The 115,343-nt window shown below is 72.2% G+C and carries 85 protein-coding genes and 1 pseudogene (2 of these 86 only partly in view); 27 read left to right on the plus strand and 59 right to left on the minus strand.

Annotation, left to right across the window (positions count from 1 at the left end; translation table 11 throughout):
• Window positions 1–67: the final stretch of a citrate synthase gene (locus ACE1OC_RS11080; protein ID WP_407841531.1), read on the plus strand. It extends 1,196 nt beyond the left edge of the window; only the last 67 of its 1,263 coding nucleotides appear in the window; its start codon lies off the left edge, out of view; it ends in the stop codon at window positions 65–67.
• Between the two features lie 31 nt (window positions 68–98).
• On the opposite strand, the gene ACE1OC_RS11085 is transcribed toward ACE1OC_RS11080, so the two are convergent.
• The 7 genes from ACE1OC_RS11085 to ACE1OC_RS11115 all read right to left on the minus strand — a co-directional run bounded on the left by ACE1OC_RS11085 (window position 99) and on the right by ACE1OC_RS11115 (window position 13,371).
• Window positions 99–2,552, minus strand: coding sequence for a discoidin domain-containing protein (locus ACE1OC_RS11085; protein ID WP_407836891.1), 2,454 nt, complete (start codon window positions 2,550–2,552; stop codon window positions 99–101).
• A gap of 97 nt (window positions 2,553–2,649) precedes the next feature.
• Entirely contained in the window at window positions 2,650–4,257 is a 1,608-nt protein-coding gene (locus ACE1OC_RS11090; protein WP_407836892.1) for an alpha-amylase family glycosyl hydrolase, read from the minus strand.
• Between the two features lie 83 nt (window positions 4,258–4,340).
• Window positions 4,341–5,216, minus strand: a complete 876-nt coding sequence (locus ACE1OC_RS11095; protein ID WP_407836893.1) for a carbohydrate ABC transporter permease — start codon at window positions 5,214–5,216, stop codon at window positions 4,341–4,343.
• Between the two features lie 13 nt (window positions 5,217–5,229).
• Window positions 5,230–6,138, minus strand: a complete 909-nt coding sequence (locus ACE1OC_RS11100) for a carbohydrate ABC transporter permease (RefSeq protein ID WP_274549892.1) — start codon at window positions 6,136–6,138, stop codon at window positions 5,230–5,232.
• A 104-nt stretch (window positions 6,139–6,242) separates the two neighbouring features.
• The gene (locus tag ACE1OC_RS11105) at window positions 6,243–7,643 is read right to left on the minus strand and encodes an ABC transporter substrate-binding protein (RefSeq protein ID WP_407836894.1); all 1,401 of its coding nucleotides are present in this window, start codon (window positions 7,641–7,643) and stop codon (window positions 6,243–6,245) included.
• 233 nt (window positions 7,644–7,876) lie between these two features.
• On the minus strand, window positions 7,877–8,896 hold the full coding sequence (locus tag ACE1OC_RS11110; RefSeq protein ID WP_407836895.1) for a LacI family DNA-binding transcriptional regulator: 1,020 nt from the start codon (window positions 8,894–8,896) through the stop codon (window positions 7,877–7,879).
• 182 nt (window positions 8,897–9,078) lie between these two features.
• Window positions 9,079–13,371 carry a discoidin domain-containing protein gene (locus tag ACE1OC_RS11115; RefSeq protein ID WP_407836896.1) on the minus strand — a complete coding sequence of 1,431 codons (4,293 nt, stop codon included), beginning with the start codon at window positions 13,369–13,371 and terminating at the stop codon, window positions 9,079–9,081.
• A gap of 215 nt (window positions 13,372–13,586) precedes the next feature.
• On the opposite strand from ACE1OC_RS11115, the gene ACE1OC_RS11120 reads away from it, so the two are divergent.
• Together ACE1OC_RS11120 and ACE1OC_RS11125 are read left to right on the plus strand one after the other, a co-directional pair.
• Window positions 13,587–15,218: a sensor histidine kinase gene (locus ACE1OC_RS11120; protein ID WP_407836897.1), complete on the plus strand. Its 1,632-nt coding sequence runs from the start codon at window positions 13,587–13,589 to the stop codon at window positions 15,216–15,218.
• Complete coding sequence (locus tag ACE1OC_RS11125) at window positions 15,215–16,012, plus strand: response regulator (RefSeq protein ID WP_407836898.1); 798 nt, start codon at window positions 15,215–15,217, stop codon at window positions 16,010–16,012. The genes ACE1OC_RS11120 and ACE1OC_RS11125 overlap by 4 nt, the downstream gene beginning before the upstream one ends.
• A 43-nt stretch (window positions 16,013–16,055) precedes the next feature.
• On the opposite strand, the gene ACE1OC_RS11130 is transcribed toward ACE1OC_RS11125, so the two are convergent.
• The 3 genes from ACE1OC_RS11130 to ACE1OC_RS11140 form a co-directional block, all read right to left on the minus strand.
• Entirely contained in the window at window positions 16,056–17,648 is a 1,593-nt protein-coding gene (locus ACE1OC_RS11130) for a cation acetate symporter (RefSeq protein WP_407836899.1), read from the minus strand.
• On the minus strand, window positions 17,645–18,193 hold the full coding sequence (locus tag ACE1OC_RS11135; protein ID WP_407836900.1) for a DUF485 domain-containing protein: 549 nt from the start codon (window positions 18,191–18,193) through the stop codon (window positions 17,645–17,647). Before ACE1OC_RS11135 ends, ACE1OC_RS11130 begins: the two co-directional genes overlap by 4 nt.
• Window positions 18,194–18,369: 176 nt before the next feature.
• A complete protein-coding gene (locus ACE1OC_RS11140) occupies window positions 18,370–20,490 on the minus strand; it encodes a DNA gyrase/topoisomerase IV subunit B (protein ID WP_382973489.1) in 2,121 nt (706 codons plus the stop codon).
• Between the two features lie 446 nt (window positions 20,491–20,936).
• Here ACE1OC_RS11140 and ACE1OC_RS11145 point away from each other — a divergent pair, with 446 nt between their 5' ends.
• Window positions 20,937–21,173 carry a DUF7455 domain-containing protein gene (locus ACE1OC_RS11145; protein ID WP_112449103.1) on the plus strand — a complete coding sequence of 79 codons (237 nt, stop codon included), beginning with the start codon at window positions 20,937–20,939 and terminating at the stop codon, window positions 21,171–21,173.
• Between the two features lie 107 nt (window positions 21,174–21,280).
• On the opposite strand, the gene ACE1OC_RS11150 is transcribed toward ACE1OC_RS11145, so the two are convergent.
• The 14 genes from ACE1OC_RS11150 to ACE1OC_RS11215 all read right to left on the minus strand — a co-directional run bounded on the left by ACE1OC_RS11150 (window position 21,281) and on the right by ACE1OC_RS11215 (window position 39,894).
• Window positions 21,281–22,258, minus strand: a complete 978-nt coding sequence (locus tag ACE1OC_RS11150; RefSeq protein ID WP_407836901.1) for a serine protease — start codon at window positions 22,256–22,258, stop codon at window positions 21,281–21,283.
• A 141-nt stretch (window positions 22,259–22,399) separates the two neighbouring features.
• Window positions 22,400–24,010, minus strand: coding sequence for an RNA polymerase sigma factor (locus tag ACE1OC_RS11155; protein ID WP_407836902.1), 1,611 nt, complete (start codon window positions 24,008–24,010; stop codon window positions 22,400–22,402).
• A 477-nt stretch (window positions 24,011–24,487) separates the two neighbouring features.
• On the minus strand, window positions 24,488–25,429 hold the full coding sequence (locus ACE1OC_RS11160; protein ID WP_407836903.1) for a FadR/GntR family transcriptional regulator: 942 nt from the start codon (window positions 25,427–25,429) through the stop codon (window positions 24,488–24,490).
• 150 nt (window positions 25,430–25,579) lie between these two features.
• Entirely contained in the window at window positions 25,580–27,394 is a 1,815-nt protein-coding gene (locus tag ACE1OC_RS11165; protein WP_407836904.1) for an ATP-binding cassette domain-containing protein, read from the minus strand.
• Between the two features lie 206 nt (window positions 27,395–27,600).
• Complete coding sequence (locus ACE1OC_RS11170; protein ID WP_407836905.1) at window positions 27,601–28,347, minus strand: NUDIX hydrolase; 747 nt, start codon at window positions 28,345–28,347, stop codon at window positions 27,601–27,603.
• Between the two features lie 105 nt (window positions 28,348–28,452).
• Window positions 28,453–30,438, minus strand: coding sequence for a glycogen debranching N-terminal domain-containing protein (locus ACE1OC_RS11175; RefSeq protein ID WP_407836906.1), 1,986 nt, complete (start codon window positions 30,436–30,438; stop codon window positions 28,453–28,455).
• A 209-nt stretch (window positions 30,439–30,647) separates the two neighbouring features.
• Window positions 30,648–31,967 carry a DUF4192 domain-containing protein gene (locus ACE1OC_RS11180; protein ID WP_407836907.1) on the minus strand — a complete coding sequence of 440 codons (1,320 nt, stop codon included), beginning with the start codon at window positions 31,965–31,967 and terminating at the stop codon, window positions 30,648–30,650.
• Window positions 31,968–32,083: 116 nt separating this feature from the next.
• On the minus strand, window positions 32,084–33,259 hold the full coding sequence (locus ACE1OC_RS11185; RefSeq protein WP_407836908.1) for a hydroxymethylglutaryl-CoA synthase: 1,176 nt from the start codon (window positions 33,257–33,259) through the stop codon (window positions 32,084–32,086).
• Between the two features lie 2 nt (window positions 33,260–33,261).
• Entirely contained in the window at window positions 33,262–34,323 is a 1,062-nt protein-coding gene (locus ACE1OC_RS11190; RefSeq protein ID WP_407836909.1) for a hydroxymethylglutaryl-CoA reductase, read from the minus strand.
• On the minus strand, window positions 34,320–35,441 hold the full coding sequence (gene fni, locus ACE1OC_RS11195; protein ID WP_407836910.1) for a type 2 isopentenyl-diphosphate Delta-isomerase: 1,122 nt from the start codon (window positions 35,439–35,441) through the stop codon (window positions 34,320–34,322). The genes ACE1OC_RS11190 and fni overlap by 4 nt, the downstream gene beginning before the upstream one ends.
• On the minus strand, window positions 35,438–36,577 hold the full coding sequence (locus ACE1OC_RS11200) for a phosphomevalonate kinase (protein WP_407836911.1): 1,140 nt from the start codon (window positions 36,575–36,577) through the stop codon (window positions 35,438–35,440). Before ACE1OC_RS11200 ends, fni begins: the two co-directional genes overlap by 4 nt.
• Window positions 36,574–37,677: a diphosphomevalonate decarboxylase gene (gene mvaD, locus ACE1OC_RS11205; RefSeq protein WP_407836912.1), complete on the minus strand. Its 1,104-nt coding sequence runs from the start codon at window positions 37,675–37,677 to the stop codon at window positions 36,574–36,576. Before mvaD ends, ACE1OC_RS11200 begins: the two co-directional genes overlap by 4 nt.
• Window positions 37,667–38,806, minus strand: coding sequence for a mevalonate kinase (locus ACE1OC_RS11210; protein WP_407836913.1), 1,140 nt, complete (start codon window positions 38,804–38,806; stop codon window positions 37,667–37,669). The genes mvaD and ACE1OC_RS11210 overlap by 11 nt, the downstream gene beginning before the upstream one ends.
• Entirely contained in the window at window positions 38,806–39,894 is a 1,089-nt protein-coding gene (locus ACE1OC_RS11215; protein ID WP_407836914.1) for a polyprenyl synthetase family protein, read from the minus strand. The genes ACE1OC_RS11210 and ACE1OC_RS11215 overlap by 1 nt, the downstream gene beginning before the upstream one ends.
• Window positions 39,895–40,188: 294 nt before the next feature.
• On the opposite strand from ACE1OC_RS11215, the gene ACE1OC_RS11220 reads away from it, so the two are divergent.
• On the plus strand, window positions 40,189–41,328 hold the full coding sequence (locus ACE1OC_RS11220) for a 3-oxoacyl-ACP synthase III family protein (RefSeq protein WP_407836915.1): 1,140 nt from the start codon (window positions 40,189–40,191) through the stop codon (window positions 41,326–41,328).
• Window positions 41,329–41,339: 11 nt separating this feature from the next.
• On the opposite strand, the gene ACE1OC_RS11225 is transcribed toward ACE1OC_RS11220, so the two are convergent.
• Entirely contained in the window at window positions 41,340–43,289 is a 1,950-nt protein-coding gene (locus ACE1OC_RS11225) for a LuxR C-terminal-related transcriptional regulator (protein WP_407836916.1), read from the minus strand.
• Between the two features lie 209 nt (window positions 43,290–43,498).
• Window positions 43,499–45,649, minus strand: coding sequence for a RecQ family ATP-dependent DNA helicase (locus ACE1OC_RS11230; protein ID WP_407836917.1), 2,151 nt, complete (start codon window positions 45,647–45,649; stop codon window positions 43,499–43,501).
• A gap of 362 nt (window positions 45,650–46,011) precedes the next feature.
• Here ACE1OC_RS11230 and ACE1OC_RS11235 point away from each other — a divergent pair, with 362 nt between their 5' ends.
• Window positions 46,012–46,641 (plus strand): hypothetical protein, encoded by a 630-nt coding sequence (locus ACE1OC_RS11235; protein WP_407836918.1) that lies wholly within the window; start codon window positions 46,012–46,014, stop codon window positions 46,639–46,641.
• Between the two features lie 201 nt (window positions 46,642–46,842).
• Here ACE1OC_RS11235 and ACE1OC_RS11240 read toward each other — a convergent pair whose 3' ends face one another.
• The 3 genes from ACE1OC_RS11240 to ACE1OC_RS11250 form a co-directional block, all read right to left on the minus strand.
• Window positions 46,843–47,439 (minus strand): hypothetical protein, encoded by a 597-nt coding sequence (locus ACE1OC_RS11240; RefSeq protein WP_407836919.1) that lies wholly within the window; start codon window positions 47,437–47,439, stop codon window positions 46,843–46,845.
• A gap of 59 nt (window positions 47,440–47,498) precedes the next feature.
• Window positions 47,499–48,209, minus strand: a complete 711-nt coding sequence (locus tag ACE1OC_RS11245) for a ribonuclease HII (RefSeq protein WP_407836920.1) — start codon at window positions 48,207–48,209, stop codon at window positions 47,499–47,501.
• Window positions 48,210–48,332: 123 nt separating this feature from the next.
• The gene (locus ACE1OC_RS11250; RefSeq protein ID WP_407836921.1) at window positions 48,333–48,959 is read right to left on the minus strand and encodes a TetR/AcrR family transcriptional regulator; all 627 of its coding nucleotides are present in this window, start codon (window positions 48,957–48,959) and stop codon (window positions 48,333–48,335) included.
• Between the two features lie 116 nt (window positions 48,960–49,075).
• Between ACE1OC_RS11250 and ACE1OC_RS11255 the strand changes: the two genes are divergently transcribed.
• A complete protein-coding gene (locus ACE1OC_RS11255) occupies window positions 49,076–50,629 on the plus strand; it encodes an MFS transporter (protein WP_407836922.1) in 1,554 nt (517 codons plus the stop codon).
• An 80-nt stretch (window positions 50,630–50,709) separates the two neighbouring features.
• Here ACE1OC_RS11255 and ACE1OC_RS11260 read toward each other — a convergent pair whose 3' ends face one another.
• The 5 genes from ACE1OC_RS11260 to ACE1OC_RS11280 all read right to left on the minus strand — a co-directional run bounded on the left by ACE1OC_RS11260 (window position 50,710) and on the right by ACE1OC_RS11280 (window position 55,711).
• Complete coding sequence (locus tag ACE1OC_RS11260; RefSeq protein WP_407836923.1) at window positions 50,710–52,350, minus strand: DUF4173 domain-containing protein; 1,641 nt, start codon at window positions 52,348–52,350, stop codon at window positions 50,710–50,712.
• 199 nt (window positions 52,351–52,549) lie between these two features.
• The gene (locus ACE1OC_RS11265; protein WP_407836924.1) at window positions 52,550–53,464 is read right to left on the minus strand and encodes an ADP-ribosylglycohydrolase family protein; all 915 of its coding nucleotides are present in this window, start codon (window positions 53,462–53,464) and stop codon (window positions 52,550–52,552) included.
• An 11-nt stretch (window positions 53,465–53,475) separates the two neighbouring features.
• Window positions 53,476–54,135, minus strand: a complete 660-nt coding sequence (locus tag ACE1OC_RS11270; RefSeq protein WP_250748834.1) for a histidine phosphatase family protein — start codon at window positions 54,133–54,135, stop codon at window positions 53,476–53,478.
• Between the two features lie 95 nt (window positions 54,136–54,230).
• Window positions 54,231–54,836 carry a YdbC family protein gene (locus ACE1OC_RS11275; RefSeq protein WP_250748831.1) on the minus strand — a complete coding sequence of 202 codons (606 nt, stop codon included), beginning with the start codon at window positions 54,834–54,836 and terminating at the stop codon, window positions 54,231–54,233.
• Window positions 54,837–54,868: 32 nt separating this feature from the next.
• Window positions 54,869–55,711 (minus strand): arylamine N-acetyltransferase family protein, encoded by an 843-nt coding sequence (locus tag ACE1OC_RS11280; RefSeq protein ID WP_407836925.1) that lies wholly within the window; start codon window positions 55,709–55,711, stop codon window positions 54,869–54,871.
• A gap of 326 nt (window positions 55,712–56,037) precedes the next feature.
• On the opposite strand from ACE1OC_RS11280, the gene ACE1OC_RS11285 reads away from it, so the two are divergent.
• Window positions 56,038–57,252: an IS110 family transposase gene (locus ACE1OC_RS11285; protein WP_407836926.1), complete on the plus strand. Its 1,215-nt coding sequence runs from the start codon at window positions 56,038–56,040 to the stop codon at window positions 57,250–57,252.
• An 85-nt stretch (window positions 57,253–57,337) separates the two neighbouring features.
• Window positions 57,338–57,679, plus strand: a pseudogene (locus ACE1OC_RS11290) (hypothetical protein); the annotation flags it as partial.
• 208 nt (window positions 57,680–57,887) lie between these two features.
• Here the strand turns inward: ACE1OC_RS11290 and ACE1OC_RS11295 are convergent.
• Window positions 57,888–60,782, minus strand: coding sequence for a vitamin B12-dependent ribonucleotide reductase (locus ACE1OC_RS11295; protein WP_407836927.1), 2,895 nt, complete (start codon window positions 60,780–60,782; stop codon window positions 57,888–57,890).
• A 144-nt stretch (window positions 60,783–60,926) separates the two neighbouring features.
• Window positions 60,927–61,436 (minus strand): transcriptional regulator NrdR, encoded by a 510-nt coding sequence (nrdR, locus tag ACE1OC_RS11300; protein ID WP_250748823.1) that lies wholly within the window; start codon window positions 61,434–61,436, stop codon window positions 60,927–60,929.
• 478 nt (window positions 61,437–61,914) lie between these two features.
• On the opposite strand from nrdR, the gene lexA reads away from it, so the two are divergent.
• On the plus strand, window positions 61,915–62,706 hold the full coding sequence (gene lexA / locus ACE1OC_RS11305) for a transcriptional repressor LexA (protein ID WP_214953278.1): 792 nt from the start codon (window positions 61,915–61,917) through the stop codon (window positions 62,704–62,706).
• A gap of 106 nt (window positions 62,707–62,812) precedes the next feature.
• On the opposite strand, the gene ACE1OC_RS11310 is transcribed toward lexA, so the two are convergent.
• From ACE1OC_RS11310 to ACE1OC_RS11330, 5 genes are all read right to left on the minus strand, one after another.
• Window positions 62,813–64,783, minus strand: a complete 1,971-nt coding sequence (locus tag ACE1OC_RS11310) for an ATP-dependent DNA helicase (RefSeq protein ID WP_407836928.1) — start codon at window positions 64,781–64,783, stop codon at window positions 62,813–62,815.
• 52 nt (window positions 64,784–64,835) lie between these two features.
• Entirely contained in the window at window positions 64,836–66,740 is a 1,905-nt protein-coding gene (locus ACE1OC_RS11315) for an IucA/IucC family protein (RefSeq protein WP_407836929.1), read from the minus strand.
• A 130-nt stretch (window positions 66,741–66,870) separates the two neighbouring features.
• Window positions 66,871–67,572 carry a GNAT family N-acetyltransferase gene (locus ACE1OC_RS11320; RefSeq protein ID WP_407836930.1) on the minus strand — a complete coding sequence of 234 codons (702 nt, stop codon included), beginning with the start codon at window positions 67,570–67,572 and terminating at the stop codon, window positions 66,871–66,873.
• Window positions 67,573–67,604: 32 nt separating this feature from the next.
• Window positions 67,605–69,455, minus strand: a complete 1,851-nt coding sequence (locus ACE1OC_RS11325; RefSeq protein ID WP_407836931.1) for an IucA/IucC family protein — start codon at window positions 69,453–69,455, stop codon at window positions 67,605–67,607.
• Between the two features lie 2,702 nt (window positions 69,456–72,157).
• Window positions 72,158–73,465 carry a diaminobutyrate--2-oxoglutarate transaminase family protein gene (locus tag ACE1OC_RS11330; RefSeq protein ID WP_407836932.1) on the minus strand — a complete coding sequence of 436 codons (1,308 nt, stop codon included), beginning with the start codon at window positions 73,463–73,465 and terminating at the stop codon, window positions 72,158–72,160.
• A gap of 437 nt (window positions 73,466–73,902) precedes the next feature.
• Between ACE1OC_RS11330 and ACE1OC_RS11335 the strand changes: the two genes are divergently transcribed.
• Window positions 73,903–75,072 (plus strand): trypsin-like serine peptidase, encoded by a 1,170-nt coding sequence (locus ACE1OC_RS11335; RefSeq protein WP_407836933.1) that lies wholly within the window; start codon window positions 73,903–73,905, stop codon window positions 75,070–75,072.
• 84 nt (window positions 75,073–75,156) lie between these two features.
• On the opposite strand, the gene hflX is transcribed toward ACE1OC_RS11335, so the two are convergent.
• The 6 genes from hflX to miaA all read right to left on the minus strand — a co-directional run bounded on the left by hflX (window position 75,157) and on the right by miaA (window position 83,205).
• Complete coding sequence (gene hflX / locus ACE1OC_RS11340; RefSeq protein ID WP_407836934.1) at window positions 75,157–76,665, minus strand: GTPase HflX; 1,509 nt, start codon at window positions 76,663–76,665, stop codon at window positions 75,157–75,159.
• Window positions 76,666–76,841: 176 nt separating this feature from the next.
• Window positions 76,842–78,290: a M1 family metallopeptidase gene (locus tag ACE1OC_RS11345; protein WP_407836935.1), complete on the minus strand. Its 1,449-nt coding sequence runs from the start codon at window positions 78,288–78,290 to the stop codon at window positions 76,842–76,844.
• A gap of 76 nt (window positions 78,291–78,366) precedes the next feature.
• Window positions 78,367–80,475, minus strand: a complete 2,109-nt coding sequence (locus tag ACE1OC_RS11350) for a RelA/SpoT family protein (RefSeq protein ID WP_407836936.1) — start codon at window positions 80,473–80,475, stop codon at window positions 78,367–78,369.
• Between the two features lie 140 nt (window positions 80,476–80,615).
• Window positions 80,616–81,491 carry a diaminopimelate epimerase gene (gene dapF, locus ACE1OC_RS11355; RefSeq protein ID WP_407836937.1) on the minus strand — a complete coding sequence of 292 codons (876 nt, stop codon included), beginning with the start codon at window positions 81,489–81,491 and terminating at the stop codon, window positions 80,616–80,618.
• A gap of 61 nt (window positions 81,492–81,552) precedes the next feature.
• On the minus strand, window positions 81,553–82,140 hold the full coding sequence (locus ACE1OC_RS11360; RefSeq protein ID WP_407836938.1) for a hypothetical protein: 588 nt from the start codon (window positions 82,138–82,140) through the stop codon (window positions 81,553–81,555).
• 126 nt (window positions 82,141–82,266) lie between these two features.
• Window positions 82,267–83,205 (minus strand): tRNA (adenosine(37)-N6)-dimethylallyltransferase MiaA, encoded by a 939-nt coding sequence (gene miaA / locus ACE1OC_RS11365; protein ID WP_274549851.1) that lies wholly within the window; start codon window positions 83,203–83,205, stop codon window positions 82,267–82,269.
• Between the two features lie 174 nt (window positions 83,206–83,379).
• Here miaA and ACE1OC_RS11370 point away from each other — a divergent pair, with 174 nt between their 5' ends.
• Together ACE1OC_RS11370 and ACE1OC_RS11375 are read left to right on the plus strand one after the other, a co-directional pair.
• Complete coding sequence (locus ACE1OC_RS11370; protein ID WP_351370657.1) at window positions 83,380–83,598, plus strand: gliding motility protein; 219 nt, start codon at window positions 83,380–83,382, stop codon at window positions 83,596–83,598.
• 22 nt (window positions 83,599–83,620) lie between these two features.
• The gene (locus ACE1OC_RS11375) at window positions 83,621–83,866 is read left to right on the plus strand and encodes an antitoxin (RefSeq protein WP_266881466.1); all 246 of its coding nucleotides are present in this window, start codon (window positions 83,621–83,623) and stop codon (window positions 83,864–83,866) included.
• A gap of 111 nt (window positions 83,867–83,977) precedes the next feature.
• On the opposite strand, the gene ACE1OC_RS11380 is transcribed toward ACE1OC_RS11375, so the two are convergent.
• Together ACE1OC_RS11380 and miaB are read right to left on the minus strand one after the other, a co-directional pair.
• On the minus strand, window positions 83,978–84,685 hold the full coding sequence (locus tag ACE1OC_RS11380) for a hypothetical protein (protein WP_407836939.1): 708 nt from the start codon (window positions 84,683–84,685) through the stop codon (window positions 83,978–83,980).
• A 68-nt stretch (window positions 84,686–84,753) separates the two neighbouring features.
• Window positions 84,754–86,271, minus strand: a complete 1,518-nt coding sequence (miaB, locus tag ACE1OC_RS11385; RefSeq protein ID WP_407836940.1) for a tRNA (N6-isopentenyl adenosine(37)-C2)-methylthiotransferase MiaB — start codon at window positions 86,269–86,271, stop codon at window positions 84,754–84,756.
• Between the two features lie 112 nt (window positions 86,272–86,383).
• Between miaB and ACE1OC_RS11390 the strand changes: the two genes are divergently transcribed.
• Complete coding sequence (locus ACE1OC_RS11390; protein ID WP_407836941.1) at window positions 86,384–87,379, plus strand: TAXI family TRAP transporter solute-binding subunit; 996 nt, start codon at window positions 86,384–86,386, stop codon at window positions 87,377–87,379.
• Window positions 87,380–87,397: 18 nt separating this feature from the next.
• Here ACE1OC_RS11390 and ACE1OC_RS11395 read toward each other — a convergent pair whose 3' ends face one another.
• The 3 genes from ACE1OC_RS11395 to ACE1OC_RS11405 form a co-directional block, all read right to left on the minus strand.
• Window positions 87,398–88,315 carry an ROK family protein gene (locus tag ACE1OC_RS11395; protein ID WP_407841532.1) on the minus strand — a complete coding sequence of 306 codons (918 nt, stop codon included), beginning with the start codon at window positions 88,313–88,315 and terminating at the stop codon, window positions 87,398–87,400.
• 105 nt (window positions 88,316–88,420) lie between these two features.
• On the minus strand, window positions 88,421–89,500 hold the full coding sequence (locus tag ACE1OC_RS11400) for a LacI family DNA-binding transcriptional regulator (protein ID WP_407836942.1): 1,080 nt from the start codon (window positions 89,498–89,500) through the stop codon (window positions 88,421–88,423).
• Window positions 89,501–89,508: 8 nt separating this feature from the next.
• Entirely contained in the window at window positions 89,509–93,837 is a 4,329-nt protein-coding gene (locus ACE1OC_RS11405) for an NEW3 domain-containing protein (protein ID WP_407836943.1), read from the minus strand.
• Window positions 93,838–94,085: 248 nt separating this feature from the next.
• On the opposite strand from ACE1OC_RS11405, the gene ACE1OC_RS11410 reads away from it, so the two are divergent.
• Together ACE1OC_RS11410 and ACE1OC_RS11415 are read left to right on the plus strand one after the other, a co-directional pair.
• Window positions 94,086–95,384 (plus strand): glycoside hydrolase 5 family protein, encoded by a 1,299-nt coding sequence (locus ACE1OC_RS11410; protein ID WP_407836944.1) that lies wholly within the window; start codon window positions 94,086–94,088, stop codon window positions 95,382–95,384.
• Between the two features lie 147 nt (window positions 95,385–95,531).
• A complete protein-coding gene (locus ACE1OC_RS11415) occupies window positions 95,532–97,634 on the plus strand; it encodes an endo-beta-N-acetylglucosaminidase (RefSeq protein WP_407841533.1) in 2,103 nt (700 codons plus the stop codon).
• 9 nt (window positions 97,635–97,643) lie between these two features.
• Here the strand turns inward: ACE1OC_RS11415 and ACE1OC_RS11420 are convergent, their stop codons facing one another.
• Window positions 97,644–99,062: a sensor histidine kinase gene (locus ACE1OC_RS11420; protein ID WP_407836945.1), complete on the minus strand. Its 1,419-nt coding sequence runs from the start codon at window positions 99,060–99,062 to the stop codon at window positions 97,644–97,646.
• A 12-nt stretch (window positions 99,063–99,074) separates the two neighbouring features.
• Window positions 99,075–99,836, minus strand: a complete 762-nt coding sequence (locus tag ACE1OC_RS11425; protein WP_250754524.1) for a response regulator transcription factor — start codon at window positions 99,834–99,836, stop codon at window positions 99,075–99,077.
• 284 nt (window positions 99,837–100,120) lie between these two features.
• On the opposite strand from ACE1OC_RS11425, the gene ACE1OC_RS11430 reads away from it, so the two are divergent.
• From ACE1OC_RS11430 to ACE1OC_RS11465, 8 genes are all read left to right on the plus strand, one after another.
• The gene (locus ACE1OC_RS11430; protein ID WP_274549841.1) at window positions 100,121–100,906 is read left to right on the plus strand and encodes an amino acid ABC transporter ATP-binding protein; all 786 of its coding nucleotides are present in this window, start codon (window positions 100,121–100,123) and stop codon (window positions 100,904–100,906) included.
• Between the two features lie 96 nt (window positions 100,907–101,002).
• Window positions 101,003–101,857, plus strand: a complete 855-nt coding sequence (locus ACE1OC_RS11435) for a glutamate ABC transporter substrate-binding protein (protein ID WP_407836946.1) — start codon at window positions 101,003–101,005, stop codon at window positions 101,855–101,857.
• Between the two features lie 116 nt (window positions 101,858–101,973).
• A complete protein-coding gene (locus tag ACE1OC_RS11440) occupies window positions 101,974–102,648 on the plus strand; it encodes an amino acid ABC transporter permease (protein WP_407836947.1) in 675 nt (224 codons plus the stop codon).
• Window positions 102,645–103,532 carry an amino acid ABC transporter permease gene (locus ACE1OC_RS11445; protein WP_407836948.1) on the plus strand — a complete coding sequence of 296 codons (888 nt, stop codon included), beginning with the start codon at window positions 102,645–102,647 and terminating at the stop codon, window positions 103,530–103,532. Before ACE1OC_RS11440 ends, ACE1OC_RS11445 begins: the two co-directional genes overlap by 4 nt.
• Before the next feature lie 212 nt (window positions 103,533–103,744).
• Window positions 103,745–105,328 carry an FAD-dependent oxidoreductase gene (locus ACE1OC_RS11450; RefSeq protein WP_407836949.1) on the plus strand — a complete coding sequence of 528 codons (1,584 nt, stop codon included), beginning with the start codon at window positions 103,745–103,747 and terminating at the stop codon, window positions 105,326–105,328.
• Window positions 105,329–105,360: 32 nt separating this feature from the next.
• Window positions 105,361–105,447, plus strand: a complete 87-nt coding sequence (locus ACE1OC_RS11455; RefSeq protein WP_311318651.1) for a putative leader peptide — start codon at window positions 105,361–105,363, stop codon at window positions 105,445–105,447.
• Window positions 105,448–105,523: 76 nt separating this feature from the next.
• Window positions 105,524–106,069: a cysteine dioxygenase gene (locus ACE1OC_RS11460; RefSeq protein ID WP_407836950.1), complete on the plus strand. Its 546-nt coding sequence runs from the start codon at window positions 105,524–105,526 to the stop codon at window positions 106,067–106,069.
• The gene (locus ACE1OC_RS11465) at window positions 106,060–106,446 is read left to right on the plus strand and encodes a rhodanese-like domain-containing protein (protein WP_407841534.1); all 387 of its coding nucleotides are present in this window, start codon (window positions 106,060–106,062) and stop codon (window positions 106,444–106,446) included. Before ACE1OC_RS11460 ends, ACE1OC_RS11465 begins: the two co-directional genes overlap by 10 nt.
• Window positions 106,447–106,984: 538 nt before the next feature.
• Here the strand turns inward: ACE1OC_RS11465 and ACE1OC_RS11470 are convergent.
• From ACE1OC_RS11470 to recA, 3 genes are all read right to left on the minus strand, one after another.
• Window positions 106,985–109,531: an FtsX-like permease family protein gene (locus ACE1OC_RS11470; RefSeq protein ID WP_407836951.1), complete on the minus strand. Its 2,547-nt coding sequence runs from the start codon at window positions 109,529–109,531 to the stop codon at window positions 106,985–106,987.
• Between the two features lie 122 nt (window positions 109,532–109,653).
• Window positions 109,654–110,307 carry a recombination regulator RecX gene (gene recX, locus ACE1OC_RS11475; protein WP_407836952.1) on the minus strand — a complete coding sequence of 218 codons (654 nt, stop codon included), beginning with the start codon at window positions 110,305–110,307 and terminating at the stop codon, window positions 109,654–109,656.
• Window positions 110,308–110,310: 3 nt separating this feature from the next.
• A complete protein-coding gene (gene recA, locus ACE1OC_RS11480) occupies window positions 110,311–111,426 on the minus strand; it encodes a recombinase RecA (protein WP_407836953.1) in 1,116 nt (371 codons plus the stop codon).
• A 184-nt stretch (window positions 111,427–111,610) separates the two neighbouring features.
• Here recA and ACE1OC_RS11485 point away from each other — a divergent pair, with 184 nt between their 5' ends.
• Both ACE1OC_RS11485 and ACE1OC_RS11490 read left to right on the plus strand, forming a co-directional pair.
• A complete protein-coding gene (locus ACE1OC_RS11485) occupies window positions 111,611–112,177 on the plus strand; it encodes a 2'-5' RNA ligase family protein (RefSeq protein ID WP_407836954.1) in 567 nt (188 codons plus the stop codon).
• Between the two features lie 101 nt (window positions 112,178–112,278).
• Window positions 112,279–113,040, plus strand: coding sequence for a Clp protease N-terminal domain-containing protein (locus ACE1OC_RS11490; RefSeq protein WP_407836955.1), 762 nt, complete (start codon window positions 112,279–112,281; stop codon window positions 113,038–113,040).
• On the opposite strand, the gene ACE1OC_RS11495 is transcribed toward ACE1OC_RS11490, so the two are convergent.
• Window positions 112,988–114,082 (minus strand): AI-2E family transporter, encoded by a 1,095-nt coding sequence (locus ACE1OC_RS11495; protein ID WP_407841535.1) that lies wholly within the window; start codon window positions 114,080–114,082, stop codon window positions 112,988–112,990. The genes ACE1OC_RS11490 and ACE1OC_RS11495 overlap by 53 nt on opposite strands.
• 304 nt (window positions 114,083–114,386) lie before the next feature.
• Window positions 114,387–114,581 (minus strand): DUF3046 domain-containing protein, encoded by a 195-nt coding sequence (locus ACE1OC_RS11500; protein ID WP_254386113.1) that lies wholly within the window; start codon window positions 114,579–114,581, stop codon window positions 114,387–114,389.
• Between the two features lie 81 nt (window positions 114,582–114,662).
• Between ACE1OC_RS11500 and ACE1OC_RS11505 the strand changes: the two genes are divergently transcribed.
• Window positions 114,663–115,343, plus strand: partial view of a hypothetical protein gene (locus tag ACE1OC_RS11505; protein ID WP_407836956.1) — the 5' portion only. The gene runs 318 nt beyond the window's last position; the window shows 681 of its 999 coding nt (coding positions 1–681); its start codon is at window positions 114,663–114,665; its stop codon lies beyond the right edge, outside the window.

Here is a 115,343-nt window from a genome sequence, read left to right on the forward strand (position 1 = left end):
GCGCCCGCTGCGGATGCGACCGAGCGGGCAGTACCACGGACCCCGCCCGCCACGGCCGTTGCCGTGACGGGCGGGGAGTTCCCGGCAGGGGCCCGGGCTCAGCCTGCGTAGGCCTCGAACTCGCCGAGCTGCCCGGCCGGCCAGCCGGTGTTGCCGGTGAAGGCCAGCCGCAGGTGGCGCAGGTTCGTACCGGCGGGAAGGGTGATGGTCACCTTGTTCCCGCTCGCCGGATCGAAGACGTGGCCCTGGGGGGCGACGAGGGTGGCGAAGCCCGAACCGTCGGAGCTGCCGAGGACGGACAGGGTCTGGGTCCTGGCCCCCCAGGCGGTCGGCGGCGGAAGCTTCAGGACCAGGCGGCGCACCGGGGTGGCCGCCCCGAGGTCGACCGTGAGCGACTGCGGGAAGGCGTTGTTGAGGCTCTCCCAGTAGCTGTTCGGGTCTCCGTCGACGGCCTTGGCCGCGTCATAGCCCTGGTTGTACGAGGACTCGGCGACCGGCCTGCCCAGGGCCAGGTTGCGGGTGGGGTCCGGGGTCGGAGTCGGGGTTGGGGTGGGGGTGGGCGTGGGAGTAGGGGTCGGCGTCGGTGTGGGTGTCGGAGTGGGGCTCGGCGTGGGAGGAGGCGTCGGGCTCGGCGTCGGTTCCGGTCCCGGCTGGTCGGTCGCCGGGGGGAACGGCCCGCAATAGGTGTTCGGCAGCTTGGCGTTCCAGCCGGAGTTCCCGCTGCCCTGCGTCAGCTTCAGCTGCGCGCCCAGGCAGCTGTAGACCGGCTCGGTGAAGCCGATCCGGGTGGCCCTGACGTTGCTCATGGACAGCTCGGCCGGGTCGTTGAACTGGAGCGCGAACGTCCCGGTCTTGTCGATGGTGATGTTGTCGAAGTGCACGCCCTTCGTGCTGCCGGACACGAAGTGGATGGCGGCGTAGGAGCTGTCCAGGATGTCGCTGTCGGTCACGTTGATCGCGGCCTTGTCGATGGAGCTCGCCCGGCTGTCGAACCACACGGCGCCGATCGGGAAGTTCCACCCGTAGTCGGTGTTCCCGGTCCGGATCAGGGTGTTGCGGGCCAGCGTGAAGGTGCCCGAGACGTCCGTCCCCTGGCCGGGGGTGACCCCGGGATAGCGGTTGCCGACGTGCAGGCCGCCGCCGTTGGACAGGGTCTCGGCGGCCACGTTGTCGGTGACGCTGATGTCCTTGCCGCCGTAGATCGCGATGTTGTTGGCGAGGATCGGCAGGACGACGGTGTTGTGGCTGAAGGAGTTGGCGACGTTGTTCTTGGTGTCCGCCCACATGGCGAGGCCGTCGTCGCCCAAGTTGCGCAGGAAGGTGTTCTCCACGGAGGAGCGGGTGACGCCCCAGTGGAAGTTCACCCCGTCCGCCGTCTGGTCGAGGATCCGGCTGTTCCTGATGTGGAAGTTGTCCATCGGGCCGTCCATCCAGGCCCCGACCTTGGTCCGCTGCATCCACACGTTGTCGACGACGGAGTCGCTCATCGCGCCGCCGATGGCGTTGACCTGGTCGTCGTCGATGCGGTCGGCGATCTCGCCGATGATCGCGAAGTCCTTCAGCGTGACGTTTCTGCTCGGCCCGCCGCTCTCGTGCGGGCGGATCTGTCCGCCGTATCCACCGCCCTGTACGTACTTCCCGTAGATCCCGGCCGCGCGGCTGCGGTCGGTGGGGTGGCGCCCGGTGAGGACGGAGTACCAGGGTCCGGCCCCGCGCAGTGTCACCTTGTCCACCACCACGTGATCGGTGAGCTTGAAGGTGCCCTGCGGGATCCACACCTCCTTCGCCTGTGCCGCGCCCGCGTCCACCGCCTGCTGGAAGGCGGCCGTGGAATCGGCGGAGCCGTTCGGATCGGCCCCGAAATCGGCCACGGACAGGGAGCCGGCCGGCCGCGTCCCGGGCGGCGCGACCTCCTCGAAGTCGGCGAGGTCCACGATCGCCCACGGGGTGGCTCCGAGGGAGGAAAGGGTGAGCCGGACCTTGGAGCCCGCCGGGAGGGTCTTCCCGAAGAGGGTGCGGGTCTCCTCGTAGAAGTGGTGCGGTTTGTCGCCGTTCGGCTGGTTGGTGAAGGGGTAGCTGCCGTAGAACCAGCTGTACTTGGAGGTGAAGTCCAGGTCCTTCAACTTGGTCCCGTCCAGCTTCAGCTCCACGGGTGCGCTGATCCCCGTGCCGGTCGCGTTGTCCGGTACGGAATAGCGCACGCTCATCGCGTTCGCGGGTTTGGTCAGCGTGAACTCGACGTACTCCCCCGCCGCGTCCAGCCGTACGGCGCTGCGCCCGGAGGCCTCCGCGGGCAGGCTCGTGTAGGTCCGGTCGGGCCCGATCACCGATCCGTTGGTGGCCGCCCGTTCCGCCTCCTGCTCGGTGAAGGGCACGGTCGCCCCGCGCCCCGGGACGTCCAGCGGCGACAGGACGGCCGGGGCGGCCGTCGCGCTGGGGGCCGCCACCAGCGGGAGGGCGGCGGCCGCCCCGAGGACTGCGGTGGCGGCCAGCGCGGCGAGCAGTGCGTTGGCCGGCCTCCGGCGTGCTGCGATGCGTGCTGCTGCGCTCATGACGGTGGGACCTCTCCATGCGGTGCGGGGGTGTCCACGGGCGGCTCTACGAGGTGGGGCGCGGGAAACGAGTGGTACCGGCGGTCCGGCTGCGGCGTCAGGTCCGCAGCCAGACCGCCGTGTCCTGTCCGAGCAGCCCGTCCGCACCCAGCGCGGAGCTGCTCAGCAGGAGGCTCGTGTGGGCCGGCAGCGGGACCGGCTCCGGGGACAGGTTGGCCACGCAGACCAGCCCGTCGGGGCGGCCGAAGGCGAGCACCCCGGGCGGCGCGGGCAGCCACTCCAGCGATCCCCCGCCGAAGCCGGCCGCGGCCCGGCGCAGTCCGAGGGCCGTCCGGTAGAGGGTGAGCATCGAGTCCGGGTCCCCGGCCTGGCGGTCCGCGGCGTACGCCGGCCAGTCCGCGGGCTGGGGCAGCCAGGGCTCGTTCCACGGCTCGGCGGTCCACGGCAGCGGGACCCTGCACCCGTCCCGGCCGGGGTCGGTGCCGCCGGAGCGGAAGTGCATGGGGTCCTGGATGCGGCCGAGCGGGATCTCGGCCTCGGGAAGCCCCAGTTCCTCGCCCTGGTAGACGTAGACGGCGCCGGGGAGAGCGAGGGTGAGCAGCGCGGCGGCGCGGGCCCGCCGGGTGCCGAGGGCCAGGTCCGCGGGGGTCCCGAAAGCCTTGGTCGCGAAGTCGAAGCCGGTGTCGGCGCGCCCGTAGCGGGTGACCGTACGGGTCACGTCGTGGTTGCACAGCACCCAGGTGGCCGGGGCTCCGACGGGGGCGTGCTCGGCGAGGGTCTCCTCGATGGAGGTGCGCAGCCGGCCGGCGTCCCACGGGCAGCTGAGGAAGGAGAAGTTGAAGGCGGTGTGCAGTTCGTCGGGGCGCAGGTAGCGGGCGAAGCGCTCGGAGTCCGGCAGCCAGACCTCGCCGACGAAGATGGCCCCGTACTCGTCGGCGATGGCCCGCCAGGAACGGTAGATGGCGTGCAGGTCGTCGCGGTCGATGTACGGGTGCACTTCTCCGGGCCACGGCTCGGCCGAGCGGCCGGCCAGGTCGGGGAGGGCCGGGTCCTTGGCGAGCAGGGCCGCGGAGTCGATCCGTACGCCCGACACTCCGCGCTCGAACCAGAACCGCAGGACTTCCTCGTGCTCCCGGCGGACGGCGGGGTGGTCCCAGTTGAGGTCGGGCTGCTCGGGGGTGAAGAGGTGCAGGTACCACTCCCCGTCCGGTACCTGCGTCCAGGTGGCGGCGCCGTTGAACTGCGAGGGCCAGTCCCCCGGCGGCAGTTCGCCGTGCTCCCCGCGGCCCGGGCGGAAGTGGAAGAGCTCCCGCTCGGGGCTGCCGGGTCCGGCGGCGAGGGCGGCCTTGAACCAGGCGTGCTGGTCGGACACGTGGTTCGGGACGATGTCGACAATGGTGCGGATGCCCAGTTCACGGGCCTCGGCGATGAGCTTCTCGGCCTCGGCGAGGGTGCCGAAGGCGGGGTCGATGGTGCGGTAGTCGGCGACGTCGTAGCCGCCGTCGGCGAGCGGGGAGAGGTACCAGGGGGTGAACCACAGGGCGTCGACGCCCAGTTCGGCGAGGTAGGGGAGGCGGGCGCGGACGCCCACGAGGTCACCGGTGCCGTCCCCGTCGCCGTCGGCGAAGCTCCGTACGTACACCTGGTAGATGGCGGCCGAGCGCCACCAGTCGGCGGCGTTTTCGGACAGGGGAAAGTCAGCCACGGAGGGGTCCTTTCACGGCGTTCTTTTCACGCCGTTCTTCTCACAGGGGGGCGGCCGGGCACGGCGGCGGTGCGGGGTGGTGCTCACCCCTTGAGGGAGCCTGCCGTCAGGCCGCTCATGATGTTGCGCTGGAAGATCAGGAAGATGATGAGCGTGGGCGCCGAGGCCATCGCGAGCGCGGCGACGAGATGGTTCTCGGGCACTCCCCTGGCGAGCGAGTAGATGCCGACGTTGAGCGTCTGCAGGGCCGGGTCGGGGAGGGTGAGCATGGGCCAGAGGAAGTCTTTCCAGACCCCGACGATGGCGAAGATCGACACGACGCCGAGGACGGGCCGGGACATCGGCAGGACGACGGAGCGCAGGGTGCGCAGGGAGGAGGCTCCGTCGATGGCGGCGGCATCGAGGATCTCGCCGGGGATGGAGTCGAAGAATCGTTTCAGAAGGAAGATGTTGAAGGCGTTCGTGACCGAGGGCAGCCAGATCACCCAGGGCGTGTTGAGCAGGTTCCGCTCGATGAGCGGCATGTCCAGGACCGTGAGGTACTGCGGTACGACGAGGACCGTGGCCGGGATCATCAGCGTCGCCAGCATCATGCCGAGGACCGCCTTGCCGAAGACCGGCCGGAGCTTGGACAGCGAGTAGGCGGCGGCCACGTCGAGGACGAGCTGGAAGGCCAGGGCGCCGAACGCGTAGTAGAGGGTGTTGAACAGCAGCTTGGCGAGGTCCATGACCTTCCAGGCCGCCGAGTAGTTGTCGGCGTGCAGGGAGTCCGGGACCACGGTCGGCGGGACCTGGGTGAACTCCGCGGTGCTCTTGAGGCCGTTGGCGACCATCCAGTAGAGGGGCCCGAGGAAGACGACCGTGAAGCCGATCACGACCACGGCCAGGACGGTCCAGTAGGCGATCTTGCCTCGGGTGCGGCCGAGTTGGGCCGGGGATATCAGCGTGCGCTCTGACATGTGGGTCCTCCCGTCAGTTCTCGTTGTCGCGGCTCAGCCGGACGTACACGGCGGAGAAACCGGCGAGCAGGACGAGCAGGCACAGGCCCAGGGCCGCGGCGCCGCCGTACTGGTTGAAACTGAAGGCGTACTGGTAGATGAGGACGACGACGGTGGTGGTCGATCCTTCGGGGCCGGCGCCGCCGGTGAGCATGAACGGTTCGACGAACACCTGCATCGTCGCGATGATCTGCATGAGCAGCATCAGCGAGAGGATGAGCTTGGTCTGCGGGATCGTGACGTGCCAGATCTTGCGCAGCACCCCGGCTCCGTCGAGTTCCGCCGCCTCGTAGAGCTCTCCGGGGATGCCCTGGAGGGCTGCCAGGTAGATCAGGGTCGCGCCGCCCATGTTCATCCACGTGGAAGCGATGACGACGGAGACCATCGCGGTATCGGTGGATTGCAGCCAGTCTTGCGCCGGCAGGTGCAGGAATTCCAGAATCCTGTTGAAGACCCCGTAACCAGGGTCGTAGAAGTACTTGAAGAGCAGGATCGAGGCGACCGGCGGCATCATCACCGGGAGGTAGACCAGCAGGCGCAAGTAGCCCTGTGCGTGCCGGAATTCGTTGAGCACGATCGAGACCACGAACGGGACGGCGAAGCCGAGTACCAGCGCGAGCCCGCTGAAGAGCAGGGTGTTGCGCCAGGCCTGCCAGAACGCCGGGTCGTTGAAGACGTAGCGGAAATTGTCCCAGCCGACCCAGTGGACGGCTCCGCCCTCGGTCTTCTGGAAGGCCAGCAGGAACTCCCGGACCATCGGGTACCAGGAGAAGAAGGAGAAGCAGAGGACGGCGCCGATCAGAAAGCCGTGGGCCGAGAGGTTCCGCTTGAACGCCCGGAGGAATTCCTCACGAGAGGTACCGGGCAGGGTGGGAGCCGACATCGCCGCTCGCTCCTTGGTGGGTCGTCGCCATCGGTGTACGGGGTACGGGCCTGCGGGCGGGTCCGGGCCGGGGAGGCCGCCCGGACCTCCCCCGGCCGGGGCCGCTACTGGTTGGCCAGCACCTGGTTGACGGCCTTCTCGGCCTCCGCGAGGAGCTGCGCCGAGTCGGCGTCCTTGTTGGTCAGGACCGCCGACATCACCTTGTCGAGGACCTTGTAGACCTCCTGGGCCTTCGCCGGCTCGGCCTTGCCGGCCACCGGGTTGTCCAGGAAGGGCTTGAAGTTGACGACCGGCATGGTGGCGTTGGCGGCCTTCAGCTCGTCGTCCTTGGCCTTGCTGGCGCCGGTGAAGAAGGCGGGCTGCGGAAGCCCGACCGGCAGGCCGTCGGCCTTGGAACGGTCGTACTTGAACTGGCCCTTGCCGACCGCGAGCGTCTTGAAGTTCAGCCAGGCGATGGCGGCCTTGACCTTGTCCGGCGAGCTGCCCTTCTTGATCATGTAGCCGTTGCCGCCGGCCAGCGTGGCGGCGCCGCCGGGGATGGGGCCCATGCCGAAGTTCTCGTACTTGCCGGAGAGCTGCTGCACCATGTAGGTGATGTCGTCGGGCGCGGCGAGGAACATGCCGAGCTTGTCCGAGGCCATCTGCTTCTGCAGGTCGCCCCACTTGAGCAGCTGGGTCTTGCCCATGCTGTCGTCCTCCCAGCGCATGGCGTGGAGGTTGTCCACGATCTGCTTGCCGGTCGGGTTGTTGAAGGCCGCCTTGCCGTCGGCTCCGACGACGTCGCCGCCCATGCCGTACATGGCGGCCGTGAAGTGCCAGCCGCCGGTGTTCTCGACGCTGTACTCGCCGTAGCCGGCGGTGCCGTTGCCGAGCGCCGCGATCTTCTTGGCGGCGGCGCGGACCTCGTCCCAGGTGCGCGGGGGCTGGTCGGGGTTGAGGCCCGCCTGCTGGAAGAGCTTGCGGTTGATCAGCAGGCCCATCGTGTAGTTGCTGGTGGGCAGCCCGTAGAGCTTGCCGTCCTGCTTGAGGGTGTTGACGACGTTCTTGTCGATGTCGCCGAAGCCCGGGATCGACTGGGCCGTGACGTAGGCGGAGATGTCCTCGGCGCCGTCGTTGTCCAGCACCTGCTTGAGGTCGGTGAAGTAGGCGTAGAAGACGTCCGGCTGCGACTTGGCCTTGAGCATCGCCGTGAACCGCGGGGGCTCCAGGCACTGGCCGGGGGTGGAGCGGCCGTCGATCGTGACGTTCGGGTAGGTCTTGTTGAACTCCGCCACGTCCTCCTTCCACTGCTTGAGTTCGGCGGCCTTCGCCGCCGGCGGCATGCAGTCGATGGAGAGGGTGACCTTGGTCTTCGGGTCGAGCGGCGCGGAGGCGTCCGTGGAACCGCCGGACGGCTGGTTCTTGGTGTCGTCCCCGCTGCTGCTCGTGCCACAGGCCGCGAGGGCGGTGACGGCGAGCGCCGAGACGAGGGCGGTCGCGGTGGTGCGGCGGATGTTGGTTCTCATCGGTGGTCCCCTTCGAGCATCGAGCAGGAGGCGTGGGGCGTGTAAGGAGGCGAGCGCGGCACACTCAATCACCACCGACAGATGAACGCAATATCTCGCGCAGATTTCGCAAGAGATTGGCAGAGGAGCGCCGGGCAGCTCGGGGGGTGAACGCAAAACAGGGCCCCGAAACGTCAGCGGGACGTTTCGGGGCCCTGTGGCGGGGGCCGAACTCGGCGGAGACCGGCGGGGCGTTACTCCTGACGGGCGCGCGGAGCCTGTGCGGTGGAGCCCCGCACGACGAGCTCGGGCTCGAAGAGCAGCTCTCCGGGCTGTACGGCGGCGCCCTGGATCTGCGCGGTGAGCAGCTCCACGGCCGCCCTGCCCATGGCCTCGATGGGCTGCCGGACAGTGGTCAGCGGGGGTTCGGTGCAGTTCATGAAGGCCGAGTCGTCGTACCCGACGACGGAGACCTGGCCGGGCACGTCCAGCCCGCGCCGGCGGGCCGCCCTGATGGCCCCCAGGGCCAGCGGGTCGCTCGCGCAGATGATGCCGGTCACCCCGCGGTCCAGCAGCCTCGACGTGGCCGCGTGGCCGCCCTCCAGGGAGAACAGTGCCCGCTCCACGTGCGCCGCGGGCAGCTCGGTGCCGGCCGCCGCGGCGACCGCCTGGGCGGCCACCAGCTTGCGCAGGGAGGGGATGTGGTCGGGCGGGCCCAGCACCAGCCCGATGCGCTCGTGACCGAGGGAGGCCAAGTGGCGCCAGGCCTGTTCGACCGCGACGGCGTCGTCGCAGGAGACGCACGGGAAGCCGAGGTCCTCTATCGAGGCGTTGATGAGCACCACCGGGACCTTGCGGTCGTGGAGCAGCCGGTAGTGCTCGTGCGGGGCGTCGGCCTGCGCGAAGAGCCCGCCGGCGAAGACGACGCCGGAGACCTGCTGCTGGAGCAGGAGCTCGACGTAGTCGGCCTCGGAGACCCCTCCGGTGGTCTGCGTGCAGAGCACCGGGGTCAGCCCCTGCTGGGCCAGCGCGCCGCCGATCACCTCGGCGAAGGCCGGGAAGATCGGGTTCTGGAGTTCCGGCAGGACCAGGCCGACCAGCCGGGCACGTTCGCCGCGCAGCTGGGTGGGGCGTTCGTAGCCGAGGACGTCCAGTGCGGTGAGCACGGACTGGCGGGTTGTCTCCGAGACGCCCGGCTTGCCGTTGAGCACCCGGCTGACCGTTGCCTCGCTGACCCCCACCTTCTTCGCCACTTGAGCAAGTCGTCGCGTCATGAGCGCAAGAGTAGCGCAAACAATGCAAGTTCCTTGCAGTTCGATTACGGCCAGTTTGGCCCATCGGAAACCGGCGCGGAACCCCCCGCGTCCCACCGGCCCCGGCGGGCCTCCGGGCGTCGAGCGGCGGGGCACCCCGAAGGGATGCCCCGCCACCCTCGTTCCCCGGTGCTCGCCGCCCGCTACGGCAGCTGGTTGATCTTGAACGTCGAGGTCGTGTTCCGCACGTCCACGGCGTTGTCGCTCATCCTCAGGTTCTGGATGGTGACCTCACCCACCGCGGGCCCTTGTCCCGCCTCGGGCATCTCGTTCGCCCAGAGACCGAACCCGGACTTGGCGTCGAAGGCGTCACCGCTCTTCTTCGCCCCCGTGATGGTGATGTCCTTCAGAATGGTGTCCTTGATGGGATTGACCGGCTGGCCGCCGACGTACTGCGTCTGGAACATGATTCCGCTGTAGGTCGGATCGACGATGTCCACGTTGTTGATGCGGATTCCCTGGAACACCTTGGAAGCCGAGAAGATCCAGATTCCGGGGAAGGTCTGCGCCCCCCAGAAATGACCTCCGGCCCGGACGATCGAGATGTTCTCGAAGAGCGTCGGGTCGGTCCCGAATCCGTTCATCGGATACCCGAAGTCCAGCGAGCTGATGGTGATGCCCGAGTAGACCAGGATGTCGGCGATGTAGATGTTGCGGAAGGTGTTGTTGAAGCCGCCGTAGACGGCGACACCGGCCGCGCGCCAGGTCAGGATGGCGCTCAGGTTCTCGTAGACGTTGTTCTTCATGTCCGCGCCGCCCGCGTCGATGGCCGAGAACAGCGCGAAGCTGTCGTCACCCGTGGAACGCGCCTCGATGTTGGCCACGAGGTTGTCCGTGCTGCCGTTGGTCATGTTGATGCCGTCGGCGAAGGTGTCCCGGATCCGCGAGTTCTTGATCGTGATCCGGTCGGTGTTGGCGCCCCAGTAGAGGCACACCTGGTGTTCGTTCCAGATGTTGTCGATGGTCATGTCGGTCACGTTGGAGAAGTCGAAGACCTTGCCCGGACCGTCGATGCGCGAGGTGTAGTTGCCGAAGTAGGCGAACCCCGTGAAGGACGAGCCCTTGGCGGTGCCCTCCGCGCGCCATCCGTTGTCGGTGTTGTCCTGCGAGGACGGGGCGTGGAAGCGGGTGAACCACGGCCCGGCGCCGACGACCTGCACGGCCTTTCCGTACACCTGGAACTTGCTCGCCGTGTCGTAGTCGCCCGGCGGCAGGTAGACGCCCACGAGCTTGCCCGTGGTGTCCATGCGGACCTTGTCCAGGGCGTTCTGCACGTCCTGGTGGGTGAAGCCGGCGGGCACCGCGTAGGTGGCCGGGTCGGGGTTGGGGATCACCGTGGCCTGTTCCAGGCTCACGAAGTCGATCGCGTAGGTGGTGGTGTTCGCCGCGTCCTTCTGGAGGCGGATCTTGCTGCCCGGCGGGACGGTCTCGCCGAGGAGGATGTTCGCCTCGTCGTAGATGTGCCGCGGGGCCCCGGCGCTCGGGGCGTTGCCCGGGCCGGCCTCGGCCCCGTAGAGCCAGGCGTACTTCGAGGTCAGCGGCAGGGCCTTCTTGAGGACGCCGTTGACGTAGACGTTGATGGTGGAGTCGATGCCGCCGCCGCCCGGGGCGTCCGGGATGGAGAAGCGGGTGACCAGGGTGTTGGTCGCGGCCCGGGTGGTGAACTCGACGTACTCGCCCGTCGCGTCCAGATTCACGGCCTTGCGGCCCGAGGCCTCGCCGGCGATGTCGCCGACGGTCCGGTTGGGGCCGACGACGTTGGCTCCGCCGCCGACCACGCCGTCCTCCGCCTCGTAGGTGTCGAAGGGCATGTTCGCCCCGCGGCCGACGAAGAAGGGCTTGGTGGAGGTGTTGTTGCCGCGCTTGACCGGAAGTTCGTTGGCATCGTCGGCGAGGACCACCTTGACGGTGTACTTGCCGTTGGCCGCCGTCCAGTTGCCGAGCGCGATCGGTGCGGAGGAGGCACCGGCCGCGAGCGCGCCGCTGAAGGATCCGGTCAGCGTACGGATGGTCGCGCCTCCCGCGTCCTGGAGCGTGAGGGTGACGTTGTGGGTGCCCGCGGCGGCGGCCACGGTGCCCTGGTTCTTGACCGTGACGGAGAAGCCTACGGACTGGCCCGCGGAGGGCGCGCTCGGCGACCACCCGACGGACGAGGCCACCAGGTCCGAGCTGTCGACCGGGCGGACCACCAGCGGGGAGCCGGTGAGGCTGTTGTTGGTGTCGTTCTGCTCGACGACCGTGTTCGCCTCGTCGACGATCGCGCTCAGCGGGTAGCTGCCCGCGTCGCGCGGGCCGATGCCGGCCGTGACGGTGGCCGAGGCGCCGGCGGCCAGCGCGGGCACGTTGGCGGAGGCGATCTTCGAGCCGCCGAGCTGGAAGGAGACGGTGGTGGCCGGCGCCGGAACCGGGCCGCTGTTCTTGACGGTGGCGGACAGGGTGACGGAGTCCGACTCCACCGGCGCGGCCGGGCTGGCGCTCACCGCGGTGACCTGGAGGTCCGGGTTGGGCGCCGCGACGCCGATGACCTGGAACTCGGCGATCTGGCCGTTGGAGGAACCGGTGTTGGAGGTGAAGCGCAGCTGCACGTCCGCGACCCGGGCGTTCACCGGGATGGTGACGGTGTTGGAGCCGGAGGCCGGGTTGAAGACGTAGTCCTTGGCGGCCACCAGGCCGGTGACGCCCGAGGCGCTCTGCTCGCGGCCGAGGACCTGGATGTTCTGCGTGCGGGTGCCCCAGCTGCTGTCCGGGTTGAGCTTGAGGACCAGGCGGTCGACGTCGGCGTTGGCGCCGAGCTTGACGGTCAGGGTGCTCGGGTAGGCGCCGCCCGCCCCCTCCCAGTAGGTGGAGGTGCTGTTGTCGTTGGCGTTCTCCGCGACGAAGGTGTGGATCACGGAGGAGCCCTCGATGGGCTTGCCGACGGCCAGGTTGGAGCCGCCCGTGCCCCCGCTGCCGTTGCGGGTCACGGAGTTGCTGTCGCCGGAGCGGTTGCCCGCCGCGTCCTTGGCCCGGACGAAGTAGCTCACCGTGGCGGTGGCGGGCTGGGTGTCGGTGTGGGTGGTGGCACTGCCCGCGACCGTCGTGAGCAGCACGTTGTTGGCGAAGACCTCGTATCCGGAGACGCCGACGTTGTCGGTGGAGGCCTGCCAGTTCAGCTTGATCTGGCCGGCGGCCGGCTCGGTGAAGGTCAGGGCTCCCGGGGTGGTCGGGGCCTGGGTGTCACCGGTGTCGCCGGCGCGGGTGACGCTGTTGCTGTTGGCCGACTGGTTGCCGGCCGCGTCCTTGGCGCGGACGTAGTACGTCACGCTCGCGGAGGCCGGCTGGGTGTCGGTGTAGGTGGTGACGTTGCCCGCGACGCTGGTGCGGAGCTGGTTGTTGGCGTAGACGTCGTAGCCGGTGACGCCGGTGTTGTCGGTGGAGGCGTTCCAGGTCAGCTTGATCTGGCCGGTCGCGGGCTCGCTGTAGGCGAGGGCGGCCGGGGCCGTCGGGGCCTGGGTGTCGCCGGTGGTCGGGCCGTAGATCTCCAGCTCGGAGAGCTGCCCGCCGGGCTGTACGGAGTTGGACGCTATCCACACCCGCACGTAGCGGGTGGTGGTGGCGTCGAAGGCGATGCTCACCGTGTTGGCGCCGGCGGCGTTGAACTCGTACCCCTTGGACGCCGTCAGGTCGGTGTAGTCCGTGCCGTTCGCGCTGCCCTGGATCTTGAGGGTCTGGGTGCGGGCGCCCCAGTTCTCGGGGAGCTTGAGGACCACGCGGTCCACGCGCACGGAGGAGCCCAGGTCGGCCTGGAGCCACTGGGGCATGGCGTTGTTGACGCTCTCCCAGTAGCTGGCGGTGTTGCCGTCGTTGGCGTTGCCCGGCACGTAGACCTGGGTGTTGCTGCTCGCGGTGAGCGTCTTGCCGAGGGCCAGGTTGGTCCCGGACTCGCCGGGGGCACGGACCTCCAGCTCGGAGAGCTGGGCGGCCTGCCAGCCGGTGTTGGCGGTGATGTCGATGCGCACGTACCGGGCCTGGGTGGCCGGGAAGCCGATGGTGACCACGTTTCCGGCGCCCTGGCCGAAGGTGTAGGTCGCCGAGCTCACCAGGGTGCTGAAGCTGGTGCCGTCGGCGCTGCCCTGGACGGACAGGGTCTGGTTGCGGCTCTCCCAGGAGGCGGGGAGCTTGAGCACCACCTGGTCGACGCGGGTGGTGACTCCGAGGTCCGTCTGCACCCATTGCGGGAAGGTGCTGCCGGCGCTCTCCCAGTACGAGGACTGGTTGCCGTCGGTGACGTTGCCGGCCGCGTAGGCGCCGTTGGTACTGCTCGCCGTGGCGGGCCTGCCCGCCGAGACGCTCGGGCCGCCGGCGGCCACGGCGGTCAGAGCGGGCCAGCCCAGCATCAGCAGGGCCGTGCTGATCAAGGCGGCCAGGGTCCGCCATCTCCAGTTGTGCCTTCTCATATGTCCTCGTCCCTCGACATGAACTTTCTGAACCACAAGAGCCACGAATTTGCAGTGTGCGGTGCGAGAGTTGCAGAGCTTTGGCGAGTCGTCTACATCCCTGACCGCACTTTCATGCCGTCATCTCTTGCGCAAGCTGGGCGCAAATAACGCAAGCCATTTGCGTGAGGGGGAGAAATTCCGCTTACGCCCGAACCGGCCTACGGTTCGTACTCATGCGGTCCCTGCGGTTCCTCCCCACGAGCGCTCGGCGCCTCGGGCTGCCCAGACGGGCCGCCTCCCAGATCCTGCTGACCCAGCTGGCCATCGCCGCCGGGGTCCTCGCGCTGGCCACCGGCCTCTTCCTGGCCCCGCTGAGCGCGCAGCTCGACGACCAGGCCATGCGGCGCGCCCTGGCCATCGCCCAGAGCGCCGCCGCCGACCCCTCCCTGGCCGCGGGGCTCGTCGGCTCGGCTCCCTCGCCGGACGGCCCGGTACAGGCCTCCGCGGAGCGGATCCGCTCGGCCACGGGCGCCGAGTACGTGGTCGTCCTGGACCTGGACGGCATCCGCCGCTCGCACCCGAGCCCCGACCGCATCGGGCGGCCCGTCTCCACCGACCCCGGCGAGGTCCTGGCCGGCCGCGAGGTCATGGAGATCGACGAGGGCACCCTGGGCCGCTCGGCGCGCGGCAAGGTCCCCCTGCTCGCCGCCGACGGGGAGATCGTCGGTGCCGTGTCGGTCGGCATCGCCTACGACAGCGTCCAGGGCCGCCTGCTCGGCGCCATCCCGGGCCTGCTCGCGTACGCCGGCGGCGCCCTCGCGGCGGGCGCCCTCGCCGCCTACCTGCTCTCGCGCAGGATCCACCGCCAGACCCGCGACCTGGCCTTCTCCGATATCGCGGGCCTGCTCGCCGAACGCGAGGCGATGCTGCACTCCATCCGCGAAGGCGTGATCGCCCTCGACCGGGCCGGCCGGGTCCGGCTGGTCAACGACGAGGCGGCCCGGCTCCTGGGCCTCGCGCCCGAGGCCGCCGACGCCGCCACCGGCCGCGCCCTGGACGAGGTGCTCGGCGCGGGCCGCACCACCGACGTCCTCACCGGCCGGGTCACCGGCCGCGACCTGCTCACCGTCCAGGGCGCCCGGGTCCTGGTCGCCAACCGGATGCCCATCGAGGACGGCGGAGCCGTGGCCACCCTGCGCGACCGCACCGAGCTGGAGCACCTGGGCCGCGAGCTCGACTCCACCAAGGGCCTGATCGACGCCCTGCGCGCCCAGGACCACGAGCACGCCAACCGGCTCCACACCCTCCTCGGCCTGCTGGAACTGGGCCTGTTCGAGGAAGCCGTCGAGTTCGTCACGGAGGTGGTCGGGGTGCACCGCAGCACCGCCGAGCAGGTCACCGAGAAGGTGCACGACCCCCTGCTCGCCGCCCTGCTGATGGGCAAGGCCACGGTCGCAGCGGAGCGCGGGGTCCCCCTGCGGCTGGCCGGTTCCGCGCTGCTGCCCGACCGCCTCGTCGACCCGGGAGGCCTGGTCACCATCCTCGGCAACCTGGTCGACAACGCGCTGGACGCCGCGGTCGGCTCGTCCGCGCCGCTGGTCGAGGTCGACATCCGGGCCGACGGCCGCACGGCGGTCCTGCGGGTCCGCGACAGCGGCCCCGGCGTCCCGGTGGAGCGCCGCGAGGAGATCTTCACCGAGGGCTGGTCGACCAAGCAGCCCCGGGCCGGCGCCCACCGCGGACGCGGACTCGGCCTCGCCCTGGTGCGGCGCCTGGCCGAACGGCAGGGCGGCACGGTCCGGGCCGGCGAGGCGGCGGACGGAGGGGCGGAATTCTCCGTCGTCCTCCCGGAGGCCCTGCGATGAGCACCTTCGACGCGTCCGGCGGCTCCCGTGCGTCCGGTACAGCCGACGCATCCAGCGCTTCCGGCGCTTCCGGCGCTTCCGGCGCTTCCGGCGCTTCCGGCGCTTTTGACGTTCTGGTCGTCGACGACGACCTGCGCGTCGCCCGGATCAACGCGGCCTACGTGGCCAAGGTGCCCGGCTTCCGCGTGTCGGCCCAGGCCCATTCGGCGGCGGAAGCGCTGGCGCTCCTCGACTCCCGCCCCGTGGACCTGATCCTCCTCGACCACTACCTCCCCGACGAGAACGGCCTCGACCTGGTCCGGCGCCTGCGCGAGCGCGGCCACCATACCGACGTGATCATGGTGACGGCCGCCCGCGACCTGGCCACCGTCCAGGCCGCGATGCGCCTCGGCGCCCTCCAGTACCTGGTCAAGCCCTTCACCTTCGCGGGCCTGCGCACCCGCCTGGAGGCCTACGGGGCCCTGCGCCGCACCCTGGACACGGGCGGCGAGGCCGAACAGGCGGAGGTGGACCGGATCTTCGGCGCCCTCGCCGCGGCCGGCGCCGACGCCCCGAGCGACCTCCCCAAGGGCCACTCCCCCACCACCGCCGACCTGGTCCGGGGGATCCTGCGCGCGGCCGAGGGCCCGCTCTCCACGCAGCAGATCGCCGACCGCGCGGGCATCAGCCGCCAGACCGCCCAGCGCTACCTCAAGCTCCTGGACCGCGCCGGCCGCGTCGTCCTCGCCCTCCGGTACGGCGAAACGGGCCGTCCGGAACACCGCTACGCCTGGCGTCCGCCCACGACCGGCTGACGCCGTCCCGCGGCCGGTCCCGCTCCCCGCGGTACCGGCGGCCCTACACCGCCCCGGCGCCCGTCAGCGCGCGGACCTCGGTCTCCGCGTGCCGGCGCTCGTCCGGCTCCTCCGCCGAGGTCACGGTGCCCAGCCAGCCCGCCAGGAAGCCCAGCGGGATGGACACGATGCCCGGGTTCTGCAGCGGGAAGAGCTGGAAGTCCACGCCCGGGAACAGGGATTCCGGGCTGCCGGAGACCACCGGGGACAGGGCCACCAGCAGCACGGCCGGGAGCAGCCCCCCGTACACCGACCAGACGGCGCCCCGCGTGGTGAACCCGCGCCAGAACAGCGAGTACAGGAGCACCGGCAGGTTCGCCGAGGCCGCCACCGCGAAGGCCAGGCCCACCAAGAAGGCCACGTTCAGGTCCTGGGCGAGCAGACCCAGCGCGATCGCCATCGCCCCGATCCCGACAGCCGCCACCCTGGCCACCGCCACCTCGCTGCGCTGCCGGGCGTGGCGGCGCTTGAGCGAGGCGTACAGGTCGTGCGCGACGGAGGCCGACGAGGCGAGGGTGATCCCCGCGACCACCGCGAGGATGGTCGCGAAGGCGATGGCCGCCACGAAGGCGAACAGCACCGCGCCGCCGGTCGAGTCGGCCCCGCCGCCCAGGAAGGCCGCGAGCAGCGGCACCGCGGTGTTCCCCGAGGCGTTGGAGGCCCTGACCTGCTCCGGCCCGAGCAGCGCCGCCGCACCGAAGCCGAGCACGATGGTCATCAGGTAGAAGCCGCCGATCAGCCCGATCGCCCACACCACCGACCGGCGGGCCGCCCGCGCCGTGGGCACGGTGTAGAAGCGGGACAGGATGTGCGGCAGCCCGGCCGTGCCCAGGACCAGGGCGAGTCCGAGGCTCATGAAGTCGAAGCGGGCCGTCCAGTCGCCTCCGTACTTGAGCCCGGGGCCCAGGAACCGGTCGCCGTGCCCGCTGCGCTCGGCGGCGCTGCTGAGCAGCTGGTCGAAGTTCCCGTGGAAGCGCAGCAGCACGAGCAGCGTCAGGGTGATCGCACCGCCCATCAGCAGTACGGCCTTGACGATCTGGATCCAGGTGGTTGCCCGCATGCCGCCGAAGGACACGTAGATCACCATGAGCGCACCGACGCCGATGACGGTCAACGTCCGTGCGGTCCGGCCCGAATCGGCGAGCAGCAGGCCCACGAGGCTGCCGGCGCCGACCATCTGCGCGACGAGGTAGAGCACGGAGACGACCACCGACGAGGTTCCGGCGGCGATCCGCACCGGCCGCTCGCTCATCCGCGCGGCGACCACGTCGGCCAGGGTGAACCGGCCGCAGTTGCGGACGAGTTCGGCGACGAGGAACAGGACGACCAGCCAGGCGACGAGGAAGCCCACCGAGTACAGCAGGCCGTCGTAGCCGAAGAGGGCGATGAGGCCGGAGATGCCGAGGAAGGAGGCGGCGGACATGTAGTCGCCGGCGATGGCGAAACCGTTCTCCATCGGGGAGAACAGCCGCCCGCCCGCGTAGAACTCCTCTGCCGAACCGTGCCTGTTGCGGCTCACCCAGGTGGTGATGCCCAGGGTGACGGCGATGAAGACGCTGAACAGGAGCAGCGCCAGGGTCTGGTGTTCGGTGGTCACCGGCCCGCCCCCCGTGCGCGGCTGCGCTCTCCGGCGTCCGCCCGGCGGACCTGCTCCTGCTCGAAGACCGTCCAGCGCAGGTCCAGCGCCGCGCGGTCGCGCCGCAGCCGGGCGTGGCGGGCGTAAGCCCAGGTCAGCAGGAAGGTGCTGAGGAACTGGCCGAGGCCCGCGAGCAGGGCCACGTTGACGGACCCGAACACCGGCCGGGCCATCATGCCGGGCGCCGTGGTCGCGGCGACCACGTAGGCCACGTACCAGAGGAAGAAGCCGACGGTGGCGGGAACGACGAACCTCCGGTAGCGGCCGCGCACTTCCTGGAAGGCGGCGCTGCGCTGCACTTCGAGGTAGATGTCGGACGCCGCGCGCGCGGGCGCGCCACCTGGGGAGGAGCTCGGCGGTGACGTTTCCGCTCCACCGCCCGCGGCTCCACCGGGCCCCTCGCCTACGCCGGCACCCTCGCCCTCGCCCCAACCGACGGCCAGCGCGTCGTACCAGGGGTCGTCCAGCCGGATCGTTCCGGCATCACGACCTTCGTGCTTGTCCACCGAACTCTCCTTGTCCGCCGCCGCAGTGGCCGCGTGCCCACAAGGATGTGCGGGAGGGACGGTTTCCGGACTGGTGTCCCGGTGCTCTTCACTCCATTAGGTGATGGAGTGAAGAGCACCGGTGTGCCAGGGCGGAGGAAGTGCCACCGGAGGTCCCCCGGTGGCCCCGCGTCCGGTCAGGCGTCGATCCGCGACCGGTCCAGGGTGGCGGCGGAGCTGGTGATGAACTCCTTGCGCGGAGCCACCTCGTTGCCCATGAGCAGGTCGAACACCGACTCGGCCGAGTCCAGGTCGCCGATGTTGATCCGCCGCAGGGTGCGGAAACGGGGATCCATGGTGGTCTCCGCCAGCTGGTCGGCATCCATCTCGCCGAGGCCCTTGTAGCGCTGGATCGAGTCCTTGTACCGGATGTTCTTGCGCTGGTACTCCAGCAGGGTCTGGCGCAGTTCGTTGTCCGAGTACGTGTAGACGTACTTGTCCTGGCCCTTCTTCGGCTGGACGAGCTCGATCCGGTGCAGCGGCGGCACCGCGGCGAAGACCCGGCCCGCCTCGACCATCGGGCGCATGTAGCGCTGGAAGAGCGTGAGCAGCAGGCAGCGGATGTGCGCGCCGTCCACATCGGCGTCCACGAGCAGGACGATCTTCCCGTACCGGGCGGCGTCGATGTCGAAGGTCCGGCCCGAGCCGGCTCCTATGACCTGGATGATCGCCCCGCACTCGGCGTTCTTGAGCATGTCCGAGACCGAGGACTTCTGGACGTTGAGGATCTTGCCCCGGATGGGCAGCAATGCCTGGAATTCGGAGTTCCGGGCGAGCTTGGCCGTACCGAGCGCCGAGTCCCCCTCGACGATGAAGAGCTCGCTGCGCTCCACGTCGTCGCTGCGGCAGTCGGCCAGCTTGGCGGGCAGCGAGGAGGACTCCAGCGCGGTCTTGCGGCGCTGCGCCTCCTTGTGCTGACGGGCCGCGATCCGGGTCCGGGCGGCCGCGACGATCTTCTCCATCACGGAGCGGGCCTGCTGCTTGTCGTCGCGCTTGGTGGAGGTCAGGAAGGCCTTGAGCTCCTTGGCGACGACGGCCGCGACGATCCGGGTGGCCGCCGAGGTGCCGAGCACCTCCTTGGTCTGCCCCTCGAACTGCGGCTCGGCGAGGCGGACGGTGACGACCGCCGTCATGCCCTCCATCGCGTCGTCCTTGACCACGTCGTCCTCGGCGACGCGCAGGAGCTTCGCGGAGCGCAGCACCTCGTTCACGGTCTTGGTGACCGAGCGCTCGAAGCCGGAGATGTGGGTGCCGCCCTTGGGGGTGGCGATGATGTTCACGAACGACTTCACGTTCGTCTCGTACCCCGTGCCCCAGCGCAGGGCGATGTCCACGCCGAGCTCACGGGTGACCTCGGTGGGGGTCATGTGGCCGCGGTCGTCGAGGACCGGGACGGTCTCCTTGAAGGTGCCGGTGCCGGTCAGGCGCAGGACGTCGCAGGCCGCCTTGTCCTGGGCGAGGTACTCGCAGAACTCGCTGATGCCCCCGTCGAAGCGGAAGGTCTCCTCGGTCTTGCCGGCCCCTTCCAGGGCCCGCTCGTCGCGGACCACGATGGTCAGGCCGGGCACGAGGAAGGCCGTCTGGCGGGCGCGCTGGTAGAGCGTGTCCAGCGTGAGCTTGGCGTCCTTGAGGAAGATCTGCCGGTCGGCCCAGTAGCGGATCCGGGTGCCCGTCTTGCCCTTGGCGATCCGCTTGCCCTTGCGCAGACCGTTGGCGGGGTCGAAGGGGCTGTCGGGGCCCTGCTCGGTGAACATGCCGGGGACGCCGCGGCGGAAGCTGATGGCCTGCGTCGCGCTGCCCCGGTCGACCTCCACGTCCAGACGCGCCGAGAGCGCGTTGACGACGGAGGCGCCGACGCCGTGCAGGCCGCCGGAGGCCGCGTACGACCCGCCGCCGAACTTGCCGCCGGCGTGCAGCTTGGTCATGACGACCTCGACGCCGGAGAGGCCGGTCTTGGGCTCGATGTCGACGGGGATGCCGCGACCGTTGTCGCGGACCTCCACCGAGGAGTCCTCGTGGAGGATCACCTCGATGTGGTCGCAGTAGCCGCCCAGGGCCTCATCGACGGAATTGTCGATGATCTCCCAGAGGCAGTGCATGAGGCCCCGGCTGTCGGTGGAGCCGATATACATGCCGGGGCGCTTGCGGACGGCCTCGAGGCCCTCGAGGACGAGCAGGTGCCGCGCGGTGTAGTTGGAGCCGTCCCGGTCTGCTCCGGTCAGCAGTGCGCTGGAAGGCACGGACGTGTCGGCGGTCACGCAGTTCGCTCCTCGCTGAATTCTTTTTCTGGCCCGGTCGGGCGCAGTGGTGGCTCGGTTGCCGCTGGAAGGGTACCGAGGCCTGGTAGAGCCGATGCAACGCCACCCCAGCCCCTTCGTCAGCCTAGTGCAGCTCCGTACGCATGTTCGATCCCCCGTCGGAGTGAAGCAAACATCACGTTCCCTTCCGCGCATGAACCATTTAGTGTTCGGGCACGTCCTCATGAACAACCGGCACTCAGCCGGAGAGGGCAGAACTGCGACAAGCGAACGACCTGACAACGCGAAACCGTAAAGCAACGCAATACGGCTCCTTCGCCGCCAACCGGCAACGGCCGGCCAGCTTCGGAAGGAAGTTTCGAGGAAAAGCCGCGAGCGGGAACGTTTTCGGCCTGGTTGGATGTTGACCCTGGTACGACAGCTCGTCGAGCTAGAGAAGAGGCGACGTGACTACTGTTCTGACACCCGCGACCCCGCTGACGGCCGCTGACCGATGCGACCGTTGCGGCGCCCAGGCATATCTGCGCGTCGTCCTGCTGAGCGGCGGTGAACTGCTCTTCTGCGCCCACCACGGGCGCAAGTTCGAGCCGGAACTCAAGAAGATCGCCGCGGAAATACAGGATGAGACCGAGCGGCTTACGTCCGCTCCGGCGGCCAGTGCCGCCGAACCCGAGGACCGCTGACACAAGGCCTATACCTCGCATCCGACGAGCCAGGACCGGCGTAGCCGGTCGACGGGCGGTACCTCTGCGACCCAGAGGGACCGCCCGTCCTCATGTCCGGACGCGGTTCAGCGCCCGGGCGCGGGCCGGTCCCCCGCCGCGAGGCCCCTCCCGGGCCCCTGAGCGGGGCGTACGTCCATCCCCAGCACTCCGCGGGCACCTGGACGGCCCAGCTTCCCCCGGGCCGCCTCCGGGCCACTGGCGGAGTCGGTGGCGTGGGCCGATTCGGTGACGAAGCCGATCAGCGGTGCGATCCGCGTGTACACCCCCGGGCTGTCGGCCCGCCCGCAGCCGCGCCCCCAGGACACCAGTCCGATCAGCCGGCCCTGGGCCACCAGGGGACCGCCGCTGTCCCCCTGGCAGGCGTCCTTGCCGCCCTCCCGGTCCCCCGCGCACACCATGGAGTCGGCCCGGTACTGACCGTCGGCGTCTCCCGGGTAGGCCCGCCCGCACACCTCGTCCGCCAGCACCGTCACCCTGGCGGCCCGCAGCGCGTAGGCGTAGTCGCCGAAGCCGCTGGTGTCGCCCCAGCCGTACACGGCGGCCTCGGTGCCGGCGCCGTACGCCGGATGCCCGTGGTCGGCCATCGGCAGTACGTTCTGCGCGGCCACGGCTTCGACCAGCTCCAGGACCGCCAGGTCGCCGGCATTGCTGCCCGGGTCGTAGGCCGGGTTCACCCGGGCGGAACGCACCGCGATCTCGCGGCCCTCGCCCGCGCGCAGCTCCGTACGCCCGGTGATCACCCGGAAATCGCGGACGGATTCGACCGGGCCGCCCAGCACCTGGCGCCCCAGGCAGTGGGCCGCGGTCACCACCTTGGTGGGGGCGACGAGGACGCCCCCGCAGAACTGCCCGCCGCGCGTACCCCCGAACCGGTCACGGCTGGCGAGGGCCACCACCCAGGGGGCATCGGCCACCTTCACCGGCGTTCCGCCGATCACCACGCTGTCCGCGGCCGCTCGCGGCGCCTGGAAGAGCGGCGCCGCCGCCGCTCCCGCCGCCAGGGTCAGCGCTCCCGCCAGGACACGGGCAAAGGGACGACGCATGAGGCCTCCTGACTCCGAGTGTGCATGACTCCACTCAGAGTGGGACGCCCGGTGGCCGCGCGCACCCGCGCGGCCACCGGCGACGACCTGCGGCGAACCCCTCGCCGCACCCCGGCCCGGACCCGGCCGGCCCGGTCCGTGCTAGTCGAGGTAGTCGCGCAGCACCTGGGACCGGGACGGGTGGCGGAGCTTCGACATGGTCTTCGACTCGATCTGGCGGATGCGCTCACGGGTGACCCCGTAGACCTTGCCGATCTCGTCGAGCGTCTTCGGCTGGCCGTCCGTGAGGCCGAAGCGCATCGAGACCACGCCCGCCTCGCGCTCGCTGAGCGTGTCGAGAACCGAGTGCAGCTGCTCCTGCAGGAGCGTGAAGCTCACGGCATCGGCCGGTACGACGGCTTCGGAGTCCTCGATGAGGTCGCCGAACTCGCTGTCGCCGTCCTCGCCGAGCGGGGTGTGCAGGGAGATCGGCTCGCGGCCGTACTTCTGGACCTCGATGACCTTCTCGGGGGTCATGTCGAGTTCCTTGGCCAGCTCCTCCGGGGTGGGCTCGCGGCCCAGGTCCTGGAGCATCTGGCGCTGGACGCGGGCCAGCTTGTTGATGACCTCGACCATGTGCACCGGGATGCGGATGGTGCGGGCCTGGTCGGCCATGGCGCGCGTGATGGCCTGTCGGATCCACCAGGTGGCGTACGTGGAGAACTTGTAGCCCTTGGTGTAGTCGAACTTCTCCACGGCGCGGATCAGGCCCAGGTTGCCCTCCTGGATCAGGTCCAGGAAGAGCATGCCGCGGCCGGTGTAGCGCTTGGCGAGGGAGACCACGAGGCGGAGGTTGGCCTCCAGCAGGTGGTTCTTGGCCCGGCGGCCGTCCTCGGCGATGATCTCCAGCTCGCGCTTGAGCTTGGGCGCCAGCTTGTCGGAGTTGGCGAGCTTGTCCTCGCCGAAGAGTCCGGCCTCGATGCGCTTGGCGAGCTCGACCTCCTGCTCGGCGTTGAGGAGGGGGACCTTGCCGATCTGCTTGAGGTAGTCCTTGACGGGGTCGGCGGTGGCGCCGGCCACGGCGACCTGCTGGGCCGGGGCGTCGTCCTCGTCGTCCGAGATGACGAAGCCCTTGCTCTCGGCGCCTTCCTCCTCGTCCTCGGACTCGGCCTTGGCGGCTCCGGGGCTGTCTTCCGCGGAGTCCTCGTCGCCCGCTTCGTCGGCGTCCTTCTTGGCGGCGGTCTTCTTCGCCGCCGTCTTCTTCGCCGCGGTCTTCTTGGCGGGCGCGGCCTTCTTCGCCGCCGTCTTCTTCGCCGCCGTCTTCTTGGCGGCGGGCTCGGTCGCGGTCCCCTCCGCGAGGGCGTCGAAGGCTGCGTCGGTGCCGACGGGGTCCGTTTCCGCCGCCTCGGTCACCGCGTCCGGGTCGGCCGCGGCGGGCGCGGCCGCCGTCGTGGCCGCCGCCTTCTTGGCGACGGGCTCGGTGGCCGTCCGCTTGACGGGGCTCTTCGCTGCGACGCTCTTGCGGGTGGTGCGCTTGGGCGACTCCGCGGCACTGACCATCAGCGTCACACCCTCTTCCTCGAGGATCTGGTTGAGGCTGCGCAGAACATTCTTCCACTGGGTCGCAGGAATCTGGTCAGCCTCGAAGGCCCGACGCACGTCATCGCCGGCGATCTGCCCCTCGGCCTTGCCCCGCTCGATGAGCGCCATCACAGACTCGGAATCGGCGATCTCCGGCGGGAGCGTACGGGATGTGCTGGCCGACACGAACAACCTCTCGGAACGATGGAAACGGCTTCCGACCCCGGCCTGGTGGTGCTGGACCGGAGCCGACGACCACCGACTGGGGATGGGCCGGGGGCGCGGGCAGGGGCCGGGGAGCTGCACAGCACCCCCAAGGGCTGCTGTCTTCCCTCCGTCGGCCATCACCTCTTAGGTCATCGCGTGACCTCGCGGAGCGTTACGCCCAATCTTCGTGGCCCGAGTCACACCCCGTTTGATGCCATGCCGGTCATACCGTGATTTCTGCACGTCCGGTGTGCCCGAACACGCCCCGTTTCGCGGGCCGGACGGCTCCCCGGAATCGGCCTCCCGACGGCCGCGGACCGGTGCCGGGAACCGGCCGGGGGGCTCAGGACCCCGGCGGGGAGCCGGACTCCGCTGCCGCCGGGCCCTCCCCGGACCCCGTCCGGGGATGCCGCCCGGGGCGCTCGACCCATGGACACGCCCGCGCCCGTGCGGTGCGGCCCGTCAGTGCTCGCGCGGGGCGGGGACCACGCGCTCGACCTCCGGATGCACCGTCAGAAGCTGGCGCATGGCGTTCTCCGCGCCGATCGCGTCACCGGCGGCGAGGCACTCGACCATGCGCGCGTGGTGCGCGACGCAGGTCTCGCTGGGGCGGTCGCAGGCGGTGACGGGACTGCCGGACACCTGCAGGGCGGCGGAGACGATGCCGGAGAGGTGCTCCAGCATGCGGTTGGCCGCGACCTGGATCAGCAGGGCGTGGAACTCGTTGTCGGCGCGCGCGAAGGTGATCGAATCACCCTGCCCGAGAGCGTGTCCCATGATCTCGACCATGTCGGCGAGGCGCTGCTGGATCTCCGGCCGGCCGTGGCCGGCGGCGAGGCGAGCCGCGAGCGGTTCGATGACCCAGCGGAGCTCGCCCAGCTCACGGCGCTGGTCGTCGCGCTGCGGGCCGAAGGCGCGCCACTCGATGATGTCGGGGTCGAGCAGGTTCCAGTCGGCGACCGGGCGGACCCGGGTGCCGACGTTGGGGCGGGCGCTGACGAGGCCCTTGGCCTCGAGGACCCTCAGGGATTCGCGGACGACGGTGCGGGAGACCTCGAAACGCTGCCCGATCTCCTCGGGGACCAGCGGGCGGTCCGCGCCGAGATCGCCGGAAACGATCATCTGGCCGAGCTGCTGGACGAGTTGGCCGTGCAGTCCGCGGCCGCGGCTGCCTGCGGCGCGGCGGCCGACCCGGCTCAACTCGACGTCGGATCCGTCCCAGTGGGGCACTCCCACCCGGTCGGCCCCCGAGGCCTCCGGGTAGGGGTAGCGGTCGAGTTCGCCCGCGCCGGCGAGGCCGGAATCGGCATGGCGGGCGGCGGTCATCATGGTGTGCGCAAGGGTACTCACGAATCCTTTGTCGGCCGTGTCTCCGCGACCCTTGAGGTCTTTGGTGAAAAGCACACGAAAGGGTGATCGGTGCCACCTACGCAATTGACGACTTATCGTAAAGAACCGGGCCTTTTGCGGGGAGTTGCGGTCCGCCGGGCCTGATGTGGACCACAACGGTCCCGTTGGGTCCGGACCGGCACCGGAACGATCACCAACGATCCCTCACAAACGGACGCGGCCGCGCAGTCCTGTGAACCCATAGGCGCACAACAGGACCATCAGCGACAACACCAGGGCGGTGCCGACCGGTTGGGCCATCACCCGGATCGCCCCGAGGACCACCCGGTCCGCCTCCGGCGGCCACTGCGCCCAGGCCAGGCCGCGCAGCCGCTCCGCGAGTCCGGTGACCGGGTACGCGGACGGGCCGTCCAGGGCCTTGCGCACCAGCGGTACGACCATGACCGGTACGGCGAGCACCGCGGCCAGACCGGCGGAGGCGGACCGGAAGACCCCGGAGGCCAGGACTCCGGACCAGGCGCAGCCGATGAGCAGCCCCGCCCAACTCGCGGCCGGGGAGACCCACTCCGCGGGCGTACGGAGCGGCCCGCTGCCGAACACCAGCGTGAGGGCGGCGGCGTCCGCGGTCACGGCGAGGGCGCCGAGCAGCAGCGCCAGGGCGGCGCTGACGCCGAGTTTCGCCGTGAGCAGCCCGAGTCGGCGCGGGACGGTGCCGCGGTCGGCGGCGAGCGCGGGGTAGCGGTACTCCTCGCCGAAGGCCAGGGCTCCGAGCAGTCCGGCCCCGAGCGCCGCGGGCGGCAGGGGCAGCAACTCCGGCCAGGCGGCGAGCAACCGGTTCTGCGGGGTGTGGCCGGCCCGGGCCAGAACCAGCGCGGTGACGACCGAGACGGCGACGACGAAGGCGGCGGTGAGCACGGGGGTGGCGGTGCCGAAGGTGCGGTGCAGCTCGTAGCGCAGGGGCCGCAGCGGGCCGCCGAGCCGCCGCACGGCCGAGGCGGGCCGGCTCGATCGGGACGGCCGGATGGTTCGGGCGGAGCGGGCCCGCTCGCCGCCGCCTGCGGCGGACGCGGCCGGCGTTGCGCCGGCGGCCGTGTCCGGGGCTTCGGATCCGGCGTGGTCCCGGGCGCGCGGCAGCGACGGCTGCGCTCCCGCGTCGCCGGTCTCGTCGGCGAGTTGGTGGACGAGCACGCCGTGCCGGAAGGCGGCCTCGCCGACCTCGGCGCAGTTGCTGCCGTAGACCGACAGCCGGCTGCCGCTCTCCTCCACGATCTCCACCGTGCGCTGGGCGGCCCGCGCCTCCCGGCCCAGTACGTCGGCCAGCCGGGCGGCGTGCGGGGTGCGGACGGCGACCCGCGGCCGGAGCCGGGTCCGGGCGAACTCGGCGGCGTCCTGGTCGGCGACGAGCCGGCCCGCCTCGATGCTCACCACCCGGTCCGCGCTGCGTGCGGCCTCCTTCGCGTCGTCGGTGGTGAAGAGCACCGCGCCGCCGAGGGAGGCGTGGCCGCGCAGCAGCCCGTGCAGCCAGCTCCGTTCACGGGGCGAGAGCCCGGCGGCGGGCTCGTCGAGGAGGAGCGTGCAGGGGTCGGCGAGCAGGGCGGCGGCGAGCGCGACCCTGCGCTCCATGCCGAGCGAGAGCGAGCCGAGCCGCTGGTCGCGCAGTCCCGCGACGCCGACGACCTCCAGCATGGCGTCGGCCCGCGCGGCCGGCACGCCTGCGGCGGCGCAGAGCATCCGCAGCTGGCCGCGCACGGTGCGCGAGGGGTTGCCGGGGAGATCGCCGAGGAGCACGCCGACCTCGCGGCCCGGATGCGGGATCCGGTGCAGGGGGCGCCCGCGGAAGTAGGTGACTCCGCGGCCCGGTTCGAGTTCGAGCATGAGCCGCAGCGCGGTGGTCTTGCCCGAGCCGGGCTCGCCGAGCAGTGCGGTCACGCTCCCCGGGCGGGCCTCGAAGGTGAGGTCGTCCACGAGGGGCGGGTGGTTTCGGCGGGGGGTGCTGGTGAGTCCGATGGCCTGGAGCATCGCTTCTCTCGCGGGGGGTGAGACCGCTCTGCGGCAGGGTGAATACCGCAAACAAGATAACGCGATATGTCCGATTTAAGGTGCAGGTTGTCGCGCCTCTCGCCCGTGTCGGCGCCGAAGCCGTTGCCCAGGGCCGTACGAGCCCGGATATCGGCACCGCCATCGGCTCGCGTGGCGCTCCGGCGGCGGTGCCGGGCGCCCGTGCGTCAGACTTCCGGGCGCAGCATCGGCGGGTTGAGCAGGGTGGCCCCGCCGGCCCGGAACAGCTGGGCGGGACGGCCGCCCTGACGCGTCGTCGTGCCCCCGGCCGGGACCAGGAACCCGGGGGTGCCGGTGACCTTGCGGTGGAAGTTGCGGGGGTCGAGGGCAACCCCCCAGACCGCTTCGTAGACCCGGCGCAGCTCGCCGACGGTGAACTCGGGCGGGCAGAAGGCGGTGGCCAGCGAGGAGTACTCGATCTTCGAGCGGGCCCGCTCGACCCCGTCGGCGAGGATCTGCTCGTGGTCGAAGGCGAGTCCTGCGCCGGTCTGGCCGTCCGTGGACAGGAGCTCGTCGACGGGGGCCCAGCGCGCGCTGTTGGCATCGCCGCCGGCCCGCGGGGCGGGCAGGTCCGGAGCCAGTACCAGATGCGCGACGCTGACCACGCGCATGCGCGGATCCCGCTTCGGATCACCGTAGGTCGCCAGCTGTTCGAGGTGCGCCCCGTTGCCCACGTCCGGAGCGGCCGGGTCGTGGGCGCAGAGGCCGGTCTCCTCGGACAGTTCGCGGGCCGCGGCAGCCGACAGGTCCTCGTCCCCGCGGACGAAGCCGCCGGGCAGCGCCCAGCGTCCCTGGAACGGCTGCTCACCCCGTCGGATGGCCAACGCGCAGAGCGCATGGCGCCGCACGGTGAGCACGACCAGGTCGACGGTGACGGCGAAGGGCGGAAAGGCCGACGGGTCGTAGGGCGACATGACGCGATCATAGTCGTCTGCCTGACGATAAACAGAGCTTTGGAGATCTTCGGACCCGGGAACCGGAAGCCCCGACCTGGTGCGGCCCGCTCGGCAGGGCGCCTCCTACCCGCCCAGTTGCAGTGCATCGGCGGCCTCCTCCACCATGCCCAGGCCCATCCGGCTGATCCGGACGGCGAAGGGTTCCCCCGAAACCCGCAGCCCCGAGAGGCGGAGCCCGCCGAGCGGAGCACCGGGGAGCGGGACGAGGGCGACCGTGCCGGCGGGGGCGTCCGGACGGATACCGGCCAGCGCGGTCAGTACGTGGATCCCCGCGGCCGCCGCGACCGCCGCCGGCCGGCAGGCCGCCGGATGCGGAAGCGGAGCACTGCCCTCGGTGCGCTGCTCGGCCGCGTACATCTCCGGGAGGCGGTACCCGAAGCCCTCCGCCGCGTCCAGCAGGCCCCGGAGCAGCCCCGTGGCCTCCTTCTCGAAGCCCGCCTGGGCCAGGCCGGCCACGGCGACCGCGCTCTCGTACGGTCGCACCGCGCCCGAGCGGTACCCGAACGGGTTGTGCCCCGGCTCCCGGACCGCCATGCTGCGCAACCCCCAGCCGCAATCCATGGCGGGGGCTCCCAGCAGCCGTGCCAGCTGCTCGGTGCGGACCCGGTCGAGGAGTCCGCGCGCGAGCCGGCCGCCGCCGAGCAGCCCGGTGTCCAGCAGGTGGGCGGCGGCCCCCGTCAGCCGGGGCAGGGGCCGCCCGTCGGGATGCAGGGCCGCCGCGGGCCGGCCTCCGTCCGGGCCGTCCACCCAGAAGCAGGCCGCGAACCGCTCCCGCAGCGCGGCCGCCCGGTCCCGCCACTCCTCGGCTCCGGGCCGACCGCACCCGGCGAGCAGGTCGGCCCCGAGGAGCAGGGCGCGATGGGCGTGGGCCTGGGTTTCACAGCGCCGGGGTCCCGGATCGGGATCGGCCACGAAGCCGTCCTCCCCGAAGGCGCCCCGGATCCACTCCAGGCACCGCTCGGCGGCGGGGAGCAGCTGGTCCGCCTCCGCCTCGGGCATCCCCCAGAGCCGGGCTTCGGCGAGCACCGCGGGGAAGGCGAGCGTCGCCTCGGTCCCGGTGCACCCGGGGGGCAGCTGCGGCCCCGCTCCCCGGAGCGGCCCCGGGATCTTCCCCGCGTCGGCGCCCCGCCCCGCGGTCTGGGTCCGGGCCAGGATCCGCAGGGTCGCACCGGCCAGTCCGGTGCCGAGCGGGAGCGCCATGCGGGCGGCCCACAGGGACTCCGCCGGGGCCAGCCCGAGCCTCCAGGGCACTCCGGCCGCCGCGTAGCTGTCGGCCGGCTGCTTCGGGTCCCTGAGCAGCAGGGCGCCCAGGTCCTGCACGCTCGTGCGCAGCCATGCCTCGGCCCGCGGGTCGTCGCCCTCCGCGCGGGCGTCGTCGGACAGCGGGTTGGCCACCTGTCCGGCGGGGGCCCGGGCTCCTCGGTCCCGGGTGGTCCGCAGCTCGATGGTGCGGGACTCGCCGGGGCGCAGTTCGAGCTGCCAGCGCAGCAGCCCGGCCGAGGCCAGGGCGTCGTCCGGAGGCGGCTCGGCCGCGGTGACGGCCTGGGCCTCGCCGTTGGTCCAGCGCAGCCCGGCGGCGTGCACCGCTGCGGGCAGCTCCGGCTCGTCCCGGCCGGCGGCCACGTCTGCCAGCTCCGCCAGATCGGTGCCGAGCGAGACCTCCACCGGGATCCGCAGGGGCCGGCCGGTGAAGCTGCGCAGGGTGATCCGCTCGGTGCCGTCGGCGTGCCGGATCCGCTCGACCCCGACGTCGGGGTCGGGACCGGGCTCCGCTCCGGTGCGGACGGTCGCGGTGAAGGAGGCCCGGTCGGCGCCGAGGCTGCGGCCCTGGACCGCGACCGGGTCCCGGCCGGCGACGCGCAGCACGCAGCGGGACAGCAGCCGGAGCCCGGCGCGGTAGATCCCGTCGACCCCCCGCCCGGTGAGCTGGCCGTGCTCGGGCGAGATGACCAGGCACGGCGCGGAGACGCAGATGACGGCACCGTGCACGGGCGGCAGGTCGGCCCTGCGGGTGGGGGCTACGCGGGCGGGGGGTACGGGGTGAGACATGGGTCGCCTTGTCTGCGCTCCGGGTGGATCGGCTGGGCGGCGGCGCGGCCGGATCCCCACCACCCCCCAGCGCAACGCCCCCGCCCCCGCCCGGGTCACGGGCCCCGGTGGGGGCTGCGCCCGGCGGAGCACCGGCCTTCGCGGGGGCGGCCGCCTGAAGACCGCTCGCGCCCCTCCCCGCAGCCACCCCCGGAGCACGGACCCGCGCCTCACTGCTCGCTCCCCGCGGTGCTGCCGGACTCGCGGCGGCTGCTCTCCCTGCCCGTCCTGCCCGGGCGGCCGGGCGGCCTGGTGGCGGAGCCCGCCCGCCGGGGTGCTGAGGGCAGGCGCCCTCGGCGCGGCTCCCGGCGCCGCCGCTCCTCCCGCAGGCACTCCCGCAGCCCCTCGGGGTCGATCCCCTCGTTGCAGGCATGGTGCAGCAGCTGCGCGAAGCGATAGCCGTCGTCCGCCCGCAGGGCCATCCCCAGGGCGATCCTGGCCGTCGGCTCGTCCCCCGTGGACCAGGAGACCCAGCCCGCCAGGGTGAGGGGAGCCGCCGCGTGCTCCCCGTAGGCCCCGACGCAGCGCCTGGCCAGGGCGCGCCAGAGCCGCAGGGCGGGGGCCGCCTCCTCGCCCTCCATCCACTCGGCGGCGATGTCGCGGATCTCGCGGTCCTGGAGCCCGAGGATCAACGAGGCGGCCTCGTCGTGGCCCAGTAGCCCGTCGTCCCAGGCATCGGCTCCGGGGCCGCCTTCGGACGGCGGCGCCAGGGTCATGCGCTGAATCAGCGCGCGGGCGAGCAGGACGGTCTCGGCCCCCACTTCCTCCCGGGTGGCCCCGTCGAGGATCTTCGGCACCAGCGCGACGGCAGCCCGGTCCAGGGCCCCTTCCATCTCGTCGGCCACCGTCCCGCGCAGCGGTGTCAGCCTGCGCTCGATCTCCCGGAGGGAGCCGCGTACCTGGAGTCCGGCGAAAGTGGCCGCGGCCGCCATCACCGAAGTGCCCGGCGCGGCCAGCGCGGTGCCCTCGGCGGGGCAGCACCGCCCGTCCGGGCAGCAGTAGGACCAGTACCGCCCGGCGGAAAGGCACAGGGCCTCCAGTACGGGCACGTCCAGGGCTCCGCAGGCCAGCCGGATCCGCTGGGCGAGCGGGCGCAGCCTGGTCATCACCCGCTGCGCGCTGTCGCCGCGCTGCGGGTCCTGGCAGAGGAAGACGATGATGCCGTCGGGCCGGGATCCGCGCCGCACGCTGCCGCGGATCAGACAGTCGGCGACCTGCCGGGCGGTGTCCTCCCACTCGTCGGGGGCCGCGGGAATGCCCACCCGGAGCCGGCCGCCGAAGCGGCCGGCCTCCCCGTGGACGGCGACCATGACGAGGGAGTCGCTCGGATGGAAGCCGAGCATGTAGGGCAGCGCGTCGGCCAGTTCGGCCGGACTGCGCAGGGTGATCCGGGATGCGTCGACGCCTCCGGACGAGCCGGTGGACGAGGGGTCGGACGAGGGCGAGGAGTCGGACGGGATACGTGCCGCTTCGTGGTTGTTGTTCGTCATGTCCCGAAGGTCCCGTGTCCGACCGGATCCGGAAACCCCTGTGGATAACTCCCGACAGCGGCGAACCGGCGGCGCCATAGGGCACCGCCGGCAACCTGCTGCTACCTCTACCTCGACTACCTCGGCTCGTACACCCGCTTGTGCCCGAACAGCCCGGCCAGCCGGTACGGCCCGGTGGTTTCCCTGGGCGCGGGGTGGTCGCCGCCGTCGACCGGGAAGGCCTGCTGGTGGCGTTCCCGGTAGTCGGCGTAGCCGATGTCCCGGCGCCGTGCGATCGCCTCGCGGTGCTGCTCGGACCGCAGGTGCGCGCGGTAGCCCGGGACCGGGACTCCGGCGAAGAACTCGGCGACGCTGCCCGACCCGTAGCTGAGCAGGCCGATGGCCTGCCCGGTCAGATCGTCGGCGTTGTCGAGCAGGGCGGCCAGCCCGAGGTACACGGATGCGGTGTAGCTGTTGCCGATCTCCTCGTTGTAGGCCGTCGTCTGCCCGACGGCGCGGACGACCTCGGCCTCGTCGACTTCCCGCCCGCAGCTCTCGAGCAGGGCCCGGTGCGCCTTGTGGGCCATCTTCGTGAACGGCTGGTGGTAGCAGAACGCCGCGAACTCGTCGAACGCACGGCCGCCTTGCTCGGTGTAGTCCTTCCACGCACCGTCCATGGCCTGCAGGTACGCGGAGACGGACTCCTTCCCGTCGACCAGGGCGGTGGTGAGGTAGTTCGGCCGCCAGAAATCCATGATGTCGGCGGTGAACACCCCCGACGTCTCCTCGATGCGCACCAGAGCGGGGTCGGCGCTGATCAGCATGGCCACCGCCGCGGCCCCCTGGGTGGCCTCGCCCGGCTGGTCCAGCTCGTACTTCGAGACGTCGCTCGCGATCACGAGGACCTGCTGCGAGGGGTCGCGGTGGACGAGCCCGATGGCGAACTGCAGGGCCGCGGTCCCTCCGTAGCAAGCCTGCTTGAGCTCGACGACGCGGGTGGCGGAGGGCATCGAGAGCAACGAGTGCACGTGGATGCCGGCCGCCTTCGCCTGATCGACGGAGGACTCGGTGGCGAAGACGACCGTACGGATCCGGTCGGCGCCGTGCCGGGCGAGGATGGGGGCGGCAGCGACGGCCCCCATCGTCACGATGTCCTCGTCGGCGGCGGGCACGCTCATCGACCGCTGGCCTATGCCCACGTGGTACTTGCCCAGCTCGGTGCCGTTGCGGGCGGCCAGCGTCTCGTGCGTGAGGACGAGCTGGCCGGTGGCGAAGGAGAGGTCGTGGATTCCGACCGCGAGGTCCCTGGGCATCTCTACCGTCCGATCTTCGTGGTCGAGTTCGTGCGCTCCAGTGCGACGTGCGCCCGCATGAGTTCGCCCGGGTTGGTCTGCGCGGCCATGAGGGAGAGCTCGCCGCACAGCACCGTCGCCGCGATCATGACCGCGAGCCGCCGTGCGTTCTCGCCGGGCTCGCGCTCCTCGCGGCAGCCCAGGCGCGTCAGGTTCTCCTCGACGAAGTCGAGTCCCTTTCCGTTGCCGACCGTTCCGACGATCAGGTTCGGCAGGGTGCAGGAGAAGTACAGGTCGCCGTCCCGGTCCTCGGCCACGGTCACGCCCTGGGAGCCTTCGACGATGTTGGCCGCGTCCTGACCGGTCGCCAGGTAGAACCCGAGCAGCATGTTCGCGTAGTGGGCGTTGGCCGAGCGGATGCCGCCGGCGAGCAGGGTGCCGATCAGGTTCTTGCGCACGTTCAGCTCGGCTATCGCGCCGGCCGAGGTGTGCAGCACGTCGCGGACGATCTCGCGCGGTACGAGCAGCTCGGTGACCACGTTCTTGCCGCGGCCGAGGATGCCGTTGATGGCGGTGGCCTTCTTGTCGGTGCAGTAGTTCGCGGAGATCGAGCCGTACTCGATCCCCGGAATGGCGCCGAGGATGTGCTTCAGGAGCGCGTCCGCGGCCAGCGTCGCCATGTTGTGCCCGGAGGCGTCGCCGGTGCTGAACTCGAACCGCAGGAAGAGCAGGTTGGCAACGATCTCGTGGCGGAACCCGATCAGTTCGACGAAGCGGCCGCAGGTGCGGACGACGGCGCGCAGCTCGTCGAACCGGGCGTCGACCTCGAGCGCCGCCAGGTACGCGGTCTGCGCGTCCTGGGCCGTGACCAGCACCGAGCGGGTCATCCGCTCGTCGATGAGGGTGGCGACGATGCCCTGCTCGACCAGCCTGGAGATCTTCGCCCCGCGGTTGACGGAGGGCCACAGGGGCGACTCGTACGTGGCGAGCGGGACCTCTGTCTCGACGTTCGCCACGTTCCCCGAAATCCTGAGGGGGCCTACCCATTTCAGGGGAACGCCTGCGACCGCGTGCGTGTCGTTCATCGGATCTCTCCAACCGTTTCGTGAGCGGTGTCGTGGGAGCGGGAGCGGGAGTGGGAGCGGGAGTGGGAGCGGGTGGCTAGCCGGCGGGTGTCGATCCCCCGGTCGGCGCAGAAGGCGCGCAGGTCGCCGTGGACCAGTACGTCGCACCGGCTCAGATCGGCCGGGGTGCGGGCGCCCAGCGCGGTCATCAGGGCTTCCACCTGGTCGAGCCAGGTGGTGATCTGGGTGATCAGGGCGGACGGGCCGCCGTCGAGGACGGTCCGCAGGAATCCTCCGGACACGCCCACGGCGGCGGCGCCGAGCGCCAGTCCGCGCACCACGTCGAGCGGGTTGCGGACCCCGCCGGAGGCCAGCACCGGGATGGCGGCGTGCTGGGAGTCCAGCAGGCAGGCGGGAGCGGACTGGCCCCAGCCGTTGAGGTAGGCGTAGTCGGCGTGCTTGCGCCGGTCGTTCTCGATGCGCGCGAAGTCCGTGCCGCCGCGGCCGGCGACGTCGGCCACGCGCACGCCCATGTCGCTCAGCGCCGAGATGGTTTCGCGGCTCAGTCCGAAGCCGACTTCCTTCACGATCACCGGGACGTCGGGGCCGACTCCGTCCGCGATCTTCTCGATCTGCGGTCCCCAGGAGGAGAAGGAGCGGTCGCCCTCCGGCATGACCGTTTCCTGGATGACGTTGAGGTGGATCTGCAGGGCGTCCGCCCGCAACAGGTCCACGGCCCGTCGCGCCTTCTCCACGGAGGCGTTGGCGTTGATGTTCGCCATGACGAACCCGTCCGGGTTCTCGCTGCGCAGCACGCTGAAGGTGTCGGCCACGGCCTCGTCGGCGAAGTACGCGCTCATGGAGCCGGTGGCGATGGGCACGCCGGTCTCCCGGGCGGCGATCGCCAGATCGCGGTTGATGGCGCCGGTCCTCGTGCTGCCGCCGGTCATCGCGTTGATGTACAGCGGCACCTTCCATTCCATGCCGCCGAACCGCGTGACCAGCGACGCGTCGGAGCGGTCGATGCCGGCCAGGGCGTGGTGGACGAAGGACACCTCGTCGAACTGGTTGTATCCGCCCAGGTGGCGTTGTTGCTCGGCGGCGAACCGCACGTGGTCGTCCTTGCGCTCAGCGATCATGCTGCGCTCCCTTTCGTCGACTGGAGATGAATCGGCACGGGGAGCACCCCTGCGGCGGCCCATCCCTTCCGCAGGTGCGCGATCTGCTCGTGCACCGTGGCCTCTTCCGCCGTGGCGTCCAGCAGCGCGATGCCGCAGTCGCCGCCCCCGGCACCCGATGGTTTCCCCGACCCGCCTACGGTCTCGGCGGCATCGCACAGCGCGGTCAGCGTGGGGGTGAAGATGCCGAGCCGGACCTCTTCGTCCAGTTCGGCGAGGATCCGGCGGGCGCCCCGGACCTGCCGGAGCAGCTCGGGGCCGTCGCCCCGTTCGAGTGCGTCGACCGAGGCGCGCACACAGCTGTCGCTGCGTTCCAGGAAGCTCCGTTGGTACGCGCTGCCCTGCCACGCGCGCCGTCCGAGGCTCCCGACCAGGGAAGAGGTACTGGCCGGCCGGCCGGTCCAGCCCACTTCGACCGCCAGACCACGGGGCGACGGCAGCCGTCGTATTCCGAACCCCGGCCACTGCGTACGGAGCGACTCCTCGATGCCCAGGCGCTGCACCAGGTCGAGTACGGCGGCCCGATCGGGCGCCTGGTACTCGATCCATCCGCCCCAGACGCTCGCGGCGAGATCGCCGCCGGAGGAACGGGCGTCGAGCCGCGCCGTCGCGAGCATCGCGAGCCGGAACCGGTCCTCGTGCGACAGCTCCAAGCCGTAGTACGCGGCCACGGCGGAAACCGAGGCGACCGTGACCGCGCCGCTCGATCCCAGGCCGAGCTTGGTTCCCTCGTGGTGCAGGCGACTGGTGATCGAGAGGTGGACGGGAGGTGCGGACAGGCCCTGCTCGGCCAGCAGCCCGTCGACCGTTTCGATCGCCGACACCACGTGGGTGAGACCGTCCCGCACGCGCTGTTCGTCGTCCGCGCCGAGTGCGGCGAGCCCGCCGTCACCCCGGCGCAGTCGCGCCTCTCCCGGGCAGAGGTCGGAAGCGATCACTACGTCGGCACCGCCGCCGTGGGCCGCCGATGCGGTGACGGCGACCTGCCGGTCGACGGCTGCGAGGATCGCCGGGTGGCCCGGCTGCACCACCGCGTACTCGCCGACGATGAACAGCTTGCCCGGCGCGTGCCGGGTCACGGTTCTCGTACCGGTCACTGCTCGTCCGCCGTACGCAGCCGGGCTCCCGGCCCGCGCCGGGCGGTGAGCACCGAGCATCCGGGGGCGGCGGCCAGCAGCGTTTCGGCTACCCGGGGCGCGGCCTCGGGGTGGCAGAGCACCTTGACGTTCGGTCCGGCGTCCATGGTCGCGTAGGCCGCCACGCCGTCCTTGCGGAGCTGCAGGACGCCGTCGAGGACGGCCACCGTGGCCGGCGACAGGTAGCGCACCGCCGGCCGCGCGGCCAGCATCGTCGCGTGCATGCCGAGGGCGTTGCGCTCCGCGATCTCCCCCACCGCTTCGAGGTCGCCGCGGAGCAGCGCCGCGCGCATGTCGGTCAGGTCGCCCTTGCTCGACGTCGCCCAGGCCTGGTAGAGCGGGGAGGTCTCGACGGTCCGCCGCATCGCCGCCCGGCTGGACACGGCCTTGGGGCCGGCGTTGACCAGGGCGACCACCAGGGCGGGGTCGAAGTCGGGGAGGGGCACCGGTTCGGCGTAGGAGCTGAGGTCCGCCGCCTCGCCGACGCCCCGGCCCGCGTGGCACAGGGCGAAGCCGCCGAAGATCGACCGGGAGGCCGAGGCGGAGCCGCGCCGGGCGAGGCGGGAGAGCGCGGTCGGGTCGAGGTCCAGCCCGTACGCGGCGGTGGCGGCGACGGCCAGGGCGGCGAACCCGCTCGCCGACGAGGCCAGGCCCGCCCCGGTGGGGACGGCGTTGCGGGTGTCGACGGCGGCCCGTTCGGTGCGCCCGGCCAACTCCCGCACCAGGTCCAGGAAGACGACGACGCGGCGGCGCGGCTCACCCTCCGCGGGCCTTCCGTCGAGGATGACGCCGTCGGTCTGCGCCTCGGGGTCGAGGCGGACGGTGGTGTGCGTCGGGAAGACGTCCAGGGTCATCGACAGGCTGTCGACGTACGGGATGACGAGCTGCTCGTCGCGCTTGCCCCAGTACTTGATCAGCGCGATGTTGGGATGGGCGACGGCGGTCGACCCGGGGCCGAGAAGGCTCTCCTGCGGCCCCGTCGATCCTGTCGGTCCTGTCAGTTCCGCGAACCCCGCCTCTTCCGTCGGCTCCGCCAGTCCCAAGTTGTGGTCAATCGTCATGGTTTGCAAACCTTCCCATCGGGACTACCCAGGTACGGACGGCGCCGGCTTCGTGGAGGCTGCGGACGGTCGCCTCCGCCTGGCGCGGCTCTGCGGCCAGCGCGATCACGCAGCCGCCCAGTCCGCCGCCGCTGATCTTGGCGCCCAGGCTGCCGGCCGCGAGAGCGGCGTCGACCAGCCCGTCGATCCGGTCCGTGCTGAGCCCCAACTCGTGCAGCAGCTTGTGGTTTTCTGTCATGCGTGCGCCGAAGTCGCTCGTTCGGCCGTGCGCGAGGTCGCGTGCGGCGGCGCGGGTCAGGCGCGAGGCGCCGAGGATGAAGTCCGCCTGCGTTTGCGCGCTGCGCTCGAACTTCCGCCACAGCAGCTCGACCGCTTCCTTGGTGCTGCCGCTGACCCCGCTGTCCGCGAGGACGAACAGCCCGTCGAACGCGTAGGACGGGCCTTCGTCGGCGTCGCCGCCGGTCCGCTCGAGGGAAGGAGCGGGGGCCTGCGCGGGGGGCTGAGCGGCGGAATGCGCGGGGGCGTACCCCGGCATGGGGACGGGCAGTTCCCGGGCAGCGCCGGAGCGGAAGAGGAGGGGGGACGTCGCGCCGGTGGCGAGCGCGTCGATGCCGCTCGACCTGCCGTGCGCCACCTTCTCCGAAGCCTGCACGAGATCGAACACCTCGCGGGCGTCCAGCCGGCGGTCGAAGAGGTCCGCCAAGGCCAGCACGGCCGCCCGGGCGCAGGCGGCGCTGGAGCCGAGCCCGCGGCCCTGCGGGATCGCGCAGTCGATGATCACGTCGACGCACACGTGGCCGTCGACACCCGTGATCGCCTTGAAGTCCGGGAGCAGGCACCGCAGGCCGTCCGCGGCAAGCGGTGTGACCGCCCCCGGCCCCGGCCCCGCCAGGGCGAAGGAAATCCTGTCCGCTCCTTCGTCGGAGCACCTCAATCGCCTGGCGGTCGCGGTCACCGGCAATTGCGGGACCGGAATGGCCAGCGCCGGAGCGCCGTACACGACGGCGTGCTCGCCGAGCAGAATGGCCTTCGCGTGGGCGCGCCCCCATCCGATCCGGCCGTCGTCGAGGTCCGTGTCACCCGCGGCGACGGTGCGGTCGGGATAGGTCTGCGCATTCGTCAGTGTCATCAGCGAGCTCGCTGCGTGGCATTGATCGCCATCGTGGCGAGCTGTTCCTTTGCGGGGGCGGTGGCGCTGCTGGATTCCAGTACGCCCATGGCCCGGTCGGTCCGGTGCGCGATCTGGCGCTCGATCCGATCCACCGCACCGACATGGACGAATATGTCCCGCAGGGCGTCGATCTCGTTCTCGGAGAGCTCGGTTCCTATTTTCGCCCTGACGAACCTCGCCGCCTGCGGATCGCATTCATCCGCTTGCTCGAGCGCCGTCGCGAGCAGCACCGTTCGCTTTCCCTCTCGAAGGTCGTCGCCCGAGGGCTTTCCCGTCACCGTCGGGTCGCCGAACACGCCCAGCAGGTCGTCCCGGAGCTGGAACGCGATCCCGATGTCCGCCCCGAACGCCCCGTAGGCGGCGACGAGGTCCGTCCCGGCGCCGGCGATCGCGGCACCGAATTGCAGCGGGCGCTCCACCGTGTAGGAGGCCGTCTTGTACTGGTTGACGCGCAGCGCAGCGTCGACGCTCTCGTCGTCGCTCGCCTGGTTGATCACGTCGAGCAGCTGGCCGTACAGGACCTCCGAGCGCACCGCGGACCACACCGGCCCGACCCGGGTCTGGGCTTCCGCCGGCAGCCCCGATGCGCGGACCATGACGTCGGACCACGTCTGGGCCAAGTCCCCGACCAGGATGGCGGTTCCGGTGCCGAAGGCCTCGGGATCGCCGGAGAAGCGCCGGGTCCGATGCCGCGCGGCCAGGGCCACGTGTGCGGCGGGACGACCGCGGCGGGTGTCGGACGCATCGATGATGTCGTCGTGTATCAGGGCCGACGCGTGCAGCAGTTCGAGCCCCGCACAGGCGGTCAGCACCGCCGTGGCGCCCGGATCGTCCTGGTCGCCGCCGGCACCGATCCAGCCCAGCCAGGCGAAGACCGGCCGGACACGCTTTCCGCCGTGCAGGACGTAGCTCTCCAGCTCCGCGACCACGGCCGCGAAGTCCTGGCCGAGCGCGTCGGCTTCGGCTCGGCGCTGGCCGAAGAAGTCACTGATCACGGCGTCGATGGCAGTCGTATCCACGGCTGCCCCGAGATAACTGACGGTCATGCTCTCATCTCCCGGTCGAGGTGACGGTCACTCTCATAATCAATCTCGTACTTGCACTCGCAGTTGCGCGAATTCGCCGAGATCGCGTCACGGATCGGCATGCTTCGATGTTATCCACGGGGCGTCAACCTGCCCACTACTCAACCGAGTAGTGGGCGCAGTAGGAGCGGTACGCGTGCGGGCAGGATCCCACCCAAGCGAGTGAGACATTCCGCGTCAGGGAAATACGGGTGCATCTCGTGTCACGATGAGCCGACTGATTTCGATTGACGGTCCGGACAACACGGAGAGGTCATGCATCCCTTGACGGGCCGTGAATTTGTGCTCTCCACGCCGGGCAGTCATGCGAACCGCCCCCTCACCACGGGAGTCACCATCCGATCCATCCGATCCATCGGAATCCTCGGTACCGGCGCGTACCTCCCACCGACCGAAGTCTCCAACGAAGAGATCGCCGAACGGGCCGGGGTCACGGACGAATGGATCGTCCGCAAGACCGGAATTCGAAGCCGTCGCCGGGCGGATCCCGGTCAGGCCACTTCCGACCTCGCCGCGGCCGCTGCCGTCCGGGCTCTCGAACAAGCGGGTGTCGGCCCCGAGGAGCTCGCGTACATCGTCGTCGCCACGTCCACGCCCGATCACCCGCAGCCGTCCACGGCGAGCATCGTCCAGCACCGGCTCGGGGCGGTGAACGCGGCGGCCTTCGATCTGAACGCGGTGTGCAGCGGCTTCGTGTACGCGCTGACGGTCGCCGAGCGGATGCTCTGCACCGAGCCGGGCGACCGCTACGGACTGGTCATCGGCGCGGACGTCTACTCCCGGATCCTCGACTACTCCGACCGCCGGACCGCCATCCTGTTCGGTGACGGCGCCGGGGCCGTCGTCCTCGGCCCGGCCCCGAACGACCGCGGCATATTCGCCACTTCGCTGCTCACCCGGGGCGATCAGCACGAGCTGATCAGCGTCCCGGCCGGCGGCAGCCGTACCCCGACCAGCGTCCGGACGCTCGACGAGGGCCTGCAGTACTTCCGGATGGACGGCCGGCGGGTCCGCGAGTTCGTGCAGGACAACCTGCCCGGGGCCGTCGGAGACCTGATGGCCGGCGCGGGACTGGACCCGCGCGAGGTGCGCCATGTCGTCGCCCACCAGGCGAACGCGGTGATGCTCCGGCAGGTCTGGCCCTCGCTCGGACTGCCCGAGGCCAGCTTCCACCTGGCCCTGGAGTCCTACGGCAACACCGGCGCGGCCTCCGTACCCATCACCCTCGACCTCGCCCACCGCGAAGGATCCCTCGCCGACGGAGACGTGGTCCTGCTCACCGGATTCGGCGGCGGCATGTCGGTGGGCTCGGCACTGACCCGCTGGCTGCCCACCCGGCACGCGGGGCCGGCCCGGAATCCGGCCTACTCCGCAGTCCCCGTACGGTCGAGGTGAGGGCCCGCGTCCTACTCGGGTTCGATCGAATAGATTGCGGCCCTGCTCGAGTAGCTCGCGGCTCCGCGCGCCAGCTCGACACGGGTGTTGATGTTCAGCTTCCGGTAGATCTTCCTGAGGTGGTAATTCACCGTGTGGGCCGACAGGTGAACCCGTTTGGCGATCTGCTGGTTCGTCATCCCCGCGCTCACCAGATACGCGATGCGCCGCTCCGTGTCGGAAAGACCGGACCAGCACGCCGAATTGAGCGGTGACGCCGGCTCTTCGGGATTCGCCTGCGCGGGACCGGCCTTCGCGCCGTAGATCTTGGCGAGTTCCTCCGTCGCGAGGGCGACCGAGAGCGGGTCCGGCGACTGCGCGATGATGCGCGACAGTACGGCCGGATCACCGCTCACCAAGGCGTTCGCGTGCAGGGCGCTGAGGCCGAGCACGGAAATGCCGGGGTTGTCGCCCGCGAGGCCGTCGATCGTTTCGAGAACGCTGTTCTTGAGGTCGGTGTCCCCCACGTCCAGCGCCAGGCGGACCAGGAACGCGGCGGCGGCCGGATCCTCGATGTACAGGCTCCGCTGCGTCGGCAGATGGCTGTATTTGTCGGAGAACAGCTCGACGGCCGCCCTCGGGCCCTCCCTCTTCACCGCGATGCGCACGTCCGTCCAGCCGTACTGCGGTGAGTAGAGGACCGCCTGATCCGTCTCGGACTCGCCCTGCACCCGCTTCAAGTACTCGGTCGCCGCGGGCAGATCCCCCTTGTAGAGCAGGATGGTGCTGAGCACCGAGTACGCGAGGGGCCGGAGCAGGGGAACCGCGTCCCGGCCGACCGCGGTGGTCGCCAGCTCCGCCTGGCGGCGGGCGTCCGCGACCCGTCCCGCCTGGAGGAACAACCGGGCCCGCATCGCCGCGGGCGCGGCGTCCCAGACGCGGGTGCCCAGTTCGCGCAGGCCGGCTTCCGCCTCGTCGATCAGCGACTCGGCCTTGTCGAACTCGCGCAGGTTCGCGAGCTTCCCGGCCAGTGCCAGCCGGAAGTGAAGGCGCCACACGGGATCCACCCCCTCGCCGTACCGCACCGCGGCCCGGCCCAGGCTGAGCCCCTCTCCCAGCTCGCCCGCGCGCCAGCGGGCATTGGAGAGGGCCGTCAGCGCCATCAGCCCGGCCACGTCGCCCGGCCCGGCTCCCTGTTCCCGCAAGATCGTCGCGGAGCGCTTCTCCGCCTCTTCCATGCCGAGCAGGGAGTACCCCAGGATCACGGAGGCCTCCGCATCGAGCCGGGCGGACACCGAACTCGTGGAGCTGGAGAGGACGCGCTCCGCCGTGCGGATTCCGGCCGTCGCCCTTCCGTCCATGATCAGGCCGTGGGGCTTCGAGTAGACCTCCCCCGAGTCGCCCGCGGCCTCCTGGGGCGGGTCGGCCGGACGGTCGGCCATCCACAGCGGATGCCCGGCCACCCAGAACTGCCGGTCGAGCGCCTGCGCGTGCCTCCTGGAGTGGCCCATCGCCTCGCGCTGCAACGCACCCCGAGCAGGAGCGGGGATCGACTCGATGACCCCCGTCAGGAGGAAATCGCTCTGGAATACGAGCTGATGTTCCGCCGCGACGACGAAACCCGAGGAAATCGCTTCGTCCAAGGACGAAAGCAGGCTGGCCGCGGATTTGTCCAGCATTCTGGAAACGTCCTCCAGCATGAAGGACCTGCCCAAGACCGCCGCGACCTTGAGGAATCGCTGACAGTCCATGCTGAGGTCACCGAGCAGACGCTTCACGAACGCCACCACGCGACCCGGGACCCTGCGCTCCGTCAGCCCGACCGTTCCGCCGAGCTCCTTCACGAGCCCTTCTTCCACGAGCCCGGTCGCGCATTCGGCAAGCAATCGCGAATTCCCGCCGGCATCGGCCGTGAAGTCGAGCAGCCCCTGGTCCGGTTCACCCCCGAGGATGTCCCGCAGGATTTGCTCTCCGTTGACCACGGCCTTCAGGCTATGACTCTCCCCGAGTAATTTCGTTGCCATGACCCCGGCTTACCCCCGTATATAGTCCGCCGCGCTGCACCTTCGGCAAAGGAGGCTCAACCCTCCTCCGAGGATCCTACGAAGCCGGGTCCGGTCTTGACTTGGCGAACGGTTGCCACGGACCACCCGTTAATGGGGGTACGAGTGCCCCGGGCGCCGGTGTTCCCTCAGCCCGCCAGGGCAAGGGTCAGGGGGAGCACCGCGTCGGCCCCGCTCTGGCGCAGGAGGCGTGCCCCCACGGCCAGGGTCCAGCCGGAGTCGGCGTAGTCGTCGACGAGCAGGACCGGCCCGGGGGTGGCGGCCAAGGCGGCGGCGAGCTCCTCGGGGACGGCGAACGAGGCGGCCAGGGCGCGCAGCCGCTGGGCGGAGTTGCTGCGGTGCGCGCCGTACTCGCCGGCCTGCGGGGTGTAGGCGAGGCTGCCCAGCAGCGGGAGCCGGCCGACCCGGGCCAGCCCCTCGGCGAGCGAGCCCACCAGCTGCGGGCGGGAGCGGGAGGGCATGGCCACGATCCCCACGGGCCGGGCCATCGCGCCACCGGCCCAGCCGCCCGGCGAACGGGCCCAGTCGGCCACCACCGTCACCACGGCCGCCAGCACGTCGTCCGGAACCGGGCCGTCCGCGGCCTGCTCCGAGAGGAGCGGGCGCAGGCGGTTGCCCCAGCCGATGTCCGACAGCCGGCCCAGCGCGCGCCCCGTGGCCGCCTGCTGGCCCACGGGGATGCGGCCCTTGAGGTCGACGCCGACCGCGGGCATGCCCGAGGGCCACATGCGGCGGGGCTCGACCTCGACCCCCGGGCGGTCCAGCTCGCCGGTCGCCGCCTCGAGGGAGCCGTGGGACACGGCGGGGTCGAGCCAGGGCCCGGCGCAGGAGTCGCAGCGGCCGCAGGGGGTCGCCTTCTCGTCGTCGAGCTGCCGCTGGAGGAACTCCATCCGGCACCCCGTGGTCGACACGTAGTCCCGCATGGCCTGCTGCTCGGCCTGCCGCTGCCGGGCCACCCACTCGTACCGCTGTGCGTCGTAGGCCCACGGCTGCCCGGTGGAGGCCCAGCCGCCCTTCACGCGCTTGACCGCGCCGTCCACATCGAGGACCTTGAGCATCGTCTCCAGCCGCGACCGCCGAAGATCCACCAACGGCTCCAGCGCCGGCAGCGACAACGGACGGCCCGCCTGCTCCAGCACGTCCAGGGTCCGCCGGACCTGCTCCTCGGGAGGGAACCCGACCGAAGCGAAGTACGCCCAGATCGCCTCGTCCTCCCGCCCCGGCAGCAGCAGCACGTCGGCGTGGTCCACGCCGCGCCCCGCACGCCCCACCTGCTGGTAGTAGGCGATCGGGGACGAGGGAGAGCCCAGGTGCACCACGAACCCGAGGTCCGGCTTGTCGAAGCCCATGCCCAGCGCGGACGTCGCCACCAGCGCCTTCACCCGGTTCGCGAGCAGGTCCTCCTCGGCCTGCAGCCGATCGGCGTTCTCCGTCTTCCCCGTGTAGGAGGCCACCGGGTACCCGCGCTGGCGCAGGAACGCCGCGACCTCCTCGGCGGCCGCCACCGTCAGCGTGTAGATGATCCCCGAGCCCGGCAGGTCCCCCAGCCGCTCCCCCAGCCACGCCAGCCGGTGCGCCGCGTTCGGCAGCTCCAGCACGCCCAGCCGCAGGCTCTCGCGGTCGAGCGGGCCGCGCAGGACCAGGGCGCCCCCGCCTCCCGTGCCCAGCTGCTCGGCCACGTCCGCCGTGACCCGTGCGTTGGCCGTCGCGGTGGTGGCGAGCACGGGCACGCCGGGGGCGAGCTCGGCGAGCATGGTGCGCAGCCGGCGGTAGTCGGGGCGGAAGTCGTGGCCCCAGTCGGAGATGCAGTGGGCCTCGTCGACCACCAGCAGGCCGGTCGTGGCCGCGAGCTTGGGCAGCACCTGTTCCCGGAAGTCCACGGAGTTGAGGCGCTCCGGACTCACGAGGAGAACGTCGGTCTCGCCCCGCTCGACCTCCCCGTAGATCGTCTCCCACTCCTCCGGGTTGGCCGAGTTGATCGTCCGTGCCCGGATCCCGGCCCGCGCCGCGGCATCGACCTGGTTGCGCATCAGCGCCAGGAGCGGCGAGATGATCACCGTCGGGCCCGCGCCGCGACGGCGCAGCAGAGCCGTCGCCACGAAGTACACGGCCGACTTGCCCCACCCCGTGCGCTGCACCACCAGGGCCCGTCGGCGCTCCTCCACCAGGGCAGACACCGCCTGCCACTGGTCCTCCCGCAGCCGCGCCGAGCCCCCCGGGGCACCGACCAGCTCAGCGAGGATGGCATCGGCTTCAGCGCGGAGCTCCAGGTTGTCCATGCCCCCATGCAACCCGATGCCTAGGACAATCGGCCAATTCACCCAGCGTGACGTGCGGCCCACCACCCGTCCGCCCCGCCGCGCGACCGCTGCGCCGGACCGGCGGCCGAGGAGGTGTTTCCCCTGATGCCCGCGCTCCGGCCCGGACCGAATGAGTCATCTTCGGCGTGGCGGGGCAAGGATATGAACGGCATACCGGCGAATTCCGGTCGGCGGCTCCAATTGCTCGTTGCCGCATGCTCACGGGCCACGCGAGAATTGTGCTGCTCCCGCTCGGCTCGACGGCGCTCTCCCGAGCCGTGCCGCGGCGCGCCCGCACTCCAGCTGTGCCCGTACGCGGGCGTGTACCCGAAGGGAGGACCGTGACCTTCGGATTCGCCCCGCCCTCGACCACGTCCCTGACCATGGCCACCGGCCGCGCCAGCCGGCACGGCAGACTGCTGGAACCCTCCGAGTGGACGGCTTCGGGCGTCCCCCTGCTGCGCAATCCGCGCGAGGTCGTCAGCGGACTGCATTCACGGCACAGCCCCGGTCCGTCCACGGCGGTGATCGCCGTCCTGGGGCCCGAGGAGCGGCTCGTGGCCAGCGCCTCCTTCGTGCAGCGTTCCACCGCGGCCGACGGCTGGGAGTACCGCAACGCCCTGCTCTCCCGGCTGCGCCGGGTCATTCCGCACGACCTGCGGCGTCGGACCCCGGTACGGACCGCCGTGCTGTTGTTCTGCCGCGACGGCGACGAGCGCTGGACCGAGGAGGACGGGGCCTGGATGTGGGGGCTGCGGGACGCCTGCACCCTGCACGGGCTGCGCTGCGGCGCGTACATCACCCTGACCCGGGGCGGCTGGCAGGTGCTGGGCGAAGGCCGCGGCGGCCGGAGCCCCAGCTCGGAGTCCCGGCCCGAGCGCCTCGGCGATGCGCCGTCCGAGTTCGGCCCGCTCCCCCTGCGCAGCGGCGGCGGAGCCACGGAGGCGCTGCGCCGCACCGCCGCACGCTGAGCCCGTACCGCCGCACGCCGAGTCCGTGCCGCCGCACCGGCAGCCCGGCCCCATCGGACGCACGGAGCACGCAGGGCCGCGTACCCGGGAACGACCAACGGCCGTACACCCGGAACGGGCGTACGGCTGGTCAGGCCTCGGACTTCGGCAGGGCCGGCCAGCGGCCTGCCCCGCCCCTCGACCGTGCGGGAGTACGGAGCGTCAGACGCCCGCGCCCAGCACGGAGTTGATCTGCTGCGGCTCGCCGCACACGATCAGGAGCGCACCGGCTCGCGCGAGCGCGACCGGCAGGGCTCCGGCGGCCGCCGAGACGGGGCCGCCGTTGGCCGCGAAGACCACGACGGGACGGCCGGCCGCGCGCTGCACCTGCGCCGCGTCCGCGTAGAAGACGTCGTCCCCGGCATCGTGCAGGGCCCAGTACGCGGCCTCGCCGAAGGACAGCTCGTGCGCGGCCCACGGGTGCGGGTCGCCGGTGGTGAGCACCAGGATGTCACCGGGCGCCCGCCCGGTGTCGAGCAGCAGGTCCACGGCCTCTTCGGCCGCGTCCAGCGCGCCCTCGGCGGATGCCGGGATCAGCTGGATCTGCGGGACGGCCGCCGAGACCGAAGGTGCGGTGGCGGCTACGGGAACGGGGGTGGCCTGCGGTTTCCGCGGCGCGGGCGGCGCGGGCCTGGGGGCGGGACGCGGACCGGGTACGGGGCGGGGGGTCTGCGCGCTGCGGCTCGCGGCCGGCGTGACGCGGGGACCCTGGGCACTCTCGTGAATCTGAGGCTCCTCGGGGGTGGGGGTGAGAGGCATGAGCTGACATCTATCAAACACCGGTGCGAAACGTACCGGTTGGTGGCACGTGCGTGCGATCAGAAATCGAAGCCGAGTTGGCCTCCGCTTTCCAGCTCCATCGATTCCTCGCTGCGGCGCACCTTCTTGAGGTGGCTCCAGCGGGGCAGCGCGTCGAGGTAGGACCAGGAGAGCCGGTGGTACGCGGTCGGCCCCTGCTCCTCCAGTGCCGCCCGGTGCACGGGCGAGGGATATCCGGCGTTGGCGGCGAAGGCGAAGTCCTCGATTCCGTCGCCCTGTTCGCCGATCTCGGCCATCATCCGGTCGCGCCGGACCTTGGCGATCACCGAGGCCGCGGCGACGGCGACGCAGGACTGGTCACCCTTGATCACCGTCCGGACCTGCCAGGGCGCACCGAGGTAGTCGTGCTTGCCGTCGAGTATCACCGCGTCGGGCCGCACGGGCAGCGCCTCCAGGGCGCGCACCGCGGCGAGGCGCAGGGCGGCGGTCATCCCGAGCTCGTCGATCTCCTCGGGGGACGAGTGGCCCAGGGCGTAGGCCGTGACCCAGTCCTCCAGGACGCCGACGAGCGCGTCACGGCGCTTGGCGGTGAGCAGTTTGGAGTCGGTGAGTCCCGCGGGCGGCCGGCGCAGGCCGGTGATCGCCGCGCAGACGGTGACGGGACCGGCCCAGGCCCCTCGTCCGACTTCGTCGACCCCGGCGATGACCTTGGCGCCGGTGGTCGCTCGGAGGGAGCGTTCGACGGTGTGAGTGGGTGCTTCGTACGGCATGGCGCCAGCAAGGTTACGCCGCCCCGGGCCGCCTGCACACCCCGCCCCCTCTCCGCCGCGCCGCCGCCCCCTCCCCGCCGCGCCCCGGCCACCTCGGCGCCGCGCCACCCACCCCGCCCCGTCTCACACCCTGAGCAGCGGCACCATCACCCCGTCGATCATCTCGGCGATCTCCGCGTCCCTCCATTCGCTCCCGCACACCTTCGCGCGGTACATCATCAGTGCCGGGATGACCTCGACGAGCAGCGGACCGGTCGCGTCCGGCCGGACGTCCCCTCGGGCGATTCCACGGGTCACCAGCTCACCGATCAACCCGTGCGCCGGTTCGTACAGCCCGGCCCGGACCAGGTCGCGGAACCGCTCCGCATGGACGTGATCGCACTCGTGAAGCACCGTCCTCAGCGCCTGCCCGGCCCGCGACCGCATGACGTCCCGCATCCGCACGCACACCGCGTACAGGTCCTCGCGCGCCGACCCCAGGTCCGGAATCCGGCCGAGCGGGGGCAGCCGCGTCCGCAGCGCCTCGGCCACCAGGTCCGCCTTCGAGGGCCAGCGGCGGTACAGCGCGGCCTTGCCCGTCTGCGCTCCCGAGGCGACGCCCTCCATCGTGAGGGCGTTCCAGCCGTCCGTGCTCAGCTGCTCCAACACGGCGTCGAGAATCGCCCGTTCGAGTTCGGGTCCGCGCCTGCGCCCCGGGGCCGCCACCGGCCGGCGTGAACCCACCACTCCCGCTACCTCCGACCCGCTCATGCGTACGGCGCACATATTTTCAGCCTTAGTGAACGCTTGCGTTCACTAAGGCTGTCTCCCTACCGTGGAACCGCCGTGAACGATTTCGTTCACTATTTCACTTGGGGGGACCCACAGTGACAACTCCTCAGCTCTCCACACTCCGGATACCGTCCGCGGCCCGCCGAGGGGGGCGCCCGGGAGTGGCGCTCACCGTCATCGCCGCCTGCCAGCTCATGGTCGTCCTCGACGCGACGATCGTGAACATCGCACTCCCGCACATCCAGACCGACCTGGCCATCTCCACCACCGACCTGTCCTGGGTGATCAGCGCCTACACGCTCGCCTTCGGCGGGCTGCTGCTGCTCGGCGGCCGCGCCGGCGACATCCTGGGCCGCCGCCGCGTCTTCCTGACCGGCATCCTGCTCTTCACCCTGGCCTCCCTGCTCGGCGGATTCGCCGAGGAGTCCTGGCAGTTGCTCGCCGCCCGCGCCCTCCAGGGCGTCGGTGGCGCCATCGCCTCGCCGACCTCCCTGGCCCTGATCACCACGACCTTCGCCGAGGGACCCGAACGCAACCGTGCCTTCGGCGTGTTCGCAGCCGTCTCCGCGGGCGGCGGCGCGATCGGCCTGCTGGCCGGCGGCATGCTCACCGAGTGGCTCGACTGGCGCTGGGTCTTCTTCGTCAACGTGCCGATCGGGCTGCTGATCGCCTTCCTGACCCCGCTCTACATCAACGAGTCCGAGCGCCATCCGGGCCGCTTCGACATCGCCGGAGCGCTCACCTCCACCGGCGGCATGACCGCGCTCGTCTACGGGTTCATCCGCGCGTCCCAGGACGGCTGGCGCGACGGCGTGACCATCGGCTCCTTCGGCGTGGCCGTCCTGCTCCTGGCGGCCTTCGCACTCGTCGAGTCCCGGGCCGCCGATCCGATCATCCCGCTGCGCATGTTCGCCGCGCGCAACCGCACCGGCACCTACGTGATCATGCTCAGTCTCGCCGCCGCGATGTTCGGCATGTTCTTCTTCATCGTCCAGTTCGTGCAGAACGTGCTGGGCTTCTCCCCGATCAGGTCCGGCATCGGCTTCCTGCCCATCACGGCCGCCATCATCATCGCCGCCGGACTCTCGCAGCGCCTGCTGCCGCGCTTCGGCCCCAAGCCGTTCATGGTCACCGGATCCGCCCTCACCGGCGCCGGTCTGGCCTGGCTGTCCTTCATCGAGACCGACAGTTCCTACCTCTCCGGGGTGCTGGGCCCGATGCTGCTGTTCGGCTTCGGCATGGGCCTCAACTTCGTCACCCTCACCCTCACCGCCGTCTCCGGAGTGGCCCCGCAGGAAGCGGGCGCGGCCTCCGGACTGCTCAACGCGAGCCAGCAGGTCGGCGGCTCGCTCGGACTGTCCATCCTGGTCACCGTCTTCGGCACGGCCGGACGCAACGAGGCCGCCCGACAGGTCCCGGACTTCCAGGCGCACGCCGGCCCGGGACAACTGGAGGCGTTCCTGCAGACCGGCCGGCTGCCCGACCCCTGGGGGGACCTCGTCCTCACCCGGGGCATCTCCACCGCCTTCGTCGCCGCCGTGGTGATGGCGGGGATCGCGCTCCTCACCGCGCTGCTGGTGATCCGCGTGCGCGCGAGCGACCTGGAGGCCCTGAACGGAGCCTCCGCCAAGGCCGGTCCGGCCGCCTGAGCACGCCGTCCCGTACGAAGGGCCCGGCGCGGGAAGCTTCCGCGCCGGGCCCCGCGCCGGCCCGGGCCGGCGCCTTCGGCTCAGTACTCGACTCGGCTGCCGAAGGTTCCCAGGCCCTTGCACTGCTCGTACGAGGCGCTCACCCCGCGCTCGCTCAGGATCTCCCGGGCCCGGCGCTCCCCCAGGCTCGTCGCGTACCAGGGCGTCCGGCCCGCCGCCGCCAGCTCCCTGGCGATCCCGCGCAGGGCGCAGGAGCGCTGGGGCTCGGGCAGCCGGTCCAGGGCGGGTACCGCGTCCGCAGACAGCGACTGGAAGTAGGCCAGGTCGATCTTGCCGTCCTGTTCGTACCGCGTGACGTTGCCCTCCGCGATCACCCCGTCCGGGGACATCAGCCCGAAGGCCAGTACGGCCGCCACGGCGCTCCCCGCGACCGCGCGGGGCAGCCAGCGCGCGCCGAACAGCCCGCCGGCCATGATCAGTACGATGACCAGCCCAAGCCACAGCTCCACACCGGCCACCGACAGGCGCAGCCTGGTCAGCCCGTACGCGTCCACGTACAGGTCCATGCGGCGGAGCGCCGAGGCGACGACCACGAGGGTGAGCACGCCGAGCGTGCCGAGCACGACGCGCACCAGCCGCCGGTCGCCGGCTCCGTCGCGCGGGGCCCAGCGCAGGGCGAGCGCGATGACGGCGAGGGTCAGCAGGGTGGCCCAGAGCAGCTGCCAGAAGCCCTGGCGCGCGTACGCGGCGTAGGTGAGGCCGGTGGCCTCCAGGACCTTGCGGTAGCCGCCGAAGAGGACGGCGAGCTGGACGGCGTTGAAGGCGGCGAAGAGCAGGTTCAGCACGATGAGCGGAAGGGCCCACTCCACCCGTGAGCGCGCCTTCCCCGGACGCACCTCGATCCGGTCCCAGCGGGAGGGGGCGGCGGCGGCCCGGGCGACGGCGATCGCGACGAGGAGGCCCACCGCGAAGAGCAGGAAGCGGACCGGGCCGCCGATGCCGCTGACGTCGGGGGTCAGTCCGCTCAGCAGGTCGGCGAACGCGGCGTCGGCGGAGGCGAACAGGGCGCCGAAGAGCGCCAGCAGGACCACGGCCACCACGACGGCCTTCGCCACCGGCAGCCAGCGCTCGCGGCGCCCTTCGCCGCGCGAGCGCAGGCCGCTCCAGACCCAGCGCACCCCGAGGACGGCGGAGTCCAGGAGACCGACCGGGCCGAGCAGGATGCCGGGCCACCTGCGGCTGCCGTGCAGGGCCAGGGCGCCCGTCAGGAGGGCCGCGAACAGGGCCGTCACGGCCGGCCAGGCGGAGGCGCGCAGCGCGGGCACGGCGAGCAGGGCGAGACAGCCGAGCGCCCAGAGCGCGGTCCACGGACGCAGTGTGCGGCCGGCCGCACGGGCGGCCGCGTAGGCGGCGACGAGCGCCGGCAGGACCGCGAGGAGCAGACCCGGGCCGAGCCCCTCGCCGAGCAGCAGGGAGGCGGCGAGGCCGGAGGCGAGCACGGCGCCCAGCACGACGGCCGGTACCGGACCGACGGCGGCCGGGCGCGCGGCCTCGGCCCAGGCGAGCGGGGCGATCGACCAGGCGCCGGAGGCGGCCCGCTCCTTGCGCACCTGGTGGGCCTGCCAGGCCTTGGGATCCCAGCCGGGCGGCGCGACTGCGGCCCCCGTGCCCGCTCCGCCCGCCGTCTCGGCGTTCTCCGCGCCGGTGTTCCCTGCTGACATCGGGTTCCCCTCCCCAGTCGGCCTCCCCGGCCGTCGGGCGGGGAGGCGAAGCCGACAGGGTAGGCCGGTCAGACGCGGTTTTGAACAGGCTCAAAAGATGCCTGTGTCAGGACCGTGACAAACGGAGGGGTACGAACCGGCACGGACCGCCGCTCCCGCGCCACCTCGCCCTGCCAGCTCGCCCTGCCGCCCCGCCCTGCTACTCCGCCGACTCCGGCAGCCAGGCCGGCAGCGCCTCGGTCCGGGCCAGCCAGGCCTGCGGCAGAACCGCGTCCCCGCGTGCGCCCAGCACTCCGCCGACGATCGCGCAGGTGGTGTCCACGTCCCCGCCCACCTGGGCGGTGGTCCAGAAGGCCCGCTCGTAGTCGTCCAGGCCCCGCGCCGCCGACCACAGGGCGAACGGCACCGTGTCGTGGGCGCTGGTGCGCCGGCCGCAGCCCAGCACGGCGGCGACGGTGGTCGCGTCGCCGTAGTCGAGCATGTCGCGCGCCCGCCGCACCCCGGCGCCCACCGCGCTCCGCGGAACCAGCGCGATCACCCCGTCCAGCAGGTCGGCGGCCTTCGGCGGCCCGGCCGGATCGGCCGCCAGCGCGGCCGCGGCGGCCACGGCCATCGCGCCGCACACCGCCTCGCGGTGCTGGTGGGTGGTGTAGGCGGAGATCTCCGCCTGGTGGGTGGCCTGTTCCGGATCGTCGGCGTACCAGGCACCCAGCGGGGCGACCCGCATGGCCGCGCCGTTGCCCCAGGAACCCTGTCCGTTGAACAGTTCCGCGGCGAGCGTGCGCCAGTCCGCGCCCTCGCGGATCAGGCGCAGCATCCGGTTCACGGCGGGCCCGTAGCCGCGGTCGAAGTCGTGGTGCCGGGCGAAGGAGGCGGCCAGCGCGTCCTGGTCCACCCGGCCGTGCCCGGCGAGCACGGCCACCACCGAGCAGGCCATCTCGGTGTCGTCGGTCCACTGCCACGGATCGCTGCCGGCGGGCAGCTCGCGCCGCTTGAGCAGCGGGTAGTTCACGGGGACGAAGTACTGGGAACCCAGTGCGTCGCCCAGGGCCAGCCCTCGGAGGCTGGCCATGGCGCGTGCGTAGCGCCCTTCGGGAGAGGAGTCAGAGGTCATCGCGCGTCACTCTAGCCGTCCAGGTCGTAAGGCTCGGGTGTGGTCCACCGCTCAAACGGGCGGTCCATCCGGTACCGGCCGTCGGAGCCCAACAGGAGCACCCGGTACTCGCCGTTCCCCGGGTTGGAGAGTGCCTCGAACTCGGCCACGGACCAGTGGAACCAGCGCATGCAGAACAGCCTCATCGTCAGGCCGTGCGTCACGAGCAGCACGTTCTCCGGATGATCCGGGGCCTCGAAGCTGCGGTAGAGGCTCTCCAGGAAGGCCCCGACCCGGTCGTACACGTCCGCGCCCGACTCCCCCTGCGCGAAGCGGTAGAAGAAGTGCCCGTACGCGTCCCGGTAGGCCTTCTGCAGCCGTACGTCCTCCCGCTCCTGCCAGTTCCCCCAGTCCTGCTCGCGCAGCCTCGGCTCCTCGCGCATGCGTACGCGCGTCGGGTCCAGGCGCAGCTCGCGGAAGGTCTGCAGGGTCCGGCGGTACGGGGAGACGTACGCGCTGACGTGCTCGTCCCCGAAGAGCTCGCGCAGGCGCACGCCGGCCTCCGCCGCCTGCTCGCGCCCGGTGCGGGTCAGCCGGAGGGCGTGGTCGGGCTCCCGCTCGTACACCGTGTCATCGGCATTGCCCTCCGATTCCCCGTGCCGGACAAGGACGATGCGCCGTGGTCGAACCATTCCACGACCCTATTCGGCCACCGCCGGGCACATCGACCGGGCTCGCCGGTCGAGACAGGCGCCGACCATACAGTCGGGTCGTCAGACACCCCCGGTCACACCGTCCAGGACGGTTCGAGGTCGACGACGTCCCCGGTGAGGGCCTCCACATCGGCCTGGATCTGGGCGCGCAGCGACAGCCGTTCGACGCGCTCCTGCCGGTACTTGCCGTGTTCGGCCGCCGCGTGCCACATCGACAGCACAAGGAACTCGCGGCCGGGAGCCTCGCCGAAGAGGCCCCGGACCATGCCGGGCGAGCCCGCCATGGCCGGGTTCCAGACCTTCTCCTGCATGAGCGCGAAATGGTCCACGCGGCCTTCCCGCACCCGGGTGTGGGCGACCCGGACGACGTCGGCGTCGGTGAAGCGCGGTTCGAAGCCGGTCTTCACGTCGAAGCGGTGGTCGAAGAGCGTGACCCGCGCGTCGGTGTAGGTGCCGTTCTGCGAAGCGGCCAGCCGGTCGTGGGAGCGGGCCATGAAGGAGTCGTAGAAGGAACGGCTCTCCCAGAAGGTGAAGACGTGCGCCACCCCCTGCCGGCCCCGGCTCCAGCCGCCGCCCTGCCCCCGGAATCCGGGTTCGCCGGGCAGCCCCGCCCATTTGCGCTGCCCGCGCTCGAACCCGCGTCGGTCCGTCACCGTGCAGCGAATCCACTTGACCAGCACTGCGCCATCGTACGGGCCCGGCGGGGCCCGGGTCAGTCCTCGGCGCGGTACATCCGAAGGAGTTCCGCCGCGTCCCGCTCGGACAGCCGAAGCCCGAACTCCCGCCCGAGCAGGGCGAGCAGTTCTCCGGCCGGAACCTCCCGCCGCTCGGTCCGCCCGTCGGGGAGCAGCCGCGAGAGCTCCCGCCCTACGAGGGCCAGGCGCTCGGAGTCGCCCTGCCGCTGGACGACGACCCGGCCGACGAAGGCGGAGCGGGGGTGCGAGGAGCTGTAGTGGTTCAGCACCACGTAGTCGACGGGGTGGTAGGGCTGCGGGGAGAAGGCGTACAGGTCCCGCCAGGCGCCCTCGCGCGGTACGCACAGCACGAGGACCCCGTCCGCTTCCTCCCGGACGCGGAACACCCACTCCCCCTGGCGCACTTCGGCGCCGGGGCGCGCCAGAGGCACGGGCTCGCGCGGCCCCTGCCAGCCGAACCCGGCGTCGCAGAGCCAGGGTTCCCCTTCCACGGTGACGACGAGGACGGCATGCGTCACCGCGGTCAGGGAGCCTCCCCGGGAGCGGTTGCGGGCGCCGCGTCCGGAGACCTCGAAGCCGATCCGCTCCAGGGCGGCGGCCAGCAGGGTGTTCTGCTCGTAGCAGTAGCCACCGCGGCGGCCGTGCACGAGCTTGCCCTCGACCTCCTTGACGTCCAGCCCGACGGGGCGGCCGAACAGCACGTCCAGGCTCTCGAAGGTGATCGCACCGGTGTGCGCCCGGTGCACTGCCCTCAACGTCGCCAGGTCGGCGCGGAGTTCCCCGCCCTCCCAGCCGATCCGCTCCAGATAGGCGTCGAGATCCAGCTCGTCGCCACCCCACACCGCGCCCATGCTCCCCATGGCTCCCCCGTTCTCCGCACTCGATATTCGGGGGGCGGTCGTCCGGCCGCCCCCCCCCCCCCCCCGTTATCTTTTTCGCGGTCCTGCAATGGGGCCGCTGGCCTCCGGGCCCGGTATGACTGTGTCCCCTCTGTCGAAGGCATGACCTGGGGGGTGGTGTCGCCGGGTCCGTGGGGTGCCGTCACAGACGCTGATGAGAGACCCGGCCACCGCCCGGCCTGGCGCAATGCCGGACAGTTCGCGGGCGGCAGGTCTGCATAACGTGGATGCGCGAGCACGGTGCCGCCGCCGAGGCCGGCAGGATCCAACCACCCTGGAGGGGTGCGATGTTAGACACCGGCGATGTGGCCGTCTTCCTGGGTATGGACGTCGGCAAGAGCGCCCACCACGGCCACGGGCTGACGCCGGCGGGCAAGAAGGTCTTCGACAAGCCGATGCCCAACAGCGAACCGAAACTGCGGGCCGTCTTCGACAAGCTGATCGCGAAGTTCGGCACGGTGCTGGTGATCGTGGACCAACCGGCCTCGATCGGCGCTCTGCCGCTGACCGTGGCCCGCGACGCGGGCTGCGAGGTCGCCTACCTTCCCGGACTCGCGATGCGGCGGATCGCCGACCTGTATCCGGGCGAGGCGAAAACCGACGCGAAGGACGCGGCGGTCATCGCGGACGCCGCCCGCACCATGCCGCACGTCCTGCGTTCGCTGGAGCTGACCGACGAGATCACCGCCGAGCTCACGGTGCTGACCGGCTTCGACCAAGACCTCGCCGCCGAAGCCACCCGCACCAGCAACCGAATACGCGGTCTGCTCACGCAGTTCCACCCCAGCCTCGAGCGCGTGCTTGGGCCCCGGCTGGACCACCCGGCCGTCACCTGGCTCCTCGAGCGCCACGGATCTCCGGCCGCTCTGCGCAAAGCGGGCCGCCGCAGGCTCGTCGAACTCATCCGCCCGAAAGCCCCGCGCATGGCCGCCCGGCTGATCGACGAGGTCTTCGACGCCCTGGACGAGCAGACCGTCGTGGTCCCGGGAACCGGCACCCTCGACATCGTGATCCCGTCCCTGGCCGCCTCGCTCGCAGCGGTTCACGACCAGCGCCGGGCGCTCGAAGCCCAGATCAGCACCCTGCTGGAGGCCCACCCTCTTCACCCGGTCCTGACCTCGATGCCGGGAGTCGGAGTCAGGACCGCTGCCGTCCTGCTGGTCACCGTCGGCGACGGCACCAGTTTTCCCAGCGCCGCCCACCTCGCCTCCTACGCCGGTCTCGCCCCCACGACCAGATCCTCGGGGACCTCGATCCACGGCGAACACGCACCACGAGGCGGAAACCGGCAGCTCAAACGCGCCATGTTCCTCTCCGCCTTCGCCTGCATGAACGCTGACCCGGCCTCACGCGCCTACTACGACCGGCAAAGAGCCCGCGGCAAAACCCACACCCAGGCCCTCCTCCGACTCGCCCGCCAACGCATCAGCGTCCTGTTCGCCATGCTCCGCGACGGCACCTTCTACGAGTCCAGAGTCCCCACCATCACCCTCGCCGCATGACCATCCCAAACAGCCTCATACCCGGCACCACGTCCTTGACGAAGGACATAGAGACACCCCCCCCCCCCCCCGCACAATGATCGCCATGCCCGCCTTCCACACCAACCCGCTGTTCGCCCGCCTGGCTTCGGCCGAGCGGATCCTCGTCGCCGGGGCCGGAGGCGGTTTCGACGTCTACGCCGGCCTCCCGATCGCCCTCTCCCTCCTGCACCAGGGCAAGGAGGTCCACCTGGCGAACCTCTCCTTCAGCGCGCTCGCGGGCCTCCCGGTCGACGACTGGGTCGCCCCGGACGTCGTCGCCGTCGGCCCCGACTCGGCACCGCACCAGACGTACTTCCCCGAGCGAACCCTGACCCAGTGGCTGGAACTGCACCGCTACCCGTCCACGGTGTACGCCTTCCAGTCCGTCGGCGTCCAGCCGCTGCGGGATCAGCCACTCGCTCGTGCTGGAGAACATCGCGGCCCTGGAACGGGACAGATCGAGGTCTTCCGCGAGGAAGTGATCACCCGCCCGGCCCGGACCTTCCCCCACTGAGCCCCACCGGGCCCCCGCCGAGCGTGAACGCGGAAGCGGGGACCGGCCCCGTGGGCCGGTCCCCGCTCCTTCAGCTACTCAGCAGCAGCGTTCGTGCTCGTCAGCTGCAGCCGCTGGTCGAGCCGCAGCCCTCGCAGATGTAGCAGGAGCCGGCGCGCTGCATCTTCGTACCGCAGGAGAAGCACAGCGGGGCGTCGGCGGAGACGCCGAGCTGCATCTCGACCAGTTCGGCGTTGGAGTGCGCCGTCTTGGCGGCCGGGGCCGGGACGACCGCGACCGGCTTGACGACCGGGACGGTCTGGACCGCGGCGAGCGGGGCCGCCTGGGTCAGGGACTCCGTGTCGAGCTCCTCGTCGAGGGGCTCGTAGGAACCGGTGTCCAGGTGGCGCTGACGCTCCTCGGCGGAGTGGATGCCGAGGGCCGAGCGGGTCTCGAAGGGCAGGAAGTCGAGCGCCACGCGACGGAAGATGTAGTCGACGATCGACTGCGCCATCCGCACGTCCGGGTCGTCCGTCATGCCGGCCGGCTCGAAGCGCATGTTCGTGAACTTCGCGACGTACGTCTCCAGCGGGACGCCGTACTGCAGACCGACCGAGACGGCGATCGAGAAGGCGTCCATCATGCCCGCGAGGGTCGAACCCTGCTTGGACATCTTCAGGAAGACCTCGCCGAGACCGTCGTCCGGGTAGGAGTTCGCGGTCATGTAGCCCTCGGCGCCACCGACCGTGAAGGAGGTGGTGATCCCCGGGCGGCCCTTCGGGAGGCGCTTGCGGACCGGGCGGTACTCGATGACCTTCTCGACGGCCGTCCGGATGGTGTCCTCCGCCTTGGCGGTGACCTCCTCCTTCTCCTCTTCCTTCTTCTTCGCGGAGAGGGGCTGGCCGACCTTGCAGTTGTCGCGGTAGATCGCGAGCGCCTTGACGCCCAGCTTCCACGCCTCGAAGTAGATCTCCTCGATCTCCTCGACGGTCGCCGTCTCCGGCATGTTGACCGTCTTCGAGATCGCGCCGGAGATCCAGGGCTGGATCGCGGCCATCATGCGCACGTGGCCCATCGCGGAGATGGAACGCTCGCCCATCGCGCAGTCGAAGACCGAGTAGTGCTCGGGCTTGAGGCCCGGGGCGTCGACGACCACGCCGTGCTCGGCGATGTGGGCGACGATCGCCTCGATCTGCTCTTCCTGGTAGCCCATGCGGCGCAGGGCCTGCGGAACGGTGCCGTTGACGATCTGCATCGAGCCGCCGCCGACGAGCTTCTTGAACTTGACCAGGGCCAGGTCCGGCTCGACACCGGTGGTGTCGCAGGACATCGCCAGACCGATGGTGCCGGTCGGCGCGAGGACGGAGGCCTGCGAGTTGCGGAAGCCGTTCTTCTCGCCGAGGCGGATCACGTCCTGCCAGGCCTCGGTGGCCGCGGCCCAGATGACGTTGTCCAGGTCCTCGGTGCGCGGCGCGACGGCGTTGGCGTCGGCGTGCTGCTTCATGACGCGCTTGTGTGACTCGGCGTTGCGGGCGTAGCCGTCGTACGGGCCGACGATCGCGGCCAGCTCGGCGGAGCGCTTGTACGCGGTACCGGTCATCAGCGAAGTGATCGACGCGGCGAGGGTGCGGCCGCCGTCGGAGTCGTACGCGTGGCCGGTGGCCATCAGCAGGGCGCCGAGGTTGGCGTAGCCGATGCCCAGCTGGCGGAAGGCGCGGGTGTTCTCGCCGATCTTCTGCGTCGGGAAGTCCGCGAAGCAGATGGAGATGTCCATCGCGGTGATGACCAGCTCGACGACCTTGGAGAAGCGCTCGGCGTCGAAGGACTGGTTGCCCTTGCCGTCGTCGTCGAGGAACTTCATCAGGTTCAGCGAGGCGAGGTTGCAGGACGTGTTGTCCAGGTGCATGTACTCGCTGCACGGGTTGGACGCGGTGATGCGGCCGGACTCGGGGCAGGTGTGCCAGTTGTTGATCACACCGTCGTATTGGATGCCCGGGTCGGCACAGGCCCACGCGGCCTCGGCGAGCTTGCGGAAGAGCGACTTGGCGTCGACCGTCTCGATGACCTCGCCGGTCATGCGGGCACGCAGGCCGAACTCGGTGCCGTTCTCGACGGCCGTCATGAACTCGTCGTTCACGCGGACGGAGTTGTTGGCGTTCTGGTACTGGACGGACGTGATGTCGTCGCCGCCCAGGTCCATGTCGAAGCCCGCGTCGCGCAGGGCGCGGATCTTCTCCTCTTCCTTCACCTTGGTCGCGATGAAGTCCTCGACGTCCGGGTGGTCCACGTCCAGGACGACCATCTTGGCCGCGCGGCGGGTGGCGCCGCCCGACTTGATCGTTCCGGCGGACGCGTCGGCGCCGCGCATGAAGGAGACCGGGCCGGAGGCGTTGCCGCCGGAGGAGAGGAGCTCCTTGGAGGAGCGGATGCGGGAGAGGTTCAGGCCGGCGCCGGAGCCGCCCTTGAAGATCATGCCCTCTTCCTTGTACCAGTCGAGGATCGACTCCATGGAGTCGTCGACGGCCAGGATGAAGCAGGCGGAGACCTGCTGCGGCTGGGGCGTGCCGACGTTGAACCACACCGGCGAGTTGAAGCTGAAGATCTGGTGCAGGAGCGCGTAGGTCAGCTCGTGCTCGAAGATCTCCGCGTCGGCGGGCGACGTGAAGTAGTCGAAGTCCTCGCCGGCCTTCGTGTACGTCTTCACGATCCGGTCGATGAGCTGCTTCAGACCGGTCTCGCGCTGCGGGGTGCCGACCGCGCCGCGGAAGTACTTGCTGGTGACGATGTTGACCGCGTTCACCGACCAGAAGTCGGGGAACTCGACGCCGTACTGCTCGAAGTTGACCGAGCCGTCGCGCCAGTTGGTCATGACGACGTCGCGGCGCGCCCAGGTCACCTCGTCGTACGGGTGCACGCCCGGGGTGGTGTGGATGCGCTCGATACGCAGGCCGCTCTTGGCAGTCTTGGTGCCCTTGGCGCGGGACCCTCGTGCCGAGCTGCTCGCCGTCTCTGTCATGCCGTTCCTCCCAATGCGGGCAAAACGCCCTAAAGTGCCAGCGCTATTCCGCGGCACGGTGCTGTGTGTCTTGTATCTACGTCTTCTTCGCCGGACCCACCGGCCGCTCCACGACGCGCATGCGACGGGGAACGGGCAGGCCGGTCAGTCGGCGGCGGAGGCGGGCACGGGGACCGGAGCGGTCCCACCGGGCTCGCACTCTTCGTGAGGCCGCGGCACGCGGAGTTCCGCGATGGCGGTCTCGAAGTCTTCGAGTGTGTCGAACGCCTTGTAAACGGACGCGAACCGGAGGTACGCGACCAGATCGAGGTCCTGCAACGGGCCGAGTATGGCCAGACCCACGTCGTGGGTGGTCAGCTCGGCACTCCCGGTGGCGCGCAGCGCTTCCTCGACCCGCTGGCCGAGCTTGGCGAGGGCGTCCTCGGTGACCGGCCGCCCCTGGCACGCCTTGCGCACGCCGGAGATGACCTTGGTACGGCTGAAGGGTTCGGTCACCCCGCTGCGCTTGATCACCATCAGCGAGGCCGTCTCCACCGTCGTGAAGCGACGGGAGCAGTCGGGGCACTGGCGGCGCCGGCGGATCGACGTGCCGTCGTCGGTGGTGCGACTGTCGACGACACGGCTGTCGGGGTGCCTGCAGAAGGGGCAGTGCATGGTTCCCTCACCCTCCTCTTGGCACGACTGAATCACCTCGTGAGACCCCTGAACGGCAGAGTCGAAGCTCTGTCGGGAGGCTCTCGAAGCAGCCACAAGCATATGCGATGTCGGGGACCCCGGCAGACCGAGGACCACAACTTCTGGGTGGCAGCGCTCATCCAACCACTAGATCTTGGGTTGTGGTGGATTTACACCGCTCCGCGTGTCGTGGCGTCCGATGGCCGGATAACAGGCCCCGCAGTGCCACACTGGGCGCAGACCCGGACGGTGGCGACCCGACCCGGAAGGGTACCGTAAGCAGTGGCTCCGCAGCCGAACCCCCGTTCGGTCCGGATGACCCGTCGGCGGTCCATACACCTCACGAAGTGACCACGGTGGGTGATCTCCGATTTTTCACTCGAACGTGTGTTTGGCGCAACCTTTCGAAAGCTACTACCGTTGTCCAGCTAGGGAGAACATTTCGAGAGGGGCCGACGTGACCACCACCGCAGACAGTGCCACCATCACTGCCCAGAACCGCTCCCAGAGCCGACTCGAGCCGGTGCATGCCATGAACGACGCAAGTCTGAACCCGGAGGCGGAGCCCGTGCGCCCCGCACGCTCGCTGCCAGGGCGACCTCCAGGCATCCGCGCCGACAGCTCCGGGCTCACGGACCGGCAGCGGAGGGTCATCGAGGTCATTCGCGACTCGGTGCAGCGGCGCGGGTACCCGCCGTCGATGCGGGAGATCGGCCAGGCGGTCGGCCTGTCCAGCACCTCTTCGGTCGCGCACCAGCTGATGGCCCTGGAGCGCAAGGGCTTCCTGCGCCGCGACCCCCACCGCCCCCGGGCGTACGAGGTGCGCGGCTCCGACCAGCCCAGCTCGCAGCCCACGGACACCACGGGCAAGCCCGCGGCCTCGTACGTGCCCCTGGTCGGCCGGATCGCGGCCGGTGGCCCGATCCTGGCCGAGGAGTCGGTGGAGGACGTGTTCCCCCTCCCCCGCCAGCTCGTGGGCGACGGAGAGCTGTTCTGCCTCAAGGTCGTCGGCGACTCGATGATCGAGGCCGCCATCTGTGACGGGGACTGGGTCACGGTCCGCCGCCAGCCCGTCGCGGAGAACGGCGACATCGTCGCCGCCATGCTGGACGGCGAGGCCACGGTCAAGCGTTTCAAGCGCGAGGACGGCCACGTCTGGCTGCTCCCGCACAACGCCGCCTACCAGCCGATCCCCGGCGACGAGGCCACCATCCTCGGCAAGGTCGTGGCGGTACTGCGCCGGGTCTGACGCCCCGCGCCCTCATCCAGCTCCGGGACCTACTGCGCCGGTCCCGGAGCTGCTTTGTGTGTACGGGGCCCTCGCCCTACGTGTCCTCGGCCTACTTGTCCTCGGCCTACTTGTCCTCGGCCTGCGCCGCTGCGTCGATCGCGGCCAGCGAGCGGCGGACCTGGTTGCGGTCCGTGGTGTACCAGAAGTCCGGCAGCGTGGCCCGCAGGAAGCTCCCGTAGCGGGCCGTGGCCAGCCGCGGGTCCAGGACCGCCACGACGCCCTTGTCCCCGGTGGCCCGTACGAGACGGCCCGCGCCCTGGGCCATGAGCAGTGCCGCGTGCGTTGCCGCGACGGACATGAAGCCGTTCCCGCCGCGCTCCTCGACCGCCTTCTGCCGGGCGCTCATGAGCGGGTCGTCGGGACGCGGGAACGGGATCCTGTCCATGATCACCAACTGACAGCTGGGCCCCGGTACGTCCACGCCCTGCCACAGCGACAGGGTCCCGAACAGGCAGGTCTTCGGGTCGGCGGCGAAGGCCTTGATCAGCTCGCCGAGGGTCTCCTCGCCCTGGAGCAGGATCGGATTCTCGAGCCGGCCGCGCAGTTCCTCGGCGGCGGCCTTCGCCCCTCGCATGGAGGAGAACAGTCCGAGGGTGCGACCGCCCGCCGCCTCGATCAGCTCTGCGAGCTCGTCCATCATGTCGCCGCGGGTGCCCTCGCGGCCGGGGGTGGCCAGGTGCTTGGCGACGTAGAGGATGCCCTGCTTGGGGTAGTCGAAGGGCGAGCCGACGTCGAGGCCCTTCCACTGCGGCACGTCCTCGCCCTCGACGCCCTCCGGGGACAGGCCCATGGACGCCGCGACCCCGTTGAAGTCGCCGCCGAGCTTGAGGGTCGCTGAGGTCAGGACCACCGAGCGGTCCGCGAACAGCTTCTCGCGCAGCAGGCCGGACACCGACAGCGGAGCCACCCGGAGGGTGGCGCCGAAGCGGTCGTGGCGTTCGTACCAGACCACGTCGTACTCGGAGCCGGCCGTGATCCGCTCGGCCACCCCGTGCACGCTCTCCACCGCGGCGAGCGCCTGCTTGCGGACGGCGTCCTCGTCGTGGACCGACTTGTCCCGCGTGTTGCCGATCGCCGAGATCACGCTGCGCGAGGCGTCCCGCAGGGCCATCAGCGCGTAGCCGAGGTCCTCGGGGATCTCCTCGAGCCGGCCGGGGAGAGCCAGCTCCATGACCCGCTCGAAGGTCTCGGACGCGGTCTGCAGGGAGTCGGCGGTCTTCTCGTCGACCAGCTTCGCCGCGCGCTTCACGGCGCGGTTGACCTGACCCGGGGTGAGCTCTCCCGTGGCGACCCCGGTCACCCGGGACACCAGCTCGTGGGCCTCGTCGACGATCAGCACCTCGTGCTGCGGGAGGACCGGGGCGCCCTCGATGGCGTCGATGGCGAGGAGCGCGTGGTTCGTGACGACCACGTCCGCGAGCTTGGCCCGCTCGCGGGCGGCCTCCGCGAAGCACTCCGCGCCGTACGCGCACTTCGTCGCGCCCAGGCATTCGCGGGAGGAGACGGAGATCTGCGCCCAGGCCTTGTCGGAGACGCCCGGGGTGAGGTCGTCGCGATCGCCCGTCTCGGTCTCGTCCGCCCAGTCGCGCAGCCGCAGCAGGTCCTGGCCGAGCTTGCTGGTCGGGGTGGCCGCCTCGAACTGGTCGAAGAGGCCCTCCTCCTCGTCCTGCGGGGCACCCTCGTGCAGACGGTGCAGGCACAGGTAGTTGGAGCGGCCCTTGAGCATGGCGAACTGCGGGCGGCGGCGGAGCTGCGGATGCAGCGCCTCCACCGTCCGGGGCAGGTCGCGCTCGACGAGCTGGCGCTGGAGGGCCAGCGTCGCCGTGGCCACGACCACGCGCTCGCCGTGCGCGAGGGCCGGCACCAGGTAGCCCAGGGACTTACCGGTGCCGGTACCGGCCTGGATGAGGCGGTGGGAACTGTCGTCGATCGCTTCGGCGACGGCTTCGGCCATGGCCACCTGGCCGGGGCGCTCCGTGCCGCCGACGGCGGAGACGGCGGCGTGCAGCAGGTCGGGGAGGGAGGGCTTCGTCATAGCAGTGCCAACCCTACGGGGCTCCGCCGACAGTGGCCGCACCGGCGAGCGGTCATGACCGGTGGAGGGGGTTCGGCACGGTGCCGTGGCGCACGGCGTGCGGGCGGTCGGGCCGGTCGCGGTAGCCGTCCTCGTAGAGACGGTTCCTGTTCAGACAGAGCCGCACGATGCGTTCGCCGAGCAGGTCGAAGAGCTCGTAGCGCTCCTTGAGCTCCGGGAAACGGGCCTGGTGGCGCAAGATCTCCGCCCGCACGAGGGACCAGAACGTGTCCTCCGGGACCCCGAGCCGGTCCTCGCAGAGGGCGGAGAGGTAGCGGAAGACGCCGACGAAGAGCCCCGAGTGGATGAACTGGGGCAGGAAGTCCGCAGGCTCGGTGAGCAGGACCGCCCGGACCTCGTCGGGCATGGTCGCCAGCTCGGGCAGCGGTTCGGCACTGATGTTGACGTCGTCCACGAAGTCCTTGACCGCGAGGCGGACCGGGACGTCGTGCTCGTCGAAGATCACGACGGTGTTCTCTCCGTGCGGGGAGAAGACGGTGCCGTAGCGGTAGAGGAAGCGGAGCAGGGGCGGCAGCAGGGCGGCGAAGAGCCGCTGGAGCCAGACCGTGGGCGTCAGACCGGAACGGGCGACGAGCTCGGCGGTGAAGGAGCGGCCGCGGGGATCGGTGTGCAGGAGCGAGGCGAGGGTGCGGGCCCGCTCGCCGGGGGCGAGGTGCCCGGTCAGCGGTTCGCGCCAGATCGCGCCGAGCAGCTCCTTGTACTGGTACGGGACTTCGGGGAGCGCGTCGTAGACGGGGTGGCGGACCGTGACGGAGGCGACCTCTCCGAGCAGGATCACTCCGCATTCCTCGCGGAGGAAGGGGTCGCCGTCGCGCAGGGAGTGGATCCAGGCGGTGACGGCGGGCGCCGCGAGGGCCAGGTCCGAGGGCAGGCCGCGCCAGACCATGGTGTTGAGGACGGAGAGCGGCAGTTTGACGCTGTGGCGGTCGGGGCGGGTGAGGTTGAGGAAGGTGCGGATCGACTGCTGGGGAAGGCGGAGGTCGGGGTCGGCGGGGAGCGGGACCAGGGTGCCGGCGGCGAGGGCCGGGGCGAAGACGGGCAGGAGGACCTCGTCCCACTGCCAGGGGTGGACGGGGAGGTAGAGGTAGCCGAGCGGGTCGAGGCCGCGGTCGCGCAGGGTCCGGTCGAAGAGGGTGCGGGTGACGGGGTCGAGCTCGGCCGAATAGAGACGGGCGGGGTCTTCCAGACCGGCGGTGCCCCGGTAGTGCGCGAGGGAGGTGTGGGCGGCGAGCCAGGGCAGGCGCTGGGGGGTGCGGGCCTCGGGCGCCCAGGCGGCGGTGTCGGAGGCGGAGAGTCCGATCCGCCCCTTGTTGAGGACGAGCCAGGGGTGGCCGGTCTGGTGGCCTTCGAGGGCCGCGTAGTCGAGGTCGGCGAGGACGTCCGCGGTGAGCGCGGTGTGGTCGATGCGGGCGTCGGCCGCGAGCGTGGCGCTGAGCTCGCGCACGAGGTGGCCGAGGGTGGCGCCGTCGAGGCCGAGGAGGGTGCGCGCGCGGATGAGGAAGGCGTAGGGGTCCCCGAAGGCGGTCGGTGCCCCGGAGGCGGTCTGCGGCCCGGAGGCGGTCGGTGCCCCGGAGGTCGCGGGCTGCGGGGTGAGGGTGATCGTGTCGGGGGTGACGTGCCAGCTGCCGTACGAGCGGCGGCGGGCCCGGAAGCCGAGGCTGCTGCCGTCGTCGAGGGTGAGCGTCCAGGCATCGCCGGAGGCGGCCGGGGCGGGGACCGGGGTGATGATCTCCTCGTACGCGAACTCACCGAGCATCTTGGCGAGCAGGCGGCGGGCGGCGAAATCCCAGGTCGGGCGGTTCAGTTCGGGCGGTGTGCACGGGTGCTGGGGCGACGGGGGCACGGTGTCCGAGAGGTGGGGGCCTGGGGAGTCGGGGGCTGCGGGGAAGTTCTGCACGGGACTCCTCAAGATCGGGAACTTTGCTGCATGGCGCAGAGTTTTCGAGGTGAGATGTGCGGGAAGTGAAGAGGTGTACGGGAACTGCGGGGCGGCGGGGACGGCGTGAGTGAGGCGGGCGGGGCGGTGCTCAGAGGAGATTGCGCAGCGCCCGTTCGCGGATCATCAGGGCGGCTCGCTTGCCGGGCAGTTCGATCTCCAAGGGGCAGCGGAAGCCGGAGTTCAGGAAGGCTGATACGGAGGGGGTGTTGCGGATGTCCGGTTCGGCGATGACGCGCATGCAGCGCGGGCGGTTGTCGAGCACCAGGTCGGCGACGGCGCGCAGGAGCGCGGTGCCCAGACCTCGGCCGCGGTTCGTGCCGTCTCCGATGAGCAGGTGGATACCCGTGTCGTGGGGGCGCGCCGGGTAGTACGCGGAGAGCGGGTCGAGGTCGGCCCGGTAGATCTCCCAGTAGCTCATCGGCGTCCCGTCGAGGAGGCCGAGGCACGGGATGCTGCGACTTTGCCCGTCCAATTGCGTCCACACGTGGGCGGCGGTGACGGCGGCCGGGCCGGCCAGTTCCCAATAGGCGTCCACCTGAGGGTCGTTCATCCAGCCGGTGAGCAGCTCCAGGTCGCGGTCGAGCCGTACCGGTTCGAGGCGGAAGACGCCGGACCTCGTCGTGACGCCGCCCCAGGCCGCCGGGGAGTCGAGCAGATCGGCTTCGGCGAGCCGGGGCAGCGACTCGGCGCTGAGACGCGGTGCCGGGGTGCGGAACACCTCCGTGCGAAGCACATCGGTGCGGGCCACATCGGTGAGGAGCACTCCGGTGTGGAAATCGGTGGAGGGCATCGGGGGCTCTTCTCCGTTTCGGTGCTGACGCGTCAATCGTGAAGGGGGTTGGCGATGGTGACGTAGACGGACTGGGTGTCGACGGGGCCGACGAGCTCGTCCAGGCCTCCGAGGCGGGTGAGTAGATTCGCCTTGCAACGCAGGGTGGGTGAGTCGAGCAGCCTCTCGGGGAGCGGGCCGAGGCCCCTGGCCTTGCCGAGGAAACGACGGAATGCGGCCAGCAGGATGCGTTCGTCGGCGAGTCGCTGGGAGCCGAAGGCCCCGATGAGACCGAGCACGTTGTTGATGCCGAGGTAGTAGGCGAAGCGTTCGTCGGTGACGGCGTCGGAGACGAAGGTGTCGCTCGTGGCGCCGATTCCGGGGAGCCGGCGCTCCAGCTCCGCGCGGCGGGATGCGCGGAAGTAGTAGCCCTGGTTGTCGCGGTAGCGGCCGCCGACCGGCCAGCCGGCCGGGTCGAGGAGCACCAGCGTGTTCTGCTGGTGCGCTTCGAGGGCGATCCCGGCGAGCTCGTCGAAGGCGAGGACCGGCAGGACGACGTGTTCGAGGTAGCGCAGGAACCACTCGGCGGCGACGGCGGAGGTCGTCCGCCCCGTGGTGGCGGCGAGCCGCGAGACGGTCTCGGCGAGCCGGGAGCTCATGCCGGTCCGCCCGGGCCACGGACGGGGTGCGGTGAGTGCGGCGATGCAGAGGGCGTCGTCGCCCGGTCGGAAGGGGTTGTGCCGGAGCATGACGTCGAGTCCGGGGACGGGTGCACCGTCCGGGGCGTCGACGGCGACCCACGCGGGATCGCGGACGATGTCGAAGCCGGGGTGGGCGGACTGCCACCGCTCGGCGAGTCCGGTGCGGAGCAGCCGGTGCACCTCGATGCCGCGGTGGAGTTCCTTGCGGAGGTTCTCCCGACGGGAGTTGGTGATGCGCAGGCCGAGGGAGAGCTTGAGCATCGCGGGGGCGCCGGGCTGGTGGACGGTGCGGATGGAGGAGGTCGGATACCAGGGGGCGCCGTACGGGCCCAGGTCGTGCAGGAGTCCCGCGTCGCGGAGGGCGGCGGCCGCTGGGCGCTGGAGCAGGTCGCGGGCCTGCCAGGGGTGAAGGGGAAGCGGGGTGGCACCGTCGGGCACCGGGAGCCCGGGGGCGAGACGGCCCAGGAGCCGGGCGGCCGAGACCGGGCGGCCGCGTTCGGTCCAGGCGGAGTCGGTGGCGAGGACGGCGGGTGCGACCGCCACCCAGTGCAGGGGGAAGGAGCCGTGCAGTTCGGGTGAGTAGCGGCGCACTTCGGCTTCGGAGAGCCCTTCGCGGCTCTTCGGGGTCGGGTGCAGCGGGTGGCCGAGGAGGAGCGACTGTTCGGAGGTGAGGAACCGGTCCGCGGCGACGGGGTCGGGTGCGGCCGGGCGTTGGCGGCGGTCGGTGATGAACTCGGCGGTCCGGTGCACCGAGTCGGCGACCCGGCCGACGAGGTCGGCGCCGCCGGGGGCACCGTCGCCGGGGGCCTTTCCGGGGGTGCCTTCGCCTTCGCGGGAGATCAGTGCCGCGAGGGTGACCGCGTCCACGGCCGGGGCGTCGGCGGTGACGCCTTCGATGCGGGCCGGGCCGAAGCGGTGCCAGCCGGCTGTGGACCAGTAGCGGACGGCGACGAGCAGGGCGGCGCCCGATGCGGGGAGGGGGATGCGCAGGACGGGACCGGCGGGCTGTTCGAGTCCGGTCTCGCGGACCCAGCAGCGCAGCAGGTTCTCCACCGAGGCGGCCTCGGCGGCGACCCTGGGGTCGGGGTGGTCCAACGGGTCGGTCGCTCCCGCGCGGGGCCGGGCGGTGCCGTCCTTCTGCCGTGGCACCGCGGCCGGTGACTGCGGCTCGGCCGGCGGCCAGGGCATGCCCGCCGCAGGCATGCCCGGAAGCCCACCGGCAGGACCGTTGGAGCCGTCACCTGGCGGCGCCGATGCCGTGGCCCGCTCTTCCGCTTCGGCTGCGCCGCGTCGTGGGGCCGCCGCGTCCTGGGCAGCGGTGGGCGTGCCGGTGGAACCCGAGGCCGAAGGGGCCGTCTCAGAAGGCCCCTTGGGCACGGTCTTGCCCTGTCCCCCCGAGGGCAGCTCTCCCGAACGCCCCGGGCCTGACGGCGCCGGGTCGGCCGAGGAGCCGGGTCCGGTCGCCGCTCCCAAAACCTCCGCCCCGGGCCACCCGGCGAGGGCATCCGCGAAGCCCCCGGCCGACATCCCCTCAGCCAGTCCTGCCGGACCGGCGTCGGCCGCGCCCCCGGAAGCCGACCCCGAAGCCACGGCCGAAGGCACACCGCCCAAGGCCCCACTGAGAGCCGTCCCGCCGGGCCACGCGGCGGCGCCGGTCGAAGACCCACCGGGCACGGCCACATCGGCGGAGGAAGACCGCGGGAAACCACCCGACGCAGCAAGCAGCGGCGGCCACGCGGTGGGAGGAGCCGCATCGGCGGTGGGCCGAGAGGAACCGTCCGCCGAAGGAAGCAAGGGCGGCCATGCGGTAGGCGGCGTCGTGGACCCACCGGCCACAGACGCATCGGCGGCGGGCTGGGGAGAACGTTCCGCCGAAGCGGCTGTCGGCTGCCCTGCGGGGGCGGCGGGCGGAAGCTCACTCCCTGGCGACCCAGGTCGGGTCGCAGCAGCCGAAGGTGCCGGAGCCGGCGTGCCGTCCGAAGGGAAGGAGGGCGTGGGTCGCGCCGAAGCAGCCGTTGCAGCCGAGGCCGCATTGACTGGGGGCTGCCCGGCCGGGGCCCCTGGGACGGCCGGGGCCGGACTCGGACCGGGAGCCGTGGGCTCGGTACCGGAAGGCTCCCCCAGCCGGGTCGGGACGTTCCCGGCGGAGGCCGTCAGCGACGGTGAGGGCCGGCCGTCCGGAGACGGCGTCAGTCCGGCGCCGGGGGTCGGGCCCGACAGCGGCGTCGGCGCGGCTCGGCCTGCGGAAGCGGGAGCCGGTGTGCCCGCGGCGGCGGACCGGGCCCCCGGGGCGGAGGCCGGCGGCGGCTGGAACCCTGCGGGGGCCGTCGGAAGCAGTGAGGGCCGGTGCCCTTCCCCCGAGGCAGCCGGACCCTGGGCGGCGGCTGGGGGGGCCCCGATGGTGGGCGGTTCTCCGGGAGGAGCGGCTGACGCGGTTGAGCGGGGCCCGACCTCCTCCGCGGTCGGCCGGGGCGAGGAGCCGACGGGGAGAGGTGTGGAGGGTGTGTGCCCGTACCCGCGGTCGGAGGGAGAGCCCGGGGCCTCCGGAGAGGGGACCGGACCGCCCCCTACACCGGGTGGCGTGCCCGGGGCCGAGGCCGACATTGGCAAGGGCGCAGTGGGCACCGGCAGCGGCGCAGCCGCAGCAAGGGGGAACCCTGACGGATCGGCCTGCACCGACAGCGGTGGCGCGGGAGCAGGCGACGAATCCGATGAAGAGGGGGGCGGATCAGCGGGCACCGGTGGCACGGGCTCGACCGGAGCCGCCTGGGGCCGTAGCGGAGAGGGTGGGGCGGCAGCGGCCCGAGGTTGTGGGGACCCCCACGGGGACGGGGGCTGCGGCGGTGCGGTGGCAGCGGTCGGAGTCTGCGGCGGCTGTGGGGAGTTGGCAGGTGGATGCGCCGAAGCGGGCGGCGGGAAGGTGGGGCCCGAGGGGCTGAGCGGCGGGGCCGTCGGCGCCGTGGGCGTGGCCGGGGGAAGGCTGGAGCCCAAAGCTGCGGACGGTGATACCGGGGACGGGGCCGACGGACGGGTGGGACCCGAGGCGCCGGGCAGCAGCGCGGCGGGCGTCGCCGCCGGAAGGGTGGGATCCAACGCTGCGGGCGACAGGACCGGTGGCACCGTGGACGGGGCCGACGGGTGGGACGGGCCCGCGGCGCCGGGTGGCAGCACCGTGGAGGCCTCCGCCGGGAGGGCGGGGTCCAAGGCGCCGGGCGGCGGGACCGTGAGAGAGCCGGGGCCCATGGCTCCGGGCGGCGGCACCGTGGACGGGGCTGGCGGGAGGGTTGGACCCCCCGCTGTGGATGGCAGCACCGCAGGCGGGACCGGAGACACCGTGGCAGCGGCCTCGACGTTGGTTCCGTCCGGTACCAACGTCGAGGCCGACAGCGGCAAAGGCCGATCCCCCACCACAGGCGGCAGCACCGCGGGCCGGACCGGAGACACCGCGGCAGCGGCCGACGGAAGGCTGGGACCCGCGGCACCGGACGGCATCAACGTCGGGGACGACAGCGGAAGGTCCGGGTCCCCCGCCACAGGCGGCAACACCGCGGGCCGGACCGGAGACACCGCGGCAGCGGCCGACGGAAGAGTGGGACCCTCGGTACCGGACGCCATCAGCGTCGGGGGCGACGGCGGAAGGGTCGGGTCCACCGCTGCGGGCAGCAGCACCGTGGGCGGGGCCGAGGACTCCGGGGCGGTCGCCGACGGAAGCGTGGGACCTGCGGTGCCGGGGCGCACCACCGTGGCGGCGGCCGACGGGAGGGGCGAGCCCGAGGTGGTGGGCGGGACGGGCGAGCCCGATGTGGTGGGTGGGAGGGGTGAGCCCGGGGTGTTCGGTGGCGGGGCGGTGTTGGTGGGGGGCGGGAACGGGGATGTGGGGTGGAGGGGGTCGGGCATGGGGGTCCTTAGCGGCGGGTGGCGGCGGGGATGGCGTCGGCGAGGCGGTCGAGGACGGCCGCGGCCTGTTCGTCGGTCAGGGTGAGGGGAGGGAGGAGGCGGACGACGCTGGAGTGGCGGCCACCGAGTTCGACGATCAGGCCTCGGTCCAGGCAGGCCTGGCGGACGGCCACGGCGAGGTCGGGCGAGGCTTCCCCGGTGTCGGGGTCGGCCAGTTCGACGCCGATCATCAGCCCGCGGCCCCGTACGTCCGCCACGCACGGGTGCGCCGGGATCAAGCCGCGCAGGGCGCCGAGCATGCGCGCGCCCAGGATCCGCGCGCGCTCCGCGAGGCCGTTCTCCCGGACGTAGGCCAGCGTCGCGGTGCCCGCCGCCATGGCGAGCTGGTTGCCGCGGAAGGTGCCGGCGTGGGCACCGGGGGCCCACTGGTCCAACTCCGCCCGGTACACGATCACCGCGAGCGGCAGGCTGCCCCCGATGGCTTTGGAGAGCACCATCACGTCGGGGACGACCCCCGCGTGGTCGACCCCCCAGAAGGCCCCGGTGCGCCCGACCCCGGTCTGGACCTCGTCGGCGATCAGCGGGATCCCCCGCTCCGCCGTGATCTCCCGCATGCTGCGCAGCCAGGCGTCGGGGGCGGGGTGGACCCCGCCCTCTCCCTGGACGGGTTCGACGATCATCCCGGCGGGCGCGGGCACCCCGCTCTTGGGGTCGTCCAGCAGGTTCCGCGTCCAACGGGCCGACAGCTCCGCCCCCTCGGCCCCGCCGACTCCGAACGGGCAGCGGCGGTCCTGCGGATACGGCAGCCGGGTCACCCGTACGTCCGTGGCCCCGCCGGAGACGGCCAGTGCTCCCGTGGTCATGCCGTGGTAGGCCCCGGTGAAGGCGAGCATCCCCGAACGGCCGGTCGCGGTGCGGACGAGGGTCAGCGCGGCTTCCACCGCGTCCGTCCCGGCCGGGCCGCAGAACTGGATGCGGGCGTCCGCGGCAAGCTCCGCCGGCAGGGTCGCGAACAGTTCGGTGGTGAAGGCGTCCTTGACCGGAGTCGCGAGGTCCAGCACGTGCAGCGGGGCCCCCGAGTCGAGGACCCCGCGGATGGCTTCGAGCACCACCGGGTGGTTGTGGCCCAGGGCGAGGGTCCCGGCGCCGGAGAGGCAGTCGAGGTAGCGGCGTCCGTCCGCCCCCTCGATGGTCAACCCCCGTGCGCGCACGGGCACGATGGGCAGGGAGCGCGCGTACGTCCGTGCCGCGGACTCCCGTTGTGCCTGCCTGCGCAGGATCCCCTCCGCCGCGGCCGGCCCCGGAGCCGCATCCACATCCGGCCCCGGCCCCGGCCCCACACTCGCACCCGGCCCCGGACCCGGACCCGCGAAGTGCCCTTCCTCCGCAATCCGGTTCGCCTGCGCCGGTACCTGCTCCCCAGCCGTGGCCTGCTCGCCCGTCCAAGCCGTCAAAGGCACGAGTGTCGCTCCTCCCGCACGGTTGCCCTTCCGGGGTGCGCTTCGAACACCCACGCTGCTCCCCCATCCCCCGTACGTACCAACGACGGTGGCGGCGACGGATCACGGGTGGGCCCAAGATCCTTGCCCGCCCCGGGATCCTCGTCCGGCCCGGATCCCTTTCCGGCCCGGGGGAACCGGTGCCCCGGGCTGTGCCGTCCCCCACGGCAGCGGCATAGTGGGGTGCTGCAACCCAGGCGCCCGCCTATCCAGGCACCGTCCCGAACCAAGAACCATCCAGGGGGATTCACGACATGCGACCGATCCGACCGGTCACCGCGATCCTGTGCTCGGCCGCGCTCGCGCTGACCGCCGCGGCGTGCGGGCCCGGCGACGGTGAGACCGACGCCAAGCCGACCGTGGCGGCGAGCCTGCCCACCAGCCTGGACGGGGTGAAGATCCCGGACGGGCTCAAGGACAAGCTCAAGGAGCACGGCATCGACCTGGAGAAGTGGAAGGGGGGTGAGTGGAAGAACTGGAAGAAGGAGGACTGGCTCCGCGAGGCGGGCGACTACATCAACCCGATCATCGAGGACCTCTGGGACCCGGACCGGATGCGTGACGCCGCCAAGACGCCGCAGCCGCCCGCCGTCGACCCCGATGCGGGCAAGGACCAGGGCGTCACCGACCCGGCCCCGGCTCCGGTGGCCGCCAAGGCCGCGACCCCGCCCTACCACCAGAGCGTCCCCGCCTCCGGCAAGGTCTTCTTCGACGGCCCCGAGGGATCGATGGTCTGCTCGGCGACCGTGGTCAAGGACCCGGCGCACCCCGGCAAGTCCAACATGGTCTGGACGGCCGGCCACTGCGTGCACGCGGGCAAGTCCGGCGGCTGGTACCGCAACATCGCCTTCGTCCCGTCGTACAACAACAGCGGCAAGGCCGCGGCCGCGCTCAAGGGTGCGCCCCGCGAGGAAGTGGCCCCGTACGGCGTCTGGTGGAGCGACTGGGCCCAGACCTCCGACCAGTGGATCGCGACCGGCGGTCCGACCGGCGGCGCGGGTGCCCCGTACGACTTCGCGGTGCTGCACGTGACCCCGGAGAAGGGTGGCGGCAAGTCGCTGGAGGAGACGGTCGGTACGGCGCTCCCGGTGGAGTTCAACGCCCCGGCCGCGCCCAAGATCGCGAAGATGACGGCCACCGGTTACCCGGCGGCGGCTCCGTTCGACGGCCAGAAGACCTTCCAGTGCACCGACAAGCCGGGCCGGCTGTCGCTGAACGCGACCGACCCCACGATGTACCGCATCGGCTGCACGATGACCGGCGGTTCCTCGGGCGGCGGCTGGGTGGCGGCGGGTGCCGACGGCAAGCCCGCGCTGGTGTCGAACACCTCCATCGGTCCCGCCAAGGCGGGCTGGCTGGCCGGGCCCCGGCTCGGTCCGGAGGCGAAGGGCGTCTTCGACGCCGTGAGCGGCAAGTTCAAGTAGCCGCAGCAGCACATCGCACGACCGAGGGCTCCCGCACCAGCGGGGGCCCTCGGTCGTGCACGGCGTGGCCCGGGGGCCGCCGCGTCAGTGCTTCGCGAGCACGTACGGAGCGAGCTCCGCCGCCAGTTCGGCGTGCACCCGCGCCTTGAGCAGGGTGCCCTCCGCCGTGTGCTCCTCGGAGATCACCTCGCCCTCGGCGTGTGCCCGGGCGACCAGGCCGCCGCGCGTGTACGGGACCACGGCCTCGATCTCGATCGCCGGCCGCGGCAGCTCGGCGTCGATGAGCGCGAGGAGTTCCTCCATGCCCTGACCCGTGCGCGCCGAGACGGCGATGGAGCGCTTCTCGATCCGCAGCAGGCGCTGGAGCACCAGCGGGTCGGCCGCGTCCGCCTTGTTGATCACCACGATCTCGGGCACCTTGACGGCGCCGACCTCGCGGATGACCTCGCGGACCGCCGCCAGCTGCTCCTCCGGCGCCGGGTGCGAGCCGTCCACGATGTGCAGGATGAGGTCGGAGTCGCCGACCTCCTCCATCGTGGAGCGGAACGCCTCGACGAGGTGGTGCGGCAGGTGCCGGACGAAGCCGACGGTGTCGGCCAGGGTGTAGACCCGGCCCGACGGGGTCTCGGCCCGGCGCACGGTCGGGTCGAGGGTGGCGAACAGTGCGTTCTCCACCAGGACTCCCGCGCCCGTGAGGCGGTTGAGCAGCGAGGACTTGCCGGCGTTGGTGTATCCGGCGATGGCGACCGAGGGCACCTTGTTGCGGCGCCGTTCCTGCCGCTTGATGTCGCGGCCGGTCTTCATCTCCGCGATCTCCCGGCGCATCTTCGCCATCTTCTCGCGGATCCGGCGCCGGTCGGTCTCGATCTTGGTCTCACCGGGGCCGCGGGTGGCCATGCCGCCACCGCCGCCGCCACCCATCTGCCGGGACAGCGAGGCACCCCAGCCGCGCAGTCGCGGCAGCATGTACTGCATCTGCGCGAGTGCGACCTGCGCCTTGCCCTCTCGGGACTTGGCGTGCTGGGCGAAGATGTCGAGGATGAGCGCGGTCCGGTCGACCACCTTCACCTTGACGACGTCTTCGAGGGCGATGAGCTGGCCGGGGCTGAGCTCACCGTCGCAGACGACGGTGTCGGCGCCGCTCTCCATCACGATGTCGCGCAGCTCGCGCGCCTTGCCGGAACCGATGAAGGTGGCCGGGTCGGGCTTGTCGCGGCGCTGGATGACGCCGTCGAGTACGAGTGCGCCCGCCGTCTCGGCGAGGGCGGCGAGCTCCGCGAGGGAGTTGTCCGCGTCCTGCACCGTGCCGGAGGTCCATACGCCGACGAGGACGACCCGCTCCAGGCGGAGCTGGCGGTACTCGACCTCGGTGACGTCTTCGAGTTCGGTGGAGAGGCCGACCACGCGGCGCAGGGCCGCGCGCTCGGAGCGCTCGTACTGGTCGCCGTCCCGGTCTCCGTCGATCGCGTGGCTCCAGGCGACGTCCTCTTCCATCAGGGCGTCGGCCCGAAGGCTCTCGGTGAAGCTCTGCGGATCCGGCGCACCCTGTGCGTCGTCCCGCGCGTCCTGGGAAGGGGAAGAAGAGGAGGTCATTGGATCCTTACGTCGTTTTCGAATGCGTCCGCGTCAGGCGAAGCGGAGCCAAGGCCAAAGCTACTCCCGCGCGTGACATAACACTGTCACGTCCAACGTGTGACACTCCCCGGAGATTCCCCCGGAGCACCCCGCGGAACGGCCTCGTCGATGGTGGCATGCCCGTTCCGCACGCGTCACACGCTTTTCGGGGCGCTCCACTCCGGGTGCCCCGGCATCGCCGGCGTCTTCTTCCCGTACAGCCACGGCTCCAGGAACGTCGCCAGGTCCCGGCCCGCCTCCTGCGAGGCCAGCCGTACGAAGTCCGCCGTGCCCGCGACCCCGTCCCGGTGCTCCCCCACCCAGCGCCGCTCCACCCGGTCGAAGGCCTTGGCCCCGATCTCCTGCCGCAGCGCGTACAGGATCAGCGCGGCCCCGTCGTAGACCGCCGGCCGGAACAGCCCGATCTTCTCGCCCGGGGCGGCCGGCTTGGGCGCGGCCGGGGGGCCGCCCGCCGCCCGCCACTGGTCGGAGCGCTGGTACGCCTCGCGCATCCGCCGCTCCAGGGAGTACTTGCCGAGGCCGTCCGCGTACAGGGCTTCGTACCAGGTGGCGTGGCCCTCGTTGAGCCACAGGTCGGACCAGGTGCGCGGGCTCACGCTGTCGCCGAACCACTGGTGGGCCAGCTCGTGGACCATCACGGATTCGACGTACCACTCGGGGTATCCACCGCCGCCCGCGAACAGTGCGCTCTCGAACAGCGAGAGGGTCTGCGTCTCCAGCTCGAAGCCGGTACGGGCCTTCGCGATCAGCACGCCGTAGTTCTCGAAGGGGTAGCGGCCGACCCGGGCCTCCATCCACTGGATGTGCCCGGCGGTCTTCTTCAGCCAGGGCTCGAGCCGTTCCCGGTCCGCCGCCGGGACCACGTCGCGCAGCGGCAGTCCGTGCGGCCCGGTGCGGTGGATCACGGCCGAGTCGCCGATCGAGACCTGGGCGAGCTCGGTGGCCATCGGATGCAGCGTCCGGTACGTCCACGTGGTCGCGGCGCCCGCCCTGCGGGCCGGCAGCGCGCCCGGCACCCCGTTGGCCACGGCCGTCTTTCCGGCCGGCGCGCTCACCCGGAAGGTGAAGTACGCCTTGTCGGCGGGGTGGTCGTTGCACGGGAAGACCCGGTGTGCGGCGTCGGCCTGGTTCGCCATGGCCAGCCCGTCGTCGGTGACCACCCAGCCGCCGTCGCCGCGGCCGCGCGGGTCGCTCGTGTGCCGGACGGTGATGTGGAGGGGAAGGTCCGGCTCGACCGGCCGGGCGGGGGTCAGGACGAGGTCCTCGCCGACGCTGGCGAAGCCGGCGGGTTCCCCGTTGACCTCGGCGGAGGCCACTTTCCCGTGGGTGAAGTCGAGGTTGACGGTTTCGAGCCGGGTGAGGCTGCGCGCGTCGATGACGGTGACCGCGTCGAGGGGGCTGTTGTTGTCCTTGTACGCGAAGGACAGGTCGTACGAGAGCACGTCGTATCCGGGGTTCCCCAGCTCGGGGAAGAGCGCGTCGCCGATGCCGAGCGCCTTGGGCGGGGGCACGACGGCGGCGACGAGGGTGAGGGAGGCCGCGGCCAGCAGGGCGGCGCGCAGGCGCGGGGAGGTGAGCTGCATCCCCCACCGCTTATCAGCGCCCGCCACGCGCCCGCGAACGGCGCGCGACGGCTCCACCCGAAAGGGGTCGGGCGGGCTACGCCCGGCTGACGTCGTAGACCCCCGGCACGTCCCGCATGGCCCGCATCAGCGCCGGGAGGCCCGTCGCGTCGGGGAGCTGCAGGGTGTAGCTGTGCCGGACCCGCTGTTCGACCGGCGGCTCCACGGTCGCGGAGACCACCTCGACCCCCTCGCGGGCGATGGCCTCGGTCAGATCGGCCAGCAGGTGGGGGCGGCCGAACGATTCGGCGAGCAGGGTGACCCGGCAGTCCGCGGTCGCCCGCCAGTGCACGGCGACGGGGGTCCGCCCCACCGCCCGCATCTGGGCCACGGTCGCGCAGTGGACCCGGTGCACGGTGACGGCCCCGCCGCGTACGACGAACCCCTCGACGGCGTCCGGCGGGACCGGCGTGCAGCACCCCGCGAGCCGCACGGTGGCGTCGGGCAGGTCGGCGACGGCGTTGCCCCCGCCACTGCGGAGGCCGATCACCGAGAGCGGCGCCCTCGGTGCGGCGTCGGCGGGCCGGGCCCCGTCGGGGTGGGACTCCAGCCAGCTGCTGACGGCGATCCGGGCGGCCGGGGTCTTGGCGTGGTCCAGCCAGTCGGCGGTGGGCCCCGAGGAGGCGTCGTGCGCGAGCAGGAGCTGGACGGTGTCCCCGTCCGAGAGCCGGGAGGACAGGGAGGTCAGGCGCCCGTTGACCCGGGCGCCGATACAGCCGTGGGCCGCCTCGCCGTACTGCGCGTAGGCGGCGTCGATACAGCTGGCGCCGGCCGGCAGGCCCAGCGTGCCCCCGTCGGCCCGGAACACGGTGATCTCCCGGTCCTGGGCCAGCTCCGAGCGCAGGACGTCCCAGAAGGTGTCGGGGTCGGGCGCCGACTGCTGCCAGTCGAGCAGCCGCGAGAGCCAGCCCGGCCGGGTCGGGTCGACCCGCTCCTCCTCGCAGTCGGCCGCCGCGATCTGGTCGGCGGACTCGGCCTGCTGCGGGGAGGTGTACGGATTGCCGAGCGCGACCACGCCCGCCTCGGCGACCCGGTGCATCTGCCGGGTCCGGACGATGACCTCGGCGACGTGGGTCGTGGGCCCCTCGCTCGTGGCGAAGGCGGTGTGCAGGGACTGGTAGAGGTTGAACTTCGGGGAGGCGATGAAGTCCTTGAACTCGGAGATGACCGGGGTGAAGCAGGTGTGCAGCTCACCCAGCACGGCATAGCAGTCCGCGTTCTCTCCCACGAGGACCAGCAGGCGGCCGAAGTCGGAGCCGCGCAGCTCCCCGCGCTTGAGGGAGATCCGGTGCACGGAGACGAAGTGCCGGGGCCGCACCACCACCTCGGCGGCGATGCCCGCCTCGCGCAGGACGGCCCGTACCGAGTCGGCGATGCCGGGCAGCGGGTCGCGCTCTCCCGCGTGGGCCGCGATGAGGGCGCGGGTGTGCTCGTACTCCTCGGGGTGCAGGATCGCGAAGACGAGGTCCTCGAGCTCGGTCTTCAGGGCCTGCACGCCGAGCCGTTCGGCGAGCGGGATGAGCACGTCGCGGGTGACCTTGGCGATGCGTGCCTGTTTCTCGGGCCGCATCACCCCGAGGGTGCGCATGTTGTGCAGCCGGTCGGCGAGTTTGATGGACATCACGCGGACGTCGTTGCCGGTGGCGACGAGCATCTTGCGGAAGGTCTCGGGCTCGGCGGCGGCGCCGTAGTCGATCTTCTCGACCTTGGTGACCCCGTCGACGATGAAGCAGACCTCGTCGCCGAACTCCTCGCGGACCTGATCGAGGGTCACGTCGGTGTCCTCGACGGTGTCGTGGAGGAGCGAGGCCGTCAGGGTCGTGGTTTCGGCGCCCAGTTCGGCCAGGATGAGCGTGACGGCGAGCGGATGTGTGATGTACGGCTCACCGCTTTTGCGCATCTGGCCGCGGTGCGAGGTCTCGGCGAGCAGGTACGCGCGGCGCAGGATGGACAGGTCCGCGTCGGGATGGTGGGCGCGGTGCGCCTCGGCTACGTGGCCGATGGCGTCCGGCAGCCGGTCCCGGGGCGTGGGGCCGAGCAGCGCAGCGCGTCCGAGTCGTCGCAGGTCAAGCCTGGTCCGGCCGCGTCTGCGAAGTTCGGGGAGCGCTTCGGGACGTGCTTCGGGGTTCGTGGCCTCTGCACTCATGGGCACCTCCGACGGCTTCGACCGGCGGTGGTGGGCATGGGGTGCGCCCGCAGGGCCGGTGCCTGATGCTACCGACCCCACCACGTGGCGCAGTCCACCTCTCGCTCAGCGTGAAACGGATCACCCATTAGAGGGAAGCTTCAGACGAAAGCCGTTTCGGTGAGCCAGGCGGGATCGAACTCGCCCTCGGCCACGATCACGGCGGGTCCGGTCATCTCGATCCGCCCGTCGGGGTGCTCGGTGATGACCAGGGTGCCGCCGGGCAGATCGACGGTGTACGTGGCGGGCGCGCCGGTGACGGCCGGGTCGGCGCCGTCTCGGCGGATGGCGGCCACGGCGACCGCGCAGGCGCCGGTGCCGCAGGAGCGGGTTTCGCCGGAGCCGCGCTCGTGGACGCGCATGGCGACGTGGCGGGGGCCGCGGTCGACGACGAACTCGACGTTGACGCCCGTCGGGTAGGCGGACGCGGGGCTGTAAGGGGGCGGGTCCAGCAGCTTCCCGGCGTCGTCCAGGCTGTCGACGAAGGCCACCGCGTGCGGGTTGCCCATGTTGACGTTGCGGGCGGGCCAGGAGCGGTCGCCGACGGAGACGGTGACCTCGCCCTCGGGCAGCTCGGCGCGGCCCATGGAGACGGTCACGTCGCCGGTCTTGTCGAGGTGCACCCGCTTGACTCCGCCGCGCGTGGCGACGGCCAGGTCGCCCGGCTCCACGTGCCCGGCGTGCTGGAGGTAGCGGGCGAAGACGCGGACGCCGTTGCCGCACATCTCGGCGATGGAGCCGTCGCTGTTGCGGTAGTCCATGAACCACTCGGCCTCGTCGGCCAGGTGCGCGGCCTCGGGGTGCGCTGCGGAGCGCACGACGTGCAGCACGCCGTCGGCGCCGATTCCGGCCCGCCGGTCGCACAGCCGCGCGACGGCGGAGGCCGGCAGCTCGATGGCGTTGTCCGGGTCCGGGACGATCACGAAGTCGTTCTCGGTGCCGTGGCCCTTGAGGAAGAAGAGGCTGGTCTGCGTCACCCGCCCATGGTACCGAGCCCGAACCCGGCGGAGCCGGTCCGCCCGCCCGCCGAGACGGGCCCTACCGGAGCCGGGCCACCCGGTACACCGCGAGCGCCACGACACCCAGCGCGACCAGTGCGTACAGCAGGGCGAGGCGCCAGTCGGGCCGCTGCCCCGAACCGCGGGCCGGGAGCCCCGGCAGGGCGTAGCCCACGCGGCGCGCGGCCATCATGCCCCAGCCGCCCGCGCAGCAGCTGATGAGGAATCCGAGCATGGCGACGACCGCTCCGCCGTCGCCGAACTCGAAGGCGAGCGGGAAGGCGAACATCAGGGACCCGGCCGCGGCCAGCATGACGATGGGGGCGATCTGCCACAGCCTCAGCCTGCGCTGCGGGCGCAGTTCCACCTCGAACGCGGGGGCTGCGGCGGCCTCCGCCTCGGCGGAGTCCGGCGCGTCCGGGCCGTCGGGGGTCAGCCGGGCGGGATCCGCGGGCAGTCCCAGTCCGGGGCCGCCGTCGGCGTCCGCGGGCAGTGCGAGGGCGTCGGCGTCCTCCGGCGCTCCGTCGATCGGGCCGTCGCCGTCGGCGAGGGCGCTGTGAAGCATCGGGTCCGTTTCCCGCCGGGTGTCGTCCCGACCGGTGTCACGAGGGCCGGCCTCCATCGCCACGCGCCCTCCCCACTTGGACTTCGTACGCCGCCGTTCACCGCCGGTGACGGCACCGGCGGAAGTTTGATGATGGCACGCCGTCAGGCCCCGGACGGGCGTGCGGGGCGTCCCGATGCCATCACGTGATCAGGCTGTGACCGCTCGTTCGACCAACGACTGCGCGAGTCCGGCGAGTTCCGCGCGGTCCTCGGCGGCCCCGCTGAGCCAGTGCACCCTCGGGTCGCGGCGGAACCAGGAGTCCTGGCGGCGGGCGAAGCGCTTGGTGGCGCGGACCGTTTCGGCGCGCGCTTCCTCCTCCGTGCACTCCCCGGCGAGGGCGGCCAGTACCTGCTGGTAGCCGAGCGCCCTGGAGGCGGTGATACCGCCCCGCAGGCCCGCGGCCTCCAGCGTGCGGACCTCGTCCACCAGCCCGGCCTCCCACATCCGGTCCACGCGCAGCGCGATCCGCTCGTCGAGCTCGGGCCGGGCCACGTCCACGCCGATCTGGACCGTGTCGTAGACGGACTCGTGGCCGGGCAGGTTGGCGGTGAACGGCCGCCCGGTGATCTCGATGACCTCCAGCGCGCGCACGATGCGGCGGCCGTTGCTGGGCAGGATGGCCTGCGCGGCGGCCGGGTCGGCGGCGGCGAGCCGGGCGTGCAGGGCGCCGGGGCCGCGCAGGGTGACCTCGGCCTCCAGCCGGGCCCGGACCTCGGGGTCGGTGCCGGGGAACTCCATGGCGTCGAGGGCGCCGCGCACGTAGAGGCCGGAACCGCCGACGAGGACCGGCGTACGGCCCTGCGCGAGCAGTTTGTCGATCTCGGCGCGGGCGAGGCGCTGGTACTCGGCGACGCTCGCCGTCTCGGTGACGTCCCAGATGTCGAGGAGGTGGTGCGGGACCCCTCCGCGCTCCTCGGTCGTCAGTTTGGCGGTACCGATGTCCATCCCCCGGTACAGCTGCATCGAGTCGGCGTTGACGACTTCGCCGTCGAAATGACGGGCCAGGGCTACGCCCAGATCGGACTTTCCGGCCGCGGTGGGTCCTACGACGGCGATGACCCGCGGGGCGGGGGCTGCTTTCCTCACCGCACCAGTCTCGCAGCCCCTCGTCAAGGCGCTGCCATGTACCCGATCGAGCTACGTGACGGGACCGGGCCGGGGTCGTTGCCTTGGCGGGGTTCCGGCCGGGCGCGCGCCTGCCGTGCGGCGGCCCGTCCACGGCGGAACTTCACTCACACGAGTAACGTTATAGGAGTAGACATGGGCATTTTGGACCGGCTTCTCGGCCGCAAGACCCAGGCGACGACCGAAGAGGCCGTTTCCGCGGATCTGACGGTGGAGTCCGCGACGGCCGACGAGGCCGGGACCGAGCAGGCTGTGGCGGAGGAGAGCGCGGCGGTGGAAGCCGTCGAGATCCCGAAGCAGCAGTCGGCGGAGGCCACCGCGGACAGCGAGGCCGCAGAGGGTGCCCGTACGTAGCCTCGCTATTGGAAGGTGACCCATGGGCCTGCTGGACAATCTGAAGGCCAAGCTCGCGCCCGCCAAGGACAAGGTCGGCGACCTCGCTGCACAGCACGAGGGCAAGATCACCCAGAATCTGGAGAAGGTGGCCAAGGCCGTCGACTCCAAGACCAAGGGCAAGTACAGCGGCCAGATCTCTAGCGGCGCGGACAAGGCGAAGGACGCCCTGGGCAAGATCGCGCACAAGGACGCTCCCGGCGGGCCGACGCCGCCGGCCGCTTCCTGACGCGGTCCCGGAACGGCGGAAGGGGCGCGGCACCACTCGGTGCCGCGCCCCTTCTCCGTGTCGTCCGCTTCTTCGTTCGTCCGCTTCTCCGTGCGGGCGTGCCGCCCGCCGCTACGACCAGGCGGCGACGAAGTACCCGACCCCGTACGGGGCGTCCTCGTACAGCAGTCGTCCCTCGAGCCCCGCGCCCTCGGCGGCGCCGGCGAGCACCTGCCAGGGGGCCCGTCCGGCCGCCTGGAGCTCGGCGGCGAGTTCCGCGTCGAGGGCGGCGAGGGCGGGCAGGTCGGCGGCTCCGAGCGCGCGGGCGGCCTCGGCGTCGAAGGCGGCGGCGCGTTCGTCGAGGTAGCCGGGGGCCTTGAGGGACCGGCAGGCGCTGCCGTCGCCCATGACGAGCAGGGCGACCCGGTCCTCGCGCGCGGCGAGCTCGCGGCCGGCCTCCAGGCACCCCTCGGTGTCCAGCGGGCCCGCGACCCCGAAGCCCTCCAGGGGCGCGGCGCCCCAGCCGGCCCGGCCGAGCAGCCAGGCGCCGACGGCGAGCGGGGTGGGCAGCAGCCGCGGCCCCTCCTCGCCCTCGCCCAGCCGTACGTCGGCCCCGGCGCCGAATCCGCGGAAGGTGCCGCGGGCTCCCTGGGGGTAGGCGCCGTGGTGGTCGGGCTCACAGGCTCCGACGACGACGAGCAGATCGGGCCGGGAGGCGGCGAGCACGGACAGCGCGTCGGAACACGCGGTCCGGGCGTCGCCGAGTTCGGCGGCGGCTCCCGTGGCGATCTCCGGCAGGAGCATCGGCGGGGCGGGACAGACGGCGGCGGCTACGAGCATGATCCGCAGCGTAGCCGTAGCCGGCCGCCCCGGGAGGCGGGAACGGGAGCGTCAGGAGAACGGGAGCGTCAGGAAGACGAGGGTGCCGCGCAGCCCGATGCCGCCACCGGCAGGGGTGCCGGGACGCCCAGGGTGGGAATCCCCAGCAGGACGCCCTTCGGCTGCGCCGGAGCCGCGTTGCGCTTCTCCCAGGCATCGCCCGCACGCGTACGGCGTACCGCCCCGGTCGGACCCTCGGCCAGGAGGTGGTGGGGGGCCGCGTAGGTGATCTCGACCGTCACCACGTCACCCGGGCGGACCTCTTCGTCCGGCTTCGTGAAGTGGACCAGCCGGTTGTCGGGGGCCCGCCCGGACAGCCGGTGCGTGGCGCCGTCCTTGCGGCCCTCGCCCTCGGCGACCATGACCTCCAGGGTCCGGCCGACCTGCTTCTTGTTCTCGTCCCAGGAGATCTCCTCCTGGAGGGCGACCAGGCGCATGTACCGCTCCTGGACGACCTCCTTGGGGATCTGCCCCTCCATGTCGGCGGCCGGGGTCCCGGGGCGCTTGGAGTACTGGAAGGTGAAGGCGTTCGCGAAGCGCGCCTCGCGCACCGCGTGCATGGTCTGCTGGAAGTCCTCCTCCGTCTCACCGGGGAAGCCCACGATGATGTCGGTGGAGATCGCGGCGTGCGGGATGGAGGCGCGGACCTTCTCGATGATGCCGAGGAAGCGCTCCTGGCGGTACGAGCGGCGCATCGCCTTCAGGATCGTGTCCGATCCGGACTGCATCGGCATGTGCAGCTGCGGCATGACGTTGGGGGTCTCGGCCATCGCCGCGATCACGTCGTCGGTGAAGTCGCGCGGGTGCGGGGAGGTGAAGCGGACCCGCTCCAGGCCCTCGATGGCGCCGCAGGCGCGCAGCAGCTTGGAGAAGGCCTCGCGGTCGCCCAGGTCGGAACCGTAGGCGTTGACGTTCTGGCCGAGCAGGGTGATCTCGGAGACGCCCTCGGCGACGAGTGCCTCGACCTCGGCGAGGATGTCGCCGGGACGGCGGTCCTCCTCCTTGCCGCGCAGCGCCGGGACGATGCAGAAGGTGCAGGTGTTGTTGCAGCCGACGGAGATCGAGACCCAGGCGGCGTACGCGGACTCGCGCCGGGTCGGGAGCGTGGAGGGGAAGGCCTCCAGCGATTCGGCGATCTCGATCTGCGCCTCTTGCTGGATGCGCGCGCGCTCCAGCAGGACGGGCAGCTTGCCGATGTTGTGCGTGCCGAAGACCACGTCGACCCAGGGGGCGCGGTCCACGATCGTGTCGCGGTCCTTCTGCGCGAGGCAGCCGCCGACGGCGATCTGCATGCCGGGGCGCTTGGTCTTCATCGGCGCGAGCCGGCCGAGGTTGCCGTAGAGCTTGTTGTCGGCGTTCTCGCGGACGGCGCAGGTGTTGAACACGACGACGTCCGCGTCGCCGTCGGAGCCCTGGGGCGCGCGGACGTACCCGGCGTCCTCCAGCAGGCCGGACAGCCGCTCGGAGTCGTGCACGTTCATCTGACAGCCGTACGTCCGGACCTCGTACGTTTTCACAACAGTCGCCTCGCCGCTCTCGGTACTCACCCAGCAAGGGTAAGGGTCGGGCGTGGCGGCCCGGGCCGAGTGCGGGCCGGAGGGGGCCCGGAGGGGCGGGCGGGCCGTGACAGGAGAGCTGGTCGGTGGCAGGATCGCGGCCATGCCTCTCGTACCGCCCCGGATCAGCAGGCGCCGTGCCCTGCAGGCCCTGGTGGCCGTACTGGCGGTGCTCTGCGCCCTCGTCTGGTGGCTGCGGCCCTTCGGCCGGCCGGAGCTCACGGGTGGGATCACCTTCAGCACCGGCGTCCAGTCCGGGGTCTACCACCGCTACGGCCTGCTGCTGGAGCAGGCGCTCGCCACGGACGTGCCCGGGGTCCGGGTCCGGCTGAAGACCAGCGAGGGCTCGCAGCAGAACCTGCAGCGGGTGGCCGCGGGCGAGGCCGACTTCACGGTGGCGACGGCCGACGCGGTGGCCAAGTACCAGGTCGACCGGAAGCCCGGAGCGGAGCGGCTGCGCGCCCTGGCCCGCCTCTACGACGACTACGTGCAGCTCGTGGTGCCCGCCGGTTCGCCCGTCCAGTCCACCCGGGACCTGCGGGGCAAGCGGGTCGCCGTCGGCCAGGACGGCTCGGGGGTGCGGCTGATCTCGGAGCGGATGCTCAACGCGGCGGGGCTGGACCCGGTGCGCGACATCACACCGGTGGCCATCGGCATCGACACCGTGCCGGAGGAGCTGGAGGCCGGCCGGATCGACGCCTTCTTCTGGTCGGGCGGGCTGCCCACCAATGCCGTGGAGAAACTCTCGGAGCGGTTCGAGATCCGGCTCGTGCAGCTCGGGGACCTGGTGGAGGCGCTCCAGGCCAGCGGCAGCCCCGCGCGGTACTACCGGGCCGCGGTGATGCCCCAGGACGCCTACGACCGCGCCCGCAACAACTCGGCGGTGTCCACCGTCGCGGTGCCGAACCTGCTGGTGACCCGGGATGACGCGGGCGCCGAGCTGACGGAGCAGCTCACGCGCACGGTGATCGACAGCCGCGACCGCATCGGGAGGCAGGTGCACGCCGCCCAGCTCGTGGACCTGCGGACGGCGATCTACACGGATCCCCTGCAGCTGCACGAGGGGGCGGCCCGCTACTACCGCTCCGTCAAGCCCTGACCCGCCGGCTCCACGGCCTCACGACCGCAGCAGCATCGTCGCCGCGGCGGCGGCCCCGATCAGGCCCGCGTGGGTGCCCAGCATCGCCGGGACGACCTGGAGGTCCTTGACGAAGGACAGGGTCGCGTACGAGGCCAGGTGCGCGCGGACCGGCCCGAAGAGGGTGTCCCCGCAGGCGGCGACGCCGCCTCCGATGACGGCGATGTCGGTCTCGACGAGGGTGGCGGTGGCCGCGATGGCGGCGGCCAGCGCCCGGCCCGCGCGGTCGAAGGCGGCCAGGGCGACGGGATCGCCCGCGGCAGCGGCGGCGGCCACCCCGGCCGCGGTGGCGTCCCCGGCCGGGACCCAGCCCTGGGCCAGGGCCCAGGCCGCGATGGCGGTGCCGGAGGCGAGGGACTCCACGCAGCCGCGGCCTCCGCAGGCGCAGGGCTCCCCGTCGAAGGCGACGCTGATGTGGCCGATGTGACCCGCGTTCCCGGTGGGGCCGGGGTGCAGCTGGTTGTTCAGGACGAGTCCGCCGCCGACGCCGGTGGAGACCACCATGCAGAGCGCGTTGGCGTGCCCGCGGGCAGCGCCCAGCCAGTGCTCGGCGGCGGTCATCGCCACCCCGTCGCCGGCCAGCACCGTGGGGATCCGTGCCCCGTGCCGCGCGAGCTCGGCCTCCACCCGGGCCTGGACGGGGAAGCCCCGCCAGGCGCCGATGTTGACCGGGCTGACCGTGCCGCGCGCGGTGTCCACCGGTCCCGCGCTGCCGATCCCGCACCGGACGGCCGAAGCCCACAGCGGGGACTGCGCCAGCTCGGCGACGACCTCCGCGACGGCGGCGAACACGGTGTCCCCGTCGGCACCGCGCGGGGTGGGCCGGCGGGTGGTGGCCGTCATCGCCCCGTCGGAGTCCACCAGTGCTCCGGCGACCTTCGTACCGCCGATGTCGATCGCGACCGTCGGGCCGGAGTCGGCCGGCGCACCGGCGCGGGGGGCGGGGAATGCGGAGGTGGGGGTGGGAGTGGTCACGGCGGCGCTCCAGGAAGGGGGTCGGTTTCAGTATGCGGCCGGCGGCGGCGCCGTACTCTCGCGGGGCTCCAGCCTGGGCAGCTCGCTCTCGCGGGACCTCGGCCGGCCCCCCGCGAGGAGGGCGAGGAGCTCCTCGGCGGCGAGCCGGCCGAAGCCGGCGGTATCGCGGACCAGGGCCGTGAGCCGGGGCCGGGTGACCCGGCAGAGCGCGGAGTCGTCCCAGGCGACGACGGACAGCCCGCCCGGGACCGGGATGCCCAGCTCGGAGGCGACGGCCACACCGGCCACCGCCATGACGTCGTTGTCGTAGACGATCGCGGTCGGCGGCTCCGGTTCGGCGAGGATCCGCCGGGTGGCCTCCGCCCCCTCGGCGTCGGAGTAATCGGTGGTGACCGAGCGCACCTGTCCGGGGCCGAGGCCCAGTCGCCGGGCCTCGGCGCGCAGCGAGGTGATCCGGCGCTCGGTGTGGGCGAGCCCGGGCATTCCCGCGACGTGCGCGATCCGGCGGTGGCCGAGCCCGTGGAGGTGGTCGAGCACCTGCGCCATGGCGCCGGCGTCGTCGGCCCGGACAGCGGACAGGGCGGGGACGACGGAGTCGGAAGGGGCGGAGTCGGAAGAGGCGGAAGAAACGGAGACCGGGCCCGTCTCCCCCACCGTGACGGCGGGCAGCGCGAGCTGTTCGAGCAGGGCCGGGCGCGGGTCGTCGGTCCTCGGGTCCACGACGACGACCCCGTCGACGCGCCGCTCGGCCCACCAGCGGCGGTAGACGGCGCATTCGGCGTCGAGGTCCTCGACCACCTGGAAGAGCAGGGCGATCCGGCCCGCGGCCAGCACCTCCTGGATGCCGGAGACGAGCTGGAGGAAGAAGGACTCGACGCCGAGCGTGTGCGCGGGCCGGGCGAGGACCAGGCCCACGGCGCCGGACTGTTCCCCGGAGAGGGCGCGGGCGGCGCTGTTGGGCTGCCAGCCGAGCTCCTCGGCGACCCGCCGGATGCGGGCGCGGGTGTCCTGGGAGACACCGGGCCGGTTGTTGAGCGCGAAGGAGACGGCGCTCTCCGACACCCCCGCCTGGCGGGCGATGTCCTTGATGGTGGGTCTGCGGGCCATGGCCTGTCTCATCCCTCGCTGACGTGGACGGCAATGGCCGGACCGTACGCGATCCTGCCCTGGCAGACCGCCTTGACCACGATCCAGTACTCCCCGGCGGGGGCGCCGAGCGGCGGCCGCAGCTCGAAGACGGCCTGGGTCTCGCCGTCCGCCGGGACCTCGACGGGCAGGACGGCGGGGGCCGTCAGCTCCCAGGTGCCGAACGGGGAGACGGCGTACGCCTGCCCCGTCAGGGGGGTGCGGATGCCGGTGGAGCCGATGCGCGCCCGTACGAGGGCCCGCCCGCCGGGGGCGACGGTGACCGTGTCGGTGCCGCTGCCCAGGGAGGTCGGCGCGGCCACCCACAGCCCGGCCGGCATCCCGGCCGGGGTGCCGGGCACGGTGACGGCGAGCACGTCCTCGAAGGTGCCGGCCGGGGTGGTGGCGAGGATCCGGACCAGGTGCTCGCCGGGTTCCGCTCCGGCGGCGGGCTCCACGGTGAGCGGGAAGGAGACGTGACCGCCGGCCGGGAGCTCGGCCCGCCGCCGGGTCCAGGAGGTGGTCCAGCCCTCCGGGGCCCGGACCTCCAGCCCGACCGGGCCGCCGTCCGCCTGTCCGTGGGCGGCGAGGGTGACGGTGGCCCCAGCGGGGATCCCGTCACACGTCACCGTGTACGGGGCGTCGCCGAGCGGCGCGGTCCCGGTGTTGTGCAGCCAGTACCGGCTGAACACCGGCTGGTGCGCCTCCCGTTCGCCCTGCCGCAGCGGCATGCCGGATTCCGTGAGCAGCAGGAGCGTGGTCGTCGCGGCGCCCCGGATCTGCCCCTCGAAGAAGCCGGTGGGGCGGTCCAGCAGATCGGCCTCGGCGGCCGGATCCGTCGGCCACAGGAGCTCCGCCATCACCGGGCGGCCGTGCGTTTCGCGCAGCCGGACGGCAAGGTCGCCGCGGGCTCCGGAGCGCTCGGCCCGCTTCACCGACTCGATCAGCACCCGGTCGGCCGGCTCCACCCCGAGCAGCGAGCGCGCGGGCGGCCGGGGCCCCTCGGCGGGGGCGGCCGTGACGGCGGTGAGCGGCTTGTTGAACTCCCGTCCGCGGCGCGCGAGGTCCACCGCCCGCCAGTCCCCGGCGCCCGCGACGAGCGCGTGCTCGAAGACGTGGGTCCAGTGCTGGAGCTGGAAGGAGCTGCCGTCGGGGGCGGTGCGCCGCGGAGGGTCCATCCACTCCCCGCTCGGGCGGCCGGTGCAGGACCGCATCAGGGTGCTGTGCAGCCGCCCGGCGGTGTCGACGGCGAAGCTGGGCGTGCCGCGCACCAGGATCCCGACCGTGCGGTCGGCGTACGGCTCCTCGTGCGGGTGGGCCGTCTCGTGCGGGTACGCCGTCTCGTGCGTGCCCTCTCCGCCCGCCGGAGCCGGGGTTCCGCCCGCCGGAGCCGGGGCGTCGATCCGGCCCGACGCGGCGACGGCCCGGGCGAGTTGCGCCGGGGGCCCGGCGTGGATCAGGACCGGCAGGTCCCGCAGGCCCGTCAGATCGCAGCCGGGGCTCCAGAGCGAGCGCAGCCCCGCGCGGGCCGCAACCCAGACCTGCCCGTGTTCCCGTAGGGCCTTCTCGTGGGCGGGACCGGCCGATTCCAGCAGCGCCGCCGTGAAGGGGTTCTCCTCGGGGCCCCCGAGCGCGATGCGGAAGTCGGGCAGGCTGCTGTCCACCGCGAGGTCGCCCCAGCGAGGCCCGGCCGCCCGGGTCGGGGTCGCGGTGACCCCGTGCCGGCCGAGGGCGGTGACCAGCTCGCGCAGTCCCGCAGGGGTGTCCGCGTCCGGGAGGACGATCTCCGCCGCGCCCAGGGCCCGGCCGCCCGGCCCGGTCATCGGCGCCGACAGCGCGAACCAGTTCAGGCAGGGGCTGTCCAGGGTCCAGGGAGCCCGGGTGTGGTCGGCCCCGGCGTCCGCCTCGGGGAAGGCGAACCCGCGCCCCACCGCGGAGGCGGCCGTCTCGGCGACCGGCAGCGCCCCGGGCACGTCGGCCGGGATCCGCAGCCGCAGCAACTGGTCGGAGCCTTCGAAGGCGTGCACCGTCGTGGTGAGTTCCGCCCGGTCCAGGCCGTTCCACAGGGTGGTGGTCCGGGTCCAGCGGACGGGCCCGGTGCGCCCGGTGGCCACGATGCGCGAACCGAGCGGCCCGCGCTCCGCGCGGCAGGACTCGGCGGGCCCGGCGCCCGAACCGGCGCCCGGACCCTTGGGCAGCAGGTGCCAGGGGCCCTCTGCGAAGTAGGGGTGCGCGTCGTACTCCTCCTGCACGACGAGCTCGTCCACTTCGCCGGGGGTGAGGATCTCCTGCCCGGTGCGCCGGTCCAGCAGCCCGGCCAGGCCGCCGCCGCGCGCGGGATCGGCCTCGGCGCGCAGGAACTCGTTCTCCGCGGCGTGCCCGGGCACCGGCTCCCACCCGCCGGAGAGCGGGCGGTTCGGAAGGGAGGCGTCCGAGGCCGCGAGCCACCAGGTGCGGTGGCCGAGCGAGGGCACGTCCTCGGCGAGGAAGGCCAGTTCCGTGGTCCCGTCGGCCACGGCCTCGACGTGCACGGGCGCCGCCCGGCCCGCTTCGTCCAGGACGGCGATGCGGTGGACGTCGCGGTCGTCGGCGAGGCCGAGCGCCGCCAGCTCGACGCGGGTGCGGACCAGGTCGGTACGGGTCCACGAGACCGGGTTGTGCACGGTGACGGCGAGCGGCCCGGGGCCACGGGTGTCGGCCGCGGCGGTGAGCGCGGCGAGCGCCTCCTCCCGTACGCCGTCGGCCAGTTCGCAGGCCTCGCGCCAGGTGGGGAGCAGGTCGAGGTACACCTGGTCGGAGAAGGTCCCGGTGACGGCGTCGTGGTGGGCGGCGTACAGCAGGTGGCGCCAGGCCTTGGACAGGGTCTGCGCGGGATAGCGGGTCAGGCCTTCGGCGCAGGCGAGGGCGGCGAAGCTCTCGGCCTGTTCGAGGAGGTTCTCGGCGGCCCGGTGCGCCTGCTTCACGTCGGCGTAGGTGACGTCCTTGCCGGTGTAGACCGGCCCCATCTCCCGGGTGACCGGCAGCGGCTGCGCGCCGCGCGCCGCGAGTTCGGCGCGGACGGCGTCGAAGTGGGCGCGCGGACCGGTGTGTTCCATGCGGGGCCAGCAGTAACGGCGGTTCCAGGCGTGCTGCACGTCGAGGCCCCAGCGGTGCGGCCAGGAGAAGTCGGTGCCCATCGGGATCAGGACGTTCTTCGTCGCGGCGGCGGTGCGCAGCAGCTCGTACAGCTCCAGCAGCTGTTCGGCGGCGGCCTCCGCGTCCGGCGCCCGGTGGGAGAACCAGCCTGCGGAGTAGTGCGCGGGCAGGTAGTGCAGGAGCAGACCCTCTCCGCCGGGGGCGATCCACTCGTACTCGGCGGGCAGCTGCATGGCGGCGGGCGCGCGCAGCTCGCCGCCCCAGGTGTCCATCATCGGTCCCCACTGGTGGTGGGGGCCGCGGGCGAGGACGGCGGAGTCGAGCCCGGCGCCGGCCATCAGGGCGGGGAAGGAGGGGTCGTGGCCGAAGACGTCGAGCTGCCAGGCGGTGCGCGGGTCGGCGCCGAGGGTGCCGCGGTGCAGGGCGAGGCCGTGGACGGCGGAGCGGATGGTGGTCTCCGCGGAGGTGAGGTTGGTGGAGGGCTCGTTGTAGGTGCCGCCGACGATCTCCACGCGGCCTTCGGCGATCAGCGCGCGCAGCTCGGCGCGTTCGGCGGGGTGGGCGTCCCAGTAGGGCTTGAGGTAGTCGACCTCGGAGAGCACGAAGCGGTACGCCGGGTCCTCGCGCGCCTGTTGGAGGTGGAGCGGGATCAGGGTGAAGGCCGGGACGCCGGTGTACTCCCAGCCGCGCTCGGCCTCGCCGGGTTTCGACGGGGCGTCCCAGAGGGCGGTGTAGGCGGCCTGGGTGTTCCACCACATGGGGTCGTAGTGGAAGTGCGGGACCAGCCGGACGGTCCAGTCTGGCTCGGCGACGACCAGGTCGAAGGGCAGCTCGGCGAGCGGCCGCCCGTCGGGGGTGGTGACGCGGGCGGTGGCGGGCAGGACGGTCCCGGGGGCGGCGCCCGGAGTGCGGACGGCCACCTCGACGGTGGACTCCGGGACGTTGCGGGGGCCGGACCCGGCCGGATCGGCGCCGGCGTCCGTGCCGGCGTAGGCCTCGGCGGTGTCGGCGCGCACGATGCGGGGGTGCGCGGTGGTGATGCCGTCGCCCTGCACCGTCACGTGCAACGGGCCGGCCGGGCGGGCTCTGCGGATGCGGACCCTGACGATCTGCGAGGGCGTTTCCGGCGGGCCGGCGAAGAGGGCCGGGGTGGTGACCGTCGTGACGGTAATTCCGCTGTCCATTTCTGCACGCTTTCCTGTGGGACAACACCGCTCATCAAGAACTAAACCGCATTAGCTCAGTCAGCTTCGGGCGACCGGAACCCGTCTGTCAACTGGACTGAAGCGCATAAGTTCCAGGGCTGTGGAGGACAGGGCTTTCATCCCGCCAACTCGGGACGTTCGGATATGGGCACCCTGTTGACTTATCCGCCGCACAGGCGGCAGGTTGTGGGCATCCGGCGAATTCCCCCTGAGCTCCAGGACCCCTCATGCACGACGGCAACGCCGCCTCCGCACCCGGCCCCGCACCGCTGCGCACCTTGCGTTTCGGCGCCAACTACACGCCGACGCGCGGCTGGTTCCACCACTGGCTCGACTTCGACCTCGACGAGGTCAGGGCCGATCTCGACTCGATCGCCGGCCTCGGCCTGGACCACGTACGGGTCTTCCCGCTGTGGCCGGTGTTCCAGCCGAACCGGACGCTGATCCGGCCGCGCGCCGTCGAGCAGCTCGTCGCGCTCGCCGACGCGGCCGCCGACCGCGGGCTCGACGTCAACGTGGACGGGCTCCAGGGGCACCTGTCGAGCTTCGACTTCCTGCCGGCCTGGACCGGCACCTGGCACCGGCGCAACATCTTCAGCGATCCGCAGGTCGTCGCCGGGCAGGAGGAGTACCTGCGCACGCTGGCCGCCGCCCTCGCGGACCGGCCCAACTTCCTGGGCATGACGGTCGGCAACGAGATCAACCAGTTCTCCGACGATCCGCACCCCTCCCCCGACCGCATCACCCGGGAGCAGGCCGGGCGCTGGCTGGAGCGGATGCTCGCCGCCTGCGAGCGGGGCGCGCCGGGCCGCATGCACCTGCACGCGGAGTACGACGCCGCCTGGTACCAGGACGGCCACCCCTTCACGGTGGCCCAGGCGGCCCGTCTCGGCGCCGCGACCGCCGTGCACTCCTGGGTGTTCAACGGCACCGCCCAGCGCCACGGCCGGACCGGGACGGCGACCGAGCACCACGCCGCGTACCTGATCGAGCTCTCCAAGGCCTGGGCCCGCGATCCGCACCGGCCGGTCTGGCTCCAGGAGGTGGGCGCGCCCGCGCCGCTGATCGGGCCCGAGCACGCGGCCTCCTTCACCGAGGCGACCGTGGCGAACGCCCTGGACTGCCCCGGCCTGTGGGGCGTGACCTGGTGGTGCTCGCACGACGTGTCCCGGGAGCTCGCGGACTTCCCCGAGCTGGAGTACGGGCTGGGCCTGCTCACCAACGACCGCCGGACCAAACCCGCCGGCGAGGTCATCGCCCGGATCACCGAGGAGTGGCGGGGCCGCGAACACCGCCCGGCGGTGCGCTCGACCGCGCTCGCCGTGGACGTGGGCGGCGCCGAGTCCGCGCCGAACCGCTCGGTGTGCGCACCCGGCGGGGCGTTCTTCGAGGCCTGGGCGGCGCTCACCGCCCGGGGGGTCCGGCCGGCCGTGGTCCTGGCGGAGCTGGCCGAGGACGCGGAGCACTTGGCCGCCCGCGGCATCACCGAGGTACTGCACGTGTCCGACGTCCCCGCCGGGGCCTGACGGGCCCCACCGGGCCCACCCGGCCGCTACCGAGGAGAACCCCTCATGTCCGAGATCGACAACGGCGTCGCCCCTCGCACCGCGCCCCCGTCCGGCGGCCACCGGCCCGACCCCCGCCCGTCCTCCCTACGCCCGACCCGGCGCGGGATGCTGTTCGCCGGAGCCGGAGCCGGCGCCGCCACCCTGCTGTACGGGACGGCCGGGGCCGCGGCTGCCGCGACGGCCGCCCCCGCGACCCCGGGCCCGGCCGCACCCCACGCCCCCGCCGAACCCCCGGAGGGACTCGCCCCGTACGCCTCGTACTGGTTCCCCGACTCGCTGCCCGCGGGGACCCCGGGTCCCGGGATCACCTGGCGCTCCCTGATGCGGTGGACCCCGGAGTCCGACCCCGATCTGGCCTACAACACCGCGACCGTTCCGCTGGCGCCCCGCTTCACCCCGGTGCCGCCGAACACCACGGCCCGCGCCGGCCGGGCCCGTATCGCCTCGCTCGTCTCCTTCGGGAACACGGCGGGCAACCCGGCCCAGGGTTCACCCACCGCCGACTTCTACGCCCTCACCCACTGGGCGTACATCGACGAGCTCGTGTTCTGGGGCGGCTCCTCCGGCGAGGGCATCGTGCTCGCCCCGAACGCGCCCGTCACCGACGCCGCGCACCGCAACGGCGTCCGGGTGCTGGGCAACGTGTTCCTGCCGCCCGTGCCCTACGGCGGCGACCTCCGATGGACCCGCGACCTGGTCCGCCAGGACTCCCTCGGCCGGTTCCCGGTCGCCGAGAAGCTGGTGGAGGTGGCGCGGGCGTACGGGTTCGACGGCTGGTTCGTCAACGCCGAGACCGGGGGCGGCGACAGCGAACTCGCGGCCCGGATGCAGCGGTTCCTGCGCGCCCTGCGCACCGCCGGTGAACCGCACGGCCTGAGCATCACCTGGTACGACGCGATGAACTCCACCGGGAAGGTCGGCTGGCAGGGCGCGCTGAACGAGCTCAACCAGGAGTTCTACGAGGACCGCAGGGGCAAGGTCGCGGACACGATGTTCGTGGACTTCCGCTGGACCCCGGCGACCCTGGCCGCCTCCGGCGCCCTCGCCGACCGGCTCGGCCGCAGCCGCCACGAGCTGTGGGCGGCCGTGGACACGGAGTCCCACGGCTGGAACTCGGCGGTGGACTGGGACGCGATCGTCCCGCGCGGGGGCGACCACATCGTCTCCTACGGCTTCTACCGGCCCGAGTGGACCCGCAACCACCTCACCGACCGCTCCCCCGGCGCCTTCCACCGCGCCGACGACCGGTTCTGGACGGGCGAGTCCCTGGACCCGGCCCATCCCTCCCCCGAGGACACCTGGCGCGCCCCCGCCACCGTCGTCGCCGACCGGTCCACCGTGACCGCGCTGCCCTTCGCCTGCTCCTTCAACACCGGGCACGGGGAACGCTGGTACGAGAACGGCGAGCCCGTCTGCGACACCGGATGGAACCACCTCGGCCTCCAGGACCGGCTCCCGGGCCGCCGCTGGGCCGTGCACACCACCGGAACCCGCCCCGAGGTCACCCTCGACTTCGCCCGGGCCTGGCGCGGCGGTTCCAGCCTGCTCGTCGCCGGCGCGCTCACCGCCCCGGTCACCGTGGGACTGCACGCCACCCGGCTGCCCCTGACCCGCTCCTGCGTCGCCGAACTGGTGCACTCCACCGAGTCGGGCCCGGTGACGGTCGAGCTCGGCGTGGCCACCCGCGAGCCGTCCGGCCCCGGGCAGGAGGTCCCGTACACCTGGCTGAAGGCGCAGACCCTCGGGACCGGGCGGGGCTGGCGGACGGCCGGGGTCCGGCTGTCGGAACTGGCGGGCGGGACCGCCCACGGTCTGGCCGTACGGATCACCCGACGCGGGAAGGGGCCGGTGCGCTGGCGACTCGGCGCACTGACGGTACGCGAGGCCGCCGCGCGGCCCCGCCCGGCGACTCCGGGCACACCGGCCGTGTCCGCCTCGTCCCAGCAGTCCGGCAGGGCCGCCCTGCGGCTGGCCTGGCAGCGGGCAGCCGGGCCCGTCCGTCACTACGAGGTGTTCCGCGTCCTGCCGGACGGCACCCGCCGCTTCCTCGGCGGCACCTGCGGCACCGCCCTCTACCTCCCGGCCGTCGAGCGAGCCGGGCGGGAGCAGGCGGCCGTCTTCGAGATCCGGGCCGTGGACGAGGTGTACGCGGTCTCCGCCCCGGCCCGCACCTCTCTCACCTGGACCGGAGCCCTCCCCGGCCGGTGACCCCGCGGTTCACTCGGGGCCGGCGGTGGGATCGGCGCGCGGGACGGCCACCGTCACGCGCAGCCCGTGCGGCGGGTTCTTCTCGTAGGAGAGGGACCCGCCGCCCGCGCCGAGCAGGATGCGGGCGATGGAGAGGCCGAGCCCGGAGCCCTTGATGTTCTGGTGGCGTCCGCTGCGCCAGAACCGGTCCCCGATCCGCAGCAGCTCCTCCTCGGTGAGCCCGGGGCCCCGGTCGGCGACCACGATCAGCACCCGGTCGCCCTCCACGGAGAGCGCCACCTCGACGTCCTCGCCCTCCGGAGTGAACTTGAGGGCGTTGTCGATGACGGCGTCGAGCGCGCTGGAGAGCGCGATCGGGTCCGCCCAGCCGGTGGCGGCGCTGCGCCCCGTCCCGGTGAGCCGCACGCCCTTCTCCTCGGCGAACGGGCGCCAGGCGGTCACCCGCTCGGCGGCCAGCCCGGCGATGTCGATCAGGCTGATCTCGGCGGTGGCGTGCTCGGCCAGGGCCAGGTCGAGCAGGTCGTCCAGGACCTGGGTCAGCCGCTTTCCCTCGGTCCGTACGGAGGCGATCTCCTCGTTGCCCTCGGGCAGTTCGAGGGCGAGCAGCTCGATCCGCAGGAGCAGTGCGGCCAGCGGGTTGCGCAGCTGGTGGGAGGCGTCGGCGACGAAGGCGCGCTGCTGTTCCAGCACCTCTTCGACGTTGTCGGCCATCTCGTTGAACGAGCGGGCCAGACGCCTGAGTTCCGGGGGGCCGCCGCCCGCCGCGACGCGGGAGTTCATCCGGCCGGTGGCGATGCCGTGGGCGGCGGCGTCCAGGGTCCCCACGGGCTTGAGCACCCAGCTGGTCAGCCGCAGGGCGGCGCCGAAGGCCACGAGCATGGCCGCGCCGAGCCCGGCGGCGATCACCAGCCAGCCCTGCAGGATCCGGGCGCGCATCTGTCCGGTGGGCGACTCGGTGGCGACCACGGCGACCACGTCCCCGTCGAGGACGACCGGGGAGGCGACGAGGATCTTGCCGTGGGTCTGCCAGGGCCACACCTGGCCGGGGTCGTGGCTGCGCCGTCCTGCGAGCGCCTCGATGAAGGCCTCGTGCCCCTCCCCCTTCTCGGGCAGCTCCCACCAGCTGGGCGAGCGGGCGATGGCGTTCTCGTCCCGGCGGAAGATGCCGACGCGGATCCCGTACAGCTCCTGGTAGCGCGCCAGTTCGTGCTGGAGGGTTTCGCGCCGTTCGCCGGCTCCGCTGGACTTCGAGCCCTCGGCGTCGATGACGAACTGCGCGAGCGCGGCGAAGCGAGCGCTGTCGTCGATCCGGTCGACGACCACCCGCTGCTGCTGCCCGGCCGCGAGGGCCACGGCGAGCGGGAAGCCGAAGGCGATCAGGACGCCCGCCATCAGGACGACGAGCAGCGGGAGCAGACGGGCGCGCACGACGGGTGGCCGCTAGACGGCGGGCGGAGCGGAGGCGGCGGGCGGGGCGGGGGCCGCCGGGGCGGGCGGTACGACGAGCCGGTACCCCACGCCGCGGACGGTCTCGATGAGCGCCGGCATGCGCAGCTTGGACCGCAGCGAGGCCACGTGCACCTCGAGGGTCCGGCCGGTGCCCTCCCAACTGGTGCGCCACACCTCGCTGATGATCTGCTCGCGGCGGAAGACCACGCCGGGGCGCTGCGCGAGCAGCGCCAGCAGGTCGAACTCCTTGCGGGTCAGCGCCACGTCGACGCCGTCCACGCTGACCCGGCGGGTGGAGAGCTCGATGCCGACGGTCCCGAGCCGGACCACGCCGGGCGTGCCCGCGGTGCCGACGGCGGTGGTCTCCTCGGAGGCGCCGGTACGGCGGGCCACCGCGTGGATGCGGGCGAGGAGTTCGCCGGTGTCGTAGGGCTTGGTGACGTAGTCGTCGGCGCCCATGTTGAGCCCGTGGATGCGGGAGCGCACGTCGGCCCGCGCGGTGACCATGATGACGGGGGTGCTGGTGCGCTTGCGGATCTTGCCGCACACCTCGTAGCCGTCCTGGTCGGGCAGGCCTAGGTCGAGCAGGATCACCCCGTAGGGAGAGGCCTGCGGCGGGGCGCCCGCCGACAGCAGGGCCTGCAGGGCCTCCTCGCCGCTGCGGGCATGGGTGACCTTGAAGCCGTGCCGGGCGAGGATCGCGGACAGGGCGGCGGCGACGTGGTCGTCGTCCTCGACGAGCAGCAGTCTCATGTCGTCCCCCTCTCCATCTCTTGATCTCTTCGCGTTCGCATGGCGGACATCATGGGCCCCCAAGCATCCACGCCGATGCCGACTCCCACGTCAAGACGGTTCCGGCCCGTCAGAGGTTCCGTTATCCACCCGGTACGGCCGGGGCCGGTGCCGGACGCCCGCGGGTACGGAGCGTATCGGTGCGAGGCCGGATCGTTATGCTCAATTCTCCCTCAGATGTACTGACGCTGTGCGCGCCACGTCACTACTGTCCTCCCAACCGAGGAGGACGGAGCCACAAGCCGATGAGCGGAGTATCAGTGACCAAGGACGTGCGGGACGCGGCCGGTGCCGCGGACGACCTGGTCGTGCTGAGCAACGTCAACAAGCACTTCGGCGCGCTGCACGTGCTTCAGGACATCGATCTGAGCATTGCCCGCGGTGAGGTCGTCGTGGTGATCGGCCCTTCGGGGTCGGGCAAGTCCACGCTGTGCCGGACCATCAACCGCCTGGAGACGATCGATTCGGGCAGCATCACCGTCGACGGCAAGCAACTGCCGTCGGAGGGCAAGGCGCTGGCGAAGCTGCGTGCCGATGTGGGCATGGTCTTCCAGTCGTTCAACCTCTTCGCGCACAAGACGGTGCTGCAGAACGTGATGCTGGGCCAGCTCAAGGTCCGCAAGGCGGACCAGGCGGCGGCGCTGGAGAAGGCCAAGTCCCTCCTCGACCGGGTGGGTGTCGGCTCGCAGGCCGACAAGTACCCGGCCCAGCTCTCGGGCGGGCAGCAGCAGCGCGTTGCGATCGCCCGTGCCCTGGCGATGGACCCGAAGGTGATGCTCTTCGACGAGCCGACCTCGGCCCTCGACCCGGAGATGATCAACGAGGTGCTGGAGGTCATGCAGCAGCTCGCCCGGGAGGGGATGACGATGGTCGTCGTCACGCACGAGATGGGCTTCGCCCGCTCCGCCGCCAATCGAGTGGTCTTCATGGCCGACGGAAAGATCGTCGAAGAGGCCACGCCCGAGCAGTTCTTCAGCAACCCGCGGAGCGACCGGGCCAAGGACTTCCTCTCGAAGATCCTGCACCACTGACCTTCGTATCTGGTAGTGATCCGGTGACGGATCGTCGTCCAGCACGCACGCCTCACTTCACAGCCGTCTCACGTCTCACTTCGAGGGAAGTCCACCATGAAGCTCTCCAAGGTCGGCGCGGCCGCCGCCGTCGCCGTTGCTCTCGCCCTGACCGCGACCGCCTGTGGCAGCGGCGACAGCACCAAGCCCGGTGACACGGGCTCCTCGGCCGGTGCCAAGAAGGACAAGATCGTCATCGGCATCAAGTTCGACCAGCCGGGTGTGGGCCTCAAGACCCCCGACGGCAAGTTCACGGGCTTCGACGTGGACGTGGCGACGTACGTGGCCAAGGAGCTCGGCTACGAGCCCGACCAGATCGAGTTCAAGCAGGCCGTCAGCGCCGAGCGCGAGAACCTGATCTCCAACGGCGACGTGAAGCTGGTCGTGGCGAGCTACTCGATCAACGACAAGCGCAAGGAGAAGGTCGACTTCGCCGGCCCGTACTTCCTCGCGCACCAGGACCTGCTGGTCCGCGCCGACGACACCTCGATCACCAAGGCCGAGGACCTGAACAAGAAGAAGCTCTGCTCGGTCACCGGCTCCACGTCGGCGCAGAACGTCAAGACCAAGCTGGCCCCCGAGGCCGACCTCCTGGAGCTGGGCGGCTACTCCGAGTGCCTGACCGGCCTGGAGAACAAGAAGGTCGACGCCCTGACCACGGACAACTCGATCCTGGCCGGCTACGCGGCGCAGGACAAGAACAAGGGCAAGTTCAAGCTGGTCGGGCTGAGCCTGAGCAACGAGAACTACGGCATCGGTCTGAAGAAGGGCGACAAGGAGCTCCAGACCAAGGTCAACGCCGCCATCAAGAAGATGGAGGCGGACGGCGCCTGGGCCAAGGCCATCGAGAAGAACTTCGGCCCGTCCGGCTACAAGGCCGAGCCGGCTCCCGCGGTCACCGAAGGCAGCTGACCCGGCGGCCGGTCCGCCGGCCGATCCATCGGTGAGGAGCGTCGCCGCCCGCCTGCCGCGGGCGGCGCCGTTCCCCACCGGCCAACCTGGCCATCCTGGGGAGAGCGCAGGCCATCGTGTTCGATTTTCTTGATTCCGGGCAGTACGACGTGCTCGGAGCCTTCTGGGTGACGGTTCAGCTCACCCTCTACTCGGCCGTCGGGTCCCTGATCTGGGGCACCGTACTGGCCGGGATGCGGGTCAGTCCGGTCCCGCTGATGCGGGGCTTCGGCACCGCGTACGTCAACCTCGTGCGCAACACCCCGCTGACCGTGCTGATCCTCGGCTGTTCGCTGGGCCTCAGCCAGACCCTCGGCGTCACGCTCGGCGGCGGCACCTTCAAGGAGATCGGTTTCCGGCTCGCGGTCCTCGGGTTCATCGCCTACACCAGCACCTTCGTCTGCGAGGCGATCCGCTCCGGCATCAACACCGTCCCGGTCGGCCAGGCCGAGGCATCCCGGGCCCTGGGCATGAGCTTCCTCCAGACGCTCACCCTGATCGTGCTCCCCCAGGCCTTCCGCGCCGTCGTCGCACCGCTCGCCAACGTGCTGATCGCCCTCACCAAGAACACCACGGTGGCGGCGGCGATCGGTGTGGCCGAGGCAGCGCTGCTGATGAAGGAGGTGGTCGAGAACGAGCCGCAGGACCTCTTCGCCGTCTTCGGCGTCTTCGCCCTCGGATTCGTCCTTCTGACCCTGCCCACCGGCCTGCTCCTGGGCTGGGTGGCCAAGCGAGTGGCGGTGAAGCGATGACCTCGGTGCTGTACGACGCCCCCGGCCCCCGCGCCAAGGTCCGCAACTGGATCTACAGCGGCGTCTTCCTCGCGGCGGCCGCCGCCCTCGCCTGGTGGGTGCTGTCCTCCCTCGCGGACCAGAACCAGCTCGACGCCGACAAGTGGAGCCCCTTCGTCGAGGGCCAGGTGTGGACGACGTTCCTGCTCCCGGGACTCGGCGAGACCCTGCGGGCCGGCGCCATCGCCATGGTGATCGCCCTGCCGCTCGGCGCCGTGCTCGGCATCGGCCGGCTCTCCGACCACACGTGGGTCCGCAGCATCGTGGGCGCCTGGGTCGAGTTCTTCCGGGCCATCCCGGTGCTGATGCTGATGCTCTTCGGCTCCGCCTTCTACGTGCAGTACACCGGCGTGGACTCCGCGGTGCGGCCGCTGTACGCCGTGATCACCGGGCTGGTCCTCTACAACTCCGCGGTCATCGCCGAGATCGTCCGGGCCGGAGTCGAGTCGCTGCCGAGGGGCCAGACCGACGCCGCGAAGGCCATCGGCATGCGCAAGGGCCAGGTCATGACCCACGTCCTCATCCCGCAGGCCGTGACCGCGATGCTGCCGGCGCTGGTCAGCCAGCTCGTGGTGATCCTCAAGGACACCGCGATCGGTGGTGCGGTACTGGGCCTCGCCGAACTGCTGTCCACGTACCGGCAGATCTCGGCGAACTACAGCAACATCATCCCGACCCTGATCGTGATCGCGGCGATCTACATCGCGGTGAACTTCGCCCTCACCACCTTCGCCTCCTGGCTGGAGGGCCGCCTGCGCAAGTCGAAGCGGAGCACCGGCGCGATGGTCCCCGTCAGTCAGTTCGACGCGGGCGACAACGCGGGTGGCGGCGCCGGCGCCATCTGACCGGACCCCCGGCGGAGCATCGGACATCTGCCCGAACCCGGGTCCGACACCCGGCCTGACAGCCGGTCAGTACACTGGCGGGACACGTGTGGTGCGGCGGAACTCATCCGTCGCACCACTCGGCATTGTCCGGCCCGGCGTCACTTGACGCAGGCACCTCCAGTGGGTTGCATACGTTCTGTGATCACATACCGGACACCGGGAGCCACATCATGGACCCGGTGATCGTCGTCGGCGCGGGGCCCGTCGGGCTGTCCCTGTCCCTCGCCCTGGCCGGCCAGGGCGTGCCCTGCGTCGTGCTCGACGAGGGATCCGGCAAGGACGAACCCCGTCCCGCGCGCACCGTCGCCCTGCACGCCGACACCGCCGCGATGGTGCACCGGCTGGGCTGTACGACGCTGCGCGACGAGGGTGCGTACTACACCGCCTGGCGCACCATGCGGCGCGGCCGCGAGTCCCAGCGGATCACCTTCGAGGACGGCCCGGCCCCGATCCACCTGCCCCAGCACGCCCTGACCCGCGGGCTGCGCGACGCCGCAGCCGCGCATCCCCTGGTCCAGCTGATCACCGAGAGCAAACTCGACGCCCTGGAGCAGGACGACCGCGGAGTCACCGCCCACACCCGCGGCGCCGAGACCACGTGGTGGCGCGGCAGCCACCTGGTCGGCTGCGACGGGGCCCGCTCCACCGTGCGCAAGCTGCTCGGCATCCGCTTCCCCGGCCGCACCGCCGTCGAGCGGCACGCCGTGGCCGCCCTGCGCACCGAACTGCCGTGGCCGGGGGAAGCGTTGCTGGACCGCAGCCCGCCCGAGGAAGTCACCGCCCGGCCGCTGGCCGACGGGGTGTACCGGCTGGACTGGCTGCTCCCCTCACGCGGGGACCTGGTCACCCCCGACGCGCTGGTGACCCTCATCCGCGACAGCCTCGCGCTGTGGTGCGGGGGTACGACACCCCCGTACGAGCTCCTCGACACCGGGGTCCACACCCTGCACCACCGGCTCGCCCGGCGCTGGCGCGACGGCCGCTGCTTCCTCGCCGGGGACGCGGCGCACCTGCTCGGCGCGCTCGGCACCCAGGGCGTGGAGGAGGGCCTCCGGGACGCCGAGAACCTCGCCTGGAAGCTCTCCCTCGCCTGGCACCAGGGGGCCTCCGAGGAACTCCTCGACAGTTACGAGGCCGAGCGCCGCAGGGCGGTGGCCGCCCGGCTGCGCGCCGCCGACCAGGCCATGCCCGCGCTGCGCACCGGGGGCGGGCTGCGCACGTACCTCCCCGGAGCCTCGCGGGCCGCCGAACTCCTCCTGACCGACGGCCACTTGGGTCGCGGCCCGCTCGGCGCGGAGCCGGTGTACGCCCCGCCCGTGGCCGTCCACGACGTGCCCACCGCCACCGAGCCGGGCGGGTCCGTCGAGAACGTCCCGGTCACCGCGCCCGACGGCTCGACGGTGCCGCTGCGCGACCAGCTGGGACGGGGCCGGCTCCTCGTCGTCCTCGTCGCCCCGGGCACCGGGGTCTGGGACCGGCGGCACTGGGTGGGCGCCGGCCTGATGCCCCGCCTCGCGGCGGCCGTCTCCGCACTGCCGGTCCGGGCGGAACTGCTCGTGGCGGACGGCTACCCCGGGGCGGCGGCGCACACCGTGCTCCTCGTCCGACCGGACGGGCATCTCGCGGCCACCTTCGCCGGGGTCCAGCCGGCCGGGCTGTACGAGGCCGCCGACGCGGTCCGGCACGGCCCGTCGGCCGCCGTCCCCGCCCCGGCGTCCAGGAGCCTGCCGGCCGCCGCACCCGTGATCGATTGACCCTCCGGCCGAGTCGTGCTTCACTCGCGGACATGACCGGCAACGACGTACGCCTGTGGCGGAGGGTCCATATGGACCTGCTCCGCTACGCGGGCTGCGTGTGTCGCCCTTCCTGCTGATTCGCCCTTCCCACTTGCGCGCCCCCCATGCGGGTGTGCCGCGCGCTCTCGCGAACCCCCAGGACGGTCATCCTCCATGTCTGCACCCACGCACGCCCCTGCCCCGGCGACGGCTCCGGCCGCCACCCCGGCCATCTCGGCTGCGGATCTCCTCGACTTCACCCGGCGCATCGCCTCCGACCCCGAACTGATCGCCTCCCTCCCCCTCGATCCCGAGGGCCGGACGTGGATCCGGCTCGACGGCCCGGGCGGCAGCGAGGCCTGGCTGATCGGCTGGCCGCCCGGCACCGGCACCGGCTGGCACGACCACGCCGAGTCGCGGGGCGCGTTCACCACCGCGCGCGGACACCTCACGGAGAACTCCCTCGCCGTCCGCCTCCCCTCGGAGGGCTGGCAGTCCCTCTCCCTGACCCCCGACGTCGACCGCACGCGCCGGCTGGGCGCGGGCACCGGGCGGGCCTTCGGCGAGCACCACGTGCACGAGGTGCTCAACGAGTCCGCGACCGAGCACGCGATCTCCGTCCACGCGTACTACCCGCCGCTGCCCCTGATCCGCCGCTACAGCCGCACCGGCCCGGTGCTCACGCTGGAGCAGGTCGAGCGTCCGGCGGACTGGCAGTGAGCGGCATCGACGCCCTCGTCGACCGGCTGCGGACCACGTACACCCGCGTGGACGCGGCCCAGGCGCACACGGAGTCCCTGACCGGGGCCCTGCTGGTCGACATCAGGTACCAGGCCCTGCGCGAGCGGGACGGACTGATCCCGGGCGCGCTGGTGGTCGAGCGCAACGAACTGGAATGGCGCCTCGACCCCGAAGGCTCCTACCGCCTCCCGGAGGCGGTGGACCACGACGTCCGCATCATCGTCATCTGCAACGAGGGCTACGCCTCCACCCTCGCGGCGGCCTCCCTCCACACCCTGTCCCTCCGCAACGCGACGGACCTCACGGGCGGCTTCCAGGCCTGGAAAGCGGCGGGCCTGCCCGTGGTTCCTTCCTAACGCGCCGCTCACCGTTTCGACGCGGCGCTCACACCGCTGCGCGGGCTTCGCGTCGCTGCGCCGGGCACCTTCTTGACGCTCCGCTCGCACCGCTGCGCGGGCTTCGCTGCGCTGCGCCGGACTCCGTCCGGCGGGGGCCGGTGGGCGGGTGCGCGGGGGTAGGCCCTGCGGGGCGAGGTCCCCTACCCGCCCTTCCACCGTTCCCCGGGGGCCGGCCCCCGGACCCCCGCGCCTCAAACGCCGGGAAAACCCAGCCTCGCCGGCGTTTGAGGCGCGGGGTCTGGGGCGGAGCCCCAGGGGGTCCGGGCGCAGCCCGGGGCCCCGCTTTCAGCCCGTCCGGCGTTTGAGGACCGGGGTCCGGGCAGCGCCCGTGGAACGGTGGAAGGGGGGGGTAGGGGACTCCTCGCCCCGCAGGGCCGAACCACCCGCCGGTGTCCGGGCCGACGCGGCCGCCCCCAGCCCCGCCCGCGCTCGAGAGGCGAGGGCCGGGAGCCGGGGGCCGGGGGCCGAGTCGGCACGGGCCCGTGGGGAGCCAGGGCTAGCCCTTGGCCGTCGCGAGGTCCACCGGGCGAGGGCGCATCGCCAGCCGCCCGGCGAAGCCCGTGGCGCACAGCGCCACCAGTCCCGCCCCGCCCACGACCACCCCGTACACCAGCGGCAGCACCACCGCGGCCGCCGTCCCCGTCATGCCCACGCTGAACGCGGTGAGGACCGCCAGCGAGATCCCCGACCCCAGCACCACCCCCATCAGGAGCACCGCCAGCGCCTCCACCCGCAACATCCCCCGCACCTGCCGCCGCGTCGCCCCCGCGAGCCTCAGCATCGCGAACTCCCGCAGCCGCTCCCCCGTGGACATCGCCAGCGTGTTGGCCACCGCGATCGCGGTGAAGGCCAGGACGAGCCCCATCGCCAGCAGGTTGATCTCCGACCCGGCCGCCTGCCGCTCCGCCCGCGCGCCGTCCACCTCGGCCGCCGACAGCACGGCCACGCCCGGGTACTCCCGTACGGCCGAGGCGAGTGCCTCCCGCGCCGCCGGCCCCGCCACCAGCACGCTCGAAGCCAGCGGATCGTCGACGTGCGCGGCCGTCAGGCCGTGCGGCAGCGCCACGTCCCCGAAGCCCAGCCCCCGCGCGTACACCGCGGACACGGTCAGGGTGACCGGCGTTCCGTCTCCCAGCGTCAGCGAGAGCGGGCTGCCCGGCTTCAGGCCCAGCTGGTCCGCGGCCAGTTCGCTCACCGCGACGCTCTGCTCCCCGAACCCCGCGAGGCTCCCGGCCGTCACGCCCGGGTCCCAGGTCCGGTCGAGCCCGGTCGGGGTCACGCCCTGCGCCGCGTACTTCGTCAGCCCCACCCGGATCGACGTGTGCACGATCTCGGTGGCCGCGAGGACCCCGGGGGTCCGGCGGATCCGCTCGGCGGCGGCGCCGGGAACCCCCGGCCCCCGGCCCTGGAGCACCCACTCGGCCCGTACTCCCTCACGGGCCTGCGCCCGGGCGGCGTCGCCGAGCGTCGGAGTGACGAAGAGCACGGTGCAGGCCATCCCGATCAGCAGGGTGAGCGGGGTGACGGCGGAGGCCATCCGGGTCGCGTTGCCGCGCAGGTTGGCGGTGGCCAGCCGGCCGCCCGGGCCGGCCAGCCGCAGCGGCCCGGCGAGCAGTGCGGCAGCGCCCTTGACGATCAGCGGGCCCAGCAGCGACACGGCTCCGGCGAGCACCACGACGGCGAGGAAGGTGACCGGAGTCGAGGCCGGCTCGGTGCGCAGGGTGCTGAGTACGGCGACCAGCACCACCCCGGCCGCCAGCAGCAGTGCTCCGGCGGTGAGCCGCGCCCACGCGGGCCGGTTCCGCTCGACGGCGGCCTCGGCCAGTGCTTCGGCGGGACGGACGCGGGCCACCCGGCGTGCGGTGATCCGGGCCGCGGCCCACGCTCCGAGCAGGCTCGCGCCGACGGCGGCGATCATCGGGAAGATCCCTGCGGTGCGCTCCAGGGTCACCGGGACGACCCCGGCGTCGACGAACCGTCCGTGCAGCCAGGCGGCCAGCGGCAGCCCGGCGAGGGCTCCGGCGATTCCGGCGGCGAGCCCCACGAGCAGCGCCTCACGGCCGATCATGCGCCGCAGCTGCTTGGGGGTGGCGGCGATGGCGCGGAGCAGGGCGAGCTCGCGGTGGCGCTGCTGGATCGACAGGGAGAAGGTGCCGACGACCACGAGGACCGCGACGAGGAGCGACGTACCGCCCATCGCGCCGCCCATGGAGACCAGCTTGATCCGGGCACCGGCCGCGTCGAGGAACTCCACGGGGCCCCGCCCGTCGCCGGTGGCCACCTGCGCGGTGGCGCCCTGGAGCACCTGGCGGATCCGTCCGGCCAGCTCGTCGGCGTCCACTCCGGCCCGGGGCAGTACCCCGATGGCGCTGACCCGGCCGTCGCGGACGGCGAGCCGCTGCGCCTCGGCGTCGCCGAAGAACAGCGCGCTCTGGTGCGCGAGGCTCCCGCCCGCCGCGTCCGCGATCCCGCTGACCGTGTAGGTCTTGGGCGCACCGGTGGACTGCACGGTGAGCTCGGAGCCGGGCTTCAGGGCGGCGCGGGCCGCGAGTCCGCGGTCGACGACGACCTCGTCACCACCCTGGGGGGCGCGGCCCTCGGCGAGCGTGAAGGGGGTGAGTGCGGCCGAGCTCCAGGCGTGCCCGTACGAGGGCTTCGCGCCTTCGCCGCCGGGGCCGCCCCGGGTGAGGGGTACGGCCTGGAAGGTGAGCTCGGGGACGGCCCGCTCGACTCCGGGCACCGCGCGGACGGTGTCCACGGTGGTGGCCGGCAGCCAGGCCCGTTCGGCGACGGGCTTGGCCTTGTGCTTCGTCTTGGTTTTGCCCTTCTTCTCCTTGACCGTCGTCGCATGGACGTTCTGGTCGGCGGAGACGACCACCGGGGCGCCCGCGTAGCGCTCGGTGGCGATCGTCCCGCGGAGTCCCGTCTCCAGGAGGGTTCCGCAGGCGGTCACGAGGGCCGCCGCGCACAGCAGGGCGAGGAAGGCGCCGAGGAAGCCGGCTTTGCGGTCCCGGACGGTCTGGAGTGCGTAGCGCAGCATCATGGGGAAAACTCTGCCGCCGGGGCCGCGTTGGGACATTGGAGCGCCCCGGCGTCCTCGGCCGGGGGCTAACCCCACCCCACGCGATCCGGCCCGGGCGCACCGCCCGTCCCGGCGTCACCCCGTCAGATCGTCAGGTCTTCGGCATCTTCGGAGTCCTCGCCCTCCGCCTCCAGTGCGCGGCGGACCACCCGCAGGGCCATGCCCTCGGGGTACCCCTTGCGGGCGAGCATTCCGGCGAGGCGCCGGATCCGCTTGTCCCGCTCCAGGCCCCGGGTCGCGCGGAGCTTGCGCTCCACGAGCTCCCGGGCGGTGTCCTCCTCCTGGTCGGAGTCCAGCTGTTCCAGGGCCTCCTGTACGAGGGTGGGTGCCACTCCCTTGGTACGGAGCTCCTGTGCGAGCGCCCGGCGGGCCAGTCCCCGGCCCCGGTGCCGGGACTCGACCCAGGCCCCGGCGAAGGCGGCGTCGTCGATCAGGCCCACCTCCTCGAACCGGGAGAGGACCTGCTCCGACACCTCCTCGGGGATGTCCCGCTTGGCCAGGGCATCCGCGAGCTGCCGCCGGGTGCGCGGCATCCCGGTGAGCAGGCGCAGACAGATCGCCCGCGCCTGCTCCTCGGGACTCTGGGGCGGCAGTTCCTGGCGGCCTTCCCGGCCTTCCCGGCCCTCCGCACGACGGCCTCCCCGGCCGCCGCTCTCGCGGCGGCCCCGGCGACTGCCCTCGCGGCGGTCCTCAGCGCCGTCCGCGCCGTCGGTGCCGCCCCTTTCCTGCTCCCACACGGGTCAGCTCTTGGCGACGGCGGCCTTGACCGCGGTCTTGGCCTTCGACGCGGGCGCGGGGACCGCGGCGGTCTCGGCGGACGCGTCCGCGCCGGCCTCGGCCGTGGCGGCAGCGGTGTCCTTGCGGATGCCGACGCCCAGCTTCTCCTTGATCTTGCGCTCGATCTCGTCGGACAGGGCGGGGTTGTCGCAGAGGAACTTGCGCGCGTTCTCCTTGCCCTGGCCGAGCTGGTCGCCCTCGTACGTGTACCAGGCACCGGCCTTGCGGACGAAGCCGTGCTCCACGCCCATGTCGATCAGGCCGCCCTCGCGGCTGATGCCGTGGCCGTAGAGGATGTCGAACTCGGCCTGCTTGAAGGGCGGCGCGACCTTGTTCTTGACGACCTTGACGCGGGTGCGGTTGCCGACCGCGTCCGTGCCGTCCTTGAGGGTCTCGATGCGCCGGATGTCGAGGCGCACGGAGGCGTAGAACTTCAGCGCGCGGCCACCGGTGGTGGTCTCCGGCGAGCCGAACATCACACCGATCTTCTCGCGGAGCTGGTTGATGAAGATCGCGGTGGTCTTGGACTGGTTGAGCGCACCGGTGATCTTCCGGAGGGCCTGGCTCATCAGACGGGCCTGGAGACCCACGTGCGAGTCGCCCATCTCGCCCTCGATCTCCGCGCGCGGCACGAGGGCCGCGACGGAGTCGATGACGATGAGGTCCAGCGCACCGGAGCGGACCAGCATGTCCACGATCTCCAGCGCCTGCTCGCCGGTGTCCGGCTGGGACAGGATGAGGTTGTCCGTGTCGACGCCGAGGGCCTTGGCGTACTCGGGGTCGAGCGCGTGCTCGGCATCCACGAAGGCCACGGTGCCGCCGGCCTTCTGCGCGTTGGCCACGGCATGCAGCGTCAGGGTCGTCTTACCGGAGGACTCCGGCCCGTACACCTCGATCACACGGCCGCGCGGCAGTCCGCCGACGCCGAGCGCGATGTCCAGCGCGGTCGATCCGGTGGGGATGACCTCGATGGGATCGTTCGGCTTGTCGCCGAGACGCATCACGGCACCCTTGCCGAACTGCCGTTCAATCTGTGCGAGCGCGGCTTCCAGAGCCTTCTCGCGGTCGTTGCCTGCCATGGGTTCCACCCGATTTGCTTGAGTCGATCGCTTCACGCCATTGACGCTAACGCCTGCCACTGACAACGCGGTCCCACGTCCGGTTTGGCTGTGGATAACCAATAAGAATGCGTGTTCGATTTCCCTGTCAAGCGCGCCACGCCGGACCCGTCCGCCCCACTGGCGGCTGACATGATCCACCCCCATGAAGGACACCGCGGACGGCACCACCTCCAGCATGTTCCCCGCCGGGCGCACCGCGCTCATCGTGCGGATACCCGAAGCGGAACCCGCCGTCCGGATCTGGCGGGACCGGATCGACCCCGCGGCCCGGTCCGGGGCCGGGGTGCCGGCACACGTGAGCGTGCTCTACCCGTTCCTCCCGGAGGGCCTGATCGACGCCTCGGTCCACGCCGGGATCACCGCGGCCCTGAGACCCCACCATGCCTTCGACCTGCGCTTCGAGCGGACCGGCCGATTCCCGGGGATGCTCTACCTCGCCCCCGACCCGGACGCCCCGCTGCGCCGGCTGACCCGCGCGCTCACCGACCGCTGGCCGGACGTCAAGCCCTACGGCGGCCGCTACGGGGACCCGGCCCCGCACCTCACGGTGGCCCAGCGTGTCCACGAGGCGGACCTGGACGCCGCCGAGGCCGACCTGAACGGCCGACTCCCCCTCGCCGCCCGCGTCCGCAGCGTCGACCTGGTGGCCTACGACGGGACGGCCTGGCGGGAGCGCGCGAGCTTCGCGCTGCGGGAGCCGGAAGCGTAACGACCCGAGAGCGACGGCCCGAGAGTGCGGTCCGAGAGTGACGGTCCGAGAGTGACAACCCAGGGTTGACGCCCCTTCGACTGTCAACCTAGGGTTGCCTCATGACGAACCCTTCGGTGGAACCCGTTCGCATGACCAATCCGGTACGCCTCGACGACCTCATCGAGGCCATCAAGAAGGTCCACACCGACACCCTGGAGCAGCTCAGCGGCGCAGTCGTCGCCGCCGAGGCCCTCGGGGACGTCGCCGACCACCTCATCGGCCACTTCGTCGACCAGGCCCGCCGCTCCGGCGCCTCCTGGACCGACATCGGCCGCAGCATGGGCGTCACCCGCCAGGCCGCCCAGAAGCGCTTCGTGCCCAAGGCCGACAAGGAGGGTGACCCCGGGCTCGACCCGAGCCAGGGCTTCGGCCGCTTCACGCCCCGCGCCCGCAACGTGGTCGTGACCGCGCAGAACGAGGCCCGCGCCGCGAGCAACACCGAGATCCGCACCGAGCACCTCGTCCTCGGCCTGCTCGCCGAACCCGACGGCCTCGCCGCCCACGCCATCGCCGACCAGGGCGTCACGGCCGACGACGTGCGCGCCGCCGCGACCGCCGGCCTGCCCCCGGCCGCGGCGGAGCTCCCCGCCCTGGTCCCCTTCGACGCCTCCGCGAAGAAGGCCCTGGAGCTCACCTTCCGCGAGGCCCTGCGCCTCGGCCACAACTACGTGGGCACCGAGCACGTCCTGCTCGCGCTCCTGGAGCTGGAGAACGGAACGGGAACGCTCAGCGGCCTCGGCGTGGACAAGGACGCCGTCGAGAACTGGGTCAACGACGCCCTGGCAGCCGTACTCGCCTCCGCGGACGAGGCCGGGAAGTAGAGGCGTCCGCGTCGCCCGTCAGCGCGTACCGCTTCACGTACGCGCCGAGGAAGGCCTGCATCGTGGCGACGGCCGGGATCGCGATGAGCGCCCCGACCGCGCCCAGCAGGGCGGTGCCCGCGATGACCGATCCGAAGGCCACCGCCGGGTGGATGTCCACCGTCTTCGACGTCAGCTTCGGCTGGAGCACGTAGTTCTCGAACTGCTGGTACACCACCACGAATCCGAGGACGTACAGCGCGTACCAGGGGTTGACCGTGAAGGCGAGCAGCATCGGCAGCGCACCCGCCAGGTAGGTGCCGATGGTGGGGATGAACTGCGACACCAGCCCCACCCACACCGCGAGCGCGGGCGCGTACGGCACGCCCAGCACCGCGAGGACGATGTAGTGCGCGATCCCGGAGATCAGCGCCATCAGCCCGCGCGAGTAGAGGTATCCGCCCGTCTTGGTGACGGCGATCTCCCACGCCCGCAGCACCTCCGCCTGCTTCCTGGGCGGGAGTACGGAGCACAGCGCGCGGCGCAGTCGCGGCCCGTCGGCGGCGAAGTAGAAGGAGAACAGACCGATCGTCAGCAGCTTGAACAGTCCGCCGAGCACGGTGGCGGACACGTCGAGCACGCCGCTCGCGCTGTTCTGCACGTACTTCTGCAGCCAGTCGGAGTGCAGCAGGCTGTCCTGGATGTCCAGCCGGGACAGGTCCGTGTGGAAGGTGTCGTTGATCGAGCCGATCAGCGAGTCGAGATAGCCGGGGAAGCCTTCCACCAGGTCGATGATCTGCGCGGCGAGGACCGAGCCGAGCAGGACGACGAATCCGACGGCCGCGACGAACACCCCGAGGAACACCAGGAAGGTGGCGAGCCCGCGGCGCATGCCGCGGGCCGCCATCCGGGCCACGGCCGGTTCTATCGCGAGCGCGAGGAAGAACGCGATCAGGATGTTGACGAGCAGCCCGATGAGCTGGTGGAAGGCCCAGCTGCCCAGCTGGAAGCAGGCCACCAGGGCAAGGACGAGGAGCACCGCGCGCGGCAGCCAGCGCGGCATCCGGGCGTCCGCCGCCGTGCCCTCGGCGGGGACCGGCGCTCCCGGGTCCCCCGCCCGGGGAACCCCTGCCGAGGGTTCTCCCGCGTCCACCGGGGTCGCCGGGCCGGGCGGATGAGCGCGCCGGGGGCCTTCGGGCTGGTCGGTCGTCTCTTCGGTGGCTGCCACGCCGCCAGTCTGTCCCACGGGCGCCGCGTACCGCGAAGCGGTCGCTCGTGCCCACCCGCGCAGCGCTCGCCCGAGCCTCGCCCGGTCCGGCCGCCGGCCCGCGCGCGGGTCGCCCCGCCCGGGCCCTGCCCATGCCCTGCTAGCGCAGCGAGGCCGGCACGTCCACGGCCGAACACACCGCGCGCCACACGTCCTTGGTCTCCCAGCCCGCGTCCAGCGCCTCGTGGACGGTGCGTCCCCCGAGCTCCGTCATGACGTGGTCCCGCGCGAAGGAGTCCGCGTAGCCCGCACCGAAGTGCTCGGCCATCCGCTCCCAGAAAATCGTCAACCGCATGCCTCCAGTATCCCGCCCCGGAGAGTGGCCCCGCCCCGTTCGGGCCACGTCGGCGCAGTCCGGGCCCCTACGGTTCCTGGCATGCCTGGAGACGAAGCGTGCGCCCCGGCGGCGACGACCGCAACGACCGCGCCGAGCGCGCCGACGGCGACGAGCGCACTGGCCCGCGCCGAGCAGTTCATCTGGCTCACGGCCCGCGTGCTGGAGCAGCGGCGGTTCGCGTTCCACTTCCTCGGCGGGGACGCGGACCCGGTCGATGCGGCCCTCGGCGCCCACCTCGGCGGCGACGGCGGCTACGGCCACGCCCTCGACCCGGATCTGCGCGGCCCGCTGAGCCACCCGCTGCACACCGCCCACGCCCTGCGCGTCCTGGACGGCCTGGGCCGCTGCGCCGGACAGCGCATCGAGCGGCTCTGCGCCCACCTGGCCCGGGTCTCCACCCCGGACGGGGCGCTTCCGGCGACCGCTCCGGCCTCCGGCGGCTATCCGGCGGCCCCCTACCACCCGCTGCAGGACGATCCGCCGGGCGACCTGCTGGCCACCGGCCCCGTCGTGGGGATCCTGCACCGCAACCGGGTGTGGCACGCGTGGCTGTTCCGGGCCACGGACTTCTGCTGGGACCGGGTGGAGAACCTGCGCCACTGGAACCCGTACGAGGTCCAGGGCGCGGTGGCCTTCCTCGACGGGGTGCCCGACCGGTCCCGGGCCGCGGCGGCCGCCGACCGGCTGGGGCGCCTCGTCCGCGACGATCGGCTCGTCGTA

The organism is Streptomyces stoeckheimensis (genome assembly GCF_045822005.1).
GTDB lineage: Bacteria > Actinomycetota > Actinomycetes > Streptomycetales > Streptomycetaceae > Streptomyces > Streptomyces stoeckheimensis.

Excerpts from the sequence above, each read along its gene's own strand:
- ACE1OC_RS11485 (WP_407836954.1), top strand. The coding sequence starts at position 111,611 with ATGAAGGACACCGCGGACGGCACCACCTCCAGCATGTTCCCCGCCGGG.
- ACE1OC_RS11455 (WP_311318651.1), top strand. The coding sequence starts at position 105,361 with ATGACCGGCAACGACGTACGCCTGTGGCGGAGGGTCCATATGGACCTG.
- ACE1OC_RS11425 (WP_250754524.1), bottom strand. The coding sequence starts at position 99,836 with ATGAGACTGCTGCTCGTCGAGGACGACGACCACGTCGCCGCCGCCCTG.
- ACE1OC_RS11280 (WP_407836925.1), bottom strand. The coding sequence starts at position 55,711 with ATGGGGAGCATGGGCGCGGTGTGGGGTGGCGACGAGCTGGATCTCGAC.
- ACE1OC_RS11335 (WP_407836933.1), top strand. The coding sequence starts at position 73,903 with ATGCGACCGATCCGACCGGTCACCGCGATCCTGTGCTCGGCCGCGCTC.
- ACE1OC_RS11175 (WP_407836906.1), bottom strand. The coding sequence starts at position 30,438 with ATGTCTCACCCCGTACCCCCCGCCCGCGTAGCCCCCACCCGCAGGGCC.
- ACE1OC_RS11370 (WP_351370657.1), top strand. The coding sequence starts at position 83,380 with ATGGGCATTTTGGACCGGCTTCTCGGCCGCAAGACCCAGGCGACGACC.
- ACE1OC_RS11230 (WP_407836917.1), bottom strand. The coding sequence starts at position 45,649 with ATGGACAACCTGGAGCTCCGCGCTGAAGCCGATGCCATCCTCGCTGAG.
- ACE1OC_RS11250 (WP_407836921.1), bottom strand. The coding sequence starts at position 48,959 with ATGAGCGGGTCGGAGGTAGCGGGAGTGGTGGGTTCACGCCGGCCGGTG.
- ACE1OC_RS11500 (WP_254386113.1), bottom strand. The coding sequence starts at position 114,581 with ATGCGGTTGACGATTTTCTGGGAGCGGATGGCCGAGCACTTCGGTGCG.
- ACE1OC_RS11445 (WP_407836948.1), top strand. The coding sequence starts at position 102,645 with ATGACCTCGGTGCTGTACGACGCCCCCGGCCCCCGCGCCAAGGTCCGC.
- ACE1OC_RS11380 (WP_407836939.1), bottom strand. The coding sequence starts at position 84,685 with ATGCTCGTAGCCGCCGCCGTCTGTCCCGCCCCGCCGATGCTCCTGCCG.
- ACE1OC_RS11220 (WP_407836915.1), top strand. The coding sequence starts at position 40,189 with ATGCATCCCTTGACGGGCCGTGAATTTGTGCTCTCCACGCCGGGCAGT.
- ACE1OC_RS11400 (WP_407836942.1), bottom strand. The coding sequence starts at position 89,500 with ATGGCCCGCAGACCCACCATCAAGGACATCGCCCGCCAGGCGGGGGTG.
- ACE1OC_RS11470 (WP_407836951.1), bottom strand. The coding sequence starts at position 109,531 with ATGATGCTGCGCTACGCACTCCAGACCGTCCGGGACCGCAAAGCCGGC.
- ACE1OC_RS11285 (WP_407836926.1), top strand. The coding sequence starts at position 56,038 with ATGTTAGACACCGGCGATGTGGCCGTCTTCCTGGGTATGGACGTCGGC.
- ACE1OC_RS11125 (WP_407836898.1), top strand. The coding sequence starts at position 15,215 with ATGAGCACCTTCGACGCGTCCGGCGGCTCCCGTGCGTCCGGTACAGCC.
- ACE1OC_RS11120 (WP_407836897.1), top strand. The coding sequence starts at position 13,587 with ATGCGGTCCCTGCGGTTCCTCCCCACGAGCGCTCGGCGCCTCGGGCTG.
- ACE1OC_RS11450 (WP_407836949.1), top strand. The coding sequence starts at position 103,745 with ATGGACCCGGTGATCGTCGTCGGCGCGGGGCCCGTCGGGCTGTCCCTG.
- recA (WP_407836953.1), bottom strand. The coding sequence starts at position 111,426 with ATGGCAGGCAACGACCGCGAGAAGGCTCTGGAAGCCGCGCTCGCACAG.
- ACE1OC_RS11170 (WP_407836905.1), bottom strand. The coding sequence starts at position 28,347 with ATGTCGCCCTACGACCCGTCGGCCTTTCCGCCCTTCGCCGTCACCGTC.
- ACE1OC_RS11295 (WP_407836927.1), bottom strand. The coding sequence starts at position 60,782 with ATGACAGAGACGGCGAGCAGCTCGGCACGAGGGTCCCGCGCCAAGGGC.
- ACE1OC_RS11095 (WP_407836893.1), bottom strand. The coding sequence starts at position 5,216 with ATGTCAGAGCGCACGCTGATATCCCCGGCCCAACTCGGCCGCACCCGA.
- ACE1OC_RS11115 (WP_407836896.1), bottom strand. The coding sequence starts at position 13,371 with ATGAGAAGGCACAACTGGAGATGGCGGACCCTGGCCGCCTTGATCAGC.
- ACE1OC_RS11085 (WP_407836891.1), bottom strand. The coding sequence starts at position 2,552 with ATGAGCGCAGCAGCACGCATCGCAGCACGCCGGAGGCCGGCCAACGCA.
- ACE1OC_RS11345 (WP_407836935.1), bottom strand. The coding sequence starts at position 78,290 with ATGCAGCTCACCTCCCCGCGCCTGCGCGCCGCCCTGCTGGCCGCGGCC.
- ACE1OC_RS11190 (WP_407836909.1), bottom strand. The coding sequence starts at position 34,323 with ATGAACGACACGCACGCGGTCGCAGGCGTTCCCCTGAAATGGGTAGGC.
- ACE1OC_RS11390 (WP_407836941.1), top strand. The coding sequence starts at position 86,384 with ATGCCTCTCGTACCGCCCCGGATCAGCAGGCGCCGTGCCCTGCAGGCC.
- fni (WP_407836910.1), bottom strand. The coding sequence starts at position 35,441 with ATGATCGCTGAGCGCAAGGACGACCACGTGCGGTTCGCCGCCGAGCAA.
- ACE1OC_RS11105 (WP_407836894.1), bottom strand. The coding sequence starts at position 7,643 with ATGAGAACCAACATCCGCCGCACCACCGCGACCGCCCTCGTCTCGGCG.
- ACE1OC_RS11415 (WP_407841533.1), top strand. The coding sequence starts at position 95,532 with ATGCTGTTCGCCGGAGCCGGAGCCGGCGCCGCCACCCTGCTGTACGGG.
- nrdR (WP_250748823.1), bottom strand. The coding sequence starts at position 61,436 with ATGCACTGCCCCTTCTGCAGGCACCCCGACAGCCGTGTCGTCGACAGT.
- ACE1OC_RS11150 (WP_407836901.1), bottom strand. The coding sequence starts at position 22,258 with ATGCGTCGTCCCTTTGCCCGTGTCCTGGCGGGAGCGCTGACCCTGGCG.
- ACE1OC_RS11350 (WP_407836936.1), bottom strand. The coding sequence starts at position 80,475 with ATGAGTGCAGAGGCCACGAACCCCGAAGCACGTCCCGAAGCGCTCCCC.
- ACE1OC_RS11185 (WP_407836908.1), bottom strand. The coding sequence starts at position 33,259 with ATGCCCAGGGACCTCGCGGTCGGAATCCACGACCTCTCCTTCGCCACC.
- ACE1OC_RS11110 (WP_407836895.1), bottom strand. The coding sequence starts at position 8,896 with ATGACGCGACGACTTGCTCAAGTGGCGAAGAAGGTGGGGGTCAGCGAG.
- mvaD (WP_407836912.1), bottom strand. The coding sequence starts at position 37,677 with ATGACGATTGACCACAACTTGGGACTGGCGGAGCCGACGGAAGAGGCG.
- ACE1OC_RS11320 (WP_407836930.1), bottom strand. The coding sequence starts at position 67,572 with ATGCCCTCCACCGATTTCCACACCGGAGTGCTCCTCACCGATGTGGCC.
- ACE1OC_RS11310 (WP_407836928.1), bottom strand. The coding sequence starts at position 64,783 with ATGACGAAGCCCTCCCTCCCCGACCTGCTGCACGCCGCCGTCTCCGCC.
- ACE1OC_RS11245 (WP_407836920.1), bottom strand. The coding sequence starts at position 48,209 with ATGCCGTACGAAGCACCCACTCACACCGTCGAACGCTCCCTCCGAGCG.
- ACE1OC_RS11240 (WP_407836919.1), bottom strand. The coding sequence starts at position 47,439 with ATGCCTCTCACCCCCACCCCCGAGGAGCCTCAGATTCACGAGAGTGCC.
- hflX (WP_407836934.1), bottom strand. The coding sequence starts at position 76,665 with ATGACCTCCTCTTCTTCCCCTTCCCAGGACGCGCGGGACGACGCACAG.
- ACE1OC_RS11410 (WP_407836944.1), top strand. The coding sequence starts at position 94,086 with ATGCACGACGGCAACGCCGCCTCCGCACCCGGCCCCGCACCGCTGCGC.
- ACE1OC_RS11270 (WP_250748834.1), bottom strand. The coding sequence starts at position 54,135 with ATGGTTCGACCACGGCGCATCGTCCTTGTCCGGCACGGGGAATCGGAG.
- ACE1OC_RS11405 (WP_407836943.1), bottom strand. The coding sequence starts at position 93,837 with ATGGACAGCGGAATTACCGTCACGACGGTCACCACCCCGGCCCTCTTC.
- ACE1OC_RS11490 (WP_407836955.1), top strand. The coding sequence starts at position 112,279 with ATGACGAACCCTTCGGTGGAACCCGTTCGCATGACCAATCCGGTACGC.
- ACE1OC_RS11460 (WP_407836950.1), top strand. The coding sequence starts at position 105,524 with ATGTCTGCACCCACGCACGCCCCTGCCCCGGCGACGGCTCCGGCCGCC.
- ACE1OC_RS11325 (WP_407836931.1), bottom strand. The coding sequence starts at position 69,455 with ATGCCTGCGGCGGGCATGCCCTGGCCGCCGGCCGAGCCGCAGTCACCG.
- ACE1OC_RS11210 (WP_407836913.1), bottom strand. The coding sequence starts at position 38,806 with ATGACACTGACGAATGCGCAGACCTATCCCGACCGCACCGTCGCCGCG.
- ACE1OC_RS11260 (WP_407836923.1), bottom strand. The coding sequence starts at position 52,350 with ATGTCAGCAGGGAACACCGGCGCGGAGAACGCCGAGACGGCGGGCGGA.
- ACE1OC_RS11375 (WP_266881466.1), top strand. The coding sequence starts at position 83,621 with ATGGGCCTGCTGGACAATCTGAAGGCCAAGCTCGCGCCCGCCAAGGAC.
- ACE1OC_RS11100 (WP_274549892.1), bottom strand. The coding sequence starts at position 6,138 with ATGTCGGCTCCCACCCTGCCCGGTACCTCTCGTGAGGAATTCCTCCGG.
- ACE1OC_RS11165 (WP_407836904.1), bottom strand. The coding sequence starts at position 27,394 with ATGCTCCAGGCCATCGGACTCACCAGCACCCCCCGCCGAAACCACCCG.
- ACE1OC_RS11180 (WP_407836907.1), bottom strand. The coding sequence starts at position 31,967 with ATGACGAACAACAACCACGAAGCGGCACGTATCCCGTCCGACTCCTCG.
- ACE1OC_RS11265 (WP_407836924.1), bottom strand. The coding sequence starts at position 53,464 with ATGACCTCTGACTCCTCTCCCGAAGGGCGCTACGCACGCGCCATGGCC.
- ACE1OC_RS11430 (WP_274549841.1), top strand. The coding sequence starts at position 100,121 with ATGAGCGGAGTATCAGTGACCAAGGACGTGCGGGACGCGGCCGGTGCC.
- ACE1OC_RS11435 (WP_407836946.1), top strand. The coding sequence starts at position 101,003 with ATGAAGCTCTCCAAGGTCGGCGCGGCCGCCGCCGTCGCCGTTGCTCTC.
- ACE1OC_RS11215 (WP_407836914.1), bottom strand. The coding sequence starts at position 39,894 with ATGACCGTCAGTTATCTCGGGGCAGCCGTGGATACGACTGCCATCGAC.
- ACE1OC_RS11495 (WP_407841535.1), bottom strand. The coding sequence starts at position 114,082 with ATGCCGCGCTGGCTGCCGCGCGCGGTGCTCCTCGTCCTTGCCCTGGTG.